A 115,343-nucleotide genomic window follows, 5' to 3' on the forward strand; every position below is an offset into this window, starting at 1 on the left:
GCTCGTGCCTCGCGAGATTCGTTACCACGCGCTACGGGTTCAAGCCTCATTAGAACATGTGCCTTGCACGTGTTTTGCGTAATGCGATGACCCGTAGCGCGATGTTATTCCCAATCCATCTGGGCAATGTCTGGCGCGTCCTGCTTACCCCACTCCTTGTCGTACCATCCTTTCTCTACGCACTGATGAAAGCTTGACCACTTCCATTCGCCTGGCGCTTTGGCCCAGCCATGTTTTACCGGGTTGTAATGGATGTAATCAACATGCTGTCGCCAGTCGTTTTCGTCGCGAATGACATGTTCCCAGAATCCTCGCTGCCAGGTGCTTGAGCCCCCCGCGGGAAGAAGAAACTCTTTCGATGCGTATTTTTTGATATCTCTCCAGCGCGATGAATAATCCGTATCACCCTCTGGCAGTGTCCAAATGCAATGAAGGTGATCGGGGAGCAGCACAAAGGCTTCCATAGTGAAGGGCTGCTCGTCGCGTACTCGGCGAAAGGCACGGCCAAGAGCGTTAACATTTAAGGAATCAGCAAGCAGCGATTGGCGGGCATAGGTAACAACGGTAAAGAAGTAGGTGCCTCCGGGAACATGTGCTCTTCGATATGTTGCCATTGCTGCCTCGTTTCATAAATATTAAGTGTGTTGAGGCATCAGGATAAGGAGCTGCGAAGAATACTTCATCTTAACAGGCATGTGCAGTGGACTGGGTGGGGTGGTCTGGGCGGCTTAACGCCGCCATCCGCGGGTGCCTTATTTGCTCATGCCTCGCAAAACGTTACCACGCGCTTCCTTGGCGGCTTCCATGTAGCGCGTGGTCAGCACCAGCGCACCCGCAGCGGCGGCCAGGCGCGCGAGCAGCGCGCATAGTGCAGCTGGGGCAGGACGGTTAACGATGAAACTGTTTTTCGCGCTCGGGCTGCCAGAGAATGGCATCTACGCGCAGCTGCACGGTTGCATTGTTGGGGATAGGCCAGTGAATGACATCGCCGACCTTGAGACCAATCAGGCCTGCGCCAATTGGGGCCATGACGGAGATGGCATCTTCGACTGAGTCCATCGCATGGGGGTACACCAGCGTACGGATCATCTGGCGCCCGCGCGTCAGGTCGGTAAAGCGAATCTGACTGTTCATGCTCACGACGTTATCCGGAATCAGCTCCGGGTCAATCACCTCGCCGCGCATTAACTCTTCTTCGAGCAGTTCAGCTACCGCCTGCTCTTTGTCTGTCGCGTTATCGATTAAGCGCTGCAGGCGTTCGGCATCGAGACGGTTAATAATGATCGGAGGGCGCTGCTCCATGTTACTCTCCTTAGAAAGCAATAAAATCAAACATATACTTTGATTAAATGGTAAATAAACGATTTTTGTACCTACCAATAAAAACAGCCCTCCCCAGAAGGGAGGACTGTTCACCAATGCCAGTGTAAGCGATCTAGCAGTGGAAGGCGATTACATTACGCCTTGCTCGATCATGGCATCCGCCACTTTTCGGAAACCGGCAATATTAGCGCCCAGCACCAGGTTGGTAGGGGCGCCAAACTCTTCAGCCGTGCTGGCGCACTGTTGGTAAATGTTGGCCATGATTTGCTTGAGCTTGTCATCCACCTTTTCAAGTGGCCATTGTTCCATGCTGCTGTTCTGGGCCATTTCCAACTGGCTGGTCGCGACGCCGCCTGCGTTGGCGGCCTTGCCCGGGCCATAGGCAATCTGCGCTTCCAAGAAGAGATCAACCGCTTCTGTGGTGGAGGGCATGTTGGCGCCTTCGCTTACACAGTACACACCGTTAGCCAGTAATATTTCAGCGTCAGATTTTGTCAGCTCATTTTGCGTGGCACACGGGAAAGCCGCATCGCCTTTGATGCGCCAAACCGCATGGCCGTTTTCGGGGTAATCCTGGGTAGGGATATATTGTGCGTCAGGGCGCTCGCCTACATACTCTTCAAGCGAGGCACGCTTCACTTCTTTGAGCTGTTTGAGAAGCTCAAGATCGATGCCGCTTGGGTCATGGATCGTGCCACGCGAGTCGCTACAGGTAACGGGGGTAGCGCCCAGCTCATAGAGTTTTTCAATGGTGTAAATGGCTACATTGCCCGCCCCGGATACCAGGCACGTCTTGCCTTCAAGACCTTCATTACGAGCAGCCAGCATGTTTTGAGCGAAGTAAACGGCGCCGTAGCCAGTGGCTTCTTTACGGCCGAGTGAGCCACCCCAGTTTAAACCTTTGCCGGTCAGCACGCCTTCATAGCGGCCGGTGAGGCGCTTGTATTGGCCGAACAGGTAACCGATTTCACGGCCGCCAACGCCAATATCACCTGCTGGCACATCGCAGGTAGGGCCAATATGGCGATGCAGTTCGGTCATGAATGCCTGGCAAAAGCGCATTATCTCGTTATCGGATTTGCCTTTGGGGTCGAAATCGGCACCGCCTTTGCCGCCGCCGATGGACAGGCCGGTAAGCGCGTTCTTGAAGATCTGCTCGAAGCCCAGAAATTTGATCGTGCCCGCCGTAACGCTGGGGTGAAAGCGCAGCCCGCCTTTGTAAGGACCAAGCGCGGAGTTAAATTGGATACGATAGCCCTTATTGACGTGTACACGCCCAGCATCATCTATCCAGCTAACGCGAAAGAAAATTTGGCGTTCGGGCTCAACGATGCGTTCGATGATGCTGTGGTCATGATAATGCGGATAGCGCTCGAAGAGCGGGCGCAGGCATTCGAGCACTTCTTCAGCAGCTTGATAAAACTCGGCTTGCGCAGGGCTGCTGCGCTGTAAGCGGGTCAGGGTATCGTGAACGTAGGGCATTGGAGTAATTACCGTTAAATGACAGATTAAGTTCTTGGCTGGCCAGCCCTTGGCATTATTTAACTGCCGAAGCGTTTTCTTGCATACCCTATGCCGGTTTGTAATAGCGTAAAAAAACAACCCTATTAGACGAAAGTGGTAGGTGTTTTTATAAAAGCGGGGAAAATGCAAAAAAACGTTTAACGATATTTAAACGGAGTCGCGGTGGGTAAGTCACCACACCATTCACACATAGGTCGAATATAGCGTGGTACTACGTAGCGCGTGGTAAGCGACAGCGCACCCGAGGGAGCAGCGCGGTTAGCGCTACCGGGGTTGGGTGGCCGGGCGCAAGAGCAAGGTTTCGGTAACACAGCCGGAGCGGCTTAGTAGTCGCCTCCCGCGGGTGCCTCATGCGCTCGTACCTCGCGATTCGTTACCACGCGCTACAGGTTTGGATCAGGTGCTATACCCGTAGCGTGTGGCGAGTAAATCAAACAGGGAGGACGGCACCGTCAGCTCGGGGTTCGGTGCCTCCTTGGAGTACGCCGTTTTCGGGGTTGCGTACAATGATCTGCCCGCGGCCAAAGGTGAGCGAGTCGGTGGGCCGAACAATGCGGTGACCACGCCGCTCAAGCGCTTGAGCAAGATGGTCGGGGAAGGCTGGTTCCACTTCAACCGTTCGACCTTCCACCCATTTCCAGCGGGGTAGGTCCAGCGCGGCCTGAGGGTTGAGCTTGTCTTCCAGCATGCTGGTAACCACCTGAACGTGGCCCTGGGGCTGCATGTAGCCACCCATAACACCGAAAGGGCCGATCGCCTGGCCATCTTTGGTGATAAAGCCAGGGATAATCGTGTGGTAGGTGCGTTTGCCGGGGCGTAATACGTTGGCATGCTCTTCATCCAGCGAGAACGACCAGCCCCGGTTTTGCAGGCTGATGCCAGTGCCTGGCACGACGATGCCAGAACCGAAGCCTTCAAAGTTACTCTGGATGAACGACACCATATTGCCTTCATCGTCAGCGGTCGAAAGATACACCGTGCCGCCCATCAGAGGATTGCCATGAGTCGGGTCGATGGCTTTAAAGCCAATAAGCTCGCTGCGTTGCTTGAGGTAAGCGGGCGAGAGCATCTGCTTGACGCTGGGTGTCATGTGTTCCTGTTCGGTGATATAGCGCAGTCCATCCACATAGCCCAGCTTGGTGGCTTCGATGCGCCGATGCAGTGATTCAACAGCGTCGCGAGGCTCGTCGCCCATCGCTTCCAGAATGCCTAGCGCCTGAAGGGCAATCAAACCGCTGCCGTTGGGCGGGATTTCCCAGATATCGTGGCCACGATAACGAACGTTAATAGGGTCAACCCATTCTGGAGTGAACGCTTCCAGGTCTTCCTTGCGCAGGAAGCCGCCGTGCTTGCGTGAGAAGGTGTCCATGGCATCGGCAAGCTCGCCTTGGTAGAAGGCTTTTGCGCGGGTTTCGCCAATCGCACGCAGGGTTTTGGCCATCTCAGGTGAGCGCCATACATCGCCCGCTTTGGGGGCATGGCCCTCTGGCGCGAAATGCTCGAACCAGGGCGCGAACTCGGGACGATCGTATTGACTGTAACGAGCGTGGGCTTTCTCCCAAAGCTGGCTCACCACAGGGGAAACTGCAAAGCCTTCTTCGGCAAGTTGGATGGCGGGTGCCATCAGCGTCTCAAAAGGCAGCTTGCCAAAGCGCTCGGAGAGGGTGGCCCAGGCGCCGGGCGCGCCAGGAACGGTGACCGGCACTAAGCCGTGGGCGGGCATGGCTTCATGGCCTTTTTCACGCACGCCCGCGCAGGAGATACCTATGGGCGCTCGCCCGCTGGCATTCAAACCGTGCAATTCATCTTTCACCCAGACCAGCGCGAAGGCGTCGCTGCCGATGCCGTTCGAGGTGGGTTCAACAACGGTGAGCGCAGCGGCGGTGGCGATGGCTGCATCAATGGCGTTGCCGCCATCGCGTAGGATATTAGCACCTACCTGAGCGGCCAGTGATTGGGAAGTGGCTACCATGCCGCGCTTACCAAACGTGACGGTACGGCGCGAGGCGGCAGGGTAGTAATGAGGGTCAAGATTCATTCGAGAGCTTCCTTATGCCTGGGGCGCCAGGCAGGCCAATGTATGGCTCAACATTAGCAGGATAAGCTTACGAACGTCTTTTGATACTTAGGCTAAGCGTCACGTAACTGAGACCTGTTTACTGCTTGCGCAACTGCTCTAGAGGCAAGTTCAAGTGCTGTGGGCGCTGCAGTACGTTCAGTAGCACAATGGCACGCTCTTCGCCCTTGGTGCGCTCGAATATAGCTTCGAGGTCTTTAAAAGGCCCTTCGGTAATCATGACCTTTTCGCCCGTACAGAAATAGGTATGACTCCCTTCCTGACGATGGGGCTGGGCGCGAAGCGTCTCTATTAATGCATCAGGTACGCTCACGGGGGTATTGCCAAAGATGAGGAGGCGCAGAACACCTCGAGTTGAGCGAATGGGGCGCCAATCGCTTACTACTTGGTCCAAACGGATAAACAGGTAGTAGGGAAACAGCGGTTCGGTCACTGTCGCAGGTTTGCCTTGGCGCCTGCGTTTTACATTCAGCACAGGGTGAAACACCTCATAACCTTGATTTGTGAGATGTTCGGCGGCACGAAATGATTCGTTGCCTTTACACTGAATAACGTACCAACTAGGTAGGGCGCCTTCTTCGATGTGATCTGGTTCTGCATTACTTGGTTTTGCGTTACGTGGTTCCATACCGTTAGCTCCGGGCTTGGGCAAGCAGAGTAGCAAGGGCATCTAGCGTTTGGTCGATATGGGCCTGGGTATGATCATAGGCGAGGAAAAAGCGCAGGCGGGCGCTTTTTTCAGGTACCGCTGGATGAAGAATAGGCTGAACATTGATGTGGTATTGCTCAAGCAGCGTATGGGAAAGGTGAGCCGCCAAGGGCGAGCTGCCCACAATAATCGGCACGACGGCCGCGCCGATGCTGTGACCGGTATCCATGCCGTGCTTTTTGGCCTGCTGCAGGAAGTAGCGCGAAATGGCATGGAGTTTCTCTACCCGCTCGGGCTCTTGCTGCATAAGTTCAAGCACTTTAATGGATGGTGCGGCCACCTGTGCGGGCATGCCCACGCTATACAAAAAGCCTGGCGCAAAGTAGCGCAGCGTTTCTACCAGAGCGCTGCTACCGGCGATATACCCGCCGCAGCCCGAGAGCGTTTTACTCATGGTACCCATCCAGATATCCACATCACGAGGATCAATGGAAAAGTACTCATGAAGGCCAAGACCATTATTGCCCATCACTCCAAAAGAGTGTGCCTCGTCCACCATCAACCAGACCTGATGGCGTTTTTTAAGCTCGATGAATCGCGGCAGGTCGGGGACGTCGCCATCCATGCTGTAAAGCCCTTCGATCACCACGATCACGCGCTCAAACTGGTGGCGATGACGGCTAAGCAGCGCGTCCAGGGCATCCGGGTCGTTATGGGCGAACGACATGCGCTTGGCGCCGGAAAGCTGAGCACCGACAAGCGAGCTGTTGTGGATATACTCGTCGTGGAGCACAAGATCCTTGGCGCCAAGCAGGTAGCCAAGTGTCGAGACATTGGTTGCATGACCGCTGACAAATGCCACGGCGTCGTCTACCTGATACGCCTTGGCAATTGCCTGTTCCAGCTCATGATGAATCGGGCGCTCGCCGGAAACCACGCGGCTTGCAGAAACTGATGTGCCGTAACGGGCTACCGCTTCGCAAGCGGCTTGGGTAACCCGGGGATCGCCCGAGTAGCCCAGGTAGTTATAGCTTGCAAAGTTGATACAGGGTCGCCCCTGAACCACGCTGGTAGCGCCAGCAATGCCTTCATGGACTTTGAAAAAAGGGTCTTTCAAGCCCAGCTGTTCAGCGCCCTGGCGTAGCATGGTTAACTGCTGATAGCCCGGGTGGGCATCAAATCGCGTAAAACGCTCAGCCACCGGGCCGGGTTTGCCATTACCCGTTGGGGGTGAGCCCGTTGGGGTAGAGATAGTGCTGTCATTCGTGCGAGCAGTGGCACGTGGCGCGGTACGCTTACGTGCCTGCTCCAACAGCTGACGTTTTAGATCAGAGCGATTGGCGGTCATGGTGTCTCAGTCGTTGATGCGGAGGGTGCTGACTCGGTAAACCCTTCAGCCCCGTGGCGAGCGGCCAGAGAGGCTAACGCATCCTGTGGGGCCTCTTCAACATCATCGTCATGCTGGTGGAGCTTCTGGATCAGCACACCCGCGAGCTTATCAAGCGTTGAGGCCTCGCTCAGCACCATGACCGGTACCTGAACACCCAAGCGATTTTCAATCGCCGTCATCAGCTCGACACCCATCAGGGAGTCAAAGCCCATGTCGTAGACCGAGCGATTAACGTCAATCTTCTCCTCTTCAATCAGCAGGATGCTGGCAAGCTCCGCCCGAAGAAGATCAGTCACCGTGCTATGCAGTTCTTCCGGTGACAGATCGGCCAGCAGGGCGCTAATATCATCATCGCTCTCATGGCTGCTATCGTCATCGCTGGCGCGGGCTATCTCATCAAAGCGTGGGGCATTGGCGGTGGGCAAAAAGCGCGCCAGCGCCCCCCACTCAAGTTCCAGAACGCCAAGGCTCGGGCCTGGTGTTACCAGCATCTGTTCCAGCACCTTGAGCGCATCATCCGAGCGCAGGGCCGAACCACCCAAACGCTCTTGCAGCGCATCACGCGTACGGGTGTTGCGGGCAAGGAAGCCGACGTCTTCAATCGCGCCCCAGCGTACACAGGTAGCAGGTAGCCCCGCCGATCGACGGCTTGCCGCAAAGGCTTCCAGCCAGTGATTGGCGGCTACGTAGTTGGCCTGACCAGGGTTGCCGAATAGCGTAGTGGCGGAGGAGTAGAGAACAAAGAAGTCTAACTGCTCGTTACGCGTTAGCGCATCCAGATGACGAGCGCCTTCAATCTTGGGCGCCAGCACCTTTTGAATGCGCTCGACGTCTAGGTTACGAATCAACCCGTCATCAATCACTGTGGCGGCATGCACGATACCGCGCAGCGGGCCAAGCTCATCCCTGGTGCGCGCCAGCACGTTAGCCAGCGCATCACGGTCGGTAATATCGCAGGCAACCGCCATCACCTTGACGCCTTGGGCGTTAAATTCGGCAATAGCTGCCTGAGCCTCCTCACTAGACGGACCGCTGCGGCTAAGCAGAATCAGCTGACGGGCGCCTTTGCTCGTAAGCCACTGGGCCGTTTTAAGGCCGAACCCGCCCAGCCCGCCAGTGACCAAATAGCTGCCATCGCTTGAGAGATTTAGCGTTTCGTGGCCAAGCGCCTCATCTTTAGGTGGCGCGATGGGCTGCTCATAGGTGACGACGACTTTACCGATCTGGCGCGCCTGCTGCATATAGCGGAACGCATCAATCACCTGGCTATGACTGAACGCAGTAAACGGTAGCGGGCTGAGTGTGCCGTCATTGAACAGCGCCATCATCTCGCCGAATAGGCGTTGAGTCAGGGCAGGCTGTACCTTCATCAGCTGGTCGGAGTCGATACCGAAGTAGCTCAGGTTGTTACGGAACGGACGTAAGCCGATATGCGTATTTTCATAGAAATCACGCTTGCCCAGCTCCAGGAAACGCCCGAAGGGCCTCAAGGCGCGAAGGTTCTGGTTGATGGCTTCCCCGGCAAGGGAGTTCAGCACGATGTCGACGCCTTCCCCTTGAGTATCTTCAAGAATTTCTTCAGCAAACGTGAGCGAGCGGGAGTCGTAAAGATGCTCTATGCCCATCAGACGCAGGAAGTCACGCTTCTCTTCAGAGCCCACCGTGGCGTAAATTTCAGCGCCCAACCATTGGGCAATTTGCAGAGCGGCAATACCCACGCCGCCTGCCGCGCCATGAATCAACACTTTCTCGCCCGGCTCCAAACGTGCCAGGTGTTTCAGCGCGTAGTACACCGTAAAGAAGGTCGTCGGAATGGTCGCGGCAGCGGCAAAACTTACGCCTTCCGGTAGCGGCGCCACCGCATGTTGGCTGGCAATCAGCCGGTCACTGAAGCTTGCCGGGCCAAAGCCAACGACGGCTTGTCCTGGGGCCACGTGAGTGACGTTGTCACCTACGGCAACGACTTCACCGGAGAACTCAAGACCCAGCGTTGGCCCGGCAAAGCCGTTCTCAATCGCTTCATCAGAGAGCAGGCCAAGGGTATACATCACGTCACGGAAGTTAAGCCCCGTGGCCTTGACCTTGATTTCAACCTCATCGGCCTTGAGCGCAGGCAGTTCACGCGGGCGCCACTGTAGCTGGCGTAATTGGCCGGGAAGTGCAAAGCCTAGCGTCATTGCTTGCCGTGCAGGCGTGTCGGCATCAACTACCTGCTGAGGCGCTGGGGCCGACAGTGTGCGTAGACGCGTAGCAAAGCGTTCGCCCTTGGCATTGATCACCACTTCGTTTTCACGATCCGGTGCTATCAGCGATGCAGCCCATGCACTTAATGCAGCATCGCTAACGTCGTAAGGGATATCCAGCAGGCTGGCTGTATGACCAACGGCTTCATTGGCAAGCGAGCGGCCAAAGCCCCAGAACGCGGCATCATCAAACACGCAGGCAAGCGCTTGTGGCGATTGCCAAAGCAGGCTGACCCCTTGGGTCGTGAGCCATAGCGTTGCAGCCTCAAGCCCTTTTGCTTCAAGTGCAAGGCTCCACTGCTGGGCACGGTGGCAGCGCAGCGTTTGTACCTCAATACCGCTACCTTTCAGGCCGCGCAGATCAATCACGTTAAGTGCTTGGGCGGTATCACCAAACTCGGCTAGCGTCTCATCTAAAAGAGCTTCAGGCAGGCTTTCGCTCTGCTTAACCATGACCTTGGCCTGGCGCGCGGTAAGCGCTTCAGACAGGCGCGCAGCCAGTACCTCATTGGTCTGGTCGGTCACGATGAGCTGACAAGGCATCGCCTGTGAATGCTCTGTTTTTTCAGCGGTCGAAGAAACCGGCACTTGAGCGTGCAACAGGTAAGCGCCGTTCAACCCTTCTTCGAGCTCTATGGGCGCTGAAACGTTAAAGCCCTGAGCATTTAGCCACCCACTAAGCGTTTCCTGCTCCAGTGCCGTTTGATCAATACCGGGCGTGGCTAGCACATCGTCCAGCCAGCGGCTGGGGGCGATGGCGACCACCATGATATGCGCGCCGGGGGCGAGCTGAGCGGGTAGGGTTTCAACCAACTGATGCGTACGGGCAGGCTGAGTGACATCCGCGCTGATAAATGCCAGCTGGGCTTTTTCAGCATTGGTCAGTGCTTGGGGAGCATCATCCAGCGGCTGCACGTCGATAAGCGGGAAACGTTCCTGTAGCTGCTCGGCCTGATGGCGGGCGCTATCATGGGTTGTTATCGCCCGGTAGCGATAGTTAGTGGCCTGACGTGCGTTGGTTAGCTGCTCTAGCAGGCGCTGGCCCAGCGCAGGCGCACAGGGCCCTGCTTCAAGCAGAGACAAACGTTCACCCGTGCCGAGTGAACCAAGCGAGGTCTCCACCAGGCTGCCAAGCTCGCTGGAAAGAAGCTGCCAGCCGCTTTCGCCCACTAACACGCGGTTAAGCCTTGCCAGATGCTCGGCAGAAATATCCAGCGTTTCAAGCTGGGTAGCACCGCTTTGTAACGCTTGGCGGTGCAGGCCAAGTCGGCCTACCAGATGAATAGGGGCAAAGTAGTCGGGGTAATCCTGTACCAGCAGTTGCCAGATGGTTTCCGGCGGCAGCTGCTCGTCGTTACCTTCTACTTCCAAGCCTTGCTGGGCAAACGCTTCGCTCAGACTATCCAGCAGCGGAGCAACTTCCTGGGCATAGCGTTGACCGGTATGTTCAGCATAGCTTTCGCTTAATCCGGCCAGACGGGCCAGGGCTTCCGCTGGCAGCGGCAGAGTGTTGGCCTCAAGCGGGGCAGGGGTAAGCTCGATATCCAGATAGCTAAACTGCTGATGATGAGCACGGTTCAGGCGAATCGCCTTGAAACGCGTTTGGCTAAGCACGGCCACGGCACGGCCTGCGGCATCAAAAAGCTCAAAATCGGCGGTAAACGAGTGGGGCGCGCGCTTGCCCATGACCGCACGGGCAATAACCGGCGCACCTGCTTCGGTATTGACCTGAATGCGGCCAACACGCACAGGCACAAACGCAAGCTGGGCGGCAAACTCACTATGCTGAGCCAGCAGCGGAATAAACAGCTGGAAGGCGCTGTCCAGAATGCCGGGGTGCACGTGAAGCGTAGAAAGCTGCGCCTGAACATCGCTGGAAAGTTCAATCGCGCCGATCACAGCATCTTCTTCAATCCAGCCGTGGCTGATCGCCTGGAAGGCGGGGCCGTAGTGCAGGCCGATTCGCTCAGCCATCTGCAGGTGATTCTCAAGCGTATAGTCTGGCGCTCGCTCAGGCAGTACAGGCGCCTGGCGGTTGAGCAGAAAGCCGCGGCTTTCGCGCATGTTGCGGGCGACCGCGTTCAGCTGCCATTCGTGGCCGTTGGCCGGCTCCCGGGAGTGGATGGTAATGCGCCCATCGTCGGGGCCAAGCGTCAGGCGCATGGTGCGACCATTGGGGCCGTCCAGCAGCAGCGGCGCGCGGATCTCCAGCTCTTCGATATCCAGAAGTGGGTTGTCGTGTTGTTGAAGCGCTGCGGCCAGAGTCAGCTCTACAAAACCCGCGCCGGGGAATACGGCACCTTCGCCAACCACGTGATCGGCAAGCCAGGGCTGGCGCTTGGTATCCAGTTGGCTTTCCCAGGTGTGGTCCTGTTGGGCAAGCGGGTAGCCCAGCAGAGGATGCTGGTAGTAGCGTGAAAGCAATCCCTGGCTATCCTGCGTACTACTTACCCAGTGGCGAGTGTGCTGCCATGAGTAGCGCGGTAGCAGGACATGCTGGCCTTCCACTGGGAATAAATGGCGAACATCAAGCCCTAGCCCGCTTAACAGCAGCTGGCTCACGCTTTGCTGTAACATTTCAGGGCCGGGCTTATGGCGCTCAAGCGTACCGATCACAAGCCCCGTACGCTCTTGCTGGCGCAGTGACTCGTTCAAGTAACGGCGCAGAATGGGGTGGGCGCCAATCTCTACAAATACGTTGTAGCCCTGTTCGATCAACGCTGTAGCGGCATGGTCAAACAGTACCGGCTCGCGGATATTTTTCCACCAGTAGGTGGCGCCAAGCTCCGTGCCCTGGCTGATTTTTCCGGTTACCGTTGAATAGTAAGGAAGCTCTGTCTGGCGGGGCGTGATGCCTGCCAGCGCTTCAATCACACCGGCCTGGATGGTGTCCATAGCCGGGCTGTGGAAGGCGTAGTCCAGCGGCAGGCGCTTGGCAAAAACGCCCTGATCGCTCAATTCTGCTTCAAGTATTACCAGCTGCTCGCGCTCACCAGCCAATGTAATGCCTTTGGGGCTGTTAACGCCTGCCAGGAAAACCTGGTCAAATTCAGGGCGGGCAAGCCAGGGCGCGATATCCTCGGCGCTCATGGCCACGGCCGTCATTTCACCCAGACCGCGGGTTTTACCCTGATAAAAGCTGCGGTAGTAAATCACCTTTACCGCATCTTCAAGGCTCAAACTGCCCGCCGCCCAGGCGGCAGCCACTTCACCCACGCTATGTCCAAATACTGCAGAGGGAACAATCCCTTGGTCTTTCAACCATTCGGTCAATGCGACTTGCAGGGCAAACAGGGCAGGCTGAGCGATTTCGGTAAGCTCAAAGCGGTTCTCACCATTTTGACCGGTCAGCTCATCACGCAGCGAAAAATTCCCATACTGCTGGAACAGGCTATCCACGCGGTCAATGGCATCAGAAAATACTGGCGCTGTGTCCAGAAGATCGCGGCCCATGGTTTCCCATTGGCAGCCATTACCGTCATACACGAACACTGGACCACGCGCGTTGGTTAACCGTTCAAGCGTAGTGACGGTAGTGACGCTGGGGGTGTTTTCACCCTCGGCGAACTGACCAAGCGCTGAGGCGGCTTCTTCCGGCGTTTGGGCAAAGCAGAGCGCACCAAAAGCATGCGGCTCGCGGCGGTTGTAAAGCGTATGGGCGATATCGTAAAACGCGCTGTCGGCATTTTTCAGATAAGCCGCCAAGCTGCGGGCGCTATCAGTCAGGGCATCCTGGCTTTTTGCACTAAGCCGGATAGGCAGTGCATGTGCAGGCGCCACGGTAGGTGTTGAGGTTTTTTCAGGCGCACTTTCCAGTATGACGTGGGCGTTGGCGCCGCCAAAACCAAAGGAGTTGATGCCGATCACCAAACGGCCCTGTTTTTTCAGGGGCTGCGCCTTGGTGACCACATGCAGGTTCCACTCATCAAACTTGATGCGCGGATTCAATTTGCGAATCCCGATGGTAGCGGGCACTTCACGGTGCTGCAGGCTATACAATGCCTTGGCAAGCCCGGCCACGCCCGAGGCGGTTTCCAGATGGCCAACGTTACTTTTGACCGAGCCAATAAGCAGCGGCGACTGGCGGTGTTTACCCAACGCTTCGCCAATCGCACGGGTTTCGATCGGATCGCCCACGGCGGTACCCGTACCATGAGCCTCAAGGTAGTCGATCTCATCGGGCGTAATGCCAGCCTGCTCGTAGGCGCGGCACATCAGGTCGATCTGGGCGCTGGGGTTGGGCACCGTAAGGCCCGATTTATGGCCATCGGTATTCACGGCAGAACCGGCAACCACGGCCAGAATATTGTCGCCATCAGCGATAGCCTGATCATAGTCCTTCAGCAAAAACAGCCCGGCACCTTCTGAGCGTACGTAGCCATTGCCCGCTTCATCGAACACCTGGCAGCGGCCTGTCGGCGAGAGCATGCTGGCCTTCGAGAAAATGATGAAGCCGTAAGGGTGCAGATGCAGGCTGATACCGCCCGCCAGCGCCATGCTGGTTTCGCCGCTGCGAATGGATTGGCAGGCCTGATGAAACGCCACCATGGCCGACGAGCAGGCGGTGTCCAGCGACATGCTGGGGCCGCGCAGGTCAAACACGTAGGAAAGGCGGTTTGAAGCAATGCTTGAGGTGTTACCCGTGGCGGTGGAGGCATCAATGGCCGCCATGTCATCCGCCATGCGGTATGAGTAATCAAGGCTGGCAACGCCCAGGAACACGCCACAATGGCTACCACGCAGGCTGCTGGGCACGATGCCCGCGCTCTCGATGGTTTCCCAGGCGAGTTCCAGCAGCATGCGCTGCTGGGGGTCCATATTGGCCGCTTCACGCGGGGAGATGCCAAAGAACTCGGCATCAAAGCCGCTGATATCGCCAAGGCTGCCCGCGGCAAAGGTGACGCTGGTGCCTGGGTGACGTTTATCTGGATGCCAGAAGGCATCATGGCTCCAACGGTCGGGGGCTACTTGGGTGACTAAATCTTTTTCGGCTTGCAGGTCCTGCCAGAACGTTTCAGGGGTTGTGCCTGGGAAACGATGGGCGGCGCCGATAATGGCAACGCGTTTAGTCATTCTTGCTCCTGAGGTTCTGGTTCTGCCTTGATCACATTGCTACTTATATCGTGTCCAAACGCTTGTTTAAATAGCTGGACGCCAAGTTCATTGGCTGCCAACGCACGCTGGTTTGGCGATACGTCGTCTGGGGGCATGTGCGCCTGTATCTGGCGCCGCGCTTGAGATGGCCCCTGAAAATCAGTTGACCATATCATGTACGGTGTAGTGCCAGTCGGGGGCGAAAAATACCGATATGCTGCGGGTAAAATGGGGACGTGATCGCCGTACCAGCCCAGCAGCCCCGGCCGTTTCGCCTCGCTTAATGCATTTTTGACACTTGCCAGCATTTTGTCGGCCTCACCCAGATGACGCAAATACACCGCTAAATCGCGTAAATGCGTGGGTAGTGGCCAGGGGGCCGTTGGCAGCGCCGCTGCCAAGCTTTCCTGAAGCGGCGCTTCCAGATGCAGTGGGCCATGGTTTTCCATGGTAATCACGAACACAAAGACTGGCCTATTATCGCTATCTTCAAGCAGTCGTCCAACCTTTCGTGCAACAGCAAGGTCGCCAATGTACTGCCCATGTTTATCGCTGCTTTCAAAACTGCTGATATCGATAAATTGATCAAACCCCAGTTGGGGGATCACTTTATGGCGCATATAGAAGCTGGCAGGGTAGGGGTGAATACATACCGTGCGATAGCCAGCCGCCTTGAACGTGCCGGCCAAGCTTGGCAGCGGGTGACGCGACAGCGTGCGGTAGGGGTTGAACTGGCGCGGCCCCCAAACGCTTGGCGTAAGCCCGGTAAGTACAGCGCATTCTGTGCGAACGGTGTTGGCGCCCCAGGCGGGTACGGTTAGCTCGCCGTGTTGCAGGGCTTCTGCGCGTGTGGCGTCAAAATGCGCAAGTAGGCTGTCGGCAATATCGGGATACCAAGGGCGGGGGTCAAAAAAAGACTCGCTCTGAATCAATACCACATTCTTCACAAGCGTGCTGGAAGTGCCGGGCGCGGAGCTTGCGGTATTTAGCGAGTTGGATAATTGATAAAACGGTGACTGCTCAGGTGTTGGGGGCGAGGAGCGCATAAGCGCTATGCCGTAAGCCCATAGGCTGGCAAATGGCCCTAGCTGGTCCATATCTTCAACCGGGTTCAGCGTGATAGGGGCAAGCGCCCGAAAGCCCAGCACTACTAAGGCCGCGCCTGACAAAATAAGCAGGCCCGCATGGGTAATAAAAGGGAGCCCGCCCCACTGGGTAATAAGCGATGGCTCCCAGTAAAGAAATCCACCGATAGCGGCCGCCCCAGCGCTGCTGGCAGCAATGGCCAGGCCGGTACCGAAAAAGGGGACATAGAGACGCGGGTGGAGAAGCGCATCCCAGAAGTATTCGAAATCGTGGCAGATAAACGGCTCACACAGGGTGCTTGATTTGGTGTTGCTGGATTGAACCACTACCAGTTGCAGCGCCAAAATAAAAATTACTGCAAACCAGGGGCGCTGGAGCACCAGAACAAAGATCCCGAACAGCAGCAGCCAACTGCCCAGATGAACACTGTTGGCCGCCATGCCGCGCCGCCAGAACGGTTGTGGGCGTGGGTTAAGCAGTGCTTCAAACACTACCGTTCCCAAGAGCCCTATCAGTAGCGGCCATAAAAGCGGCAAAGCCAAGGAGGTGGTCATTTCAAGCGCCTTCCTGATGGTCGGTATGGTCAAAGCCCAGGCGTTTGATGAACCATTGGGAAACAGCAGCGGGGAGTACTGCCAGCCACCAGGTGCCAAAGTTAAGCGGGAAAGGAAAGCTGATGCGCGCTCGATTTGTATCAATGCCTTGCTTGATTACCTTGGCGGCTCTTTCCGGCGGCCATTCGAAAGGCTTGGGCCCAGGCATGGCATTGCACATGGGCGACGTTACATAGCCGGGCATTACCACGGTCACCCCAATGCCGTGAGGCGCCAACAAACCACGCAGCCCTTCGCCGTAGGCTTTGATACCTGCTTTGCTGGCGCTGTACGTGGGCGTGGTGGGCAGACCATGCCACCCGGCCAGCGAGCTGATGAAGACCAGTTGGCCGTGGCCGCGGGCCTTCATGGCAGGCACCAGGAGCTGGGCCATGGCGATAGGGGTTTTCAGGTTGATATCGATAAGTGCCTGAACGTCGTCCCACGGCTCTAACTGTCCTGGCGCCTGGGGGTGTGTGTTTTTACCGGCATTGGCAATCACGATATCGGGCGTGTGCTCGGCACACAACGTTTGAAGCCACTGCGAGAGCGCTGTCTCATCGGTTAGGTTAACAGAGGACGTGGTTACCTCAGCGCCCAGTTCGCGACAAGCTTCCGCCAGAGTCGCTAATGCCGCTTGCTGTCTGCCGTGTACTATTAGATGGGTATTCTGATTTGCGTAGGCGCGGGCAAGTGCGCCGCCAATCGCGCCGGTTGCGCCGGTAATCAGTACGCAGCGTTTGGGTAAAGCGTTAACAGAAGCGCTCAAAGCAGTTTCTCCAGCGGCGATGGGCAGGCTTCCAGTATGTGGGCAGCATTATTTACCGCGAGATCAATACTGGGCTGGCAGTAAAAGCCGCCGTTGACCTGCACGGTATGCATCACCGTGTTACGAAAATAGTTAAACAGCTGTTGACTTGGCGGTGGCGGCTGGTTCCAGAATTCATCCAGGCTCTCCGGATAGGTGAGACCGGCAAGGTTATAGATCGGGTCGCTAAGTGCAAAGGTGGGGCACTGTTTTTCAAGCGACACAAACCCGACAGTGCTATTCACCGTGACAACACCCACGGCGTGCTTGATCAGGGCGTCCAGATTGCCGGATTCCAGATAGACAATGCGCCCTTCCAAGCCGTAAAACCGGGATAACTGCTCGATGATACTAGGATAGTTGACCAGCCCCATGTCCAGCGGATGATTTTTAATGCACAGCAATGCATCACTTGGTGCATGCTCTGCAAAAGAGCCCATGACATGATCCATCACTTCCTGCATGTTGGCATAGGGCGAGTGATCGCGGATCTGGGCGTCGGTATTCAGCTGTAGTGGCAGTATGAAGTAAGGCCTGGCGCTTTCGATAAGCGTCTTGATGCGCTGGGCGTCTCTGGGCTTCCATTTTTTTAGCAGTGTGAAGCGTTTGATATAGCCCATGTATTCGACCGGGGCGGTGATCGGTGCATGATTACGATAGCGCGGCACCACCACCGGGTTGGCAAGCCCCGCCAAGTGATAGCCAATGTCATGCAGCGCGCGAATTTTAAACGATGATCGAAAACGTACCGGTGGCGGTAGTTCGGGCAGTGCCTTGCCCGTTTCATAAAACCAGTTGGGGTCGCGGGGCAGAAGCGAGTGACCGTTCACGCCATCGCGTTCCAGTGTGATCCAGAAGGGACGAAAGTAACCTTCTTCAAACACGTGGGTGCGTACGCCTGCTTTGGGCGCATTTTCAACGGCCGGCCTATGAATGGGTCGACGGTCACCAAACATTACCTGATCGGTAATTCCATAGCGTTGCCATAGCGCTTCAATATAGGCAGGCAGCTCGCTTAGCGGCTCACGGAACAGGTGGCTCTCGCTGTGGGTGCGCTGCCAGTAGGCCATGTCGCCAGCGTTGAAGTTGACCTTTACCACGCGGTGCCCATCGTCGGTAAGCCGACGCGCCAAACGTTGGTAGAAGGGCGAGCAGACCCCCTGTAAAAATAAGAATGCGCGCTTTTGCTTCAACTCAATGTCTTCCAATCAATAAATTGCGGTATAGCCGATAAAGACGCTGCTTCCATGTCAGCGCCGGTTGCTGTGTTCTTGCCTGTTCCAACAGACTAACGACGGTTTCCGCGTTGCAGAGCTGGCGGCTCAACGGATCGACATAGCTTGGGTAGAGAATTAGCGTACCTGCTACCAATGCATCAAGCGTAAGGAGGCGAGATCGGCGCTGGCAGTGCATGGCGTCCTGCGTTAATCCCCAACCAGCATAAAACGGCATGCCATAGGTAACTACTTGGCGGTGGCGTAAAAGCGCCTCAAACCCCGTCAGCGAACTCATGGTGTGAACCGCATCGACTCGCTCTAATAAGGAGGCGATATCCACGTGGCTGGCATCCAGATCATACAGACGTTTGGCACCAGGTTCGAGTGCACCTATGCGAGCGCCGGTGATAACATCCGGGTGAGCCTTATAGATGATGAACGCCTCTGGGTTAGCCTTACGCACTGCACGCAGCAGAGCGCTATTGGTGCGTATCTCGGGCGAACCGGTAGCAATGGAGGCGTCGCTTTCCACCTGGCCAGGTACCAAAATGGTTAACCTGTTTGCTGGCAGCTCAATAGTGCCTTGCCCGCGCACGTTATACTTGGAAAGCTTGAGTGCTACCAGTCGCTCACGCAAGTGAGCGGCGCGCTCGAGCAGGTCATCGCTGAATATCGTGTGCTGAAGCAGCGTTTCCAGGTCACTTGGCCGGCTTGGATCGTAATAAATGCCTTGAGCATCAATCACCAGCGACAGCGGCTGGGTAAGATCAACACCCAGCCCGACCGAGCGGATAAAGCCATCCTCTATGCGCCACAGATGTGGCATAAGAGCAGCGTGCTGCTGTTCGAATGCCTGATCAATACGGCTTGACCATACTAAAAGTTTTTGTTCGGGCAGCGTGGCCGGCAGCGCTTCCTGATAAGTTACACGGGCAGCGCTGCCGGTGAAGTGATGAATAAAGCGCCGTTTCCAGGATGAAAAGCCGCAGGCCAGCCATTCGCCTCGTAGCCGTTCCTGCTGGCGTTTCTGATCGGCAATCAATGCAATGGTGTCTTCAAGGGTAGTTGGCGTGAGCGTGTAGGGATTAACGTAGCGCGTATAACGTAAATAAGCCGCAGCAAATACTTCATTAAGCATACGTTGGGCACGGCGGCGCGTGCAGGGCAGGCGGTCCTGAGTGAGCCCCCAGCCGGCATAAAAGGGCAGACCAAAGCAGTGTACGCGCTTGCCAGCCAGCAGAGCTTCAAACCCCAATTGGCTGGTGACCACATAAACCGTATCCACCTGATCAAACAGTGCCCAGGGATTGATGTCTTCACTCACCACTTGGCAGCGCGGGTGTGTTTGTGCATTAAGGAGATGGCCCTGTTTTTTACCGGCAATAACGTCAGGGTGAATCTTGATCAGGATCTCCGCTTCGGGATGATTTTCAAGCGCGGTGTTGAGCATTTCATCAAAGCTGTCTGCCCTTGCTCCGCCATACTCAATAGACGCATCGCCTGCGGTTTGATCCACTACCAGTACACTTGCCTTGGGGGGGAGGTTGGTAGTGCGGTCCGGGGCGTGGTTATATTTTGAAAGTCGGTAACGGACGATTTGCTGGATGCACCGCTCGGCTTGATTGAGCTCGTCTTCTGTAAACGTGGCAGTATTAAGCCAGTTCTCCAGATCCGAGGGCCGCGAGGCATCGTAGTAGATGCCGGTGTAGTCGACTACCAAGCTGTGCGCTTGATAACCCATAACGCCTAGACCCAGCGAACGCAAAAAACCGTCCTCCAGGGCGATATAAGGTATCTTGTGGCGCTTGGCGTAGTGCCTTGCATAAATACTGGTAGACTTTACCCCCCAGCCGAGTACGGCATCGGGCTTTTTTTGTAATGGCCGCAGCCGGGAGAAGCGGCTAAATTCAGACAGCAGGACGGGAAGGGTATCGATTCTGCCAATACCAGCGGAAGTGTAGCCTGCCGTGTATTTCGCCATGGGGTATACTTCGTTAGTCTAGGAACTGAGATCAGCGAGCGAACATACGTGAAATACACCCGCTTATCAATTCAGCGCAGTAAGTGCTCACTTATCTAAACCGGTTTGAATAAGTACTCGAATACATTAAAAAAATTGCTTTAAATTATTTTTAATTAAAGCGCAAAATAACCATTCTTTTAGAAATTATATTTAACAAATACAATTGTTGTAGATCAAGTAATTGATTGTATTAAAAAGGATATTGGGTTTTGCTGTCTTGCCTGCTGAAAAAAATGTGCTCTTTTAGTACGCTGAGGGGCCGGCTTCTGCTGGGGCTTTTAGCGACTTTGTTGATACTGATATCGGTGTTGCTGGGGTTGGCATGGCAGGTGGGCAAGGCCATGGTGTTTGAAGCCAATATCACGCACCTGCGTTATGAAGCGCGCCTGCTGGCGGATGAAGTCACTCAGCAGGTTGACCTGCGTTTTCAATCGCTTCAACGGCTGAGTGACATTCTTGGCTATAGCGATGACCCGGAGTGGTTGAGCTATGAATTGGGCCATAACGATACACTCATGGCCTGGTTTGACGGCATCGTTGTGATTGACCGCTATGGTCACGTGGTTGCCGATTGGCCAAATGTAGTGGGACGCGTAGGGCTCGATGTCTCCGATACCGAATTTTTCAAGATGGTGCGCGGCACCCGGCAGCCGCATATGAGCGAGCCGTTTATAGGTCGGGCCAGTAAGGCGCCCATGGTATTGGTTAGCGTACCCCGTATTAATGAAAGCGGGGAGTTTGTCGGCATGATTGGCGGCAAACTCAGCCTGGATGCTGGGGGGCTGTTTAACCGTTTGGCAAAAGTGCGCTTGGGTGAGCAGGGCTATGCGGGGGTAGTCGCCGCCTCGGGCACTGTCTTGTATCACCCCGACTCTTCGCTTATTAATACTGATGTGGTTGATGTCATCGTTAATCCTCTACTGGATCTAGCACTTGATGGCTGGGAGGGGGGCGGAGTTGGCACGCTGCTCAGCGGGCAGTTGGGCCTGCAATCCTATACCCAGATCTGGCCGGCCAACTGGATTATCGGGCTTTATTTGCCCGCTGAGCAGGCGCAGCTGCCGTTGTCGGGCTTTATTCGTAGGCTTGCGTGGATATGGCTATTTCTTGCCATACTTGTCATGCCGCTTTTATGGTGGGTTTTGGCGCGCATTCTAGTACCGCTCAATCATTTGGAGACCCAGATAGGCGAAGTGGGCCTGGGACAGCGCCAGCACATTAGCCTGGCCACCAGCATGCATGAATTACAGCAAGTGGCTTCTACTTTTAACCGCGTGGAAAGCGAGCGTCAAACGCTTGTTGAGCATCTTCACGAGCGGCAGGCTTTCCTGGACACGGTATTAAGTGCCGCTCCACAGGGCATGTTTGTTGCCAACTTTGATGGCGCGATTACCTATATGAATCCGGCGCTGCTTGACATACTGGGCATCTCGTCTGATTGGAGCATGAGGGCATTGCTCGCGCGTATTCATGCCGATGACCGTAACGGCGCTCGCGACATGTGGCAGTACAGTCTTGGCAACGGCAGCGATTTTGTGCGTCAGCTGAGATTTACGCGCTTGGATGAGGAAGTGCTGTGGCTGGACGTCCATGCGCGAGTGGTTTTACTCACTCAGGGCGGTCATTCGCTTGGGTTGGTGGGTGTGGTGAAAGATATTACCGAGCGCCGCGAGCAGGAGGCGCTGCAACGTTGGGAGGCCGAACACGACCCGCTGACCGGACTGTTAAACCGACGAGGGTTTGAACGCCGCTTGGAAGAGGCCTTTGCCGATTTCAAGAAAACCAGTACGCCTTCTGCACTGTTAATGTTTGATTTGGACCATTTCAAACCGATTAATGATGAAGGCGGCCACTCCTTGGGTGATGAAATGCTGCGCCGCATTGCCCAGATAGTGGCTTGGAAAGTGCGCCGAAGTGACCATGTGGCACGCCAGGGAGGGGATGAGTTTGGCGTGTTGCTGCCCAGTTGCACTTTGCCACAGGCACAGCTAATTGCAGAATCATTACGCCAGGCTGGCAGTGAAGTTTCTGTGAGCCATTTAAATAAAGAGTACCGCGTAACGTTAAGTATTGGTGTTACCAGCTTTAATGATAGTGACACCCGTATCGAAGAAATACTTTCTCGGGCGGATGCGGCCAGCTATGAGGCTAAGGGAAAAGGCCGCAACAGCGTAGTGATTAAACCAACATCCGAGAAGAATGCTCCTACGCTGTTCAAGTAATATTGGATAGAAGTCTGGGTTTACGATTTGGTCTTCCCTCATTTCAATTCAAAAAATTATAGATAACCCCGAATACAAGAGCTTGCTGAATTGGTTGAGACAACTCTGTGAACCTACTTGAACTGTTTACTCAAACGCTGGATATCACCTTACCTGTGTTTGCTATGGTTTTTCTAGGTATTGGCCTAAAGCGCCTTGGCTGGATTGATCGAGCATTTGTGTCTACGGCCTCAGCGCTGGTCTTTAAGGCCACGCTACCTACGCTGATTTTTCTTAGCTTGATAAAAGCGGATATTAGCGTGGCATTGGATATCTCGCTGATGCTGTTTTTCGCCGCCGCGACACTTGGTCAATTTCTGTTGAGCTGGTTATGGGCGCGTTACCGCATTCCCTATGCCGAGCGGGGTATCTATGTTCAGGGAGCCTTTCGTGGTAACTGTGGGGTGGTGGGGCTGGCCTTGGCAGCCGGAATGTACGGCAACTATGGGCTTTCGGCAGGTAGTTTGCTGGTGGGCGTAGTCATTGTGATGTACAACGCATTATCAGTTGTAGTATTGGCGACATATCAGCCGGGGCAGGCGACCGATTGGCGAAGCATCCTCAAGCATATTGCCACCAATCCGTTAATTATCTCGGTAGTGGTAGCCTTACCGTTTACAGCGCTTTCCATTTCACTACCCAGTTGGTTGATGACCTCGGGGGAATACTTTGCCTCGCTTACACTGCCACTGGCGCTGATTTGTATTGGTGCCACGCTTTCGGTTTCAAGTATTCGAGACAAAAGCGAAGTGGCTTTCAGCTCCAGCATTATGAAAATGGCGGTTCTTCCCGTACTTTCGACCGTTGCCGCCTGGCTGATGGGCTTTAAAGACGAGCAACTCGGCTTGCTGTTTCTCTTCTTCGCCAGCCCCACCGCCGCGGCCAGTTTTGTAATGGTGAAAGCCATGGGCGGCAACGCGGCCCTGGCCGCCAACATCATCGCCATCACCACTCTGATGGCGAGTATTAGTATTACCCTGGGAATTTTTGCCCTACGGATGCTCGGCTGGATATAAGAAGCAGCTTAAGCGGGTTGGAGTGTTATCTGGAACACGCTATACTATGTGCCCCTTCTGTAAGCAAAGTCCCTGTAGCTCAGTAGGATAGAGCAGCCGCCTCCTAAGCGGCAGGTCGCAGGTTCGACTCCTGCCAGGGACGCCAACGGGCATTCTTCACAAGTCCTGAGAAAGCCAAAAATAGAGTGTAATACTCTGAAATACTAAGATTTTTAGCCCTCCTTGTTCCTCAGCGTTCCTTTCAAATCCAGCTTCCAAGTGGTATACAGAATGGTATATACCTCCATTCGGAAATACTCGATATACCATCATGGCGCTAACCGTTCGACAAATAAACGCAACCAAGCCCGGCACGAAAATTGTCACCCTTTCAGATGGCCTGGGATTAGAACTTAGGATCTGGCCCGATGGCCGCCGTGGCTGGCGTCTGCGCTACACACGCCCCAACGGCAAACGCAACATGACCAGCCTTGGTAAGTACCCTGATATAAGCCTTGCTGAAGCCCGAGAGAAGCGCACCGATATAAAGCGCTTGCTTGCTCAGGGAATCGACCCAGTAGAGCAGAAGCAGGACGATAAACGTAAGCAGCAATACGCCTCACAGAATACGTTCAAGGTGTTGGCCATGGAGTGGCACGCTTCCATGGTGCCGCGTTGGAAAGAAACGTCTAAGCGGGCTAACGACAGTAAGCGCGTGCTTGAGATGTATGTCTTTCCTAAGGTGGGAGAGCGCGCCATTGAAACCATCGTGCCGCTTGAATGGCTCGAAATCCTGCGCAGCCTGGAAGACGCTGGCAAATTCGAGCAGAGACGCCGCCTTCATGCTTTTTGCCGCGACATTTACCGCTTTGCCATCATAACGGGCCGCGCTCGTTACAACCCCCTTACCGACCTGAATACGGCGCTCAAGCCCTACAAGCGGGGAAGCTTTCACCATATCCCCCAAGACGAGCTACCCGAGCTTGTACGCGATATTGAGGCATACGATAAAAGCCCCATTGTGCGCATTGGCCTCAAGCTTCTACTGCTAACCGCAGTGCGCCCCGGTGAACTGCGTATGGCCGAGTGGAAAGAGTTCGACCTACAAGCCGCCGTTTGGAAGATCCCCGCCGAGCGCATGAAGATGGGCAGGGCGCACCAAGTGCCACTGCCTACCCAGGCCGTTGACGAGCTGCGCTACCTGCACAAGCTGACAGGTACGTTCAAATTGCTTTTCCCAGGCCGGAACAACCCACGTAAGCCGCTATCTGATGCGGCGTTTGGCATGGCACTCAAGCGCATAGGATACGAAGGGCGACACGTGCCCCACGGTACTCGCCATGTAGTGGCCACCGGGCTAAAAGAGCTTGGCTACCCAAGGGAATGGATTGAGCTACAGCTATCGCACAAGCTGCCAGGCATTGAAGGTGTTTACACCCATGCCCAGCACATGGCCCCGGATCAGCGCCCTGCGATGATGCAGTTTTGGGCGAACTACCTAGATAACATTAGCGCTGAGGTTTAAATGCGACTCAAGCTACCTATTAATTGCCCTAATTGCGGATCGAAAACCCGTACTAGATCGAGCCGGAAAATGGCAGAGGGGTATCATGTTTTATATCAAGAATGCACTAACGAGAAGTGTGGCAATAAGTTTAAAGCTGACGAGGTATTCAGTGACACGACAATCGATGCGGTGGCGGAAAATTTCGGTTTAATGGGCTTAAACCCTGATGCATGTGCGTTGATGATCATCGATCAGCAGCAAGCGGATATGTACTATCCCGTTTTTAGAAAGCGCAATAACGAGCGCGCAGAGTACAACATGTTTCGGCTGTTGAGTGCATGGCGTGAGAACTCGCTGCCCATCATCCATGTTCGTCATCTCTCAGGTGATCCAGACTCTCCCTATTCCCCCGGCCATCCTGGTGTGCGTTTTAAACTTGGTTTAGAACCTCTCGCTAACGAGAAGATTTTCGATAAAAGCATCACGGATGCCTTTTTACGCTCCAACATCGAGGATTGGCTGCTTAAGCGATCCATTCGCCAACTCGTGGTGGTGGGATCGAGCAGTGAAGGTGCAGTAGAGGCGACGGTAAGAAGCGCCTCTAACTTAGGGTTCACCGTATGGGTTCCTGATGACGCTTGCTACACCTTCGAGAAATTCAGTTACGACGCCGTGGATATTCTTCCCGAAACTGTCCATACCCTTGCCATGACGAACTTGCACCAAGGTAACTCCACGGTAGTGGATACTACGTTGGTGCTTCACGCGATCGAGCACGCCACGTCTGCCAAAAGTGGTAAAGGGAAAGGCCAGCGCCACCACTGAGAGATGGTCAGAACGGCTGCGTGTTGTAAGATTCGCCATTTCTACAACAGAGAAAAATCGAGTCATTTTATTTCATAAGCTATTGAATTTTAGTAATTAAAAGTATTTAACCATGGGTTTTTTATTTGGGCGCTTCACTACACATGGGTGGTGAAGCGCCTTTTTGTTGTATGTCCATACAGTGTTTACAGCAGGTGTTTCTGGCCGTCCTGCCTGTTCCTCGTCAAGCTGTTGGTGTCTTGAACGCAACGCTTGTCACGCCATCTATCAACGCGAGGAACTCACCACATGACACACCTTAGAACCTCCTTTCGACTCTCAGGGCTCCCCTTGTGATGACAATCGAAGCACACGCAGCGGATAGGGCGTTGTGCGGGAAGATTGGCACAACGGCCACCGATGGCGTGCCCCACTGACAACCGTCAAGCTTCATAGGGCCAGTAGGGTACATACCCGGAAGACACCGCGAGGACACGAAATAATGCCTGAACTCACCACCCACACACCGCCTTTCAAAACGGTGAACAAGATCCAGCTCGGCAACCGACTGTTACGCCGTAAAGAGGTGGAGCAGAAAACCGGCAAAAGCCGCTCGGCCATTTATGACGGCATCCGCCAGGGCACCTTCCCGGCCCCGGTACCGATTGGCGGCAAAAGCGTTGCTTGGCTTGAGGAGGAGGTGGATAGCTGGATCGCCCACTGCCTCGAGGAGCGCAAACGCCAGACCCTGGAAAATCGCCCCGCACCGCTACGCATGACCGCCCAACCGCAGGAGCAACGCGCATGAGCCAATTTGAGATCACTATCAACGGCACCACGCTAAACCTAACCACTGAGGATATGGCCGCGATTGAAACTGCCATGGCGGACGCAATGCGCACCCCGCATCAAAAAACGTTCCGTAAGGGCACTACGGGTAACGTCTACGCCAAGCTATTGAACGGCCCAGGTAGTAACGGCCAGCACTTCAGTCATGGCTTGCCTGCCGGTTACATCGAAACCGACTGCTAGACCCCTAAACCCCACCAAACAGCTTTAACGCTGCTGGGCCAACGCTCAGCGGGTATGGGGAAGCTTTGTCTGTAAATCGCAAAAAGGCCCCAGCGCGGGGAGCACTGAAGCCTAAGCGAAGAAACATCAAAGGGAAGACATGAAGCATATCAAATTAAGCGTAATTTGCTGCCTCGAAGGCTTGCGAGGAACACTGAGGAATGATTATCATGGCTGTGCTGTAGCAAAATCTACAGCCGGGCGTGAGAACCCGAGTTCACAAAGGCGCTACAGCGCCCCTACCATTGCAGGCGCTTTTTTTGTACCTGTAATGCGTCCTTATGGTGGCTGTGCGTGGGCACGCTTCGGCGTGGCCGGTTTCCTTTGTGGCCGGTTTCTCACCCCGCGTACAGTCGCCTCCAATCGCGTGAGAACGGTTGTTGGTGACTCCATACACGAAGGAGTCTTACCCATGGCCAATCAAAGCCAAGGTGCGTATACGCACACCCAAATTTCCCCCTCGCAAATTGCCACTGCCTTAATCGGCACCAAACTTATTGCCTATCGCGTAAACCGTCGCCCCGAACAGCTTTCTTACCTGCTGGGACTGGTGCGCATGGCTACCGCACTTGGCCACATTTCTTCCGAAGACCATTCCCAATTAATGATCGACCTGGAACGCCTTGTTGTTGAGGAGGTGCCCCATGTCTAATCCAACGCCACGCCTTGAAGATGCGCTTTGCCTTACCGAGGCCGAGTGCCTTTTGATCGACCCCCGCGCCAGAGCAGAGGATCTATTCGACCAGTGCGAAACTCGCCTGGAAGCGGCAAGCAATCTGATGATGACGCTAAGCACACTAGATGCCCCTGGGGCCTGCGCTGATGCGCGTGACCTAGCTAATGTGGCGTTACCTGGTCGACTATTGCTTGCTGATTCACTCGATTTGCTCATGGCTGCCCGGCGAGTCGCTAAAGGCCAAGCAGCGCCTGCCAGGAAGGGGGGCGAGCATGGCTAAATCGACCGTTCAAAAGATCCAACAAGTAGCCATAGCCGCATTAAACGACGTTGAGACGTTACTAGCCGAATGGCTGCCTGATGGCATCCGCCAGGGTAGCGAGTGGGTAGCGCGCAACACGGCCCGAGACGACCAGGGTAAAGGCTCGTTTGGCGTATCACTGGCCAGCGGCAAGTGGAACGACTTTGCTGACTCAGATGCCCATGGTGGCGACTTAGTATCGCTGCTTAGCTACTTACAGGGCTGCCGACAGGTCGAGGCGGCCATGCAAATTGACCAGCGCTTAGGGCTGGGTATTTTTCAACGCAACGGTGAGGCGCAAGCCTCACCCCCCATTACCTCTACGTCTACCAAAAGCCAGCTACGCCAACAGGCAGAAGCCGAGCGCATAGCCTCCTTGCAGAAAGCGGCCCAACTCGCCAAACGGCTTTGGCAAAGCGCGCAACCGGCATGCCCTGGCCACGCCTACTTAGTGGACAAAGGCATAAGCCCTTACCGACTTCGGCAAACGCCGCAAGGCCAGTTAATGGTGCCGCTTTATGCACATGGGGAGCTGGTCAACGTTCAGTTGATCGACGCCCAAGGCAATAAGCGCTTTTTGAAAGGTGGGCAAGTGCAGGGCGCCTATGCGCCGCTTGGCCGGGTAATGCCCGGAAAGACGCTTTATGTGTGTGAGGGCTGGGCTACCGGGGCGACTATTTACGCCCATACCCGCGAGCCGGTGGCGTGTGCCATGCATGCTGGCAATCTGGAGCCAGTGGCCCGTGCCTTGTGCGAGCGGTATGGCCACCTTGAAATGGTAATAGCCGGTGATGATGACCGCGCTACCCCTGGCAACCCTGGGCGCACAGCCGCGAACGCTGCTGCATTAGCGGTGGGCGCGTTAGTGCTTTTCCCCGCTTGGCCAAAGGAAGCCCCCCATAGATTGACCGATTTTAACGATCTGGCGCGCTGGTATCGCCAGCAAGGGGGCCATGATGAGTGATAAGAAACGTGAGCAGCAAAGCCATCTTGCGTTAGTTGGCCAACCGACTGCGCCGGAGATCGACACCTTGGAGCGGCCAAGCTATGCCGTGTACGAAGGCCAGACCCTGGTAGATGGAAAGCTATTCAAAGCAGGCACATGGTTTCACGGCATCAAGCAAGGGCAGGGCGATGATATCGGCCAGCCGTTTGATTTATGGGTATGTGCGCCGCTGCATGTGGACGCTGAGACGGTTAATAGCGATGACGGTAGCGTAGGCCGCCTACTTCACTTCAAGCACCGGGGCCGCGTGGTCGAGTACGTCATGCCCATGGAAGCGCTGGCCGGTAAAGGTGAGGAGGTATTGAAAGCCCTTTTCCGGCAGGGCTTAAAGGTGGAGTACCACCAGCGCCGTTATGTGCCTGCGTATATCGCCAGCCACCACGATCTAAAGCGCGTGCTGGCCACCACCACCAAACCCGGCTGGCACGACGCCAGCGGCGCGTTTGTACTGCCTAGCAAGATCCTGGGCGGCCAGGATGTGCGCTTTCAGGATAGCGGCAAGGGGGCGCACCTGTTTTCCGAACGCGGCACGTTGGAAAGCTGGCAAAGCGAGCTGGCGTATTACTGCCAGGGGAACCCGGTACTGATTCTATCCGTGTGCTGCGCACTGGCCGGGCCGCTGCTTTCAAAAGTAGGGGTAAACGGTGGCGGCGTGCATTTGGTAGGCGATTCCTCAAGTGGTAAGTCACTGGCTCAGGCTATCGCTGCCTCAGTGTGGGGCGACCCCAGCCGTTTCGCCGCCTCGTGGGATATGTCGCGGGGCGGTATCGAGATCGAGGCATCGTCACGTAATGACACGGTGCTGATTCTGGACGAGATCAAGCGCGCCGACCCCAAACGGGTACAAGAAATGGCCTACGCCATCGCTAACGGCACCGGCAAAGGCACGATGACCCGCGAGCGGGAAGGGCGGCCCAAGCTCTACTGGCGCGTATTGGCGCTATCCAGCGGCGAGCGCTCGCTTTCTGAACATGCGGCCATATCCGGTAACGCCGCCCACGCCGGGGCAGAGCTGCGCATGGTGGACGTGAACGCGGGAACCCGCACTTATCGCGCCTTCGATGACGTACACGGCATGGACGGGGCCACCTTTCACCGGAAGCTGACCACAGCTACCGCGCACCACTTCGGTGTGGTGGGGCCTGCGTTTGTCGAACGGTTGATTAAGGAGACTGACCCCGACGTTTTCTATCAGCGCTTTGCTGAAGTGCGGGCAGGGTTCAACTCCGATGGCCCCCAGGCGGGCAGGGTGGCGGATCGCTTCGCCATCATTGGCCTAGCGGGCGAACTGGCGACCACCTACGGCATTTTGCCGTGGGAAGAAGGTACCGCAGCTAACGCCAGTCGTCAGCTATTCCGCGAGTGGGTCGCCAGCGTAGGCGATGGAAACGCAGAAGATCGTCAAATACTTAGCGCGCTATCAGACTTTATCGCTATGCACGGTGATAGCCGCTTTTCTAATATCGCTGCTGAGCTGCCCAATGCTGGTATCAAGCACCGCGCCGGTTACTACGAGATCGAGGACAGAAAGCGCTTGTATCTGTTCAACCGTGCCTCACTAACGGAAGCGGCAGCGGGCTATGGCAGAGACCGCGTGATTCGTACCCTGGAAACCTACAACGTGTTGGCCAAAACCGACAGTGGCCGCCGCCAGAAAAACTACCGCCTGCCAGGAGGAGGGAGCACGCGCTTCTTCGTCATTGATCCCGACAAGCTTGACGGCGAGCGAGGAGGCGAATGATGAAGAAGCAATTTACACGTGAACCTAGTTTTTATGGCAACACTGGCTACAACGGCAACGCCCAGCAATCACGGGGGGTTGAGGTGTTGCCTATTAATAAGAGAGGTGGCAACAAAGGCAACACATATCTTTATACCTATATATCCCCTGTGCCTACCTGTTGCCGTTTTCAAAAAGCGGCTACAGGTTGCCAAAAAAAATACCAATTAAATCAATGGTGTTGCCGGTGTTGCCACGTTGCCCGCATTTTTGAAAACAGTCAGGGGAATATTAGGGGTAGGAAGCTTGTTGATGGGCGAACTTTTTCCCATCACTTGAGACCGATGCCCCTTCCTGGCAGGCGGATTTACACCTTACTGACCACTTCCCGTTGGTGGGGCGCTGGCTCCACCGTTCCACCCGCGCACACAAGCCCAACGTGAGGCCCACATGACCGACCAGACACCGGCCACCCCTAAAGCCACTGAGCAGGAGCGACACACCATGCAGATAGACAATATGCGTTACTTCAAAGCCCCCGAGGTTGTCGATTTGGGAGTATCAGAAGCGAAGCTGGAGGCACAGATCGAGCGGGAGCGTGCCGCCTACATGGTTCGGCGCTCGAAGCTCGAGAGTGCTTCAAGCAGACTGAACAAGTTGAGGAAGACCCTAACTGCATTGAACGAGCAATCCGAGGCGTCGGATAAAGCATGGCGGCTAGATTTCGTGAAGGGATTTGGAGAGCAGAGTAAGTCGGTACGGGAGCAGCTCAAGCAGAAAGGCAAATGGTCGGTCGAAGCCGAGCAGACTCAGGAAATGATTGCGATGCTCGAGCCGCAACTGGAATGGCTCCAGATGCATACCCACGCGGCAAGAAAAGTCTTACAGAAGACGGTGACGCTGTGGTGTGAGCTGTCATCACACAATGCGCTGATAAACAGCTTAAAAGAGCTGTCTACCACCGACGGAATTGCGGCACTGAGTGCCGAGGTGCCCACACTGTTCAAGCGTATCAAAGAGGATACCTACAACGATGACCTTTTCATGGTTGGCCTGGGTTTCGATGTATCGTTTAAACGAGGAAGTGCTATCGCTTCCCAGCTCAGTCGAGAAGATACGATCCAGGTAAACCACGAGATCCGTGATCGCCAATATTCAGCGCTAGGTGAACTCGTGGCGAGTATTTTGCCAAAGGTTAGAAAGGTGGTAACACCGACTGCGCAGCTACCCGAGCGTCTAAGCTGTGAGGCCGATGCCAACGAATACCCGTCCACTTTCGGCTTCTCTCGTCGTTTGAAGGAGCTTGAAGCGCTAATGGAGTACGTGCCCAACCTGGAAGATCTCGACGCCGCATAGGCAAAAGATGCTGGTATGTGATCTACGCCCCGCCCTTGTGCGGGGCGTTCGTATGTTAGGGCTTAGCGAGAAAAGGGCAGCCACTGAACGCGTCCACAGGCCGTTTAGATAGGATGTTGCCAACCTCATACCCGCGTACCGGCCGCGCCCCACGGCGCGCTATCGACACCCCGCCCCGCCCGCGCGCTAAATGTAGTAGTTTTTATGCACCCCTGAAAACGCCGCCAAACCGCGCTACTGCTGGGCTGGCTGGTGGAAAATGGGTGCATGAAAATTATGCGAATTCATGCGGGGTTATGCAGTTTTAACGAATAGAGCAGGTAGCAACAAACTAAAGCTGTGATATCGGCTGGCCGAAAGCTAAAAAGGACATTCCTGACAAGACCCTGTGGAGCTCAAGCCTTCCGGCGTAGGATGGTCTAAAGTCGCAGCTAAACGGGTTGCATAGACGGAAAGGAATGGGCAATACTGCTAAAAATAATTAATTAGTGGAGGCATGGGCTCATGAGGATTAATTTTATTGCGACCATAATTTGTAAATTATCAGCAACCACTAATGGTGCCGTTGAGCGAGCTCATTGTTTGATTTCAGAAGCCTGTATTTCTTACGTATCAGGAACCTCTATACCCGTACTTTACGGCAGCCATCGACCCAAGGTGGCCCTTCCGGCGAAAGCAGCATGCTAATTCAGCCATGTTATGCAGCGGGCACGATAATCTATGTTAAGTTGCCATGATAGATCGAGCATGAAGTTAAAGAAATTGATATTAATTCCGGAGGTGGCCCAGCTCTACTCTCACTTAGAAAGTGACTTTGAGAAGGAGATATATACTGCTGCACTCAGAAATTATTGCAGCATGGGAAACCCGATCAGATTCAATAATTTTGCCTTCGTGATTCGAGAGCTTCTAACTAAAGTGGTCGATAGGCTGGCTACAACGGAAGATGTCAAAAAAGCCAAGTGGTACTCAAAAGAAAGTGAGGATTATGAAGTTACGCGAAAGCAACAATTGAAATTCTGTGCTCAAGGCTATTTTGTCGATTCGGTTCTTCCTGACTGGATCGAAGAGGAAGTCGATGAGTTTATAAAAGAATATGTAAAGCTTTACAGAAAGCTCAATCAATATACCCATATAAGCGAGAAATATAAAGGGTTGTCACCACAAAAAGCTTTTTCATTTTTAAAAGATCTTGTAGTTACTTTTTCGGCAATACTATCCACTCTCTCCGATATAAAGGGCCATATTACAGAAGAAATAGAGAGTGAAGTTCATGATGTTGTTTTCGATAAGCTCATGTTTGAATCGCATGAGGCCCTTATTGAATTATCTGGTCAGACAATCGTGGAAGGTATAAATATAGAAGGGTATTGGCTTTCAAGGGTAGAGCCAGATTCCATCATGTTTGAAGGCGAAGGCTTCGTAGAGTGTGAATTAAATTACGGGTCTAAACATGACGGTATGTCAATGAGTCATGATGTGCCTTTTTCGTTTTGCCTGGTTGCTAGTATAGAAAAACCAACTGAGCTAGATTTTTACGAGCAGGGTATGTATTTAGATAACAGTAGTTTCTATGAGTAGCAACTTAACAAGCGCGTCAATTAGGACGCTCGCAAGCTTGCGCCTATTACACGAGCGTTAAGTCATAAACCAAGGAAATCAGAGTGAACCAGAAAATCTCCGAGCGATTCACAAACTTGATTGGCGAGATCGATGCTATAGACTCCTCCAAAACTAGGTCCTCTGGAGATTTTGGTGACGGCTGGAAAATTGATAGTGATGCTTTTCTTGCTTGGCGGGTGAAGGCTAAAAATATAATCCTCCAAGTATGCGGTGAAAAGTCCCAGCATTTTATTGAATTCACTCAATCTGAGAAGGTTGCTGGCTTAGGGGACGGCTATCATAGTGCCCTAAAACGAACGCGAGCCGTTTTCAGTGCAGCGAAAGATGATTTTGAAGGAGGGTATTTAACTTCTATAAAATCTTTAGTTCAAGCAGAAGTCTTCGATAGCGAGCTAGAACAAGCAGAAGAGCTTCTTGCGAGTGGATATCACATAGCAGCTGCGGTTATCGCTGGCGTTGTACTCGAGACCGGCCTAAGAGAGCTGTGCGACAGAAATACTATTCCACACTCAAAGCTAGATAAAATGAATGCTGACCTTGCAAAAAAAGGTGCATACAACAAGCTTCAGCAAAAAAGAGTTACAGCGCTTGCTGATATTAGAAACAGTGCCGCTCATGGAAAGCCTGATGAATTCACCGTTGAAGATGTACGGGCAATGATAAAAGAAGTGGGACAATTTTTAGCCGTAAATTTGAGCGCTGAGTAGCAACTTAACAATCGCAGCCACTGGGACAAAATTTCCGCTGCGCTGCAATTTTCCCCGTGCTGCGGGCGTTATGTGTAGGGGATAGAGAGTCGAATCCATGAAGGAATATGTACCAATTATTGTTTCCGTAATTGCAGGAATGTTTGCTCTATGGTCTGCGGTATTCACATGGAGACTAAAGCAAGCCTCTGATAAGCGAATGCGCGAGCTAAGTAAAGAAGAGGCTGCTCACAACGAATTGAAGGCCCTTTACGTAAAAATTCACGAGACATTCGAAGATCTTATAAAAGAATCACGAAACTACAAAAAGAGCGATTTGAATTCACGGTTTAGCACACTGACGGCTGAAGTAGGATTGTTAGCTTCAACAGAGGTAGTCGGTAGATATCATCGGGTGGCTGATTTATACCAAGAATGGGCTCCGTTGTATTTAAAAGCGTATCCAGCACCAAAGAATGGTGTCTTGCTAATTCAATCACCTGATCCAACTCTAAAATACAAAGAGCCAGAAAAAGAAGCTTATGACCGTTTCTATGAAGAATACAGCAACTTGATCAAGAGTTTACGTGGTGAAATCGGAGTCAACACATAACAAGTTGTTGTAGTTCGTTCCGGCCTGCGGCCTCCACCGGGCGCCCCTGTCGGGACTTCGCTAAACAAAAGCGTTATATCAGAGACGACTAAAAGGCAGCTTCTGGAAGAAACAGGAATGCCCTTGTTTAGGCTCCTATCTACCTTAGCGGCCATTCAGGGAAATGCAACAGACACACGTATCTTGTATGTGCAGATCAGTTTAACCTAATTATAAATAATTCTTAATTAGAACATAGGATTTAGTATTTGTCAGGCTGTATGTTTCTGTACAAATGTACCTGCACGTTCATCCAGTCATAAGTTAAGAAGTCTAATTCCTGCTATATGTCACAAGGTAAATTATGAGCAGTATTAAAGAATATTACCTAGAAAATGAAGAAAGCCGCTATATTCAATTGGCGGATATCCTGGGTGTTTCGTGGCGAGAATTACAAGATTTGGAGTATGAAATTACCGCGAGAGTATCCACGGATGGTAATGTATATAGTTACATTATTGAATTTTCTAAAGACAATGATCCGTCTGTTTTGAGAAATGTAGAAGGCTTAAGCGAAAATTGGACTGTTGAAATAGCGCCTTGGGTACTTGAGAGAAGCGAAGAAGATGAGTACGAACTCGGTGCAATCGCGAGGAACGAAAACTATAGGTTAAGCTTTATAAGTGAATTGCAGGATCTCGATGGGTTATTGGAATTAGAAATAGCAGATCAAAACTTGCATAGAGTTCTTCTTCGTCAGGTTTTTATAAGTATTATTGGTGCTGTTGAGACCTATTTGTCAGATGCATTCATTAATGAAGTGATTTCAAATCCACTATATCTAGAACGTTTTGTACAGTCACACCCAGAATTTAAGAAACAAAAAATAAGCCTTAGTGAGATTTTTTACGAATCATTAAAAATTAAAGAAAAAGCAAAAAATATCATGCTAGGTACGATTTACCACAAGTTGCCAGTGGTAAAGCAGATGTATCAAGATACATTTGGAATAAAATTTCCTCATATAGGTGATATGCAAAAATATATTATACAGCGTCATGACCTTGTTCATAGAAACGGGAAAACAGCGGATGGCGATCAAGTTATTATCGATAGAAAAACCATAGATAATTTGAAGAGTTCAGCGTTTGAAATGATAGATAAAATTGATATAGAGATAAAAGAACTAAGCGATTATGGCTTGCCATTCTAGTAGCTCTTCGTGCCTTGGAAATAATAAGCTAATGCATATTCATCTAGCTAGTTTGCTTATTTTGTCGTGGTGTCGCTTTGCTTTCTCTACCATAAAAAGCACTCTAAACTGCAGACCCGGCGATTAGGCCGTTGTGGATAAATAAATATGGATTGGAAAACATTTTTCTCACAGATAATTGACTCACTTGCGTGGCCAGCGGTAACAGTTTTCGTGGTTGTTCTATTACGAGACAAAGTCACCGATCTGCTTCTGAGACTGAAAAAGTTGAAGCATAAAGAAACAGAGATTGAGTTTGCTGAAGGCATTTCTGAACTCATACAAGAGCGTGAAGCACAAGGCATTGAAGGTGAGGAGCTGGCACGAAATAATGAGTATCAAAACCAATTTGATTTTTTGTCTCGACTGGCTGATATTTCACCAAGGTCAGCCGTCCTCGAATCTTTTCGTATCGTTGAATCGGCTGCAGCTAAAAAGGCTGCGAAGTTATACCCTGATCTAGAAAACCGGTATGCGAGAAGCCCCCCTCATCTTCAAAAAATGCTCAAAGGAGAGGTTTTGAGCAAGAACGAGTTCCGTCAGTTCGACCAGCTCCGCAAGCTGCGGAATGAAGCTGCACACGATGAGGAGTTTGATGTTAGAGGTATGCCAATAGAAGCGTATATTGATATCGCACTATCTATGGCCTCTAGGTTAGAGTCTGAATAGCCACAAAAGGGTGGTCAATAAGACGCCAACAGCGTAGAGATACATGGCGGGGGGGCAGATATAATGTCAGAGATGCCTAAAATATAGCTCCTAACCCTAACAGATCACACGTGCCTCATACGAAATTACAATTGATTGATGTTATCTACGCTATACGGGGGGCAGGTGGGGTACTGGTATACGTAGTGGTATATTGTATTTTTTGTCTTTATATTTAGTTATTTAAAATCATGCTATTACATGGTTTTATAGACTCCTGCCAGGGACGCCATACCACTTTTTAAAGTCCCCCACGTTATACCAAAAACCAGACAACCACGCGGGTTTTACCCTGTCGGCCTACCTATAATCACCCCACGTGAATCCCTCTCAAACCATGCTTTTATGTATACGAGAGTGTATGCCGACAGATAATAACTTCCTTAGCATACATAGAGGCGGGTATGAAGCGTTCTGAGGTGCGTAGTAAGCCGCTAGCCGCCGAGGCGTTTGATATGGCGGCTTTTGCCGGACGTGTTTCTTCTGACCCTATACGAGGCGTGGAGAGTTCATCGAATCAGGGAAGGGGAATAATTACGCTCACGTATCCCAGCCAGAAGTGCCGGCCCTTATGCGTGCCATTGACCAGTACGCGCGCGTGAAAAACCAAGCCGCCTAAGGGCTGCCGTGAGAATTAGGCAAGGTCAAGATCCACTGTCAGATCACAACAACCTTCGAGTAAAAAATTGAAGCGACGCTGGGTGCACTCGAATTCTAACGGTAGATTTTTTGGAAACACTCTTAGCATCACCGTGTCACTTGGGACAGGTAGGTATCCAGGTGGGTCTACCCAACTGCGGCCTAACCACCAAGCCCCGCTTAATCCCCTCTACTCCTTAACCTCTCCCTGCGTTACCCTACCGAAATATAATCCAACACTGGGGAGCGGGATAATGAAGAAAGAGTTAATAATGGGTTTGTATCTCGTTTTATTACCCTCTATAGCTTTCGGCCAGACAAATAGCGAATGCAGCGATCGTCAGAAGCTCACAGAAATAGCAACTGAGGCAAGAGATAGGGTTAGCCAAGGCGAATCAGAGGACAGTCTAGCAATGTGGGCTGGCGATATTGCAGAGCCTGGATTACAGGCAGCTGCGTATAAAGCCATTGAAGCCTTTATCTTTAGGCCTCCCGCTAAAAGCGTTCCCCAGCTCGTAACGGTTATGGGGTTTCTGTGCAATAAAGCGTACAACCCATGAGACGGTAAAGAAAACCCCGCCGAAGCGGGGCTAATGCTAAGCTTGAACTCGTGTTCGATGGCGGTTGCCACAAACTGGTTTAGGCTTTGGCCGCTGGCGGTAGCAGCATCAACTGCATGCTCATGAATCTCGGCAGGCAGGCGAACCTGGAACTTGCCCAAATAGGACTTGGTTGGCTGGATGCCGCGACGCTCGTACTCCTCTAGAAAAATGCGAAGCGATACCCGGCCCCCTCTTTGCGAAGATCTGAGACACTATCGGCGTAAAAGTCAGCGCCACCGTTAAGCCCGACGAACTCGACACGAAGCATCTCAATCTCTGGATCGTACTGAATCACGGCACGATAGCCGTCGATAACCATGAGGTTGTTCATGGTGCTTCATTCTCTTCTAGCCACTTACGGACACTGGCAACGGCGCCCTTGTCTATGTCGGGCGATGGGGGTGGACGATGAAATACGCGCACCTCGCCAAACAACACAACCGCGTCAAGTTCTATGCACTATGTTGAGCTGCAAATAGGGTGTAGAACTTGCTGTCACCTGGATTTCTAAAGAAGTGTGGCAAGCTGAATCGTCTGAAAAAAACATTTAGTGCTTTAGAGCAGCAAGAGAAAACCGCTGATATTGCATGGCGACAGGCCTTTGTTAAAGGCTTTGGAAAACAAAGCAAGCTCATGCGGGACCAGCTCAAACAGAATACTTAGTGGAAACTGGAGGCTGAACAGACGAGGGAAACGGTCATGCTATTAGGACCGCAAGTAGAATGGCTAAAAATGCATACCTACGTAGCTCGTAGAACCTTTATGACTAGCTTGCGCTCCATGAACGACTTGCCGTTATCGGTCAGCGCTGACTGACTCTCGGCACGGACTTTTAGCGTAGTGGTAGCCTGTTAAGCAGGTTGATGCCATGAACCTGTACCTGTACCGGGATGAATGGCTGTAGGAAGCTCTCTTGCTGACAGCAAAAGAACTCTCACAGCTCATTTGGTCATCCGAACTCTACAGTCACATAGCATGGTCGAAAAATTGAGATTGCAGCGGGAAATTAAAGGAAAAAAGATATCTGCCGATCTAGTACAGATAGATCAGCTTTCAGCCCATCACTGCCATTGATGATCGGTATAAACCTCCGCCACATGCGGACCCCGAAGTGGCCTCTCGTTGGAAGCCGCTGGTCAGACCTGTGCTGTATTTGAATCTTGCCGATGCAAGCGCTTCAAGCTGCAACCTAGCCCACTCTTCCCAGCCTGGCGAGTCAACAATGACACACAATTCTGACCCGATCCTCCCTAATGACGCGGCGTCATATACTGCCATGGCACTCATGGCATCACGCAGTTTCATCTATGTTATCTGCGGCCTGTTTCTTACTGTGGGCCTGATGTTGATCTATCTAAGCCTTTCGTTGGATGAGCGTCAGGTTCTGCATAGTGAAACCGACGCAGCCAGGATGTTGGAGGGTCGGCAAGACAAGATCGGTACGGTGCTGGCTGACGACGCGTTCTGGATCGATGCCTTTAGCTATACATACGGCTCCATCAATACGGCGTGGGCCTTCGAGCGTGACAACATCGGTCCATCTCTCTTTTCAACCTATGATCTGGACGGCGTATTTATCATCGGCCCGAATGCGGAGACTCGCTACGGCATCATCGACGGCGAGCTTAGTGACATTGACGCAAGTGAATGGATAACCGGTGACTTGCCCGCCCTGCTTGCCAAAGCACGCAGAGAATCTGTTGAAGATGAAATCGCGTATGCGTATTTTTCCGTAAGAGGCACACCCGCCGTCGTGTTCGCCGCGGTAATACGACCAGACAATTCCTATGATCAATTCGATCAACTTTCGTATCTGGTTTACGCCGATGTGCTTACCGATTCCAAGCTTATGGTGATTCAGGAAGCCTTTAATCTGCGCGGCCTTAAAGCGAACCTCGGAGCCGCACCCGATGCTCGAAGACCTCAGCTTACGTTGCAAGAGGATGTCGGCGACATGGTGACCTTGCAGTGGGAAAGCGAGGCGTTGGGTCGGTCGGTTCTGAGCAAGTTTCTACCGATGCTGTTCTTGCTCGGCGTGGTGGTTGCCATGTTGGTAAAGAATCTTCGCAGGCGCATCATCCATGCGAGCGAGATGATCGAAGCGGCCCAGCGTGCCTTACAGGTTAGCGAGCAGCGTTTTAAAAATATATCGGAAGCATCATCTGACTGGATCTGGGAGACAGATCGGGATCAAATCCTGATCTACCTGTCCGAGCGCTTTACTCAACTAACGGGTTTACCCTGCCACGACTGGATTGGACGGCCATTGTCGGAGCTCTTAACCTATGACACAACAGTGCTGGCGTCCGCGGCCGAGCACTGCAATGCGGCCGGACGCAAGCCAATACTTTGTGAAATGCGCGACAGCAATGATAGCCTTCACTATTGCCAGCTGTTTGTCCGTGAAGTGAGGGTAGGTGATCAACTGCAGGGTTATCAGGGAACGGTCTGTGATATTACCCAGGAAACTGAAGCCAAGGCGCGCATCGAGCACATCAGCCATCATGATTCGCTGACCGGGCTGGCGAACCGTCACCGCCTCAACCAGTACCTTAATGATCGCCTGAACCAAGGGCTGAGCGGCGACCGCCCGCTGTTCCTCCTGGCGCTAGACCTCGACCGCTTTAAACCTATCAACGACACCTTCGGCCATGCCACTGGTGATCTGGTGCTTCAAAAGGTTGCCGATGCCATCAGCCGCTGCATCCGTGAGACGGATCTGGTTGCAAGGCTGGGCGGGGACGAATTTATTGTGGTTGCTACCGATTGCCGTACCTATGAGCATGCAGAACGCCTGTGCCAACGGCTGATTGAGGAAATCAACCAACCGATTCGGATTTACGGGAATGAAGTTAGCGTCGGTACGAGCATCGGCATCGCCGCTGCGCCCTATCACGGATTGACTGCTGAGGACCTGTTGCGCTACGGGGACATAGCGCTTTACGAAGCCAAGTCCAAGGGGCGCAACCTGTTCCAATTCTACGAGCCGGCAATGAATGAGCGAATTATGGAGCGCCGTCAGCTGGAGATGGATATGCGCCAAGCCCTGCACCGGCGAGAATTCCGGCTCGTTTTTCAGCCACGCTACAATGCAACGACTCAAAAAATTGTAGGGGCTGAGGCGCTGGTGCGTTGGCTACATCCGACCCGGGATCTACTCAGTCCAGCTTGTTTCATCCCGCTGGCCGAAGAGACAGGCCTGATCTTTGAGCTTAGCGACTGGGTGCTGCATGAGGCCTGCCTCAACGCTCTAAGCTGGCATGACAATGTGCTGGTATCGGTAAATCTGTCACCCATGGAGTTTCAGCGCAACGATGTGGCGGATCGCATTGCGGCCGTAATTGAACGTACCGGCATCGCCCCTCAGCGCCTGGAACTAGAAATCACCGAAAGCGTTATGCTTGAAGACGCTACCTCTGCGCTGACTATGATGAAAAAGCTCAAAGCGCTAGGGGTGCGCTTATCGATGGATGATTTTGGCACCGGCTATTCGTCGCTCGGCTATTTGCGTAGCTATCCGTTCGATGGAATCAAGATTGACCGCAGTTTCATCATGGATCTAGATCAGACACAGAGTAGCGAGGCACTAGTGAACGCTATCATCAGCATGGGCCACGCGCTCGCCTTGACCGTTACTGCCGAGGGAATTGAGACCGCAGAGCAACTTGGCAAAGTGGTCGAGCTCGCTTGCGATCAAGCGCAAGGATTTTACCTGGGCCGTCCTGTGTCGCCCATGCAGTTTAGACAAGTTGTTGAGGAAATGGAGTTAAGCTGATTATGCCCGACAATGCTGCTCCAAAGATGCATAGGGGTTTATGCACGCTTATACTTGTTAAATATTTGATATATAAAAATTAAATAAAGAATGCTTCGTGTTCATTAAGTAACGTATATTTCTGCCGCTAATTCTCGTCTCCAAAGCAACCCTGCTAAGTAATAATAAACTAGCCCATAAAAATCATTACCGTGGAGGGGAGCTATACGTCTGTCTTACTGCCTATGCCGTTTGATGCGGTTTCAATAGGTTCGGGTAGAACCCTCTGCTTACCATTATTTTATGGTCTTTTTCGCTGAGGCATTTAGTGGTTAGCTTGGCAACTTTGGCGTCTTCGATTACTAATTGCCCCGGGCAGAGTACCTTCAACACTCATACGTATTCGTGCCCTGGAACTCGACACTAGCTACATGTTGAAGCTGATTAAACGGTTACCCATTTTTTTTCAACGTAGGTAACTAGCATGGACAGCGGTAATGGCCTTGCAATGAAGTAACCTTGTGCCTCGTCGCATTGGGTTTGGCAGAGCAGATCAAGAGTAGCCTTGTCTTCGACTCCTTCGGCAACGACATGCAATCCTAGCGCATGAGTCATGTCCGATAACGCTTTCATGAAACCGCGCCCGTGCGGTTCTGAGGTGTTGGGGGTAATGAATGTACGGTCCAGCTTCACAACGTCGATTGGAAATCGCTGTAGATAAGAAATTCCGGCGTGACCAGTTCCGAAGTCGTCAACCGCCAAGCGCACGCCAAGCGTCTTCAACTGCTGCATCGCCAGGGTCGAGGCTTGCATATCATGGATGAAAGCGCCCTCGGTCAGTTCAAGCTCCAGATATTTTGACTGCATGCCCGCCTGGTCAAGGGCATGCTGGACCTGCGCGACCAAATTGGGTGAGAGCAACTGTTTGGGGGATAGGTTCACAGATACGCTCAGTTGATAGCCGAGGCGATTACTCAATCCTTGTATATCTAAACAAGCCTGTCGTAGCACCCAGATGCCTAATTCGTCGATCAATCCAGTTTCTTCAGCGATCGAGATGAAATCAGACGGTGGAACCAGGCCGCGCTCTGGGTTGTTCCATCGTACTAATGCCTCAACGCCCATCAGCTTTTCAGAAGGCAGCCCTATCCTCGGTTGGTAATGAAGCACGAACTCACCTCGGTCAAGCGCGCCGCGCAGAGCTATTTCGAGCGCCATGCGCTTTTTCATTGCAATGCTCATTTCTTCCGAGAAAAAGCCGTAGCGGTTCCCCCCATCGCCCTTGGCCTTGTACATGGCGATGTCTGCATTCTGGATGAGAACATCTTTACTTTGACCATCCTCTGGATACATGCAAATCCCGATTGAGGCACTGGGAAACAACTGATAATCGCTTACATCTACCGGCAGGGTTAACGTCTCTACCAGCTTCTTTGCCATTGACTCTACAGAAATTTTTCCTCGTTGGGCGTGAGCAATGACTACAAACTCATCCCCTCCAAGACGAGCAACGAGGTCGCCAGTAGGCAACGCGGCTTGCAGGCGCTTGGCAATTTGGCAAAGCATTTCATCGCCTGAACCGTGTCCCAGTGAGTCGTTGACATGTTTAAATCGATCAAGGTCAATTAACATCACAGCAATCGAGGTATCCGACGGTGTGAAGCTTAAAAGGGCCTCCAGATGTTCGTTCAAATATGCCCGGTTGGGAAGTCCCGTTAGCCCATCATGAGTCGCCATATGATGCAGGCGCTGTTCGGACTCTATACGTTCTGTGATATCCGTGTAGCTGCCTGCCCACTCCTTCACAGCGCCTGATGCATCTAATATAGGGACGGCGTGAAACATCATGTGACGAAACTCTCCGTCTGCGCGCCTCAAACGCACCTCATTTTGCAGAGGAACGGCTTCTTGGCGCATGCGAGCAATCAGAGTCAACATGGAGGCACGATCATCTGGGTGAATGGCATCGAGCCACCCCATGCCTTCGACCTGTTCACGGGAGAAACCCGTGAAGTTCGTCCATTCGGGGACGGGATTGAATATCTCGGCTTCGCTTGAGGTTGTCCAGATGAGCGCATTCGTCGCGTTCACGAGCGATCGGAAACGCAACTCGGCTCTGCTTCTCTCCTCAGTTTCCCGATAGCGTTCGATGATCAATGAAGCTGTATTGGCTACCAGCTCGATAGACTCACATTCTTGTTCGGTTGGCCCTCGCTTTTCTCGACAATAAAGCGGCATGACGCCTTGGATGCAGCCTTTGGTTGAAAGCAAAAGCACTAGCCAGCAAGCCTGCATCCCAAGGGGCATCATGAAACGAGTGAGTTGTTTGCCTAGCTCATCCTGGGTGGTATCGGTGATAATGGACGAAGCAAGCAACGTTAAGTTGTCGCAGAGGGTGGTGCAGGCTCCGGCGGCCAAGCCATCAATTGATTGGCTGTACTCAGACGGTATTGACGGGGCTGCGCACATCTTTAAGTGAGCCTGATCAGCATCGAGCAGCATCACGGAAGCCATCAGGCCGCCTCCGGACTGTTCTTCGACAAGATGACAGAGAAGATTTAATACTTCTTTGAGGGGGGCGCCACTCATGGCCAGTTCAAGAGCGCGTCGTTGCCCATGTGCAACAACCTCAGCGTGCTTTCTTGCCGTGGCGTCCTGGGTAAAGCCGTACACGTGCTCGATTTGACCATCTTCGCCTTGTGAGAAAGCATTTACGGAAATCCAACGCACATCGCTGGGACTTATCACCAGCCGGCACTCGTAGCGGTAGCAATCTGCCTTCAACAGCATGCTTTCGGTTATACGCTCAGCTGCTGGCCTGTCGTCAGGATGAAGCGCCTCAAAAAATTCTTGTATGCTACGAATGCCTTCGAAAATCTCAGAATCTGATGCAAAGGTTAAAGCGCCTGTATCAGTGTCTAGTTCCCACTCATAGACGTCGGATTTTCCTAAGGTAAAACGGAAGCGCTCCGGCAGGTCGGCAAGTAAGCGGGTACGAGCTGCAGAAAAGGGCATGACTCAACTCCATCTGCAGACGCATCGAGATAAGAACAAGCGAATGTTCAGAATAGCATCGTAAGATGTCATTATGACGGCGCCGCAGTATTGACGAAAAAAGTTGGGAGAAATTTGTTGCAGTGTACCTTCACTGCTCTTAGGTATTACCGTCGTCCTCTCCTCAGGGTGTCGGACCTTAACAATCTTTTATGGCAAACGCTATAGGCGTGGTTCCTGGGATGGCAGTTGTACGTTGAAACAGTATTGAATCTTCGTGAGATAATTTTGGTTTACCATATGGCATGGCGCTTAGCCTGGCTGTCGGCTTCTACTAAATTTGCTTTGCAATCAGGTATTAAGTTTCGCTGCTGCGTGTTACACCTGTTTGACGCCTCGATTGCCGCTCGGCTGTGATCGTGGGGCGGGTCTTGACGTGCCGATACTTGAAAATCATTCAGACAATCAGGGTTAGGCGCGCGTCCACAGTTCCAATAATACCTGTATAAAAGGAAGTCATTAGGTATGCGCTTAGTGAACGTAAACTGCTATTACCGAGGACGCTAACCATGTTTTTTACTAAACGTGCGGTCATCAATTTGCTCGTTGGCGTATTAGCACTACTGCCAATCACGCTATTGGCTCAGGATGCCCATATTGGCAGTGTACGTACCGAGTTCAGAATGCTCGGGCCGAACAATACCATTGAAGTAGAGCGCTTCGATGACCCGAAGGTGCAGGGCATTTCCTGCTATATTTCTTATTCTCAGATTGGCGGGATCTCTGGCGCGGTGGGGCTTGCCGAGGAAGCCAGTGAGGCAAGCGTTGCCTGTCGGCAAACAGGGGAGATTATCTTTAACCCAGCTGAGGTAGAAGGGCAGGAGGTGGTGTTTACCCAGCGTCGTTCGGCACTTTTCAAGAATATGCGCGTGGTACGCATGCACGATGCTGAAACCGAGACCTTTGTGTATTTGACCTATAGCACTAGGCTGGTGGATGGGTCGCCCAAGAATGCGGTAACGGCTGTTCACTACGGTGACCTGACGCCAGCTCAATAGCCCGGTGCGAGCGCTTGAACCCGCGTGTGCAGATCGGGTTAGCGGGGGCGGCCCAGCGCCTGGGTCCAGTAAGTGGTATAGCGGGATTCCGGGTTATCAGCTTTGGCCATGCCCATCTGGGTGAAGGCACCGTTCATGATGTTGCTGCAGTGGCCGGGGCTTTCCAGCCAGCCTTCGACCACTGCGGATGCTGACATGTGGCCAGCGGCGATGTTTTCCCCCACGGCGCGCCATACATAGTCTTGCTCTTCCACGCGTTGCTCAATACCAACGCCTTCAGGGCTGGTATGGCTGAAGTACTGGTTTTCGGCCATATCTTTAGAGTGCGCTTTGGCCGCATCGTGAAGCTTGCAGCTCCAGGTTAGCGGCTTTACCGAATCGAAGGACTGTTCGCCACACTGGCGGGCCTGGCTGCGAGCTTCGTTAACCAGATTAAGCATCTCCTGCTGCTGTTCGGTGGGCTCGCACTCGCCGGATGAGGCGCTTTGCCGTGAATCATCAGACGCCCACGCCGTGCCTGTACCGATCAATATTAGGGCCATGAAACGAAAAAGCGCCCCGTTAATAGGGCGCTTTGCGAATGAATTAACCGCCGAATTTTTCATTTTCACCAAGATCCGGTGTGGCATCTTTTTTCAAGTTCGCCTTAGCAATCTCGTAGAGCTGGTAGGTTTTGCTCTCTTTGGATTTCCAGTGCTCGCCCATCGCTACCTTGATTTCCAGAAGCGTGACGTCAGGATCATCCTTGCCTTCCGGGAACCAGGCTGCCACGAAGGGGTTCCAGTACTTGTGGATCAGCTCGCGGTTATCATTCAGGTTGGCCTTGCCGGAAAGCGAGACGTACACGCCGTCTTCCTGGTCGGAGAAGCTCAGGCAAACATCATGATCACTTTCGGTTTCAAAGACCTTTTCGGCGCTGCGGCGGGTGTAGAACCACAGCGTGCCGTCATACTCTTCCTGCACCAAGTGCATGGGACGCGCACGGGGCGTATCGTGGTCCATGGTCACCAACATGCCAACTTTAATATCCTTGATCATCTTCCAGATCTTCTGCTTATGTTCCGGGCTGGACATAGCGTCACTCTCCTTATGAATAAGTATGTTGATTAGCCAATCCTTCAGCATGACTAACAACAGCCTAGCCAGCATTGGTGATATCGGCAAACGCTCGCGGTAATAAGCCGGCAGGGCTAAAGTGAAAGTGCACAAATGGCTACCGAAGGAGAGTGTCATGTTCGTAAAAGTGAGATCGCAAGGGTCAAGATTAAAAGCCCTTAGCGTGAAAGGATCCGGTTATACCGTTACTCTGGTTGCCATATTACTGCTTGCCGGTTGTGCAACAGGGGAGCGCGTCGATTCGCAAACCAGTATGCGGGGCGCGGCCGCTGAGTATTGTAAAAGTATCGCAGGACAAACCGAGGTGCAAGAAACACGTTTGGGTAGCGGCCGCTATTGCCGTTTACCGGGTGGCCAGCTTGAAAATGAGTGGATGCTTTATCGCTCCGAGCGGCTTGATAACGATTAGAAATGCATCAACCACTACGCTTCGCGTTTATAAGGAGCGTTTTATTGACGCAGCTCATGCATTGGCCTGAAAGAATCTGATATTTTAAAGATGTATTTTAGATGAATCTTTAAAACTACTGGAAAGAGGCCACTATGCTCACATCGGCACAAGAACAGGTTATTGCTGCGACAGCTCCCGTTGTGGCTGAGCATCTCGACGCTATTACCCAGCGCTTTTATCCGCTAATGTTTGATCGCTACCCTGAGGTCAAGTCGCTTTTCAACCAGACCCACCAGCAAAACGGGGGGCAGCCGAGAGCGCTGGCAGGTGCCATTCTTGCTTATGTTCAGGTGCGCCAAAACCAGGAAGCGGCGCGCCAAATCATGGAAACCGTGGTTAATAAGCACATCTCGCTGGATATTCAGCCGCATCAGTACCCGATTGTGGGTGAGTGCCTCATGGAAGCCATTGGGGAAGTGCTGGGTGAAGCGGTTACGGCTGAGGTTGCCGATGCCTGGGGGGCGCTGTATCAAGAGCTTGCCGGGTTATTGATTGAGCTTGAAGAGCAGCGTTATCAGGAGTTTGAACAGCGCCCCGGTGGCTGGCGCAGTGCACGACGTTTTCATATTGAGACAACCCACCAGGAAAGCAGCGTGATTCGTTCGTTCATCCTGGTGCCGGAAGATGGTGGCCCGGTGGCGAACTATACACCCGGTCAGTATATAGGCGTAAAGCTCATGATTGATGGTGAGCCGGTACATCGGCATTACAGCCTATCGGGTATGCCGAATGGGCGTTCCTACCGTCTATCTATCAAGCGTGAGTCTCATGGTTTAGCCAGCCGCTATTTTCACGACCATTTAAACGTGGGAGATACTATCGAGCTGCTTCCGCCGGCCGGTGAGCTAACGTTGGTGACGGGCGATGAGCCCTTGTTGCTGGTCAGTGGGGGGATTGGTCAGACGCCGTTACTGCCTATTGCTCAAGAGGCGTTGCAACAAGGCCGGAAAGTTATCTACCTGCATGCTGCCATCGATGCTGAGCACCGTGCCTTTGCTCAAACGCTGCAGGAATTGGCGCAGGCCTATCCTCAGCAATTAAGCGTGGTAACCGTGCTTGAGCAAGACGATAGTGGCGACTACCAAGGGCGTATCAACGATGAACTATTGGCCAAGCATATCGTACCCGGTGTGCGCTGCTACTTTGTGGGTCCTCATGGCTTTATGAAAGCCGTGGATGAAAGTCTGGCCCGCCTGGGAGTACCCGAATCGCATCGCCATTTCGAGCATTTTGGCCCCGCGAAAGCGCTAAACGCTGCATAGCCGAAACGCCCCCTTCGCATGTGAATTAGTGCAGAGGGGGATGGCCTCGGATTTATGGCGCGCTTTTCTCTTCTACTGCTTGCCAGATATCTTCCCACTCCCAGCCATCCTTTTGGATATAGGCGAGCAGCACTTTCTGGGATTGCTCGCTTAACCCCTCCTGCATCTGTTTTTGTGATGCGTCGAATCCAGGTAAGGCCTTGTAAGCTTCAAGGGCCGGAAAAGGAGGCAAATGTGTTTCTGCGCGGATAAAAGCGCTATTCAACGTATCAAGAAATTGATCGATGACTCGCAACGTTATAGTGAACTGAGTGCGAGTTGAGACGCTAAGATCAGGATTGGCAATGGTCGCCAGTATGAGCGCCTGATAAAGCCGCGCTAACGCCAAAGGGAGTGATTTCTGGCGACTGCCTGCGTGGTAATAGTGAAGGATCGGGTAGGCAAGGTGCTGTTGGCCAAGTGTGCTGATGGTTTGCTGAATAGGCGATAGTTGCTGGCTTAAGCTGGCAAATTTACCGTTATCATGAGTGGTGTTAAGAATCTCTAACGGACTTTCTCCTAACGCACTGATAGACAGCGCCAAGTGGCGCTTTTGGGTAACGTTAGAAACAATATTAAGCATGTAGGTAATCGACAGCGTAAACAGGAAAAAGCCGTTAGCCGCTGCCAATGTGGGAACCAGGCGCCAACGATCATTACCCGGTACGAAATCACCGTAGCCCAGTGTGGTAAGGGTGTAACCGGTGTAAGTAGATACGCTCGATTAATCCGGCCGACGCCTGGGTGTTGGCATTCACAACGGCGTCTGACCCACCGCAAAAAACCAATAGCCAGCCCAGCCATAGCATCACTACCCAGACTAAAATAAGCCCGACCGTTATCCAGGGACCCGTGGCAGTGAGCAGCCAGTGGCAGCGTCGGTATCGATGGATAAATAACAATATCGACCAAACACCACTAATCAAGCGATTGGTGACGGGGCCCGAGTGAGAAGCGGAAAGGGTAGTACGAATGGCATCGAAATTGGCCAGCGCAATAAGAAGAACCCCTATCACGCCAGCCAGTATGCTTCCTGTCATATAAAGCATCCTTCCTATCTGTTATGGCGGCGTTAGTCAGCCACACTTGTTGGTTTATGTCGGGTTGGCGTTGGCAGGAGAAAGGCTATGTTCTTCATTGGGCCATGCAGTAACAACTACCTCATAAATACGCCAGTCGTAATTATTAAGGTGCCGGGAGGCTTGTTTAAGATGACGCGCCAGATCATCATTGCTATGCGGTGTCACAAAGGCTTCACCGCTGAAGATGGGGCCTTCTTCACGTAAACGTACCGAGGCGGCGGCTACCCAGGGCATGGCACAAAGCTCGGCTTCAAGCGCTTCTTCCAGGTGTTCCGGTTTATCTTGAGAGGTAAAGTGAGGCCGACGGTCGAGCAAGTCTCCTATGGCTTCCTTTAAATTGGTAATCCCGTCTTTGGTAACATCAAGGGCAATAATAGCCGCAGCAACAGCATCAGCCCACCAAAAACCGGCTCCTACACCCAGTACGCCAACAATGGCAGCCAGCCCCGTCATCCAGTCGGCTTTGCTCCTCTTTCCATCAGCAAACACAGTCTTTTCATGCACTTTTGCTGCGGCTTTGGTCTGTAAGTGCCCGATAATGACAGGTGGGATGACGCTATAAATAAGCACGCCGACCATTAGCCACCCCATCCATATCGTTTCACCAAACAGGGTAATGGCGCCGATACTGGGGTGTTCCTGCTGGACAAGCTTGAGCAAGGAATCCCCAAGTAAAAAAAGGCCCATCGCGCTTAGTGCAGTCGCCGTGCATAAAAAGGCGATAATAGTGGCGCGCTGATACCCATAAGGGTATGTCTGATTAGGCGGACGTTTGCGGAACCTGACGGCCAACAAAAAGGCGATAGGCGGAATGAGCGAAAGCATGTCTTCCAACCACGCGACTTTCATTGCTTGGCTGTTACCCAATACCAGAGCGAGTATGGAAACAATAGAAATACGAAACGCTAAATTCCACCATTCAAGGCGAATCAGATAATTAAGATCCCGCTGTTTATCCGGTGGCAGGCGATAAAGTTCACGTATTTTCATCGGCCTGCCTCCAAGTGTTGCAGACGTTGTTCAATATCAGGGTAGCTATTCAAATGCCGTTGAACGGCAAGCATCCAGGCATTTTCCCCTTTGGGGAGCGCCATGACATGATGATCGGTCGCGATTTCCCAGTCGCCTATTTGATAGTTATGCGCATGAAGCCACCAGGATGGATTGGTGACCGCTTCATTGTGTGTGCCAAGGTCAGGGGTAGGGCGGGGAATCGCACCCTCTTTTTTTAGTGCATGAGCGATATGGTTGATAACGGGAACGGCTACCTCCACACCTTCCAGGTTGCTGGGTAAAGAAATGCCCTCGGGCACACCGACTGAATAGTGGCTCTGATAATAAGCTTTTGTGGGCGCGGCGAGGGCGCTCACATTTGAATCCTGCGTAAGTCCACCGATAACCAAGTCAAGCTGATATTGGGATAGCGCTGCCAACAGATTGCCCTCGCTACCCCAATGCCAGTTAATAGTGGCATTCATCTTTTCTGCAAGCGCACGGACAATTTCGACTTCCAGTCCTGCCGGGCCCTGATCGGTATTAATGACCCAAGGTGGGTTTTCGGAAAGACCAATGTTCAGCTCACCGCCATGCATATCTGCTATGGGGCGTTCAATATTGACCGGGTACCGGCAGCCTGCCAGTACTAACACCGCGAAAACAATCAGTATGCTGGGCCGTTTATGAGAAAAAACGAATTGTATAAAGCTGTCCTTGCTTTGCATCGTATTGCCGCTTCCGTAACGGAGGAATCCATATAACAACTAAAAATAAGTCCTATAAAAAAAGTGAGCATAGGGCTGTTCAAACCCTGCTCACTTTATAAGTTAGACGTAATACACTGTTTTTCAAATTAATTGCTAAAGCACAACAGTGCGTTTGTTCTCGCTGAGGTGCCTTTTAGGCAACCATTGATGCACATAGGCTGGCGCAGCGATGACACGCTTGGGCGCACTCCTGGCAATGTTCGGCTTCGTGTTGGCCGCACTCATCACCGCATTTTTGACAGATATCGGCACATAGTTGGCAGATATCCTGGGCATATTCGCTGCCTTGGGCCATAAAGGCGACGGCCAGGCGACAGATTTGCGCGCACTGTATATCTAATCGAACACATTCAGCCATGTTTTCAAGATTAGGTTCCTGAAGACAAGAAGTAGCGCAATTATCACAGTAGACCGCACATATATTGCAAGCTTCGATGCACTCTTTATATTTCTGTATGCTCATGTCAAAACCTCCCTTATTAAATGTACGCCTTTAAGTTGAGAGCAACTTATAAAATAAGAAATGGGTAGTTTTCTATTTTATAAGCCAGTTAATAATAGAATCTAGATTGGTTTTTTGCATAAGATAAGAGAGGTTTTAACTTGTTTTAAAAATCAATAGATTAATGTGCTGTTGTAGTTTTAAAGGTTGCTTAATATGTTGGTAGCGAGAATGAATATATTACGTATGGCAATATTGTTATTTTTCCCTGAAAAAACAATTTTATTTTAATCGCAAGAGCGGTCGTCCTGTGACGCTCTTGCAATAGTGTCAATAGGTTAGACGGCTGTTTGATTAGGCACGCTGAGGTTAAATCTTGGATATTAGTGAACCCCAATAGACCTAGGGTTCTGTCTATCTCTCCTCGCAGTAAGCTCAGCGCATGCTCCGCACCCGCTGGACCACCAGCCGCTAACCCATATAGCGTCGCTCTTCCAAGCCATACGGCCTCTGCCCCTAGCGTCAGGGCTTTGATGATATCGGTGCCACGCCGAAAGCCGCTATCAAAAAATTCTGTGTGTCCACATTGGTCATTATTTTAGGTTCAAACAGATATTGAACAAACACAGCGCGATTACGGCGCAGCGTATGTTCATCATCGCTTCCACCATCAACATATTCAAATACAAAGTTCGGCAGTTTTTTCTTGGCGATACGTCCCAAGTTATGAATATTCAAAGCTTTTTTATAATTTTAGCCTGAGAGGAGCGGACTTTTTATCGTTACTCACCTGCAACCAAAGTATAGGGTGTAAGGGCTTTTGTTTGCTTTGCCATACTACCATACTAGTTATATCAGTTAAGGATGCCATGCCCCTCTACCCAGGCTGCTGCAGATGAGCAACATCAATACTACGTTACAAGCGCTATGGCAGGAGACTTCGGAGACCGAATCGGTTCGCCAGCGTCTTTACCATGTGTTGCGCCAGTCAATCATTCAGATGGTGCTGCCTCCAGGTCAGGCACTTTCTGAAAAAGAAGTAGCGGATACCTTTTCGGTCAGCCGCCAGCCGGTACGCGAAGCCTTTATTCGACTTTCTGAGACAGGGCTTGTCGAGGTCAAACCTCAGCGTGGCACCTATGTCGTCAAAATCTCCCAAGGCGCAGTGTTGGAGGCGCGCTTTGTACGTGAAGCGGTGGAAGTAGCCGTGGTGCGTCAGGCAACGGCCAAAGGGCTTGCGCCTGAGGTGCTGACAGAGCTGCACGATTTGCTTGAGCGCCAGCGTCGCTGTATCGAGCCTCACGACACCATTCGTTTCTATCGGCTGGACGAGCTCTTTCACAAGACACTGTCGCTGGGTGTTGGGCAACAGGCCGCCTGGAAGGTCATTGAAGAGGTGAGAGCACAGCTGGACCGCGTACGCTACCTGAGCGTTCCCGACACAACGCCGATTGCCCGCTTGATTGACCAGCACGCCGATATAGTGGCAGCCATTGAAGACCGCGATGTAGCGCTCGCCGAGCAGGCCATGCGGCGCCATTTGCGTGAAATTTTTGTTTCTCTTCCCGACCTTGTTCAGCGTTTTCCCGAGATGTTCGATGCTCAGGAAACGGCATCTCTCATTGAGGAGGCAACCCCATGAAAATCGAACATGCCTATACCATTGTTACCTCGCCGGGGCGCAATTTCGTTACCTTGAAAATCGTCACTGACGAAGGTACTTACGGAATAGGGGATGCCACGCTAAACGGGCGGGAAATGGCTGTGGTGGCTTACCTGGATGAACACGTCATACCAGCGTTGATTGGCCGCGACCCGCAGCGCATTGAGGATATCTGGCACTATTTATACCGCGGCGCTTACTGGCGGCGCGGGCCGGTCACCATGAGCGCGATTGCCGCGGTGGACATGGCACTTTGGGATATCAAGTCAAAGCTTGCGGGCATGCCGCTTTACCAGTTGCTGGGTGGTAAGAGCCGCGAGCGCGTGATGGTATATGGCCATGCCACGGGGCGAGATATCGATTCGTGCCTTGAAGAGGTCGCCCGCCATGTGGATGAGGGCTACAAAGCCGTGCGTGTGCAGGCAGGCGTGCCAGGAATCGCCAGTATTTATGGCGTGGCCAAGAAAGATGGCGAGCCCTATGAGCCTGCGGATGCTGATTTGCCCGCCGAGCACGTGTGGAGCACCAGCAAATACTTGAACCATGTACCCAAACTGTTTGCCGCCGTCCGCGAGCGCTTTGGTGACGACCTACATATTTTGCACGATGTACACCACCGCTTGACGCCCATTGAAGCCGCCCGCTTAGGCAAAGAAGTTGAGCCTTATCATCTTTTCTGGCTTGAAGACTGCGTACCGGCTGAAAACCAGGAAGCGTTTGGGCTTATACGCCAACATACCACCACACCGTTAGCGGTGGGCGAAGTGTTTAATAGCCTGTATGACGCCAAGGCACTGATTGAGAACCAATGGATTGACTATATTCGCGCTACGCTCACCCACGCAGGCGGCATCACTCACGTACGCCGAATCGCTGATTTAGCCGGCCTTTATCATGTGCGGACCGGTTTCCACGGGCCGACCGATCTTTCTCCGGTCTGCCTGGGATCGGCTATCCATTTTGATACCTGGGTGCCCAACTTTGGTATTCAAGAGTATATGCCCCATACCAGCGCGACTGACGAGGTGTTCCCTCACGATTACCGGTTTGAGGATGGCCACTTCATCGTCGGCGAAACGCCGGGGCACGGCGTCGATATCGACGAAGAGCTTGCCAAACAGTATCCCTACAAGCGCGCCAGCCTGCCGGTCAACCGGTTGGAAGATGGCACCCTCTGGCATTGGTGATCTAAAGAACGGGTAAGGAGTTTTGCATCCATGAAAGCATTTCAGGTCAATGCACCCCACGACTACCGGGTCGCCGAGGTTGAAGCACCCACGGCAGGCGCCGGCGAAGTGCTGGTACGCGTGGCGTTTGCCGGTATCTGTGGCTCCGATATGCATATTATTCACGGTGATAACGCTTTCGTGCGTTTTCCGCGCATCACCGGCCACGAATTTGCCGGTGTGGTGGACGCCGTGGGCGAGGGCGTAGCGGATGTAGCGGTTGGTGATCGTGTCTGCGTCGATCCGGTCACCAGCTGCGGTACCTGCTACCCCTGCCGGATCGGCCGACCTAACGTGTGCAGCGCCTTGGAAGTGATCGGTGTGCACCGTGACGGCGGCTTCGAGGAATTCGTTTCTGTGCCGGCGACGAACGTGCATAAGCTGCCCGAGTATATCGGCCTGGACGCGGCCGCGCTGGTGGAGCCTTACACCATCGCCGCCAACGTGCTGGATCGCATGCAGCCACACCCGGGCGATCGCCTGCTGATTTTAGGTGCGGGCGTGATCGGCATGACGATTCTGCAGATGGCGCGGGCCTTGGGCATTGAAGAGATCATTGTCACCGATGTCATCAACGAGCGCCTGACTGCCGCCAAAGAGCTGGGGGCTACCCATGTTCTCAACAGCCGCGAGCAGGATGTCGAAAAAGAAGTGCTGGCGCTGACCGAGGGCGAAGGCGTGCCGCTGATTGCCGATGCGGCCTGCGTGCCGGCGCTCTTGCCCCAGATGCTGCGCCTGGCGTCGCCCGCTGGGCGAATCGGCCTGCTCGGCTTCAGCGTGCAGCCAAGCGATCTGATACAGCTTGAAGTGATCAAGAAAGAGCTGACCCTGGTCGGCTCGCGGCTCAATAATCGAAAGTTTCCGGAGGTGCTTGCGCTCATGGCAAGTGGCAAGCTGGACCCGCTGGCGCTGGTTAGCCATCGGTTACCGTTAAGCGATATGCCCGGCGCCATCGATATGCTTGATCACCGTCCTGAAGAAGCCCGCAAGGTATTGATTCAGATCAGCGCCTGAAGGCACGCCAACTCACCACGCTATCTCACTAATAACCAAGCGCGACTAACAACCTATAACGCGAAAGTGCAGGAGTGATAAAAATGATCAAGAAACTGTTAACCGGTGCGGTACTGACAACGATGGTATTCAGCGCGCAATCGGCGCTGGCCGCCGACTACACGCTACGCTTTGGTCATCTGGCCAACGAGCAGAACATATGGCACCAGGCGGCCGAGAAGTTCAAGGAGGAGGTGGAAGCCAATTCCGACGGTCGCATTGAAGTTCGCCTCTATCCCAGCGAACAGTTGGGTAGCGAGATGGATGTAATCAACAGTATTCAGCTGGGCACGGCGGATATGACCATCACTGGCGAGAGCCTGCAGAACTGGGCGCCCAAGGCCGCCATGATGGCCGTACCTTACGCCTTCCGTGACTCCGACCACCTGCACGCAGCGGTTAGCGGTGAGATTGGCGCAGAGATCGAAGAGCAGATCATCGAGCGTACCAACTTGGTGCCGCTGGCCTGGTTTGAACGGGGTCCTCGTGAGTTGACGTCCAATCGTCCTATCCGTACACCGGATGACCTGGACGGCTTGCGCTTGCGTGTACCAAACGTACCGTTATTCGTGGATACCTGGCAGGCGATGGGGGCACGTCCTACGCCGATGGCGTTCAGCGAAGTGTTTACTGCGCTTCAGCAAAATACTCTGGAAGGGCAGGAAAACCCGCTTAGCCTGATTGAAAGTGCCAGTTTCAACGAGGTGCAGGACTACGTCAACATGACCGGTCACGTGCGCAGCTGGATCTATGTTGTGATTGGCCGTAACCAGCTGGAAAACATGCCTGACGATCTGCAGCAGGTCGTGCGCGATGCAGCCGAAACCATGCAGGCCTATGAGTCCGAGCTGTTTGTCGAGGATCAGGAACGTCTGGAGCAGGCACTTCAGGAACGCGGCATGGAGTTCATCGAGGTGGATGTGGACGCCTTCGCTGAAGCGGCCCGTCCGGCGGTACTGGAAGCGCTGACGCCTGAACAGCGTGAGCTTTTCGACGCCATTCAAGACCTGTAAGTCGGTTGGTAACGAGGATGGGCTGGCCGCGTGCCAGCCCATCTTCTATCTGCAAGAGCAGTTTGTCCCACGAGGATACGTTTATGAGCTCGGATCAAAAAGCGCTTGAGCAAGAAGCGTTGGAGAGTCTGGATTCGATGTCGGCGGTGCCCAAGCTGCAAGGCCCCATCGGGCGATTGATCGGCTGGGTGGATACCTGTTTTCTGACGCTTGCCGTGCTGGCGCTGATCGCCATTGCGGCCACCGTGCTGCTGCAGGTGAGTTCTCGGCTATTTTTGCCGTTTTCCATTGCCTGGACCGAAGAGCTCTCGCGCTATCTGTTCATCTACATGGTGGCGCTGTCGGTCGGGGTCGTCATGCGCCAGCATCGCAATATCAGCGTCGAGCTTTTTCATCATATGCTCGGTCCGCGCATGAAGGCGGCGTTTCAGGCGCTGATCTGTCTGCTGATTGGCGTATTTGCTTTTTTGGTGCTGCCCTACGCCTGGCAGTACGCCCAGAACGGCACCTGGCAGACGTCCCCCACGCTGCGCATACCCATGCTGTATATCTTTTTTTCAACGGTAGTCACTTTTGCGCTACTCCTGGTTTACAGCGTGCTGGGATGTCTTGAGGGAATCCTTGCAATGTGTCGCCCCTCTGCCTCCCGCGAACAGGAGTCGTAAGTATGGAAGTCATCATTTTATTCAGCGTTTTTCTGATACTGCTGGTGGTGGGCATGCCCATCGCCTTTGCTCTCGGCATTGCCTCGATGTCCTATCTGCTGATGGAAGGCATTTCGCTGACTATCGTGCCCCAGCGCATGTACGCGGGCATCGACACCTTCGTTCTGCTGTGTATCCCGGGCTTCGTGCTGGCCGGTAACTTGATGAACGTGGGCAATATTACCGAGCACATCGTGCGCTTTTCCAATGCGCTGCTGGGCCATATTCGCGGCGGGCTGGGCCTTGCCAACGTGGGCGGCTCGATGATCTTTGGCGGCATTTCTGGCACCGCCGTGGCGGACTCGGCGAGTATTGGCTCGGTAATGATTCCCGGCATGGCGCGCTCGGGCTACGACAAGCCGTTTGCCGCCGCGGTCACCGCCGCTTCATCCACCGTTGGGCCGATCATTCCGCCCAGCGTGCCGATGATCATCGCGGGCTCCTTGAGCGGTATCTCTGTTGGCCGAATGTTTCTGGCCGGCGCCGTGCCTGGGCTTCTGATGGGCCTTGCCATGATGGTGACGGTTTACATTCTGGCCGTTCGCCGGGGGTATCCCAAGGAGAAGCGTGTGCCGGTCCTGCAGCTTCTGCGCGAAGCCAAGACGGCGTTCTGGGCGCTGCTGATGACCGTCATCATTCTCTACGGCATCATCGGCGGCTTTTTTACGCCGACAGAGGCCTCGATTGTGGCCTGTGTCTACGCGCTGGTAGTCGGCATGTATGTCTACAAGGGGCTTACTTGGCGCAAACTGCCGTCCATTCTGGTGGATACCGTTCTGACCTCCTCGGCGCTGCTGCTGATGGTGGGCCTTGCCAACCTGTTCGGCTGGATCCTGACCAGTGAGCAGATCCCGCAGATGATCGCCACGTTGATTCTCTCCATCAGCGAAAACCCGCTGATCGTACTGCTGATTTTGAACCTGATTCTGCTGTTTGTCGGCGCCTTCATGGAAACCATCGCTGCGCTGATTATCTTGTTCCCCGCGTTGGTGGGTGTAGCCACTGGTGTTGGCGTGGACCCGGTGCACTTTGCAGTGATTGCCGTACTTAACCTGATGATTGGTCTGACCACACCGCCTGTTGGCGTGTGTCTGTTCGTGGTGGCCGGTATCGGCAAGTTGCCCATGCTGTCGGTCGCCCGCGCGATTGTGCCTTTCCTGCTATGCAACCTGACGGTGTTGATGCTTGTGACCTACGTGCCAGCCATCTCACTCTGGCTACCCAATCTGCTGATGGGGAGTAACTAGGCATGCCCATAGAACGTATTAATGCAACGCCGCAAACCGGCCAAGTCGGTATCGTTCATCTTGGTCTGGGGGCGTTTCATCGCGCCCATCAGGCGGTTTATCTTGAGCGCTACCGGCAGCGCAGTGGTGATGGTGAGTGGGGCGTGTGCAGCGCGAATCTCCGCTCAAGCGTTGGTCTGGTGGATAGCCTGCAAAAGGCTGGCTACCGCTATCAGGTAGCGGAATATGCCGACAGCCAGACGCTTACGCTACGTGAAATCGGCGTGATCGAGGAGACGCTCTTTTCAGGCCGTGATGCCTCGGGCAATTGGGGGCGCGATAGAGAAGCGCTACTTGCCCGAATGGCAGCCCCAAGTACTCGTATTGTCACGTTGACCGTGACCGAAAAGGGCTACTTTCTTAATCCGGCTACCGGCGAATTGAGGGTTGATGACCCTATGGTGGCGGGCGATATTGCCTCACCTCAGCAGCCGCGTACGGCGCCTGGCTTGTTGGTAGAAGCGTTGGCAAGACGTCATAAGGCGGGTATTGAGCCGTTTGTCGTGCTTTCTTGTGACAACATGCCCCATAACGGACAGCGCACCCGAATGGCGGTTGTGCGCCTTGCCGAACAGCGTAGTGCAGAGCTGGCTCAATGGATAGCAGAGCAGGTAGCGTTTCCAAGCTCAATGGTTGACCGTATTGTACCCGCGATGACCGACGCTGACTTCGAGCGCCTTGCCGAGCTGGGCGTCGACGACCCCAATGCCGTGGTATGTGAAGCTTTTTCACAATGGGTGGTTGAAGATCACTTCCCGCTGGGAAGGCCAGGCTGGGAAACCGAAGGCGTCGAGATGGTAAGCGATGTAGCGCCGTTTGAAACCATGAAGCTGCGTATGCTGAACGGCAGCCATTCACTGCTCGCCTATCTTGGCGCGTTAGAAGGTATTGAAACGGTTTTTGACGGTGTCAGCCACGCGCCGCTGCGTGCGCTATTACGCCGCTATATGCTTGAAGAAGCTGCTCCCACGCTTGAAATGCCCGCAGGCACAGACTTGATTACCTACGCGGATTCACTGCTGGCGCGATTTGCAAATGACAGTTTGCGCCACCGGCTTCAGCAAATTGCCATGGACGGTAGCCAGAAATTACCCCAGCGCTGGTTAAGTGGAGCGCTTGAGCGGGCCAGTGCCGGGCAGCCATCCCCATGTGTGGCGCTGGGGATGGCTGCGTGGATTCGTTACACCGATGGGCAAGAGCTAAATGGCAAGCCTTATGCTGTCGATGATCCCATGGCAAAACAGTTTGCTGAGCTGCACCAGACTCACGGTGGCCACCCGGTCGAGCTGGTAAACGCATTTTTAGCCATTGATGAGGTCGTACCGCCGGCGTTGGCGGCGAACCAGCCATTTGTTGACGATGTGCTAGTAGCTTATCGCGCCTTGACTCAAGACGGGTTAAACGCTGCGCTCGCAACGCTAGGCATCGAAGAATAGGGAGTGATTTATGGAGCATACCTGGCGCTGGTTCGGCCCTAACGATGCGATACACCTTGAAGAAATCCGGCAGGCTGGCGCAACCGGTATTGTGACGGCACTGCATGAAATACCCAACGATCAGGTATGGCCGGTCGAGGCGATTCAAGCGCGTAAAGCCATGATTGAGGCCGTTGGGCTAAGCTGGTCGGTGGTTGAAAGCGTGCCGGTTCATGAAGCGATAAAGCAGGGCCTTGCGACGCGTGACGCGTTGATTGAAACGTACTGCCAAACGCTGCGTAATTTGGCGGCCTGTGGCATCGACACGGTGTGCTACAACTTTATGCCGGTGCTCGACTGGACGCGCACGGATCTCGTCCATGTACTGCCGGATGGTGCGCTGGCGCTGCGCTTTGATCACACCGCGTTTGCTGCTTTTGATCTCTATATTCTTAAGCGGCCAGGGGCCGAGGCTGAGTATAGCGAAGCAGATAAGCATATGGCGCAACGCTACCTGGAGACGCTTGATCAGTCCGCCCGTGACAAGCTGGTGACCACACTGATCGCTGGACTGCCTGGGGCTGAAGAGCACTATACGCTGGAGCAGTTTCGGGATGTGCTGGCGGAGTATGCCGAGATTAATGCTGAAAAGCTGCACGAAAATCTTGGCTACTTTTTACAGGCAATTATTCCAGTGGCTGAAGAAGTCGGCATTCGTATGGCGATCCATCCGGATGACCCGCCCCGGCCGCTTCTGGGCTTGCCGCGTGTGGTGTCAACTCATGAGGATGCTCAGTGGGTGGTGGATCACGTGCCCAGTCCGGCCAATGGTCTAACGTTCTGCACCGGTTCTTATGGTGTTCGTAAAGATAACGACCTGGTTGCCATGGCGCGCCATTTTGCTCCGCATATTCACTTTATCCACCTGCGTGCTACAAAGCGCGAGGCGGATCCACGTTCGTTCCACGAAGCACCGCACCTTGCCGGTGATGTAGATATGGTCGGCGTGATAAAAGCGCTGGTGGAAGAAGAGCGTCGCCGTGAAAAAGAGGGTGGGGCACGTTTGCCGTTACGCCCTGATCATGGCCATCATATTCTTGACGATCAACAGCGTAAAACCGCGCCTGGCTACCCGCTTTATGGCCGCATGCGCGGGCTTGCCGAGCTGCGTGGCGTGGAGCTCGCTGTGCGCCAGCTAACTGCAGAGTAAGCCATTGTTATAAGAACAAAAAGCCCCGCTGATTTAATGGGTCAGCGGGGCTTTTTATGAGGCGTCAGTACTGTTAGTCGATAATGGCTTAAACGTTAAAGAGCACTTGGCTACCTGCTTTTAGCGTGCAAGCCAACCGCCATCCACCGCTAGCGTGTGGCCATGAACATAACGAGCTGCATCGGAGCATAGAAAGATGACCGCGCCCGCCAAGTCGTCAGGCGTTCCCCAGCGGCCAGCCGGTATACGGCCCAGTATTTCGTCATGGCGCTCTGGGTCGTCGCGAAGCGCTTGGGTGTTATCCGTTGCCATATATCCAGGGGCGATCGCATTCACGTTAATATCGTGGGCAGCCCACTCATTGGCCAGCAGGCGAGTAAGGCCTAGAAGCCCACTCTTACTGGCGGTGTAAGAGGGAACGCGAATGCCGCCTTGGAAAGAGAGCAATGAGGCGATATTGACAATCTTGCCGGGTGCCTGGCGCTCAATAAGATGCTTGGCGACGTGTTGAGCCAGGAAGAACGCGGCCTTTAAGTTAACGTCTAGCACGGCGTCCCAGTCTTCTTCGGAAAACTCAATGGCCGGTGCCCGTCGGATAATTCCAGCATTGTTGACCAGGATATCCAGCTTGCCCGCTTGTACGATGGCCTGGCTCACGATCTCGCTTGGCGCATGCTGGCCAAGCTCCGCCTCAACCGTGTAAAAGCGCTGTCCCAAGGCTTCGACTTGGTGCTTAGTATCATCGGCAGGGCGGCGGCTAACGCCGACAATATCAGCGCCTGCTTGGGCTAGGGCCAGGGCAATACCTTGGCCCAGTCCTTTATTGCAGCCGGTCACCATGGCGATCTGGCCGTGCAGCGAAAATAGCTTCATCGTGTCACTCCCTTCAACTGCCGTGCATATCAACAGGGTTGCTGTATCAAAACCTCGGTTGTTTCATCGGTAACCTTCACTTTTCAGCGTTGATACAGCTCTCAGTGCTAAACAGTAACTTTTGTATCAAGGCGGGCAATCGCGCCAGGTAGTTCATGGGCATGCTGTATACCAATCGCGCCTTTGGGCGTGGTTTCCTCTTCGGGGAAGTGGTTGATATGGATAACGTGCATACCCGCGGCCAAGCCTGCTTCTACACCCACGGCTGCATCGTCGATCACGATACATTGCTCGGGGGCGTAGCCCATTGCTGAGGCTGCCTGAAGATAGAGCGCGGGGTCGGGTTTCCACACGTTCAGCGTATAAGCGCTAAAGATTTGCTCCCCGAAGTGCTGTGTTAGGCGCGTGCTTTCCAGCGCGCAGCGAATCTTGCGCTCTGGTCCGTTGGACACCACCGCCTTGGGGTAGGCGTTTAAGGCTGCCAGTGCTTCAGGAATGCCCGCTATCGGCTCAAGTTGAGCGCGCATACGCGCTTCCATACGGGCGCGCATTTGTGCTTCCAGTGCCGGAAATTTATCTTCTACCCATACGCCAAAACGCTCTTCAAGCATTTGGACAATGGTGTAAAAGCGAATGCCGCGAAACTCTTCCATATATTGCCGAGCTGAAAACGGCAAGCCGAACTCAGGCAAGACTTCTCCAAGCACCTCAGCGAGTAAAATTTCGCTATCGACGAGTGTGCCATCGCAGTCAAACAGCAGACAAAGTGGTGTAGGCGAAGAGAGGAAATTATTCATTAAGCACCGTTTCGTTAACGACATTGATAGGACGTTCACCCTGGAGCGCTAAACGGATATTATCCACGGCGCGTTGGGCCATTGCCTGGCGGGTTTCATGTGTGGCTGAGGCAATATGCGGTAACGCGACCACGTTATGCATATGGGGAAGCGGTGATGAGGCGGGAAGGGGTTCCTGCTCGAATACGTCAAGGCCGGCTGCTCGAATCGTGTTGTTTTTCAAGGCGTCTATCAGGGCTGCCTCATCAACTACTTTACCGCGCGCGATATTGACGAATACAGCTGAGGGCTTCATCAAGGAGAACTCACGCTTGCCAATCAGTTTTTCCGTCTCTTGGGTGAGGGGCACGGTAATGCATACATAATCGGATTCTGCCAAAAGCGTCTCTAGTTCGCAGCGCTTTGCGCTCAGCTCTTTTTCAAGCTCCGGCTTCGGTGAAGCGTTGGAGTAAAGAATGGGCATACCAAAGCCCAGCGCGCCGCGTCGGGCAATTGCCGCACCAATACGGCCAAATCCGACCATGCCAAGCGTTTTGCCATGTACATCGTTGGCGTATAAATCAGGGCCAATACCGGACTGCCATTTGCCTTGTTTGACTACTTCCGCAAGCTCGATCATGCGTCGGCCAGCCGCCATGATAAGTGCAAAGCCAATATCAGCCGTTGTTTCGGTGAGTACATCGGGGGTGTTGCAAAGCATGATGCCGCGCTTGGTCAGCTCATCCACGGGAATGCTGTCGTAACCTACAGAGACCGTAGAGATAACTTCAAGTTCAGGTGCCGCATCCAGCAGCTCGGGCGTTACGGGTAGACTAGAGCCGATAATGCCGTGCGCTTTGGAGAGAACCTCAGGCACACCCGGTTGGGCCAGATCCAGTGAGCCTGAATGCTCAAGTAACGTAAAATGCTGTGCTAACTCTGCTTCTTGAGAGGCACTGAGCCGACCCATTACCATGATATTCTTTTTCATATTGTCTCCTGTTGTGTTGATATTTTTATTAAATGAGGCGTTAACGGGTTCTACTGCTCAAGCTCACGAAGCTTATCCCGGGTTGGCAAACCTTCCATATCGCCAATGACCTGAATGGCCTGAGCGCCTACCAGATTACCGCGATTTAGAGCCTGTTGCGGTGTAAGGCCATCCAGTAAAGCGCTAATCACGCCCACGGCAAAACCATCCCCCGCGCCGACCGTATCGACTACTTCCGCGACCGGCTGGCCGGGAGCCAGAAAGCTTTCTAGCGTGCCGCCAAGGGTGCCGCGGTAATAGCTGCCCTCTGGCCCCAGCTTGATGATAACGGCCTTGGCACCCCGGGCGAGGTAAAAGTCGGCAATCGCTTCGGGCGATTCACAGCCGGTCAAAAGCCGCCCTTCGGAAAGTCCCGGTAGTACCCAGTCAGCGAGGCTCGCCAGCTCATTTAAGGTATCACGCATGACAGCTTCGCTGGGCCACAGAGAAGGGCGCAAGTTGGGATCAAAAGAAATGCTGGCGCCGCTTTCGCGTGCCTGTTGCATCAAGTGGCGGGTTAAGTCCAGGGCGCTTTCGGAGAGCGCTGGCGTAATGCCGGTAGCATGCAGGTGAGTGAGGGACTGGAAGTCGATGGAAGCGGCATCTTCAACGCTTAAGTGGCTGGCGGCACTGCCGCGCCTGAAATACTCAACCCGTGGATCGGCGCCGCCCTCGGCGCGCTCCTTGAACATCAGCCCGGTGGGGTGGTGCTCATCAAGATGAATATACCGATCATCGATACCTTCGCCTTTTAAGGCCTGCTGAATAAATCGACCCTGGCTATCGGTGCCTACTCGGCTCAACCAGCCAACGTGAAAACCCAGGCGCGAAAGGCCAATGGCGACGTTATTGTCGGCGCCTGCCAAGCGGCGATGAAAGTGGTCTATGTCAGCCAGGTCGCCCGGTAAATCGGCCACCAACATGGCCATGGCTTCGCCAAAGGTGAGTATCTGGGGAGAGGCGGTTGGTATATGTGGCATCGAGTTATTCTCTTATTTAAACGTGTTTTGGGTCGTGCTTAAAAGTTGTGCTGCCGCGGACCTGTAAGCGCGGGGCGTGGCGGTAGCTCAAAGGTGATGCCTGCGCTGAGCCGTTAAGCTGGTTAAGCAAATAGCTGACCGCAGCGTGGCTGATATCATCGGTAGGCTGAGCCAGGGTGGTAATGCCGGGGGTTATCAGCTCGCACCACTCCAGTTCGTCAATTCCCATTAAACCGGTTGGGCCTATGGCGATACCCAGCTTTTGAAAGCGGCGCGTCATGGCGAGCGTAACGTTGCCGTTAGCGCACAGCACGGCGCCAGGGCCTGAAACAGAGTGCTTGGCAAATGCTTTTAACGTTGGCGCGTGAGCCGCTAAATTACTCAGTATTAGTGTCTGGCCCTTTACCCCTAAGGTGGCTGCCTGTTGAGTAAAGCGCTGCAGCCGCTCTTGGCGGGCGCTGGCATAAGCGGGAGACTCACTAACATACAGAATCGAGCGATACCCTTGCTGCACCAAATGCTCCAGTGCCATATCAATTGCCAACGCGTTATCGAGCCCAATTACATTGGCATCGAGTTGGCGAATGTCGCGGTCAAGCAGTACCAATGGAACGCCACTGCGCATTATTGCCTGCAACTGTGCTTCAGGCTGCCCGGCGGCATTGATAATCAAGCCCTCTACCTGATAGGCCGTCAGCAGGCGTAAATGCTGCTGCTCCTGCTCCGGGTCGTTATCGGTATTGCAGACGATCAACGAATAACCGTGCGCGCGAGCCGCTTGCTCTACGCCGTGAACAACGGCCACTGAAAAAGGATTGCGGATATCAGCTACTAACATCCCCAGCAGACGTGAACCACCGCCTTTGAGACCCCGTGCCATTAAGTTGGGCTGGTAGCCCAAGGTGTCAGCGGCTTCTGCGATGCGTGTTTGAAGCTTGGGCGTGAGCCGCTCACGCTCTGGGCCAAAAAAACGCGATACGCTGGTTTTGGAGGTGCCCGCCAGTTTGGCGACTTCAATAAGCGTGGCGCGGGATAAGGTGACGGGCATAGAAAATCCGTTTAACAATCCGTTTAACAACAACAATGGGAACGTTCCCAATCTTTTTCTCAACATAGTGAGTTTTAAATTTAAAGGCAATACGTCTTAAGGCTCGGTGAGAAAGCGCAGCGAAAATGAGAGCGTTAAGAAAAATTAATCACAGCCCTCTGCTAGGCTAGGAAAAAAGCATAATGGGCGAACGCAATGCAGCTACATGAGTACCAGCAGTACGATGCCACCGGCTTGGCCGCACTGATGCGCCGCCGTGAAGTAAGTCGTGAAGATGTATTGGAGGCCGCCTTTAACGCTATTGAAACGCTGAACCCTATCCTGCATGCGGTCGTCAGAACGCGTTTTGAGAAAGCCCGGAAAGAGAGCCAACGTGTTGCCGATGACGCGCTCTTTGGCGGGGTGCCCACCTTGAGTAAAGACCTGCTGATGGGGCTAGCCGGTGAGCCATTGGCTTTTGGGAGTGCCGCGTTATTGCAATGGTGCCCAAAAGAGGATGCTTTGCTCGTCCAGCGCGCAAGAGCCGCTGGCCTGGTCGTGGTTGGGCAGACAGCGACGCCGGAGCTTGGGTTAATGGGAATAACCGAACCCAAAGCCTTTTCCCATCCTATGAATCCCTGGCGGGCAGGATATTCGCCCGGTGGTTCTAGTGGTGGCGCTGCCGTAGCCGTGGCCAGCGGGATCGTTCCTTTAGCGTTAGCGGGGGATGGCGGTGGCTCGATTCGTATCCCTGCCAGCTATTGTGGGCTATTTGGGTTTAAGCCCACTCGTGGCAGGGTGCCGCTTGCTCCTGGTCATGGCGAAGTATGGCAAGGCGCGGTCATTGAGCATGCAGTGACCCGCAGCGTGCGGGATAGCGCGGCGCTATTGGAGCAGGTGAACGGTATGGCGCCGTCTGGCCCTTATCCGGTGTCCCGGGAGACTGGCTACATGGCAGCAATAGCGTTACCGCCCAAGCGGTTACGTATTGCCGTATCGCTGGGCGAGCCCTTAAGCCATAGCCTGGGCACGCGATTAAACCCGGAGGTCAAAGCAGCGGTTGATAAAGCGGCCGTCGCGCTAATGGAAATGGGCCATGAGGTGGAGTGGTGCGATCCGCCGGTAGATGGTGAAGCCCTGGCGAATAGCTACCTTACGCTTTACCTTGGCCATTCGGCGGCGGATCTTCGCTGGATTAGCCAACAAACCGGCGTGCCGGTTCGACGCTTGGCTGTCGAGCCCTCCACACGTGCTATCGGACGGTTGGGAGACAAGCTTTTGGCGCAGGATTACGAGTTAGCCAAACGCTATTGGCACATGGCGGCTGAACAGATGAGCCGTTTTCATCAGCGTTTTGATGCGCTGGTGATGCCGGTAACGGCGGATACCGCCCCCAAAATTGGTGAACTCTATCCGTCAGCGACACGCGAACGCTTAATGTCTGTTCTGGCAATTCCGGGGGTATCGGCGCTTGCGCTAAAGGCAGGCTTATTAAAGCGCCTGGCGGTAGATGCGCTTAGCCGCACGCCGTTCACTCAATTGGCCAACCTGACGGGCCAGCCCGCCATGTCAGTGCCTTTGCATGTTGCCGCCAACGGTTTGCCAGTGGGTGTGCAAATAGTGGGGCGGTTTGGTGAAGATAAGCAACTCTTACAGCTGGCTGCTGCACTGGAGCAGCAAGATGTCTGGCAGCATCAATTACCGCTGCAAGCGTTCCGCCCTCAGGCAGGGTAAACTACGCGGCTTTAAGACGCCGCCTGGCCTTATACATGCATCCAACCTATGAATTAACCGACGCCGGAGACCGCTACTTCGACGGTCTGGTCGACAAGTTTTCGCGTTCGCTCTACCAAGCGCCCCGCGGCGAGCTGCGTCTTGCAATGCTGGATTATCTGCTGCCGCAAATGCTGCATTTAGCCCATCAGCCCGTGCTTGATGTTGGCGGTGGGTTAGGCCAGCAGGCTGCCTGGTTTGCTGAACGGCAGCATCCGGTCACTATGGCGGAGCCCTCCCTGGATATGCTCACATATGCCAGGCACTGGCACCGTGAAGCTAAGCGGCTGCCTTGCGAGACGATGTCCTACGTGCACGCTCCGCTACAGGATTTAAGCGTGAGAGTGCCTGGCCCTTGGCCGCTGATTACCTGCCATGCGGTGCTTGAGTGGTTGGGCGATCCGCGCTCAGCGATTGCCCATCTGGCCAGCCTGCTTGCGTCCGGCGGCCAGTTAAGCCTGATGGTGTTTAACCGCGATGCGCTGCGCTTTTCCAACGCGGTGAAAGGCAATTTGGAAAAAGCGTTAAGTGATCGCCTGGAAGGGAAGGGCAAGCGGCAGCGCTTAACGCCTATTTCGCCAGTAACCCATGCTGAGATTGTGGAGTGGGGGGCGGAAAATAATCTTGAGGTGGCAAGTGTTGCAGGTATTCGCGTGTTTCAGGATTACCTACGCCAGCCACCCTCCAGCGATAAAGAGCGTGAAACGCTGCTGGCGCTTGAAAAAAAGTATTGCCAACAAGACCCGCACTGGCGGCTGGGTCGTTATTTACTTTACACGTTGATCAAACCGGAGGCTTCCCAATGAGTGCCCAAACGCCTGCCTGCCAATTGCTGGAACGCCAACAGGATGACTACACGGCACTTATGGTTGTGGCACCACCGGTTGACGCTTGGTTAATCGCACAATCCACGGGCGTTATCAGCAGTGATCTGAGCGTACTAAGCGAGTGGCAAGCCGCAGGTAAGATAGCTTATAGCCCCTTCGCGCTGCCTGAAAACGCCGTTACCCACGGTGAGGTAGTGCTGTTCTGGCCCAAAGCGCATCAGCTAGGTATTTGGTGGCTTGAGGGGTTATGCAACGTTCTACCGGCGGGTACGGCCATTGAGATTGTCGGTGAGCACAGTGGCGGCGTGAAACGCGTGCCTAAAGTACTCGCAGAGCGGGGGATGATTTGTGACAAGCGCGATAACGCGCGGCGCTGTTCACTATTTGCCACGCGCACCATCGCACTTGAGAACACCCTGCAAGCCGCTTGGCAGCGCTTTGAGGCATTGGGCTTAACGCTTGTCAGCCACCCCGGTGTCTTTGGTCATGGCAAGGTGGATGAAGGTACATTGCTGCTATTGGAAAGCCTGGAAAAAGAACTGCCCAAAACGCCTCAGCGTATTCTCGATATGGGCTGTGGCGATGGCATTATCAGTGCCTGGCTTGCCAAGCGGGGCCACACGGTAACCGCCGTGGATGTCAGCGCTTTTGCCGTTGAGGCGACGCGCCGCACGTTGGAGGCCAATAAAGTCGATGGGCAGGTTTTGCAAAGCGATGTGTATAGCGCGTTGGAAAGCGAAACCTATGATTTCATTATCAGCAACCCGCCGTTTCACCAGGAGCGAGACGTTAGCTACGGGCCCAGTCAACGCTTGATTCGCCAAGCACCGGAGCGTCTTGCCAACCGTGGGCGGTTGATCATTGTGGCGAATGCGTTCTTGCCCTACCCAGACCTTCTGACCGACGCTTTTGGAAGCTTTGAAGCCCTTGCGGATAACCGGCGTTTCCGGGTTTATGGGGCAGGTAAATCAGGCCGTTAATGCCTAGGTTGGAAGCGATGTTTACTCGGCAAAGAAAACATTTAGAACATGGCCTAAATGGACTTCTATCGCGTGGCGAGCAGCAGTCGGATCACGATTTTCAATCGCCTTAACGATTCGTTCATGATTGCCTTGAGAGCATTGGCCCTTTTGAGGATTGCCAGGATCAAAGTTTCGCGCCCATACTCGGCTCGTTGGTCAGGCCAGTGTATATATGGATGACTGCACCTCAAGTATGTTCCCACTATTTCTAGGGGCGTGACATCGCATGAGACTTAAAAATAAAACTGCATTAATCACCGCCGCAGCGAACGGTATTGGGCGCGCAAGCGTCGAGCGATTTGTTGCCGAAGGTGCACGCGTATTCGCCACCGATATTGATATTGCCAGCTTGGAGGATATGCCCGGCGTTGAAGCATATCGCTTAGACGTAACGGATAGCCAAGCGACCAATGATCTGGCCGCATCCCTGCCAGCCTTGGACATACTGTTTAATTGTGCAGGTATGGTGCCGGGCGGCACGGTACTTGAATGTGACGAGGCGACATGGCAGCGGTCGATGGATCTGAACGTTACCTCAATGTTTTATACCCTTCAGGCTTTTTTACCCGGTATGTTGTTAAAAGGCGGGGGCAGCATTATCAATATGGCGTCTTTGGCATCAAGCGTTAAAGGTGTTGCTAACCGCTGTGCTTACGGTGCTTCCAAAGCAGCGGTCATCGGCCTGACCAAGTCGGTAGCCGCCGACTTTATGACACAAGGTGTTCGCTGCAATGCAATTTGTCCTGGTACCGTTGAGTCTCCTTCATTGAAACAGCGTATTGCTGAACAAGCCTATAAAGAAGGACGCAGCGAGGCTGAAGTGTTAGCGTCTTTTATTGCGCGCCAACCGATGGGCAGGTTAGGGCGAGTAGAGGAAGTGGCTGCATTGGCAGCTTTCCTGGCCAGCGATGAATCGCAGTTCATTACGGGTACCGCGCAATTAATTGATGGCGGCTGGGCTAACTGATTTTTTAGGAGGTATAACAATATGAAATTATTACGCTTTGGACAGCCGGGTCAGGAAAAGCCAGGTATTCTGGATAGCGAGGGAAAAGTACGCGATCTTTCCTCCATCGTGGATGATATTGCAGGCGACGTATTGAGCGACGGTGGGTTGCAGCAGCTGCGCGATACCGATTTAACGACATTGCCAGAAGTCGCTGACAATATCCGCTTGGGCCCCTGTGTAGCTCGGGTAGGTAAGTTTATCTGCATTGGCCTCAACTATTCAGACCATGCTGCAGAAACCGGTGCTGAAGTACCGCCCGAGCCGGTCATTTTCAACAAATGGACCAGTGCTATCTGCGGGCCTAATGATGATGTGGAAATTCCCCGCGGCTCGGAAAAGACCGACTGGGAAGTAGAGCTTGGCGTCATCATTGGCAAGGGCGGTCGTTACATCGACGAGGCCGACGCCATGTCTCATGTGGCGGGATACTGTGTCGTGAATGATGTCTCTGAGCGCGCGTTCCAGCTTGAGCGCAGTGGTACCTGGGATAAAGGAAAAGGCTGCGATACGTTTGGCCCGTTAGGCCCTTGGCTGGTAACCCGTGATGAAGTGGCTGACCCGCATCAATTGGGCATGTGGCTTGAAGTGGATGGCAAGCGTTATCAGGATGGCAGTACCCAGACCATGGTGTATCAAGTGCCTTTCCTGATCAGTTATCTAAGCCGTTTTATGAGTCTGCAGCCGGGCGACGTTATTTCAACCGGTACGCCTCCCGGTGTAGGTATGGGCCAACAGCCCCAAGTGTATCTGCGGGAGGGCCAGCGCATGCGTTTAGGCATTGATGGCTTGGGCGAGCAGAGTCAGCGCGTAGTACAGGCATAGAAAACATACGTGCTAGAAAACATACGTGCTAGAAAACACAGGTGTTAGAAAAAGCAGTTGTCAGAAAAAAGCAGGTATTGGCGGCTTCGTTAGTCGCTGATACCCAGCTTGCTAATTTCTCACACTTGCCATATTCGGTTACCGACGAACTGGCATTTTACCGCTATGATGCTGTATAGCTACACGCCACAAGCCACAAGCCAAGCGCGTGCGAGTAGTAACCACTATTGACTATGCCTTAAAGGACTAGTCGCTATAGCGGTGCATAACGTATGTCGACCACGGTGTAGAACGCTTCCCCATTGGGAGTCATAACCTCTACATCGTCATCGACCTGTTTACCTAACAGGGCCTTGGCCATGGGGGAATCGATACTGATCCAGCGCTTTTGGGTATCAATCTCATCGTGACCCACAATGCGTAGTTCAAGCGCCTCTCCCTCTTCATTTTCCAGGCTCACAAACGCGCCAAAGAATATCTTGCCGGTATCGACAGGTAGGCGGTCAACTACCTGCAACTCGTCAAGCCGCTTGGTCAGGTAGCGAATACGGGCAATGACGCGGTTCAGCTCTTTCTTGTTATAGGTGTAATCCGCGTTCTCGGAGCGATCGCCAAGGGCGGCAGCTTCACCTACTTTGGTGGAAAGCGCAGGGCGCTTCACGCGTGAGAGGTGATCAAGAATGCCGCGTAGACGAGCGACGCCTTCAGCGGTAATCAGGTTGCTTTTGGGTGCCTGGCGCGGGTCTTTGGCGGGGTCGCGCCAGCGGGTCATGTTGCGGCCTTTCATGGCGTTATGGCTCCTTTTTTCTTTAAGCGCCAAGCGTCGGTGATGAAAAGCAAAGTATGCCAAATACAGCGTCTACTAGCGAATCATTCAAACGTTCGTTACATTGTCGAGGTGGGCTTTATAAATACATAAACACTATGTCTATAAAGTATGTTGATAAAAATAATCCTGGAGATTGTTATGCGCGTATACCCCCTTCCTCGGTTACTAGTGGCTGCTGCACTTGGCAGCGCGCTGGCGCTGCTACCTTTAACGGCTATCGCTTATGAGAGCGAGCTTTTCTCGCTGAAAAATCGCTGGGAGCATACGGTAAGCGATCTGCCAGCTAATCAGCGGGAAAGCACTTTGAAAACGTTGGCGGGTGAGGCTACCGCTTTGGCACAAGAGAACGCAGACCAAGCCGAAGTGCTGGTCTGGCAGGGAATCATCCTGGCCTCTTATGCACGTGAGCGCGGCGGGTTGGGGGCGTTGGGTGTGGCTGGCGATGCGCGTGATGCTCTGGAGCTTGCCATTGCGTTAGACCCTCAAGGTGCAAACGGCTCAGCCTATGTCACCTTGGGCGCACTATACGACAACGTACCGGGTCGGCCGATCAGTTTTGGAAATAGTGAAAAAGCCGGCCAGATGTTTCAGCGCGCCGTTGAGGTTCGTCCTGATGGTATCGACGTCAACTACTACTACGCAGCATTCTTGCTTGATGAAGGTAATACCGAGGCGGCCCGAGAATACGCAGAGCGTGCCGTGAACGGCACCCCTCGCCAGCAGCGCGAGCTTTCCGATGAGGCTCTACGCCGTGAAGCCCAGGCCATGCTGAACCGTCTATAACTCCATTCTTGGCCAGATTGGCATTCCCAGTGGCAAGCATTGATAATAGAGGATTGTGACTACTGGGAGTGCCGCATGGCATTCAATGCTGAAACTTCATCGTTAAGCGCGCCGCCATTTGATCGTGATGATATTGAACTGACAGCACGCGAGACGCTTCATCAGGGATTTTTTCGTTTAGAGGCCATGGAGCTCCGTCATCGGCTTTTTGAAGGCGGATGGAGCAAGCCCATGCGTCGCGAAGTGCATCATCGCTTTGATGCCGTTGGTGTCTTACTGTATGACCCGGCAAGAGATGCACTGGTACTGGTCGAGCAGTTTCGGGCAGGCGCGATTGATGATCCTGTATCACCTTGGAAACTTGAACTGGTGGCGGGTCTTGTCGATAAAGATGAATCGCTCGAAGACGTTGCCCGGCGTGAATCCTTGGAAGAAGCGGGCTGTGAAGTAGGCTCCCTGACGCTGATACATACGTATTATCCTAGCCCCGGCGCCTGCAATGAGCGTGTGACGCTTTTTTGCGGGCTGGTGAATACCCAGGGGCTGGGCGGTATTCATGGCCTGGATGAAGAGCATGAAGATATTCGCGTACACGTTGTGGCTTTTCCTGCCGTTTGGGAACTCCTGGGCCAGGGAAGACTCGACAACGCCATGTGTTTAATTGGGTTGCACTGGCTGGCGGGGCAGCGCGCCTCACTGCGTGCGGCCTCCCAGCGAGCGCTCATGCATAGCGAAACCGACGAGGAGTGAGCATGGCGAGAACAGCCTACGTCACCGATTTAAAATCGCTTCAGGGAGAGTGTAGCGCCAACTACCTGCGCTTGTTGCGCCTGGTAGGCGATATGGAAAGCGGTCAGCGCCGTGAGATTGCGTTAAGCAGTGAAGAACGCCATTTTGGCGATCTGCAGCTGACCATCATAGAGCAGGCGCCTTATACCACCATGGTGGATGTTACTCAAAGTGGCCCTCTGGATGCGATCATGGATGGCCCGCGTATGCGTGTGCATCTTTATCACGATGTGCGCATGGCAGAAGTGACTGACTTTCAGCGCGAGCGTCACTTTAGCGGACGCTACCGCTATCCGAATGCACGGATGTACCAGCCTGATGAAAAGCTCCAGCTAAACCGCTTTCTGGGCGAGTGGCTGGCGCATGGCTTGGCCCATGGGCATACCTATGATCTGCCGGAGATGCGTTAATGCGCCTAGTGCAGATTACCGATTCTCACCTGCATGCAGATATCAGCGCACGCTCCCGGGCGGGCGTACCTTGGCAACATTTTCAGCGTGTACTGGCTGCTGCTGCCGCCAAGCGCCCCGATATCATCGTATTTACCGGAGATGTCAGCCAGGATGAAACGCCAGCTTCCTACGCGCTTGTCAAAGAGGCGATGGCCTCGCTGCCATGCCCCTGGTTCTGGCTGCCGGGTAATCACGATCAAATAGAGCTGATGCGTGCCGAGCATCCGCTGCTGAAAGAAGTCGATATGCAGCAGTGGCGCATGTTGTTACTGAATACCCAGGTGGCTGGCCAGCCTTATGGTGAGCTGGGTTGCGAGCAGCTTCTGAGATTAACTGCGCAGCTGGAAGAGGATGACCGACCAACGCTTATTGCCATGCATCATCCGCCGGTCGACGTGGGGGCTGAATGGATGGACGCCATTGGTCTAAAGGACCGTGAAGCCTTCTGGCAGGTGCTGAGCGCATACCCTCACGTTAAAGCCGTGCTTTTTGGCCATGCTCATCAGGCTCATGCCCAACACTTTGCGTTCGCGGAAAACCGTATTGGGGTATACGGCTGCCCGGCAATGTCAGATCAGTTTATGCCTGGCGCTGCATCCTTTGCCATTGATGAAGCCTCGCGGCCCGGCTATCGGGTAGTGGATTTGCAGGGTGAACAATGGGAAACCTGGATTGAGCGTGTTGATGTATAGCGTTATCGCCCTTTCTATGGCTGTTAGTTTATAAAAGAATAAAAAGATAGTTATTAATTCTTTTGGGTTATTATCGACTCGGCGTTACTCTATCCACAATCGAACGTATAACGTTTTAATTCAGCGTGTACTGCAAGCTTATAAAAATCAGCTTGTTTTGTGAGGTAGCAGACCATGACTCAGTTCTCCACACTCTCTTCGACGCCGCGGCGTGAGGCGCCTGACGCGCTCAGCGCCGCGCGTCAAACCCATTTAAAACAGCTTGAAGCCGAGTCCATTCACATCATTCGTGAAGTGGCGGCTGAATTCAGTAACCCGGTCATGATGTATTCGATCGGCAAAGACTCCTCGGTCATGCTGCATCTGGCGCGCAAGGCATTTTACCCCGGTACGCCGCCGTTCCCCCTGATGCATGTGGATACCACTTGGAAGTTTCGCGAGATGATCGAGTTTCGTAACCGCATGGCATCTGAGGCGGGCATGAAGCTGATCGTGCACACCAACGAAGAGGGGCGGGCGGCCAATATCAACCCGTTCGACCATGGCAGCGCGAAATATACCGATATCATGAAGACTCAGGCGCTCAAGCAGGCGCTGGACAAGTACGGTTTTGACGCCGCCTTTGGCGGTGCCCGGCGCGATGAAGAAGCGTCGCGTGCCAAGGAGCGCGTCTACTCCTTCCGTGATAAATACCATCGCTGGGACCCCAAGAATCAGCGCCCCGAGCTATGGAATGTATACAACGCCAAGGTCAACAAGGGCGAGTCGATTCGCGTATTCCCGCTCTCCAACTGGACGGAGCTTGATATCTGGCAGTACATCTATCTGGAGTCGATCCCGATTGTACCGCTGTATTACTCCGCCAAACGTCCGGTTGTTGAGCGTGACGGCATGCAGATCATGGTGGATGACGACCGCTTACCGCTGGCGCCTGGTGAAGTGCCCCAAGAGAAGTCGGTACGTTTTAGAACGCTAGGCTGCTACCCGCTGACCGGCGCGGTCGAGTCTGAAGCCGCGACGCTTCCGGAGATTATTCAGGAAATGCTGCTGACCCGTACCAGTGAGCGTAGTGGCCGCGCCATTGATCGCGATCAGGTGGGCTCGATGGAGAAGAAAAAGCGCGAGGGGTACTTCTAATGTCTCATCAATCTAACTTAATCGCTGACAACATCGAGCAGTACCTGCACGAGCATGAGAACAAGGATCTGCTGCGTTTTATTACCTGCGGCAGCGTGGATGACGGTAAGTCGACCCTGATAGGCCGCCTACTCCACGACTCCAAAATGATATTTGAAGACCAACTGGCAGCAATCACGCAAGCGTCTAAAACCAGTGGTACGACGGGTGACACGGTTGACTTGGCGCTGTTGGTTGATGGTCTGCAGTCCGAGCGCGAGCAGGGCATTACCATTGATGTGGCGTACCGGTTCTTCTCGACCGACAAGCGTAAGTTCATTATTGCGGATACGCCAGGGCATGAGCAGTACACGCGTAATATGGCGACCGGCGCCTCAACCGCGAGCCTGGCGATTATCCTGATTGATGCGCGTTACGGCGTGCAGACCCAAACGCGTCGCCACAGCTTTATTGCCGATCTGCTGGGGATTGAGCACCTAGTCATCGCCATCAATAAGATGGATCTGGTGGACTTTTCCGAGCAGCGCTTCAATGAGATTGTGGAAGAGTACCGCGCCTTTGCCACCAACCTTCAGGCAAGCGATATCCGGTTTGTACCGATGTCGGCGCTCAACGGCGACAATGTCGTCAACCGCAGCGAGCAGACCCCATGGTATAGCGGCGAGACGCTGATTGAGCTTCTGGAAAACACCGAGATCAGCCGGGATCAGAACCTGACGGATCTGCGTTTGCCTGTGCAATATGTGAACCGGCCGAACCTGGATTTTCGTGGCTATTGCGGCACGCTGGCCGCTGGTGTACTGCGCCCAGGCCAGGCGGTTAAGGCACTGCCTTCAGGCAAAACCTCCAAAGTGGCGCGTGTGGTCACTTTCGATGGTGATCTGTCTGAGGCCTACCCGGGTCAGGCGATCACCGTCACGCTTGAAGATGAAATTGATATTTCCCGCGGCGACTGGCTGGTAAGCGCCGAGGCGGACGTGCCGCTCTCCAACGCCTTCACCGCCGATATCGTGTGGATGCATGAAACACCGCTGACGCCGGGCAAGCTTTACGATTTCAAGCTTGCCACGCGCGATCTTTCCGGTCAGGTACGCGGCATTGAGTATCAGGTCGACGTCAACACGTTGGAAAAACACACAACAGACGCGTTGGAGCTGAACGCCATTGCCCGTTGCGAAGTGGAGCTTACGGCAGCTATTCCGGTGGATGATTATCGCACCAGCCCAGGCACCGGCAGCTTTATCATTATTGATCGGCTGACCAACGTGACAGTCGGGGCGGGGATGATTCGCGCGGTTGCCGAGCGAGAGGGAGACGATACGCCCACCACTGATTGGGCGGCCTTTGAGCGTGATCTCAATACTTTGGTAAGAAAGCATTTCCCACATTGGGAAGCGAAGGACATCCGCGAACTGTTTAACGCTAAATAATATTTTATGAGTAGGCTGGCCCGCTTTTATTAAAGCGGGCTTTTTTGTTCTTTTTTAAATCAACTTTAGCTAATGTAGCGTCCCATTCGCTTGACGCTTACTCAAGATGCGCCACACTGTTATGGCGTTATTAACGCAAACTCATCACGAAATGGAGAGCATGATGAATCAAGCACTGAATGGCAAACGAGTAGCAATTGTTGCGGCCGATGGCTTTGAAGAGTCTGAATTAAGCGCGCCGCGCGATGCACTGAAAAAAGCGGGTGTTGAAGTTGATATTGTGACACCCGATGGCAAGGGCATCCGAGCTTGGGCTGAAACCGACTGGGGCGATACTTACGAGGCTGATAAAGCGCTGACAGACGCTAAGGAGGCTGATTACCACGCGCTGGTATTGCCCGGCGGCTTGTTTAATCCCGATGAACTGCGGGTAAATGAAGACGCTCTAAGCTTTGTAAAAGCATTTTTCCAGGCAGGTAAGCCTGTCGCTGCCATCTGCCATGCGCCATGGATTTTAATTAATGCGGGCGTAGTGGAAGGCCGTCGTATGACTTCAGTACCTACCGTGGCACAGGATTTACGCAATGCTGGTGCTGAGTGGGTCGATGAAGCGGTCGTGGTGGATAATGGTTTGGTCACCAGCCGTACTCCGAAAGACCTGGACGCATTCAATGCCAAGCTTCTAGAAGAGCTGCAGGAAGGGCGTCATTCAGGCCAGCACGCCTAATGTCATGGTTGAGTCCGTGGGCAAGCTTTGTTAAAAGGCTTGTCCATGTTATCGCAAGACCCATGAAGCGTGACCGTGGCCACGGGGGGATGATGGTTCATCCTTACCGCGGCTACGGTTCGTCAAAAGAAGTATTTGTCATGGGGCGGGTGTTTCGTCAGGCCGCTCTTGGCCGTGCCATCCCAAGGCGCGGCATACTGCGTGACACTGCCGATGTAACCCGACGCATTTTTCGCCGGGGCTTGGCCGATGCCCAAGTGAATATTCGTATTGGCGAGAACGATTTAACCCTTAAAACCGATCGTGACGGTTATTTCGATGCTCACCTGCCTATTACGCAATCGCTACCCATCGATGTTTCCTGGCACCGGGCCGATATACACGTACATGCCGAGGGCCAGTCGCCCGTACGCACCAGCGTTGAAGTCTATATACCTCCACCTGAAACAGACCTTCTAGTCATCAGTGATATTGATGACACCGTCATGTTCACCGGCGTGGCAGAAAAACTGAAAATGCTGTATCGACTGTTCGTGCGCAAACCGCATCGACGTACAGCATTTCCTGGCGTGGCCTCGCTTTATCAAGCCTTGCATCGCGGAGAAACCGGAAAGGCCGAGCGGCCTATTCTGTACGTATCACGTGGGCCGTGGGCCATATATGAAATGCTGGAGACGTTTTTCCAGCTAAACCGTATACCTGTAGGGCCGATTCTATTTCTGCGCGAGTGGGGTATTTCGCTTCGCCACCCCTGGCCGCGTCGGGCTGAGGCGCACAAACGCATGCTGATTGACCGGATGCTCACTCTGTTTGACGAACTACCATGCATCTTGATTGGTGATAGCGGCCAGCATGACCCTGAAGTATATGCCGAAATCGTCAAGGCCTATCCGGGCCGCATCAAGGCGATTTATATCCGCCGCGTGGACAAGGATCCCAAGCGCGAAAAGGCTATTGAGTTATTGCGCGACGAGCTTGTCGATACGCAATGTGAGTTGGTGCTCGCACCTGATAGCGTCCTCATTGCCGAGCATGCCCATGCCAATGGAGATATTTCGGCATGGGGGCTTCAAGCGGTTATTCGGGATGTTAAAGAACACCGCGAAGAAGAGCGTCAGGAAGCCCAATCATAAGGTATCGTTAATGATCTACCCATGGTAAAACGGAGCCTTAAAACATTGGGTAGCCAATCGCCATGGTCGTTCTGCTTATCTTCGTTGCGCTGGCAATCTTCGTATTGCCTAACCTATGGGCCAAGTGGGTACTTAAGCGCCATAGGCGAGGCCGTGATGACTACCCTGGCAGTGGCGCGGAACTGGCCGAACACCTGTTGCGCCGCCTGGGCTTGGAAGGCGTCAAGGTTGAACGTACCGAGTCTGGTGATCATTACGATCCTGAAGCACGCTGCGTTCGTCTTTCAGCCGAGCACTATGATGGACGCTCGCTTACGGCTGTCACGGTAGCTGCTCACGAAGTAGGCCATGCCATTCAGCATCATCAAGGCTATGCACCGCTACTGGCGCGTAGCCGTATGATAGGGGTGGCGCAAAAAGCTGAAAAACTGGGGGCGATCCTTATGATGGCCGCGCCTTTTCTGTTTCTTTTGACGCGTTTGCCGGGCGGGCTGGCTATGGTAATCGCGATAGCGGTGATCAGCTTTGGTACGGCGACGTTGGTGCACTTGATAACCTTGCCCGTCGAATTCGATGCCAGCTTCAACCGTGCGCTACCGCTTTTGAAAGAGTACGTACCACCCTATGATATGCCGGGTGCCCGGCACGTACTCACCGCCTGCGCCTTTACCTATGTAGCCGCCTCTCTTGCCAGTGTCCTGAACCTCGGCCGCTGGCTGGTGATTTTGCGAAGGTAAGCGCTAGCCTGGCCTGTTGGCAATAATCACCGCCCGCCGTGGCGCTGGATAGCCTTCAATAGTACGCGTGCGGTCATCGGGGTTTAGAAAATCGGCCAGTGACTGATAGGTCATCCACTCGGTCGAGCGCTGCTCGTCAAGTGTCGTCACCGCCTCATCCACTACTCGGATATTGGTGAAGCCGCAGCGGCTAAGCCAGTGGCAGAGCGCTTTTGAGGAAGGAAGGAAGTAAACGTTAGGCATCGCGGCATAACGCTCGCCCGGTACAAACACCGTTTGCTCATCACCCTCTACCACTAGCGTTTCCAACACCAGTTCGCCGCCCGGTGAAAGGGCGGCTTTCAACTGCTGCAGATGCTCAAGGGGCGAGGGGCGGTGATAAAGTACGCCCATGGAGAACACCGTATCGAAAAAGCCAAGGTTCTCCGGTACATCCTCGATCCCGACCGGCAGAAATTGCGTGCGCCCCCCGTCGGCGTCGCCCACAAAGTGGCGTACCGCCTGAAACTGCCAGTAGAAGCGGGGGGATGGGTCAATCACCAGCACGAAAGCAGCTCCAGCGCCGGTCATACGCCAGGCGTGATAGCCGCTGCCTCCGCCCACATCCAGCACCTTGCGGTATTTGAGAGGCGAAAGGTGAGGCGCTACGCGCTGCCATTTCCAGTCTGAGCGCCACTCGGTGTCAATATGAATGCCGCCCAGCGAGTAGGGGCCCTTGCGCCATGGGGCAAGCTTTTTAAGCAGGTTGAAACACTGGCGTTGCTGGCTATCGTTCAGAGCAAGCTCCACCGTCAGCGTATCGCTTTCAAGCTTAACGTGGCGCTGAGTGGGAAGGGTGGGCAGTTTGGCTACTGCCTTTTCCCAAGCAGGCAGGTCGCCGTGGCGCTGGCGGTCCAACCCCTTGGCAAGCTGTTCGGGCAGCCGGGCAAGCCAGGTGGTCAGGCCCTGGTCTAGAAACGCCTGGTATAAAGCGCGGTGGTCGTCAGGAATCTCCACTCATGCCTCCTTGAACGCGATAACCGAGGCAAAATTCAGGTACTGGAACCAAGTCACCGAGCGTGGGAAACCGGCCTGCTGAAGGCGTTCGTGCAGCGCGTCCAGCGTATCGGGTACCAGCACATTCTCAAGCGCGGTACGCTTTTGGCTGATTTCCAGGTCACTGTAACCGTTGGCGCGCTTGAAATCGTGATAGCGCTCTACCCGCCAGGCATTATCCCGCTCATCTGCATCAACCGTTTTTTCAGATAGTACTAGCACGCCACCGGGTTCAAGGGCGTCAAAAAGCCGCTTTAACAGCGCGTCCCGATCGGCGGGGGGCAAAAACTGCAGGGTAAAATTAAGAATGACCATGCCAGACGGCGCATATTCAAGCGTCCGGATATCGGCTTCTTCCACGCTCATGGCATGGTCGGGGCACTCTTGTGCAAAGGTCTGTCGCGCTCGCGAAACCATCGCAGGCGATAAATCAACGCCGGTATAGTGGAACGCGTCAGGCGCAAGTGCGCCCGCCAGGGCCAAGCCAGAGGCACCGAGTGAGCAGCCCAAGTCATAGACATGGCCCCCATGGCGAAGATGGCGCTGGGCAATCAGGCTCAGCATACCCAGGATTTGGCCGTAACCCGGTATGGAGCGGCGGACCATATCGGGAAAACAAGCGACTACCTGTTCATCAAAGGAGAAGCGCGCCACTCGATCAAGGGGTGTCGAAAAGATAGCGTCACGGTAAGATGCATTACTCATTGGCAAGCCGGGGGTCATCAAAAAGGGTAGATAGTTTACGCGCCCTGATTTGACCAGAACAGACCCGAGCTGCATGGTTCAACGCCACAGGAGACGGCAAATGGCCTCAGCATCACGCGCTACCCCCGATAAACTGCCCGCTTGGCAGACACTAAAACAGCATGCCGAGGAACTAAAAAGCGTTCATTTGAAAACGTTGTTTGGTTCAGATCGAAGCCGCTGGTCAAATTTCACCCGTCAGGTGGCAGGCTTGACGTTGGACCTTTCCAAGCAGCGCTGGGATGACGATACTCTGGAGCATCTGTTGGCATTGGCTCATGATGCTGGCGTGCCGGGGGCCATTGACGCCTTGCTCAGCGGCAAGCGGGTCAATACCAGCGAGAACCGCCCAGCGCTGCATACGGCGCTGCGCTTGCCTGCTGACGCGATTCTTAATGTGGAAGGTGAAGATGTCGTTGCTGGTGTACATGAAAGCCTTGCCCAGATGGAGCGTCTGGTGTGCCGCCTGCACGCAGGGCAGTGGCGTGGAGCTACCGGCAAGCCTATTCGTCACGTAGTGAATCTGGGGGTAGGCGGTTCGGATCTGGGGCCGCTCATGGTGACTCATGCGCTTGCCGACTGCCGGCCTCGCGATATCCACCCGATTGAGGTGCACTTCGCTTCAACCATGGATGGCTCGCAGCTGGCCGACTATCTAAGCCGTTTCAACCCTGAAACCACTATTTTCGTGCTGTCTTCCAAATCGTTTACCACCATCGATACGCTTTCAAACGCCAATACGGCGCGCGACTGGCTGCTGGGGCGTTTAACCCACCATGGTGACTTTGCAAGCACATCAGACGTAAGTGCTGAGCTGATTGTGCGACAGCACTTTATCGGCGTGTCGGCCAGCCCTGAAAAAATGAGCGAGTGGGGAATCGCAGCTGATCATCAGCTTAAATTCTGGGAGTGGGTGGGCGGGCGCTACTCGCTGTGGGGCACGATCGGTCTGCCTATCGCGCTGGTGATTGGCATGGCGAACTTCCGCGAGCTGTTGGCCGGTGCGCACGCCATGGACAGCCACTTTCGTGAAGCGCCCTTGGAGGATAACCTGCCCGTACTGCTGGCGCTTGCCGGTATCTGGAACGTGAACTTTCTGGATATCCGTGCCCATTCAATCCTGCCGTATGATGGCCGCCTGGAATATTTTGCAGCCTATCTTGAGCAGCTTGAAATGGAATCCAACGGCAAGTCGGTCACCCGCCAGGGTCAGGCCGTCAGCTATTCCACCTGCCCGGTACTGTGGGGGCAGCTAGGTCCCAACGCTCAGCATGCGTTCTACCAGCTCTTGCATCAGGGAACCCAGCCGGTGGTCTGCGACTTTATCGCGCCGTTAAAGCGCTACGACGAAGTTGCCGACCCCGACACCCGCCGACATCTCAAGGCCCAGCATAGGCTGGCGCTGGCTAACTGTTTTGCACAGTCGCGCGTGTTGATGCTGGGCGATGATGCGCTTGACGATGACGGGCCACGCCCGGAGCACAAGCGCTATCGCGGTAACCAGCCCTCCACCACGGTACTGCTCGATAAGCTGACTCCCCACAGCCTGGGTGCTCTGATCGCGCTTTACGAACACAAAGTGTTTGTTCAGGCTGTTATCTGGGATATCAATCCGTTTGACCAGTGGGGTGTGGAGCTTGGCAAGCAGATTGCGACCGATACTCAGGCGATTATCGAAGGCGAGGGCGATATTGCCAGGATGGATGCCTCCAGCCGTGGGTTGATCGAGGCATTCTGGGCCGCCGAACAGGATGAGTAATCACTACTGGCGGCAATAGGTGATAGGGTGAAAAGAGTGCGCCATGATGCAAGCCTTAGTAGGGCGGCTCTTCTCTCCTGCCAGTAATAGATATGGCTGGATATACAGCTTTTTGCTTTTCCGCTATCCTAGTTCTCTTTTTCGGCCGCCGGTACGCGTCTTTGGTGGCCGCACGCTTTATCCTTCAGGAACCGACGTTACATGACCCAGTTTGATGCCTCTCAGTACGGCGCGAGTTCTATCGAGGTCCTGTCCGGGCTCGAGCCGGTACGTAAGCGTCCCGGTATGTACACCGACACCTCACGGCCTAATCACCTTGCCCAAGAGGTAATTGATAACAGCGTTGATGAAGCGCTGGCCGGCCATGCCTCCGCCATTCGTGTCATGCTGCACAGCGATGGAGCCATCGAGGTGCAGGATAACGGCCGAGGCATGCCGATTGACCTTCATCCCGAGCATGGTGTCTCCGGGGTGGAGCTGATTCTGACCAAGCTGCACGCAGGCGGCAAGTTCTCCTCGTCAAGCTATCGGTTCTCCGGCGGCCTCCATGGCGTTGGTGTCTCGGTGGTTAATGCGCTTTCACGGCGCCTGGAAGTAGAAGTTACCCGTGATGGCGCGCGTCATGCCATTGCGTTTGAGCACGGCGACAAAGTCGAAGAGCTGCATGAAATAGGCAAGGCCGCTAAACGCGCCACCGGAACCTTGGTACGGTTCTGGCCCGATGAAAGCTACTTCGACAGCCCCAAGCTTGCGCTTTCAAAACTTAAACACCTGCTGCGCGCCAAGGCAGTACTCTGTCCAGGGCTTGCCGTTACCCTGATTGAGCCCGATGGCACCACGACCGAATGGGCCTATGCCGACGGTTTGCGCGATTATCTGGCAGAAGCCACCGACGGCTATGACGTGCTGCCCAGCGAGCCGTTTGTAGGCCACTTCAACGATGATGAACATGGCGTTGACTGGGCCATTCAATGGTTGCCGGAAGGCGGTGAGTCGCTGCTTGAGAGCTATGTCAACCTGATCCCCACGCCGCAAGGGGGAACTCACGTTAACGGTTTCCGCTCTGGGCTGCTGGATGCGCTGCGCGAGTTCTGCGAATACCGAAACCTGCTGCCGCGAGGCATCAAGCTCACCGCTGATGATCTTTGGGAGCGCGCATCTTTCGTGCTCTCTGTGAAGATGCTCGACCCTCAGTTTGCAGGACAGACCAAGGAGCGCCTCTCCTCGCGTACGATTGCAGGATTTGTCTCGGGTGTGGTGAAGGACGCGTTCTCGCTCTGGCTCAATCACCATATCGACCAAGCCGAACAGCTGGCTGAACTGGTTATCAGTGCCGCCCAGCATCGTCAGAAAAAGGCCAAGAAGGTAGCTCGTAAAAAGGTTACGTCAGGCCCGGCGCTTCCGGGCAAACTGGCAGACTGCTCGGGCCAGGACCCTGCACTCAGCGAGCTGTTTCTGGTGGAAGGGGACTCGGCCGGAGGCAGTGCCAAGCAGGCGCGTAACCGTGAAACCCAGGCAATCTTGCCCCTGCGCGGCAAGATTCTGAACACCTGGGAGGTCGAAACCCACGATATTTATGGCTCTCAGGAAGTTCATGATATTGCGGTCGCGATTGGCGCTGATCCGGGTAACGCCGATCTTGAAAAGCTGCGCTACCACAAGATCTGTATTCTTGCCGATGCCGACTCGGACGGCCTGCACATTGCCACGCTGCTGTGTGCCCTTTTTGTACGCCACTTCCCAGCGCTGGTGGATGCTGGCCACGTATTTGTTGCTATGCCACCCCTTTACCGTATCGATCTGGGCAAAGAGGTGCATTACGCCCTGGATGAAAGCGAAAAGGCCGCTGTTCTCAAACAGCTTGCTAAAAAGCGCGGCACCCCGAACGTACAGCGCTTTAAAGGTCTGGGTGAAATGAGTCCGCTGCAACTGCGCGAAACCACCATGGCCGTAGAAACGCGACGCCTGGTGCAACTGACTCTGGAAGTGGGCGACGGCACCATGGAAATGATGGACATGCTGCTTGCCAAAAAACGCGCCAGTGACCGCAAGAAATGGCTGGAAGATTACGGCAACCTCGCAGACATTGAGGTATAACCCCCGATGACCATGGATATTCAGGTAGCAGAGGGCGACGTCGAACGCCTGTCTCTGCGCGACTATACCGAAAAAGCGTACCTTGATTACTCGATGTACGTCATTCTAGACCGTGCCCTGCCCAATATCGGCGACGGCATGAAACCCGTGCAGCGGCGGATTATCTACGCCATGCGCGAGCTGGCCCTCCACGCCAATGCCAAGTACAAGAAGTCCGCGCGTACCGTGGGCGACGTGCTGGGTAAGTTTCACCCACATGGCGATAGCGCCTGCTACGAAGCCATGGTGCTTATGGCCCAGCCGTTCAGCTATCGCTATCCGCTGGTGGATGGTCAGGGCAACTGGGGTAGCCCAGATGATCCCAAATCGTTTGCGGCCATGCGCTACACCGAAGCCAAACTTTCCAAATTTGCCGAGGTGCTGCTGGGCGAGCTGGGTCAGGGGACGGTCGATTGGGCGCCAAACTTTGATGGCACCATGCAGGAACCGCTGGTACTGCCTGCCAAGCTACCCCATGTATTACTCAATGGCGGCACGGGTATTGCCGTGGGCATGGCGACCGATATTCCACCGCATAACGTTTCGGAAGTCGTTGAGGCCACGTGCCACCTGTTACGTAATCCGAAGGCCACCACCGTTGACCTGATGGCCTTCATGCCCGCACCGGATTTTCCGACCGATGCGGAAATCATTACGCCGCCTGCAGATCTACGCAAGCTCTATGAATCCGGGCGGGGCTCGGTAAAGCTGCGTGCCCGCTATACCCGTGAAGAAGCCAATATCGTCATCACCGCCGTCCCTTACCAGGTCAGCGGTGCCAAGGTGCTTGAGCAGATCGCTGCGCAAATGCAGGCAAAGAAACTGCCCATGGTGGCGGACCTTCGCGACGAGTCGACGCATGAGGAGCCCACGCGCCTGGTGATTGAGCCACGCTCCAGCCGCGTGGACGTTGAATCCCTCATGGCCCATCTGTTTGCCACCACGGATCTGGAAAAGAACGTGCGGGTCAACATGAACGTGATCGGCCTGGACGGTCGTCCACGGGTGATGCCGCTGCCCGAGTTGCTTGGTGAATGGTTGCAGTTCAGACGGGGCACCGTGCGCCGACGCTTGGAGCACCGTTTAGGCAAGGTAGAGGACCGCCTGCACATCCTGGAAGGTTTGCTGACGGCCTATCTCGATCTTGACGAAGTCATCCGGATCATTCGCGAAGAAGACGATCCCAAAGCCTCGTTGATTGCCACCTTCAGTCTCTCAGAGCGCCAGGCGGAAGCCATTCTGGAGCTGCGTCTGCGTCATCTGGCCAAGCTCGAAGAGATGAAGATTCGTGGTGAGCAAAATGAGCTTGAGAAAGAGCGTAAGCGTCTTAACGACCTGTTGGGCAGTGATGCCAAACTGACCACGCTGATCGAAAAAGAGATTCGTGCCGCTGGTAAGGAACACGGCGACGAGCGTCGTTCGCCGCTGGTTGAGCGCACTGAGTCCAAGGCGCTTTCTGAAGTGGAGCTGCTGGGCGCTGACCCGATTACCGTCGTGCTTTCCGAGAAAGGCTGGGTGCGTGCTGCCAAGGGCCATGATATTGACCCTGAAGGGCTCTCCTATAAAGCCGGGGACAGCTTTCATCTGGCGGCGCGAGGTAAAACCAACCAGCCGCTCGTGCTACTCGACGATACGGGGCGGGCCTATACGCTAGCCGCCCATAACCTGCCCAGCGCGCGTGGCCAGGGTGAGCCCGTCACCGGGCGGGTGAATGTCTCCGCAGGGGCCCAGATGGCGGGGCTCATGCTGGCTCCGCCTGACCGGCGCTTTATATTGGCAAGCGACGGCGGCTACGGATTCATGGCTCGACTTGATGCGCTGATCGGCAAGAACAAGGCGGGCAAGGCAGTGCTGAGTATACCCAAAGGGTGTAGCGTGATGGCTCCCATCGAAGTGCCGGACGGTGAAGAGCTGTGGGTGGCCTCGGTTTCCAACGAGGGGCGCTTGCTGGTGTTCCCGCTGGATCAATTGCCTGAAATGACCAAGGGTAAAGGCAATAAGATGCTGGATATTCCCGGGGCCCGGGCTGCCCGACGGGAGGAGTTCGTGCGAGATATCGCCGTACTCACTTCAACCGATGTGCTGGTCATTCATGCAGGTAAACGCAAACTCACGCTAAAAGCCGATGATGTAGCGTATTATCGCGGCGAAAGAGGCCGGCGGGGCAGTAAACTGCCGCGTGGTTTCCAAAAAGTTGACCGGTTAGAGGCAGGGGAGTAACACAATGGCGAAGCGTTGTTTGATTCGAGCGACGGGCGTGGCCCGCCCTGGCCAGCTAGAAGAGCTGGGCAAGGCACTTGCCAGCACGGGCGCCCAGCTTTTGGATATCAACCAAAGCGTCACGTTTGGGATGCTTTCCCTGGAAGCCCTGGTAGGGCTTGATCATGATAACGCCCTAGAGGCAACGCTGAGTGAAGCAGGCGATGCGCTGGGGCTTGATGTACAGGCAATTACCGTTAATGCCGAAGATTATCAGCGCTGGAGTAGTGCTGATGCCCAACCCCGGCTGATCTTGACGCTGTTGGCGCCTCGCCTTCCAGCAGGGATTCTGGCCGAGGTGGGCAGTTTAACGTCAGAGTTCGGCCTGAACATTGAATTGATTCACCGGCTCTCGGGGCGTGAATCCCTAGATGGCCAAGCCCCACGGGGCGGTGCTTGCGTTGAATGCTGGCTGCGCGGTGACGAAGCGGACATTGAAGCCCTGCGTGAAAAGGCGCTGGCACTAGGCGCTGAGCAGGGTGTGGATATTGCCATTCAGGAAGATTCGATCTGGCGGCGCCATCGCCGTTTGGTGTGCTTCGATATGGATTCCACGTTGATCAAAACCGAAGTGATTGATGAGCTGGCCCGGCGCCACGGTGTTGGTGATGAAGTGGCTGAGGTGACCGAGCGTGCCATGCGCGGCGAGCTGGATTTCCAGGAGAGCTTTCGCGAGCGCATGAGCAAGCTCAAAGGCCTGGATGAATCAGTGTTGATCAAGATTGCCGAAGAGCTTCCTTTGATGGACGGCGTTGAACGCTTAATGATTAATTTAAAGCGTTTTGGTTACCGCACCGTGATTCTGTCCGGCGGCTTTACCTACTTTGCCCGCCATTTACAGGAGAAGCTTGGCTTTGATGAAATTCATGCCAACGAGCTGGTGATTGAAAATGGCAAAGTGACCGGTGAAGTGCGCGAGCCCATTGTGGATGCAGAGCGCAAAGCCGAGCTCTTAGAGCAGATTGCCCGGCGTGAAGGCTTTACCCTTGAGCAAACCATTGCGGTAGGTGATGGTGCCAATGATCTCAAAATGCTGGCCAAGGCAGGGTTGGGTATTGCCTTTCGTGCCAAGCCGCTGGTTCGCGCTCAGGCGCGTCAGGCCATTTCCACGTTGGGCATTGATGCCGTGCTTTATTTGATCGGCTATCGGCAAACCGACTTGGTCGAATAAGCCATTCGCTAGCGCTTCAGGCGGTACCTGTGTACCGCCTGGTATTTATTGTTCGTTCAGGGCAATGCCTTGATACGCCTGATGAAGGTGCTCAAGCTTTGCGATTTCGCTCTCGGTCAGGGCTGGTGAATCCCAGAGCGGATTTCCTTCGGCATCCTTGAGGCCTTCAAGGGTCACTGTAAGCGTAGCATCGCTGGGTATCTGGGTATTTCCCCACGGGCCAAAACGATTGGGCGCAAGGCTCCATACTGCCGTTTCACCGGGCTCCAACCCACCCGAGACAACGTAGTAGAACGTATCATTTACCCAGGGAGTGGAGCGACCTTCGCTGGTGACAATTCCCTTTAGCAGTACCTGTGAGACTGCTTCATCCGTACCGTTGGTAACTTCAAGGTCAATGACCGGTTCAGGCGAGCCGTAGGGACTTTGGCTCATGTAGTAGCGGGCGCTATCAACGCTAAAGCGTGCCAGATGCGCTTTATCTTCATCGGCCCGAGCCTGTTTTTCAGTCAGGCGGGTCAACGTACGCAAGGCTTGTTCTCGTTCGCGGGCGCGCCTTTGTCGTAGAAGCTCATCGGCACGATGGATAACCTGGTCACCGGTCAGTCCATGCATGAGGATATTGGCCGCCTCGGCAATTTCGGCGCCATTCATGCGTTGGGGGCTTAATAACGCCATGCTGCTCAATGAGGGCATCGCCAGAATGGCGAGCGCCTTGTCAAACTCGTCGCGCTTGTAAACCGGTAGGGCCTCGCGCACATTCTCGATAGAGACAACCGCTGCTGGCATTGAGCTGGTATCTATTTTGGGATCTGAGCAACCGGCTACTACCAATAGCGACAGTGTAAGAGCCGATAGCCTTAGGAGGCTCCACATACATTCACCTCAGGACATTAAAAACGCAGGGGAGCTTACCCGAAAGCGATAGCAACCACTACCGTCTCTGCGAATTGTTAAAACAGTTACCTGCTGGTTGAAATAAGCGCTGGCGATAAAACCAGCGCTTTTTTCACTTCATGGGGCTAACTTTACTGGGCTATGGTATTGCTATCAGCTAGCCGTGCCCTCGATCAGGGTGCGGCACCGGTTTATCGCCTACCTCTTCATCGCGAAGTTCAACAGGTTTGCCCTCAGTGGTATCAATGTGGGGCAGTTGCAAGTGCAAGCCGGTCTTGGCCAGCAGGTGAGCACTAACGGGCGCGGTGATAAACAGAAATAGCGTAATCAGCATTTCTTGAATATCTGGCTTACCCTCCACACTCCAGAAATACACCATGGAGGCGATCAGCATGCAGCCAATACCTAGCGTTGTCGCCTTGGTTGGCCCATGTAAACGCATGTAGAAATCACGTAAATGGGCCATGCCCAGCGAACCGATGAATACAAATACGCCACCTGCAATCAGCAGTAGCGAGATAATGGCTTCTATCACTAGCTGCATCTTCATGCCTCCTCGTGGTGGGCAGTCATCATGGATGGGCTCATTCGATAATATCCCCACGCAGAACGTATTTGCACACGGCCACGGTGCTGATAAAACCAAGCATCGCAATCAGCAGTGCTGATTCAAAGTAGGTTTTACTGTTAAGCCAAAGCCCCAAGAGCACAATAAGCGCAATGGAATTGACATACATGGTATCCATGGCAAGCACCCGGTCAGGCATGGAGGGGCCAATGACCAGGCGGTAAAGGTTCATCAATAACGCCATCACCACCAGCGCCAGGGTGATATACAAAGCAAAGGCTAACATTCGTAAATCTCCTTGAGCGGGCGCTCGTAACGCTCCCGGATCTGTTCTATCAGTGCTTCTTCATCATCCACATTCAGTGCGTGAATCAGTAACGATTTTCCATCCATGCGCAGGTTGGCCGATACCGTGCCGGGGGTCAGGCTGATAGTGCTTGCCAGCAAGGTAATGGTGAACCGCTCTTCCAGTATCAAAGGATACTCAATGAAATGCGGTTTAAGCGTACGCCAGGGGTTGGATATCAGGTAAGCCACTTCAAAATTGGCAGTCACGATATCGCCCAGTACACGCAGCCCGTAACGAAGAAGTTTGAAGGGCTTTTTGATACGCGGACGAGCATCCCAGAAACGGTAGGTTAGCAGGGGAATGACAATGGCCAGCGTACCACCAAGTACAAACTGGCCGAAGGCATAGCTACGCACGAGTAACAGCCACACGATAAGCAGCAATATCGATAAAACCGGTGTGGGTAGCCAAGAACGCGGCGTAATCATAAAGCCTCCTCAGCATCAGGCAGTAGCGTATCAATCAAACGTTGCGGGTTGGTCAACTGCTCAGCAGTCGCCTGGGTGTAAGCGCTTATAGGGCCAGCCAGGGCGACCAGAAGTGGGGCGGCACTCAGTAGCCAGATAACCCCTAACCACTGACGCCTCGGTAGCACGCTACCGCTCAAGCTGCCACGCTGGCTTCTCCAGAACATGGTCGAGCCTGCCCGAGAAAGGGCTATCAGCGAAGCCAGGCTTGCCAACAGCAGAAGCGGCCATAGCCACAACCGTTGAGTGCCTTCAGCAGCATTGAGTACTAGCGCTTTGCCTATTGCCCCTGAAAGTGGTGGCATGCCAATTACGGCGATGGAGCCAATGAAAAACAGCAGGGCCAGCCCGCCACCCTGTACCATGGGACGTCCTTTTACAATTCGGGTACCTGCTTTACCCCGCTGTTGGCCGATCATATCGGCCAACAGGAAAAGTCCGCCGGTAACCAGCGTGGTATGCACTAGATAATAAAGCAGCGCCGATATTGCCTCGGGCGAGCGGATGCCTACACCTGCCAGCAGCGTGCCCACCGAAATAAGCACTAGATAGGCCACCAGCAGGCGTAAGTCACGCGCCGCGATAACACCTACACCAGCGACTGCCAGTGTCGCCAGGGCAAGCCACCAGATCCAGGACTGTTCAAGCGCTGCAAGCGTGCCTGCACTGTCGCTGAACATGAGCGTATAAACCCGCAGGATGGCGTAAATGCCTACCTTGGTCATGATTGCAAACAGCGCTGCCACCGGCGCAGGGGCAGCGGCATAAGCGCGAGGTAGCCAGAAATACAATGGCACGACGGCAGCCTTCAGGCCAAAGACAACCAGCAGCATCAGCGCGCCTGCGGTAACCAGCCCTTCACGTTCGGCAGGCAGGTTGGCCAACCGCTGCGCCATATCGGCCATGTTAAGCGTGCCGGTAGCCCCGTAGAGAATGCCCACAGCAATCAGGAACAGCGAGGAACCTGCAAGGTTAAGTACCACATAATGGACACTTGCCTGAATGCGGGCCTTACCGCCTCCATGCAGCAGCAGCGCGTAAGACGCCAGCAGCAGCACTTCGAAAAACACGAACAGGTTAAACAGGTCGCCCGTTAAAAAGGCGCCGTTGATACCCAGGAGCTGCCATTGAAACAGACCATGAAAGTTGCTGCCTTTTTCATCGTCACCTGCACAGGCATATATCACCGCGCCGATGGCCAGCAGAGCTGTCAGTAACAACATCAGCGCCGATAGCCGGTCGAGGACTAAAACAATGCCAAAAGGTGGCTGCCAGTCGCCGAGTGCGTAGTAAACAATCTCGCCCTGAATGGCCATATTGACCAACCCAATGGCGACGAGCAACATCAATATGGTGGCAATAACGCTGACAGTGCGCTTGTAACGTATCAACCCTTGGCGCTGATACAGCAGTAGGATGCCGGCCACCAGCGGCACGATCACGGGTAGAACAATAAGATGTTGAATCATTCACGGTCTTCCTTTTTGCCGTCTACGTGATCGTTACCCGCTTCACTGCGGGCACGCATGGCAAGAATTACGACGAATGCGGTCATGGCGAAGCCAATGACGATAGCCGTGAGAACAAGCGCCTGGGGTAGCGGGTCTGCGTAGCGGCCATCACCATGAACAATGGCTGCACCATCAGTAGTGAGGCCTCCCATGGAAAATAGGAACAGGTTCACCGCGTAAGAGGTCAGCGTTAAACCCACCACCACGGGGAATGTGCGCCCCCGCAGCGTTAGATACAGGCCGCACGCGGTAAGTACGCCGGTGGTAATCGCGTAAAGGGTTTCCATCAGCGAGACTCCTTGGCAGGTGGTTGAGCGGGCGTATCAGACTCTTTTGGGTCAATGACCGGGCGGTGCGCGGTCGTCACCTTGCCCAAATTGGCCAGAATCATAAGCGTGGCGCCCACCACGGCCAGATAAACGCCAAGATCAAACAGCAGGGCGGTTGCCAGTTCAAACTTGCCAACCAGCGGCAGGCTGAAATAGCCAAATGCCGAGGTAAGGAAAGGATGACCAAACAGCCAGCTGCCAAGCCCTGTCAACGTGGCAATGGCAACGCCCACCACGGCCACCGGCTGGAAGGGGAAGTCCAGACGAGCCTGGGCCCACTCCACGCCGCGCGCCATGTACAGAAGAATCAGCGCCACCGCGGTAATCAGGCCGGCAATAAAGCCACCGCCTGGCTGGTTGTGCCCGCGCAGGAAGATAAAGACGGAGACGAGAAGCGCCAGTGGCAATAGTGTCATCGAAATGGAGGTAAGGATGGCCGGGTAGCGGTCGGGGGACCATACACGGCCTTCACCGTCGCTATGAGGCATAAATAGGCGCAGGCGATTCAAAAGCTTGAAGATCGCCAGGCCTGCAAGTGCCAGTACGGTAATTTCTCCTAAAGTATCGAAGCCCCGGAAATCGACCAGGATAACGTTCACCACGTTATGCCCACCGCCGCCGGGTACGCTGTTGGCCATGAAAAAGCTGGAAATCGACAGCGTTTCGCGGGTCATGACCGCATAGTTGAGGCTTGCTACTACCAGCCCCAGCGCACCTGCCAGCAGCATGTCGCGCACGTTGCGTAGCGGGCTGGACTCACGCGGCGTTCTCTGAGGCAGAAAAAACAGCGCCAGCATCAGCAGAATCATGGTGACCACCTCAACGGAAAGTTGGGTGAGGGCTAGATCCGGTGCTGAGAAGCGCGCAAAGGTAAGCGCGACAAAAAGGCCGACAATCGACAGCATTAAAAGCGAGATCAGTCGGTAGCGGTGGGTGGCCGCCGTGGCGATACCGCCAAAAATCAGCATGCCAGCGCCAAATACCAAAATGCCGTCCGTTGGCTGGTTGCCTTTGCTGCCTGAGAGAATATCCATCTGAACAAGGCCTAGTACACCCATGCACAGCGCAGCCAGCAGCAGCCAGCCCATGAAGCGCTGTAGCGAATTGCCATCCAGTGCCGCTATGGCCTGCTCGGCGCGATAGCTCAGCGTTATCATGAATCGCTCGAAGACTCGGCGCGCATCCACGCTTGCAAAGGGTTGCAGATAGCGGCGCAAATCCGCATGCCGCCAATACATGGCGATGCCTACCGCGAAAGCAATAATACTCATCACCAGCGGTAAGTTAACGCCATGCCAAATGGCCAGATGAAAATCCAGCGGTTCGCCAAGTACTGCCTGGGTGGCGAGATCCAGCAGATTGGTGGCAAAAAACGCTGGGAAGAGGCCGACTACCACGCAGAGCACGACCAGTATTTCAACGGGCAGACGCATCAGGTGCGGCGGCTCATGGGGCTTTTTAGGTGATGCTTCCTTGGCCGGTTTATAGAAAACCGCATGTACTAAGCGAACGGAGTAAGCTACCGATAGAATACCGCCGACGGCGGCTAGCGCTGGAATAAGCCAGCTAAGCCCACCAAGAACCGGGGTGGCCAGCGTTTCGGTAAAGAACATCTCTTTTGAGAGAAAGCCATTAAACAGCGGAACGCCCGCCATGGCCGCTGCCGCTAGGGTAGATAGCAGCGCGGTGACCGGCATGGTCTTGCGTAGACCACCCAGTAGTTTCAGTTCCCGCGTGCCGGTTTCATGATCGATGATGCCCGCGCTCATAAACAGCGCCGCCTTGAAGGTGGCATGGTTAACGATATGAAATAGCGCGGCGAGTACGGCCATTGGGCTGCCAATGCCCAGCAAGACGGTGATTAGGCCCAAGTGGCTGATAGTGGAAAACGCCAGGATGGCCTTAAGGTCAGTCTTGAACAGCGCAAACCAAGCGCCGTAAAGCAGCGTAATGGAACCCACCAGGGGCACTACAACGCTCCACAGCTCGCTATCCGCAATGGCCGGGTGCAGGCGCGCCATCAGGAAGATACCCGCTTTCACCATGGTGGCCGAGTGCAGGTAGGCTGAAACCGGGGTCGGCGCTGCCATGGCATGGGGAAGCCAGAAGTGGAAGGGGAACTGGGCGGATTTGGTAAAAGCACCCAGCAGCACCAGCGCCAACATGATGGGGTAACGGCCATCAGCGACAATGCGCTCGCCGCTTGCCAGCACATCATCCATCCGATAACTACCGGCCATATCGCCTAACAGTAACAGGCCTGCTAGCAAGGCAAGCCCGCCGGCTCCAGTAATAGTCAGCGCCATACGGGCGCCTTTGCGCGCGTCACCGCGATACGACCAAAAGCCAATCAACAAAAATGATGAAAGGCTGGTAAGTTCCCAAAATAGCCAAAGTAGTATCAGGTTGTCGGACATCGAAATGCCGACCATCGACGCCATGAAGAGAATCAGAAAGGCATAAAAGCGTCCGTAGGGCTCATCCTTGGCAAGGTAAAAATGGGCATACAGCAGAATCAGCAGCCCGATTCCCAGAATTAACAGATTGAACAGTAACGAGAGCCCATCCAGGCGAAAAGCCAGCTCAAGCCCCAGTTCAGGCAGCCACGTAACGCTTACACGTAACGCTTCACCGGCCAGTAGAGCAGGCAGTTGCATCAACGTAAGCAATAGGGCAATCGCCGGCACTATGCCTGTTGCGAGTGAGCACAGTGTGCGACCGCGTTGGGCAGTGAGTGCCGGCACCAGTACACCCAACAAGGGCAGTAAGGCTATCCACAGCAGTGTCATGGGATCCATCCAGCGCAATTAAAATCTAAAAAATGCCACCAAGCCGCTCGAGGGCGTACCGGTGGCGCAGGATACGTTAAGTGAAACAAGAGGATATCACTTGTATGGTGGTGATGTGATTTTAGTATAAAGTGGCTGTGTAAACCGTTTAGAGACTCCTTGTTCCATGAGTGAACCCTTCAATACCTGGCAAAACCGCTTCGAGAATCTGCGCAGTAACAAGATCTTCGAAGGCATTGTCATCTCCATTATCGTGCTCTCCGCCTTGGTGATTGGTGCGAAAACTTATGAAGAAACAACGCGAATAGAGCAGTGGTTGCTCTACCTGGATATTGCGGTAACCATCTTCTTTCTGATTGAGATTTTGATCAGAATGGCCGCCGAACGCAACTTGATCAGCTTTTTCAAGAAAGGCTGGAACGTCTTCGATTTCCTGATCGTCACCGCCAGTCTGATCCCCATGGATGATTCAGAGATGGTGCTGCTGGCACGGCTATTAAGGATTTTCCGGGTGCTACGCCTGGTATCCATGATTCCTGAACTACAAATGTTGCTGGTTGCGTTGGTGAAATCCATTCCCAGAATGGGTTATGTCGTCCTGCTGATGTTTATCATCTTTTATATCTATGCCGCGATTGGCAGCTTCCTTTTTAACAATGTAGACGAAGGGCTGTGGGGTAATATTGCCCTGGCCATGCTGACGCTCTTCCAGGTAGCCACCTTTGAAAGCTGGGCAACCGCCGTGCTGTATCCCACCATGGAGGTTTATCCCTACGCCTGGATCTATTTTCTTACCTTCATCTTTTTAAACGCCTTCATCTTTTTGAACATGATGATTGGCATCGTGCTGGACGTCATGCAAAAAGAGAGCGCTCAAATGGCGCTGGATAACGGCGAAGGCGAAGAGGCCGAACTACAGGCGTTGCGCAGCGATATTCGTGGGCTTAAAGCCCAACTTGACCGCATGGAGTCCGCAATAGCCCAGCGTCATTCGTCTCCGGCTGAGCAGGGTTCGAACTCACCAGATGCTCAGCACACCGCACGTTAAAGCTGCGATGTTGTAGCGTGCCTAGAATACCTGTAATACCAATACCGGCACCCCGTTAGAAAAAAGGGTAGCCGGTTGAGGTTACTACTGGTTGAGGGTACTACTTCTCGACTGAAAAAGCGTAGGTCAATTTGCCGCGCTCTGAGAGCAGCTTTTCAAGTTCCTGATCATTAAAGGTCGGCAGCTGGCCCATTTCCTGGGCGGTCAGGGGGCCCGTTGCCGTATCCGCAATCACGGTGTCGGCGGGTACTTCGACCATCAGCGTCGCGGCTTGAGTAACGGCCTCGGTGTAACCCTCTAAAGTGGTCAGATCCAACGCTTCAAGAGGCAGTTGGCCCGCAAGCCACTGGCCCCAGTAAAACTCCAGAAACGGCGGTGGGGTATCAGGTTTTTTGTACCCGACTCCACGGGTAAAGTAGACCAGCGAGCGATAGGCATCATCAGCCTGGGCATCTCGCCCCAGCTGCTCAGGCAAGTCTTCTGGTGTTATCGGGCCGCTCGGTGCATCAAGCCAAACCAGGCGCTCATCCTGCATGGCCGCCCAGAAGCTTTCCATGTCCGGCAGGTCGCTGAAGTCGTGGGTAATCAGCACCGGTACGCTCAGCTCAGGGCCCTCAAGCGCCAGGTAGTTGCTGAACGTATGATGGCCGTCGGTGATATATACCTCGCCATTGGGGGCAATCACCGCGGTTTTCATATCTTCAAGGTGCGTGCCGACGGTATCGGTGCACGCAAAGCTTTCGGTATCCTGAAGAGAAGAGGTGTTATCAAATTGGTCGATGCCACCCTGACCGCCCGTTTCGCAAAATTCGTCAAAAAACTTCTTGTGATCCACCGCAAAGCGGCCCTGCTTATAGTCCATCTGCCGGTAACCCAGTGCTGGCTGCGTAGGGTGCAGCTCGCCTATGGCAACGTGGCGAATGTCTAACGTGGCATTGTCAGCTGAAGCGGCCAGTACAGGCGTAAGTGGCAGAAGTGCCAGAAGCGTTAAAGCCCTTTTCATCATCTCTCCAAGGAGTTGTCGTTACTATGTAAGCAGACAACGATACGGATTAATGATGACATTCCCTTGACGTCTGGCAGGTTGGGGAGGGTAATAAAGAGCATTAAGCGTAAGAGTAAGAGTTGGGATTTCAAATTTGATTAAGTTGTTTAGCATTGAGGGGTAGGTGAAACAAAACATGCGCAGTAGATTAATCGTGTTGGTAATTGCCCTTGTCTTAGCCGGTGGACTATCGGCGCTTGCCTCTAGTGAAGCGTTTGAGACACGCTTGGTGCGTATGGAAACACAGCAAGCGCTGCCTTCAATTAAGGCTACGCTTGCGCAAGAGTCAGCTGATCTCAATGCGGTTTTTCTTCACTATGCCAGCGATCAGGCACTCTGGATGAATGCCCATTTGGCCATCCTGCGTTACGGCGATATCGCCCGTGTTGCGTTACTTGAGTATGCCGCACTGCCTGAGTTTCAGCAGATGCTGGTGCGTTTTGGCCCCGATGCCGTTCTTCCGATTATCTACTATCGAGATCACGATATCGCCACGCTGCGTGCTCAGCATTGGGTGGGTGAGCACTACCAGCAGCTGAGCCGCTGGTGGAAGGAGAAAACGGAAGAAGTACAGCGCCAGGGCGGGCCAACAGAAGTGGCCGCGTGGAGCCCTTACCGGCGCGGACAAATGGGAATCGCCTTATTAAACGCTGAAGGCCATGGCTTGCTCAACCAGTTTGTTGTCGATAGCGAGGGCGATGTGCATTGGCTGCAAAGTGAGCGGGTCGTGGCAGCCCTTAGCGATTTCTTTACCAGCGGTATACGTAACCTGGAAAACCAGTGGCGCCGCGATGAGGCGATTGACACTGCGGACGTGGGCTGGGCTGGCGTAGACCTATTGTTGATGGCAAGCACCATCAAGGTGCTACGGGCAGGCCGTGTTGCGCGGGGCGCACGTGTCGGCAGTATTGAGGTCCAAAGTGCACGGGCCGGATTACGCCAAGGAATAGTGGCTAGCGGCGGGCGTTTTGCCAGCCTGCCGCGTATTGCCAAGGTGGTGGCAGTTGCCACTACTGCCTATGTGGTCGTGCGTCACCCGTCGCTGGTAAGCGCACTGGGAGCCAATGTCGCAAAGTGGCTTGGTCTTCCGGTATGGCTTGGGCAATTTGCGGTCTGGTTTCTGGTATTGCTGCCAGTTCTATTGGTTGTGCGAGTCGTCTGGCGCTTTATTGTGGCTCCCGCTTTATGGCTGCTGGTACCTCTTCTGCGGTTTTGTATTGCAAAGCTACCAAATAGATCAGAGCCTGCAGGCGAAAGCAGGCTTTAACTCAGAGCTGCCATTAATTCAGAGCTACCGCTAACCGAGTCAGGTAGGTAGTTGGCTTACCTGACTTGGCTTGGATAACCTCTTATCAAAATTTCAGTTTTTATCTAAAGTGGCGTCTTGCTCGCCTCGCCCGGGACTTCCCGCACCAGGCGAGGCTTTTAGAGCTGTTGCATATGAGGCCGTTTATTTACTAACCCACGCCTCGCTCACGCGAATGTACTTGATACGCTGACGGAAATAGGTGAAGGCAATATGCAGATCGCCCTCCTGCCCCTGGATGATCGTGGGGTAGGAGTATTCGCGGTTTCTTTTTTCGACGGAGTTGTTGGTCATGCAGTAGCCATCGCCAATTTCAAGATCTCGGCGAATAGGCCAAGTGCGACCGCCGTCGGTTGAAATTGCCAGCGTCATTGGCGCGCGCGGCGCGCCCCAGAAGGCTGACTTATCGCCTTTGCCTGCCTGATCTACCAGTTCACCGTGATCTTCGGAATCTTCTATATCGTCGTAGAGCGACGTGCGCCGCTCGGCGTTTGGATCAGCCTGGCGGTGATTATAGACCAGCGCTAAATGGCCGTTCTTAAGGCAGGTAAACTGAATGGAGGAGTTGTTGTTGGGGAGTTCAGTTACCTCCGGTGCACTCCAGCTCACCGCATCTTGCGAACGGCTTACGTAGATCGCATCCGCCCAGCGGCTGCGATAAAGCGCGATGAACGAGCCATCCTTAAGTGGCTGAATATTCATGTGTACGCAGCCAACGCTTTCGGGAACATCGTGCTGATGCCAGGTTTGGCCCATGTCCTTGGAAACCATCACGGCACTGATGTCGTCGTTACCTGTCCAGCGTTCGCCCTCGGCCACACGGCATAGAAACACCGGTAGTACCCAACTGCCATCCTGGGTAAACACTGGCGGCTGACGAATGAATATCCCCGGTGTTTCAAACAGCGCTTCGGTATCGCTCCATTCTCTTCCGCCGTCGTAGGAGACGCGGCGGCGCACGACGGCGGTGTTTTGATGCCCGGAGAATTGGGCGGTGTAAATCAGCCAGAGAGCGCCGTCGGGCGCGGTGAAGAGCACCGGATTCTGTTCGGAGCGGGTAGCGTCATCAGAGAGCTTGACGGGTTCGGACCACTGCGTCTCGCCCTTGACTAGCCTCGCCACGTAGATGGAGATATCCGGGACGCCCTCCTGGGTGCCGCCAAACCAGGCGCACAGCAGATCGCCATTATCGAGCTCATGTAGGAACGAGGCGTGATTCTGTAGGCAGGGAGTGGGTAAGTAAGCTTCCAGCCGACCGCTGTCAATCGCAGCGGTGTGCAGTTGACCGGCCGGGGACTGAGAAGTGAGTTCGCTCATGGGGCGTCCTTAAAATCGTTATTTAGGAGGGCTGGTTGCGGTAGTGCGGGCGACGTCTGATACGACGGAACACGTAGCGCAGTAGCGGTAAATAAAGGGGCAATAATGCAATGGCCCAGATAACGGCGCTGATCGGCGTGATGAAGTCGATGTAATTGCCGCGAGTGATTAAAAGCCCGCGGGCAATTTCGCTTTCGATGATCGGGCCAAGCGTCATGCCGATGACGATGGGCGCACGGGGAATGCCAGCCTTTGCCATGTAGTAGCCAAAAACACCGACGCCAAGCATGACCAGGATATCCCAGGGGTTATTGCGCAGTGCGTAAGCGCCGATGATGCATATCAATAAAATGATCGGAAGGAGAATGCTCTCTTTCACTTGAAGCGCGCGCGCGAACAATTTGGCGCCAGGCAGGCCGATCAGTAACACGATGAAATTGACGATCACGGTGGTCGCGAAGAACTGATACACCAGCGGCGCGTGGTCACGCATCAATAGGGGGCCCGGCTGCAGGCCGTGAATCATGAAGCTGCCAATAATCACCGCCGTAACTGCCCCGCCTGGCAAGCCAAGAGTCAAAAGAGGAATCAGCGCACCTACGCCCGAGGCGCTGTTGGCCGCCTCGGAGCAGGCAATACCTTCCGGTTCGCCCGAGCCAAAGCGCTCGCGGCGTTTAGAAAGGTTGCGCCCCTGGCTGTAGGAGATAAGTGAGGCCACATCGGCGCCAGCGCCCGGCACCGCTCCCACGATGGTGCCTATGCCAGTAGAGCGTAGTTGTGCGGGGAGCAGTCGTCTCAGCAACGACCAGGAAGGCACGACCTTGGATACTTGAACGATAGGCTGGCTGCGATGGGAAATGCGCTCGAATCGCTGCATGATTTCCGGAATTGCGAATAAACCGATAATGACCGCAATGAACGGAATGCCGCCCATCAGATAGGGAATATCCAGCGTAAAGCGGGGCTGACCGTTGATTTCATCAAGCCCGACGGTGGCTAAGAAAAGCCCGAGGAGGCAGGCGATAGCCCCCTTTAAGAACGACCCGCCGGAGAGGGAGGCAACGGCCATCAGTGCCAGTACCGCAATGGCGCAGTACTCGCGGGGACCCAATGAGAGCGCGAACTGTGAAATCGGGTAGGCGAGCACGATCAGGATCAGTGAGGCGAGCACGCCGCCGATGAACGACGAAATCGTGCTGATACCAAGCGCGAGCCCCGCCTTGCCTTTGCGCCCCATCGGATAGCCGTCGAACACCGTGGTGACCGCCATCGCCGAGCCAGGAATGCCGATCACCGTGGCGGGAATCGAACCACCGAAGACAGCGCCGATATAGATGCCCAGCAGACAGCTGATGCCGGTAAAAGGGTCAAACACAAACGTCAGCGGGCTGGCAATCGCCACTCCAAGCGATGGAGAGATACCTGGCATTGCGCCCACCACGATACCAATGGCGACCGCGCCTACCAGTAGCAGTAGAAGGAGTGGATCCAGAAGGGATGCAAACCCTTGTATCAACAGCTCAAACATACCGGGCTCCTTACCAGATCGATCCTAAGGGGAGGGGGATACTGAACACGTGATAAAAAACCATATAGGTGCTCACGGCGATCACGACGTTGATCATGCCAATCTTGATAAGCCCCATAAGGCTTAGTTCGGCGCGCAGCAGTGCCATGATCAGGGATGTGACCAGAATAGAAGTGGCAATAAAGCCCACAATATTCATAAGAAGCGGGAAGAGCGCAATCGCCAGTAAAGTGATGGGAATGGCATATGCGCGTCCGCGGGCAGGCTGGGCCTTCACTGCGGTGCCTTGAGTACCCTGTGTGGCCAGTGCGCTTAGAAGCGTCTGCGCTTGGTCTGCACTGGTGGAGTGCCAGGGCACCTGCACATGTTGAAGCTGCGCGGTAAAGACCGGCGTGTTAACGGCATCCTTCAGACGCTTGGCGTTTTGCTGACGAATGTCGCTTGCTTGATGACCGGATACGAAGAGGGCAGCCCAGTCGCCGTAGATTAGCCCACTTTTTTCAGGCGCCTTGCCATCGAAAGTTTCCAGGATCGTGAGTTCATTCGCCTGTAAGGACTCTTCAAACTCGGAGCGGGCAGCTAGAACAGCGTCTATCTTGCCTTCAGCCAGCGCGCTGCGTAACGCCTTGATATCCATTGGCCACCACTGCCCATTCGAGCGTTGACGCAGCTTTTCCAAGAATACAGTGTCTTCAAGTAGACTATCGTAGCCAATCTTGAGTTGGCTAAGCGTATCGACTGAAATATTCGTGCCGACGCGCGCGGCCAAAACAAAGGCATCAAAGTAGAGCAGGCTTAGCGGTATAAAGCCTTTCAGGTGCTCTTGCGCAGCCAGTTCCGCATTGACCTGGGTCGCCCGGGAGGAGGAGGCGAGAAGCGAGGTGTCGGGATGGCTTCGCTTGATAACACTCAAAGCAGAAAAGCTGCCAAGCCCCGTGTGGCTCGAGAGGGCAAGCCGTGTGCCAGTCTGGGTGTTGAGTGCCTCTGTGAGAGCCTTGAAGGTAGTATCGTCTTCAGAACCCTCTGGAAAATTAGTAAAAATCTTATGGTTCTGGTTGATCAAGAATCGGATAAGTGCAACGAGCGTGCAGCCGATCAGGCCAAGCAGCACGATGGTGGGAATAAACCCAGGGCCGATCGTGCGACGCATCTCGAATGGCATGCCCAGGGCCTGGGTAAGAAAATAGCTCCCCGCTAACAGCAGCAGGAGTAGCGTCCAAAACTCTATGGTTTTCAGCCGGTATTTAAGGGTCTGATACGTCATCAAAGCGCTATCCCTACAAAGCGCTGGAGCATTCAGGTCGCTCCTGAATGCTCCAGCTCATATAAAGTGGTTTACTGCTCCAGAAGATTGGCAGCGGTGGCGAACGCTTCGTTTTGGCGCGTTAGCCACTCTTTGAAATCGTCGCCAGTGCGCAATTGAACGTTAAAGCCAATACGGTTCATGCGCTCGATAAACTCGTCTTCCTGGGCGATTTCAGTGCACGCATTGATTAGGTAATCCTCTACATCCTCTGGGATATCGGCGGGTGCGCCAATAGCACGGAATAAGCCAATATCTAGTGGGTAGCCTGCTTCAGCTGAAGTAGGCACGTCTGGCAGACTTTTAGAGCGTTCTTCACTAAAGAAGGCAAGCATCCGTAGCTGGTCGGCTTGCACTTGAGAGTAGGCTTCGGCATCTGAAACAACGGCGCCATCCACATGCCCGCCAATAACAGCGGTAATGGAATCACCTGAACCGGAGTAGGGAATGAGTGTTGGGTCAGTATCAGTGACGTTACCGGCCGAAAGTGCAATCAGCTCACCAATGGAGGTATAGCCTAGCGCAAGACGGTCAGGATCTTCTTGGGCAATGGAAACCCAGTCCCCGAGGGTTTCAATGTCGCTGCTGGCATTGACGGCGATACCGACTGGTTCTGCCGAGAGCAGACAAATTGGCGTAAAGTCCTCCACGCTAGCCGGAAAACCGTTGATTATATGAGGGTTGCCGACAAGTGAGCTGTTGATCATGGCAATGGTGTAGCCATCGGGCCGTGCCGATGAAGCCGCGTGGAACCCTACTGCACCACTACCGCCTGTACGGTTGACCGGCAGGACATCCACGCCTGAGTATTCGGCCAGCGATTGAGAGAATGCGCGACCAACTAGATCATTACCACCTCCTTGCCCAAAAGGAATGATTAGTTCGATCGACCGTTCGGGATAATCGGCTAGAGCCGCTAGAGGGAAAAGAAAGGAAGAGGCGAGAAGTGCTCCAAGTGATTTACGTACCGTCATATCGATCTCCGTTTTTATTGTGCCGCGCATGGTGTGTAAGGGGGAGAACATAAGGAGCTGCTGCGAATCTGGACTTCCTTCTGCCCTAACCCTCTTCAACGCTATAAAATGATCGCAACGATCAATTTATGCATTTAAACTTTTGGTGTATATACCAAAGTTAAATCTATAATTTATATAATAATATCAATTATTTGTTTTAATTTTTATTATTTCTATCAATTATATTGGCTTGGTTTGCTTGCGATAATTTTTTGAATCAATCATTTTTATGATCGATTTGATCGCAACCGTGCTAAGGAAATTGAGTCCATGACGATATTTAAAGGCATTATCCCCGCCTTGATTACTCCAATGAACGACCGGCAGGCAGTAGACGAGGCCGCGCTGCGTACGTTGGTAGATACCTTGATCGAGAAGGGCGTTCATGGGCTTTTTGCGCTGGGCACCAACGGCGAATTCTTTGCGTTAAGCGATGATGAAAAATTAAAGGTCGCGCAAATTGTCGTTGATCAGGCCCAGGGTAGAGTGCCGGTCATCGCAGGTACCGGTGCATTTACCACCCAGGGCGTGCTCGACATGAACGCCAAGATGGAGCAGGTTGGCGTGGATGCCTGTTCGATCATCACCCCTTACTTCAACGCGGTCTCCCAGCGCGAACTCGTGGTTCACTACACGGCGATTGCCGAGCAGGCGCCGCTGCCCTTCATGCTCTACAACATTCCAGCCAAAACCGGCGGCACGATCACCGTGGATACTGTCGCTGAGCTCTCGCATCTACCTATGGTGCAAGGCATCAAAGACAGTGGCGGCGATTTTGATCGGTTAACACATTTAATTGGCTTGAAGCGTGACGACTTTGCCGTCTTCACCGGTACCGATTCACTCATTCTCTGGGGGCTTTTGGCCGGTGCTGATGGCGCAGTGGCAGCTACTACTAACGCAGTACCCGATGTGGTGATGACCATTTATAACGCCTTTCAAGCAGGTGATATGGAAACGGCTCGTGAAGCCCAAGAAAAACTTCGCATACTACGCACCGCCTTTGGTATGGCCACCATGCCGGTAGTATTGAAAGCGGCAACTGAGTTGATGGGCATGCACGCCGGCCCCGCCCGTGCTCCTGCGCTACCGCTAAATGAACAGCAGCGCCAGCAGCTAGATGAATTGATGCAGGTTTATCGCTAATGGCTGGGGGGACGTCAAAGTCTTCAGTCGGTATGGCGCAACTTATCATCTTGGCCGATGACCTATCGGGGGCTGCTGACTGCGCAGTGAGCTACGCCAAGAGCGGTTTAACCACTGCTATTGAGCTCACCCTGCAAAGCAACACAGATGCGCAGGTGGTGGTTTTCGATACTGATTCTCGGCATTTGGTTGCTGCCGAGGCCGCAGCCTTGAATGTGGCTGCATGGCGCGCGGTACATAGTTCTCATCTTCGCCTTTATAAAAAGATCGACTCGACACTTCGCGGCAATTGGGCGCAGGAAGTCGCTGCGCTGATATGTGACGCGGGAATGGCGGTGATAGCGCCGGCTATGCCCGAGATGAAGCGCTTTACCCGAGACGCTCGACAATACATCGACCAAACCCCCGTCGAACAGACGCCTGTGTGGAGCAATGAGGGTCGCCGCGGCAAGGCTTCACTGAACGATATGCTAGTTGAGGCAGGTGTTGAGGTGGCCCACGTGCCCTTGGCAACACTTCGTCAGTCATCACCGGAAGTGCTTGGCTGTTTGCTTTTGGAGCACAGGCAAAATCAAGTGGGGGCGGTGGTATGCGACGCCGAAAGTGATGCGGATCTTGAACGCCTCGCCCAGGCAACATACCACCTCGACGCCGTCTTCTGGGTAGGCTCTGCAGGGTTTGCTAAGGCGCTTTGCCCCTATCTTCGCCGTGGGGCGAGTACGGCTTCGCTGCCGCCCATCACGGTAGAAGGGCCGGTATTGATGGTGGTGGGTAGCATGTCGCCTATTTCACACCGCCAGATCGATCACCTGCTAACGCAGTGCGATGAAGAACTTGCACATTTCCAAGTGGATATTGCCGAGCTCTTGGCTGCCCATGAAGCGCCTTCTTCGCTGAAAAGGGCGCAGCACGCGCTTGAGGAAGGCCATGACGTACTCGTCACTCTGGCTCAGCAAACCCCGGACCCTTCCATTAATGGCTATGCGCTATCGCAGTGTCTGGCAAGCCACTTGGGGGGGCATCTGGGCCTGCTTGGTGCGTTGGTGGCGACGGGAGGCGAGACGGCCAAGGCGCTACTCAGTGCGGCCGGTATAGATTATTTGCGTCTTATGGACGAGCTTGAACCGGGGGTGGCGCTCTCGGTTAACGACCAAGGTATGCCGGTAGTGACCAAGGCCGGGGCCTTTGGTAACGAGAGTACGCTTTATCAGACTTGGCGCACGCTGGCCGGTATGCGCACATCCCGTTCATGTCGTTGTTGAGCCTTGCCTGGCTCTTCAGCCTACTTACTTCGGAGTAACAACACCAATGAGCTATCTTCCAGTTGTAGGTATCACCATGGGGGATGCCGCCGGCATCGGCCCTGAAGTCATCATGAAGGCGCTTGCTCACCAAAGTGTATACAGCACCTGTCGACCGCTGGTCATCGGCGATGCGAACCGGTTGAAGAAGGCGGGTCAAATCGTCGATAGCCAATTAACGCTGAACGTAATCGAGAAGGTCAGCGCGGCGAAATTCACGCCGGGTACACTGGACTGCATCGACCTTGGGCTGATTCCAGATGACTTGCCGTATGGCCAGGTCTCGCCGGTTGCCGGTGACGCGGCCTACCAATTCATCGCGCGCACCGTCGAACTGACCCATAAGGGCGAGCTTGATGCCATCTGCACGGCGCCGCTGAACAAAGAGGCACTACACGCCGGGGGGCATATTTTTCCGGGGCACACAGAAATGCTGGCGCACCTGACCGGTATCGATGAGGTTTCGATGATGCTGGTGGCGCCAAATCTTCGTGTTATTCATGTCACCACCCATATCGGGATTCTGGACGCCATCCACCGTATCGAGCCGGGACTGGTCAAGCGCACCATCGAGCGTGCCCACGAAACGCTTATACGCGCAGGTATCGACAACCCGCGCATCGGTGTCTGCGGCATCAACCCTCACGCTGGCGAGAACGGGCTGTTCGGCTACGGTGAAGAAGAAGAAAAGATCGTTCCCGCCATCAATGAGCTCACCTCGCGGGGCTGGGACGTTCAAGGCCCGCTTCCTGCCGATACGCTCTTCTTCCGCGCTGGCCGGGGCGATTTTGACGTGGTGGTGGCGATGTACCACGACCAGGGACACGGCCCAGTCAAGGTGATGGGACTTGAGGAGGGGGTGAACGTGACCGTGGGGCTGCCGGTTATTCGTACCTCGGTGGACCATGGCACGGCATTCGATATCGCTGGCACGGGGGTGGCCGACGAGCGCAGCCTGCTTGAAGCGCTCAAGCAGGCCGTTGACCTCGCCAACCGTCGTGAAATGCCCGCTACATCAAGCACAATCAAGGAGAACATATAATGAAGCGTATTGGTTTTATCGGCTTGGGATTGATGGGTGCCAACATCGCCCGCAATATCATGCAGGGGGGCTACCCGATGTCGGTGTTTGACCCGCGCCAAGAAAGCCTCGCGCCGCTTCTGGAGCAGGGCGCTCAGGCGGTGGACTCGCCCAAGGCGCTGGCAGAATGCTCCGATATCGTGTTTATCTGCGTACCCGGCGCCCCGCAGGTCGAGGCAATCGTAGAAGGTGAGAAAGGACTGGCACTGGGCGCTCACGAAGGGCTCGTCATTGTCGACTGCTCGACGTCCGACCCAACCTTGACTCGGCGTTTGAATGAAGCGCTCGCTACCAAAGGGGTGACCTTTATGGACGCCGCTCTTGGAGGCACGCCCACCCAGGCGGAGTCCGGCCAGCTTCAGGCAATTGTCGGTGCCGATGAAGCCACGCTTGAAGCCGTGCGTCCGGTGTTAGAATGCTGGGCGGGCAAAATTTTGCATGTCGGTCCGGCAGGCGCTGGACATACCATGAAACTACTTAACCAGTTTTTGGCCATGGGCTACGGCGCGATTTATTCTGAAGCGTTGACCATCGGAGCCAAGGCGGGCGTAACTCCTACGGTGTTTGACAGCGTCATTCGCGGCAGCCGGATGGATAGCGGTTTCTACCAAACGTTTTTCCAGTACGTACTGGAACGCGATCGTAATGCACACCGTTTTTCGCTGGCCAATGCCGGTAAAGACATTCGCTATGTCGCCAACCTCGCCGATGACTTGGAGGTGCAGGCGGGGGTAGCCCACGCCATTAAAGACTTGTACGCAAGTGCCTTGGATGAAGGTGCCGGCGAAAGCTTTGTGCCCGAACTTTCCGATATTGTCGCCAAGCGTCACGGCGTCTCCTTCTCATCCTGATAAGGGAACTTTGATACCGCCTTAAGGAGCAACAATGAAAGTCGCCAAGCGTCGCAGTGCCATGTTAGAGGCGGTCCACAGCGGGATTACCGATGTGGAGACGCTTTGCGAGCGTTTTAATATCTCTGAGGCGACCGTTCGGCGAGACTTAGCATCGTTGGCCGACGAGGGATACATCGTGCGCACCTACGGCGGTGCCGCGGCGGTGGTAGGCAAGCGCGAGCCCGAACTTTCTCTTGTCCAGCGCCAGCACGAGCGTGGCGACATCAAAGCGCATCTGGCGCTTGCTGCGCTTGGCCATATTGAGGATGGCGATACGTTGCTGCTCGACGGTGGATCCACCACCACGGCTCTAGCCAAGCTCTTGGGGCAGCGTCGCGGGCTTCATGTGTTTACCAATAATCTAGCTGCACTGCCCGTCCTGGCCGCAATCCAGGACTGCAAGGTGACATTTCTGGGTGGAGATCTGCGCGCAGCCAGTATGACGACCTACGGGGTGACGGCTCAGGCGGCGCTTGAGCGTTTGTCGGTGAACAAGCTATTCATGAGCGCCGACGGCGTGGTGGCGGATTTGGGGCTCTGCGAGGCGAGTGCCGAGCAGGCCTATCTGAAAGAGATGATGATTCGGCGCGCGCTTCACGTAGTCGTGTTGGCCGACTCCAGTAAGCTTGGCAACGCTCGTCAGCAGCATTGGACTCCCATACTGAGCCAATGGACGCTGATCACCGATGATCAGGCCGGCGACGACAGGCTCGAAGCGTTCAAGCGCCGCCGCGCGGTCACCCTTGAAGTGGTCAAGATCTAGTTTATGGACTAACTTGGGAAGTCGATTCATGCATGTATTAGTGACAGGGTGCAGCTCGGGTATTGGTTTGGCGATATGCCGGTACCTGCTTGAGCAGGGCCTGACGGTGACCGGTCTTTCAAGACGCTTGCCGCCCATTGATAACAAGCGTTTTCACTGGGTAGGCACCGACCTGAGCGCGCTTGCCTTTACTCCGCTCGAGCTTGAAGCAAGCAGTTTTGACGCCCTCGTTCATGCCGCCGGTGTCATGCATACGGGCGATATCCAGGCGTATGAACATGAACTTGCCCAGCAAATGTGGCGGCTGCACGTCGATGCGCCAGCACTACTGGTTAAAAAGCTTCTTGCTGAGCAGGCTCCCTTAAAGCGGATTATCCTGATTGGTAGTCGAACCCAGCAAGGGGCATTGGGCAAAAGTGCTTACGCTGCCTCTAAAGCGGCCCAGCAGGGGCTGGTACGCTCTTGGGCCCTGGAGCTTATGGCCGGACAGACCACGGTCAACCTGATTGCCCCCGGCGCTACTCGTACTCCTATGCTTGAAGACCCCAATCGCCAAGGTGTTGCACCCAAGCTGCCTCCTATGGGGCGTTTTATTGAACCTGATGAAATTGCCGCCAGTGTCTCATTTCTACTTAGTGAACAGGCGCGCTCCATTACCGGGCAGACGCTGACAGTTTGTGCAGGTGGCTCGCTCTGAGGAGCCCCTCATAGCGGCGTCTTGCTCGCCTCGCCCGGGACTTCCCGCACCAGGCGAGGCATCAAAAAGCCTGGCAGGTGGTCGCGTAGCCTGGTAACCAGTGTACGCGCTTCATCATCCGGCACATCAAAGTGCACTGCGCCCTTTACCGGATCGAGCACGTGTAGGTAGTAGGGCAGCACGCCCGCCTCAAACAGCCGCTCGGAAAGTGTCGCCAACGTTTCGACACAGTCGTTGACGCCACGCAACAGCACGCTTTGATTAAGCAGCGTCACACCTGCTGCTTTTAGCTGGGTGCAGGCATCAATAACCGCTTGATCGATCTCATTGGCGTGGTTGATATGCAACACCATGACTTTTTGCAGGCGCGTGCCGCCCAGCCAGTCAAGCAGTGCGCTATCCACCCGGTCAGGTATCACCACCGGCAATCGCGTATGAATACGCAAGCGCTTAAGGTGGGGTATTTTTTCCAGCTCACCCACCAGCCAGGCGAGCTGGCGGTCGTTAGCTGCCAGCGGGTCGCCGCCGGAGAGAATCGCCTCATGGATAGAGGGATCGTCACGCAGGTATTGCAGCGCGTCCTGCCACTGTGCGCGCGAAGGCGAGTTTTCGTTATAGGGGAAGTGACGGCGAAAGCAGTAGCGGCAGTTAACGGCGCAGGTAGGGCTTGCGATCAGCAGCACTCGTCCTGCGTATTTATGAATTAGCCCTTTGGCTGGCTGGTGGCTCGCTTCTTCTAACGGGTCGGTCACGTAGCCGGCGGGCGACAGGGTTTCATCGCCTAACGGCAATACTTGGCGCAGCAGCGGGTCGGCTGGATCGTTATAGGCGATTCTAGACAGGTATGCCTCGGGCACGCGCACCTCGAATAGCCCGTGGCCTGTATGCGCGCCGGTTAACCACTGCGCATCAAGCCCCAGGCGCTTGCAGAGTATGCTTGGGTCACGAATGGCATGGGAAAGCTGTTGCTGCCACGAGCGGCGCTGCGCTGCGCTTACGCGCTCGTGATTATCCGAGGCAACGATCATAATGTTCTCCTGCAAAAAAGCCCTCCTTCGGGTTATCATGCGCGCACTTATTGAACGATGCGATGTGGACAATGCTATGTACATCACGGCGAAGCATACCCTCGCGCATCGGCTACAGTAATCAATAACTGAAATAGATCACTGAGAGGCAACATGGCTAACTATTCTACCAATGAATTCAAAGGCGGTTTAAAAGTAATGCTCGACGGCGATCCTTGCTCGATCGTCGAGAACGAATTGGTCAAGCCGGGCAAGGGCCAAGCGTTCAATCGCGTTAAGCTGCGTAATCTCATGACCGGTCGCGTGGGCGAGCGTACTTTCAAGTCCGGCGATTCGCTGGAAGGCGCTGATGTCATGGATCTGGAGATGGAATATCTCTATACCGACGGTGACATGTGGCACTTCATGAAGACCGATGGCTCCTTCGAGCAGTACGCGGTAGAAAAGAAAGCCTTGGGCGATACTGAAAAATGGCTCAAGGAGCAGGTGCCTTATACCATTACCCTGTGGAACGACAAGGCAATCTCCGTTACGCCGCCGAACTTCATTGAGCTGGAAGTTGTGGAAACGGATCCGGGCCTTAAAGGTGACACTGCCCAGGGCGGCTCCAAGCCGGCAACGCTTTCGTCTGGTGCCGTGGTGCGTGTACCGTTGTTCATCAACCAAGGTGAAGTACTGAAAATCGATACCCGTTCAGGCGAGTACGTTTCCCGCGCCTAATACGCACCGAAACAAGTGCGTAGCCTTGCTGTATTAACTATGCGCTCAATGGCACGTGTACTACCTTATTGCCACGCATTTGCGTGGCTTTTATTTTATCTAAGGAGCGGTGATGGCCACTGACTGGCGACCCAGTGCGGAAATCGCAACACTACGTGAGCGTGCTCGTTTGCTTGCCAGCGTGAGGGCTTTTTTTGCCAGGCGCGATGTCCTTGAGGTGGAAACGCCAGTGCTGGGGCAGGGAGGCAGCACCGATGTGCATCTGGTGTCGCTTTCCACCCAGGCCCGCACCGACAAGGGGCAGCGGCGGCTATGGCTGCAAACCTCGCCTGAATTTCATATGAAGCGCCTGTTGGCGGCCGGCAGCGGACCCATCTTTCAACTCGCGAGAAGCTTTCGTGATGGCGAGATAGGCGCGCGGCACAACATTGAATTCACCATGCTCGAGTGGTATCGGCCAGGGTTTTCACTGGATGAGCTGATTAATGAGACGACCGCGTTGGTGGCAGCTCTCGTACCTTCCTTTACTGGGCCAGTCGTGCACTACCGCTATCGTGAGCTGTTTCACACCTATCTGGCGGTTGACCCCTTTACCACATCGCTTGAAAAGCTACGCACTCTGGCGGCTGAACAAGGTCAGATGCCTGCAGGCACGCTTGCCAAGGAGCGCCGAGAAACCTGTCTGGATTTGCTGATGAGCATGGTGATTGAGCCGCAGTTGGGTCGGGATGAGTTAAGTGTCGTGATGGATTACCCGGCAAGCCAGGCGGCATTGGCGCGTCGGCATCAGGATGCCGATGGCGAATGGGTGGCGTCACGCTTCGAGCTTTATCTGGAAGGAATTGAGCTGGCCAACGGCTATCATGAACTGACCGACGCTGACGAACAGCGTGCCCGGTTTAGCGAGGATAATGCCGAGCGTCGTCGCCTGGGATTACCTGAAGTCGATATAGATGAGCGCCTACTGGCGGCCCTTGAGCACGGCATGCCGGAAGGCGCGGGTGTAGCGCTGGGCGTGGATCGCCTGATTCAACTGGCGTTAGGCAAGGCACGCCTTGAAGACGTGCTCGCCTTTGCCACGCCTAATTGCTAGGGCTGAACGACGTCAAGATTGCGTGAAAAGTCGCCTAGGGTTTGACCCATACTGACCATGGTTTCCGGCGGGTAGTCTTCAAACGTGACCGGGTTGGCGAAGCACATCACCACGGTAGAGCCGAGCTTGAACAGGCCCATTTCCTCACCACGCTCAAGGGTGATGGGCTGATCAAAGCGCGTGCGCTGGGGCACGCCTGCAAGTGGTGTGACCTGGCCAGACCAGACCGTTTCGATAGCGGCGACTACCATGGCGCCTACCAGCACCATAGCAAACGATCCATGGGGGCTATCGAAAATGCACACCAGGCGCTCGTTGCGGGCGAACAGATTAGGAACGTAGCTGGCCGTGGCCTTGTTCACCGAAAAGATTCGTCCGGGTACATAGATCATTTCGCGTAGCGTGCCGGTCATGGGCATATGCACGCGGTGGTAGTCTCGCGGCGAAAGGTAGACAGTCGCGAAGCTGCCGTTCATGAATTCGTGCGCCAGGGCAGCATCCCCACCCAGCAGTGACTGCGCCGAATAAAGATGTCCCTTAGCCTGTACCAGCTGGCCTTTTTCCAGGCGGCCATGGCGTGACAGCGAACCGTCTGTCGGGCTGAGGATGCCTTCGCCTAAAGGGCGCGCATCGGCTTTTAATACGCGGGTGAAAAACGCATTGAAATTGGCGTAGGCCGTTGGGTCGGGCTCCAGCGCCTGGCTCATGTCAACGTTGAAGCGCTTGATGAACATCTTGATAAGCGCATTTTTCAGCCACGGCACTTCGCTACGCGCAAAATAGCCGGTCAGGCGTGAGATCGCATGATGGGGAAGCGGATACTGAATTAATGAAAAAACTTTTTGAGGTAGTGTCACGTTAATTACTTTTCACAGTAGTAAACCCTGGAAAGGGAAGGTTACTTTTCAATCGGCGTATCGTCGCGGTTGCCCCACTCGCCCCACGAGCCCGCATAACCGCGGATATTGAACCCGAGCGCCTTACCCACAAGCCAGGTAAAGCTGCTGCGGTGGTGGCTCTGGCAGTGGGTAGCGATCTCCATATCTGGCGTCAGGCCTATGGCCTCAAGCTCGGTGATCAGTTCGGCATAGTCGCGAATACGCAGCGCACGATTTCGGTCCATGGCGTTCAGCCAATCCATGTTCACCGCACCGGGAATGTGGCCAAGGTGTTTGTTGTTGCCTTTCTCGCCATTGTACTCACCCGGCGAGCGCGCGTCCCAAACCGCAAACTGCCTGTCGTCCAGCTTCTGCTTGATTTCGTCACAGGTAATCAGCGTATTGGGGTTGAGTATTTCGGCGTGGTACTCGCTTGGCGTGGGCAGGGTCTGCTCGGTGCTCTCTTCAAGACCTTCGTCGCGCCAGGCGTGAATCCCGCCGTTCAGGTAGGAATAGCGGGTATGGCCAATCAAGTCCAGGGTCCAGAGAAGCCGTGCCGCCCAGCCGCCGCCTTCATCATCATAGGCCACCACATGGGTGTTGCGGGTAAGCCCCAGCGCACTGAAAAGCTTGGTTAAAAACGCGACGTCGGGAACGTCGTTGGGCACCGGACCTTCGCCGCGCATCAGGTAGCGGAAATCCAGAAACACCGCGCCTGGCACATGACCCTGGCGGTAGCTATCTGGATTCACAGGTATGTCAATGATCAGCAGCTCTGGATTGTTCAGATGGCTTTGCAGCTGCGCTGGCTCAACAATCAGCGGTAGAAGATTTGATTCAGACGATGGGTGCTGGGTACTCATGGACAGCTCCTTTAACAATCAAGCATCTAGGCTATCGAGAATCCGTCGATAGCTGGCAAAGCGTTCTGGGTGAATCTTGCCTGTCTCAACCGCTTCAA

At 54.3% G+C, this 115,343-nt stretch carries 104 protein-coding genes, 1 tRNA gene and 2 pseudogenes (1 of these 107 cut by a window edge); 59 read left to right on the forward strand and 48 right to left on the reverse strand.

Features of this window, described 5'->3' with window-relative positions:
- Window positions 1-104 precede the first annotated feature (104 nt).
- The 11 genes from ELY38_RS16880 to ELY38_RS16935 form a co-directional block, all read right to left on the reverse strand.
- Complete coding sequence (locus ELY38_RS16880; RefSeq protein WP_127063337.1) at window positions 105-614, reverse strand: REP-associated tyrosine transposase; 510 nt, start codon at window positions 612-614, stop codon at window positions 105-107.
- 274 nt (window positions 615-888) lie between these two features.
- Complete coding sequence (gene rnk, locus ELY38_RS16890; RefSeq protein WP_127063339.1) at window positions 889-1,302, reverse strand: nucleoside diphosphate kinase regulator; 414 nt, start codon at window positions 1,300-1,302, stop codon at window positions 889-891.
- A 150-nt stretch (window positions 1,303-1,452) separates the two neighbouring features.
- Window positions 1,453-2,805 carry an NADP-specific glutamate dehydrogenase gene (gdhA, locus tag ELY38_RS16895; RefSeq protein ID WP_127063340.1) on the reverse strand — a complete coding sequence of 451 codons (1,353 nt, stop codon included), beginning with the start codon at window positions 2,803-2,805 and terminating at the stop codon, window positions 1,453-1,455.
- A 472-nt stretch (window positions 2,806-3,277) separates the two neighbouring features.
- Window positions 3,278-4,885 carry a gamma-glutamyltransferase family protein gene (locus ELY38_RS16900; RefSeq protein WP_127063341.1) on the reverse strand — a complete coding sequence of 536 codons (1,608 nt, stop codon included), beginning with the start codon at window positions 4,883-4,885 and terminating at the stop codon, window positions 3,278-3,280.
- 118 nt (window positions 4,886-5,003) lie between these two features.
- The gene (rfaH, locus tag ELY38_RS16905) at window positions 5,004-5,552 is read right to left on the reverse strand and encodes a transcription/translation regulatory transformer protein RfaH (protein ID WP_246009177.1); all 549 of its coding nucleotides are present in this window, start codon (window positions 5,550-5,552) and stop codon (window positions 5,004-5,006) included.
- Between the two features lie 4 nt (window positions 5,553-5,556).
- Entirely contained in the window at window positions 5,557-6,921 is a 1,365-nt protein-coding gene (locus ELY38_RS16910; RefSeq protein ID WP_127063342.1) for an aminotransferase class I/II-fold pyridoxal phosphate-dependent enzyme, read from the reverse strand.
- Window positions 6,918-14,279 (reverse strand): type I polyketide synthase, encoded by a 7,362-nt coding sequence (locus ELY38_RS16915; protein ID WP_127063343.1) that lies wholly within the window; start codon window positions 14,277-14,279, stop codon window positions 6,918-6,920. The genes ELY38_RS16910 and ELY38_RS16915 overlap by 4 nt, the downstream gene beginning before the upstream one ends.
- Window positions 14,276-15,940 carry an LTA synthase family protein gene (locus tag ELY38_RS16920; protein WP_127063344.1) on the reverse strand — a complete coding sequence of 555 codons (1,665 nt, stop codon included), beginning with the start codon at window positions 15,938-15,940 and terminating at the stop codon, window positions 14,276-14,278. Before ELY38_RS16920 ends, ELY38_RS16915 begins: the two co-directional genes overlap by 4 nt.
- 1 nt (window position 15,941) lies before the next feature.
- Window positions 15,942-16,748, reverse strand: a complete 807-nt coding sequence (locus tag ELY38_RS16925) for an SDR family NAD(P)-dependent oxidoreductase (RefSeq protein ID WP_127063345.1) — start codon at window positions 16,746-16,748, stop codon at window positions 15,942-15,944.
- Complete coding sequence (locus tag ELY38_RS16930; protein WP_127063346.1) at window positions 16,745-17,980, reverse strand: capsule biosynthesis protein; 1,236 nt, start codon at window positions 17,978-17,980, stop codon at window positions 16,745-16,747. Before ELY38_RS16930 ends, ELY38_RS16925 begins: the two co-directional genes overlap by 4 nt.
- A gap of 1 nt (window position 17,981) precedes the next feature.
- Window positions 17,982-19,985, reverse strand: coding sequence for a capsular polysaccharide biosynthesis protein (locus ELY38_RS16935; RefSeq protein WP_127063347.1), 2,004 nt, complete (start codon window positions 19,983-19,985; stop codon window positions 17,982-17,984).
- Between the two features lie 275 nt (window positions 19,986-20,260).
- On the opposite strand from ELY38_RS16935, the gene ELY38_RS16940 reads away from it, so the two are divergent.
- The 18 genes from ELY38_RS16940 (at window position 20,261) to ELY38_RS19465 (ending at window position 37,784) form a co-directional block, all read left to right on the forward strand.
- Window positions 20,261-22,249 carry a sensor domain-containing diguanylate cyclase gene (locus tag ELY38_RS16940; RefSeq protein WP_127063348.1) on the forward strand — a complete coding sequence of 663 codons (1,989 nt, stop codon included), beginning with the start codon at window positions 20,261-20,263 and terminating at the stop codon, window positions 22,247-22,249.
- A 107-nt stretch (window positions 22,250-22,356) separates the two neighbouring features.
- On the forward strand, window positions 22,357-23,304 hold the full coding sequence (locus ELY38_RS16945) for an AEC family transporter (protein WP_127063349.1): 948 nt from the start codon (window positions 22,357-22,359) through the stop codon (window positions 23,302-23,304).
- Window positions 23,305-23,372: 68 nt separating this feature from the next.
- Window positions 23,373-23,449 (forward strand) — tRNA-Arg (locus ELY38_RS16950).
- A gap of 165 nt (window positions 23,450-23,614) precedes the next feature.
- Window positions 23,615-24,808 (forward strand): tyrosine-type recombinase/integrase, encoded by a 1,194-nt coding sequence (locus ELY38_RS16955; protein WP_127063350.1) that lies wholly within the window; start codon window positions 23,615-23,617, stop codon window positions 24,806-24,808.
- Window positions 24,809-25,615 carry an isochorismatase family protein gene (locus ELY38_RS16960; RefSeq protein ID WP_127063351.1) on the forward strand — a complete coding sequence of 269 codons (807 nt, stop codon included), beginning with the start codon at window positions 24,809-24,811 and terminating at the stop codon, window positions 25,613-25,615. It begins immediately after the preceding gene.
- 481 nt (window positions 25,616-26,096) lie between these two features.
- Window positions 26,097-26,402: a helix-turn-helix transcriptional regulator gene (locus tag ELY38_RS16965; RefSeq protein ID WP_127063352.1), complete on the forward strand. Its 306-nt coding sequence runs from the start codon at window positions 26,097-26,099 to the stop codon at window positions 26,400-26,402.
- Window positions 26,399-26,626, forward strand: coding sequence for a hypothetical protein (locus ELY38_RS16970; protein WP_127063353.1), 228 nt, complete (start codon window positions 26,399-26,401; stop codon window positions 26,624-26,626). Before ELY38_RS16965 ends, ELY38_RS16970 begins: the two co-directional genes overlap by 4 nt.
- A 451-nt stretch (window positions 26,627-27,077) precedes the next feature.
- A complete protein-coding gene (locus ELY38_RS16975; protein WP_127063354.1) occupies window positions 27,078-27,317 on the forward strand; it encodes a hypothetical protein in 240 nt (79 codons plus the stop codon).
- Window positions 27,310-27,621, forward strand: coding sequence for a hypothetical protein (locus ELY38_RS16980; protein WP_127063355.1), 312 nt, complete (start codon window positions 27,310-27,312; stop codon window positions 27,619-27,621). The genes ELY38_RS16975 and ELY38_RS16980 overlap by 8 nt, the downstream gene beginning before the upstream one ends.
- The gene (locus ELY38_RS16985; protein WP_127063356.1) at window positions 27,614-28,606 is read left to right on the forward strand and encodes a toprim domain-containing protein; all 993 of its coding nucleotides are present in this window, start codon (window positions 27,614-27,616) and stop codon (window positions 28,604-28,606) included. The genes ELY38_RS16980 and ELY38_RS16985 overlap by 8 nt, the downstream gene beginning before the upstream one ends.
- On the forward strand, window positions 28,599-30,389 hold the full coding sequence (locus ELY38_RS16990; RefSeq protein ID WP_127063357.1) for a DUF927 domain-containing protein: 1,791 nt from the start codon (window positions 28,599-28,601) through the stop codon (window positions 30,387-30,389). The genes ELY38_RS16985 and ELY38_RS16990 overlap by 8 nt, the downstream gene beginning before the upstream one ends.
- A 429-nt stretch (window positions 30,390-30,818) precedes the next feature.
- Complete coding sequence (locus ELY38_RS16995) at window positions 30,819-31,724, forward strand: hypothetical protein (RefSeq protein WP_127063358.1); 906 nt, start codon at window positions 30,819-30,821, stop codon at window positions 31,722-31,724.
- 747 nt (window positions 31,725-32,471) lie between these two features.
- Window positions 32,472-33,305: a pPIWI-associating nuclease domain-containing protein gene (locus ELY38_RS17000; protein ID WP_127063359.1), complete on the forward strand. Its 834-nt coding sequence runs from the start codon at window positions 32,472-32,474 to the stop codon at window positions 33,303-33,305.
- An 83-nt stretch (window positions 33,306-33,388) separates the two neighbouring features.
- Window positions 33,389-34,054: a DUF4145 domain-containing protein gene (locus ELY38_RS17005; protein ID WP_127063360.1), complete on the forward strand. Its 666-nt coding sequence runs from the start codon at window positions 33,389-33,391 to the stop codon at window positions 34,052-34,054.
- 97 nt (window positions 34,055-34,151) lie between these two features.
- Entirely contained in the window at window positions 34,152-34,646 is a 495-nt protein-coding gene (locus ELY38_RS17010) for a hypothetical protein (RefSeq protein WP_127063361.1), read from the forward strand.
- Window positions 34,647-34,989: 343 nt separating this feature from the next.
- A complete protein-coding gene (locus ELY38_RS17015) occupies window positions 34,990-35,838 on the forward strand; it encodes a hypothetical protein (protein ID WP_127063362.1) in 849 nt (282 codons plus the stop codon).
- Window positions 35,839-35,985: 147 nt separating this feature from the next.
- Window positions 35,986-36,546 (forward strand): hypothetical protein, encoded by a 561-nt coding sequence (locus tag ELY38_RS17020; RefSeq protein ID WP_127063363.1) that lies wholly within the window; start codon window positions 35,986-35,988, stop codon window positions 36,544-36,546.
- Window positions 36,547-37,478: 932 nt separating this feature from the next.
- Window positions 37,479-37,784 carry a hypothetical protein gene (locus ELY38_RS19465; RefSeq protein ID WP_246009188.1) on the forward strand — a complete coding sequence of 102 codons (306 nt, stop codon included), beginning with the start codon at window positions 37,479-37,481 and terminating at the stop codon, window positions 37,782-37,784.
- Window positions 37,785-37,900: 116 nt separating this feature from the next.
- Here ELY38_RS19465 and ELY38_RS19730 read toward each other — a convergent pair.
- Together ELY38_RS19730 and ELY38_RS19475 are read right to left on the reverse strand one after the other, a co-directional pair.
- Window positions 37,901-37,945, reverse strand: a pseudogene (locus tag ELY38_RS19730) (hypothetical protein); the annotation flags it as partial.
- 41 nt (window positions 37,946-37,986) lie between these two features.
- Window positions 37,987-38,157 carry a hypothetical protein gene (locus ELY38_RS19475; RefSeq protein WP_246009179.1) on the reverse strand — a complete coding sequence of 57 codons (171 nt, stop codon included), beginning with the start codon at window positions 38,155-38,157 and terminating at the stop codon, window positions 37,987-37,989.
- A 158-nt stretch (window positions 38,158-38,315) separates the two neighbouring features.
- Between ELY38_RS19475 and ELY38_RS19150 the strand changes: the two genes are divergently transcribed.
- Together ELY38_RS19150 and ELY38_RS17035 are read left to right on the forward strand one after the other, a co-directional pair.
- A complete protein-coding gene (locus ELY38_RS19150) occupies window positions 38,316-38,489 on the forward strand; it encodes a hypothetical protein (protein WP_185859008.1) in 174 nt (57 codons plus the stop codon).
- Window positions 38,490-39,048: 559 nt separating this feature from the next.
- Window positions 39,049-41,601, forward strand: a complete 2,553-nt coding sequence (locus tag ELY38_RS17035) for a bifunctional diguanylate cyclase/phosphodiesterase (protein ID WP_127063364.1) — start codon at window positions 39,049-39,051, stop codon at window positions 41,599-41,601.
- Window positions 41,602-42,024: 423 nt separating this feature from the next.
- On the opposite strand, the gene ELY38_RS17040 is transcribed toward ELY38_RS17035, so the two are convergent.
- Entirely contained in the window at window positions 42,025-44,595 is a 2,571-nt protein-coding gene (locus ELY38_RS17040) for a sensor domain-containing phosphodiesterase (protein WP_127063365.1), read from the reverse strand.
- Between the two features lie 548 nt (window positions 44,596-45,143).
- Between ELY38_RS17040 and ELY38_RS17045 the strand changes: the two genes are divergently transcribed.
- Window positions 45,144-45,632 carry a CreA family protein gene (locus tag ELY38_RS17045; protein WP_127063366.1) on the forward strand — a complete coding sequence of 163 codons (489 nt, stop codon included), beginning with the start codon at window positions 45,144-45,146 and terminating at the stop codon, window positions 45,630-45,632.
- Between the two features lie 38 nt (window positions 45,633-45,670).
- On the opposite strand, the gene ELY38_RS17050 is transcribed toward ELY38_RS17045, so the two are convergent.
- Window positions 45,671-46,174 (reverse strand): CAP domain-containing protein, encoded by a 504-nt coding sequence (locus tag ELY38_RS17050; RefSeq protein WP_246009180.1) that lies wholly within the window; start codon window positions 46,172-46,174, stop codon window positions 45,671-45,673.
- 43 nt (window positions 46,175-46,217) lie between these two features.
- Window positions 46,218-46,706, reverse strand: a complete 489-nt coding sequence (locus tag ELY38_RS17055; protein WP_127063368.1) for a pyridoxamine 5'-phosphate oxidase family protein — start codon at window positions 46,704-46,706, stop codon at window positions 46,218-46,220.
- A 157-nt stretch (window positions 46,707-46,863) separates the two neighbouring features.
- Between ELY38_RS17055 and ELY38_RS17060 the strand changes: the two genes are divergently transcribed.
- On the forward strand, window positions 46,864-47,157 hold the full coding sequence (locus tag ELY38_RS17060) for a DUF333 domain-containing protein (protein ID WP_127063369.1): 294 nt from the start codon (window positions 46,864-46,866) through the stop codon (window positions 47,155-47,157).
- Between the two features lie 134 nt (window positions 47,158-47,291).
- Window positions 47,292-48,461 (forward strand): NO-inducible flavohemoprotein, encoded by a 1,170-nt coding sequence (gene hmpA / locus ELY38_RS17065; RefSeq protein ID WP_127063370.1) that lies wholly within the window; start codon window positions 47,292-47,294, stop codon window positions 48,459-48,461.
- Between the two features lie 52 nt (window positions 48,462-48,513).
- Here hmpA and ELY38_RS17070 read toward each other — a convergent pair whose 3' ends face one another.
- The 7 genes from ELY38_RS17070 to ELY38_RS17095 all read right to left on the reverse strand — a co-directional run bounded on the left by ELY38_RS17070 (window position 48,514) and on the right by ELY38_RS17095 (window position 52,510).
- Window positions 48,514-49,185 (reverse strand): hypothetical protein, encoded by a 672-nt coding sequence (locus ELY38_RS17070; protein WP_246009185.1) that lies wholly within the window; start codon window positions 49,183-49,185, stop codon window positions 48,514-48,516.
- Window positions 49,172-49,540, reverse strand: a complete 369-nt coding sequence (locus tag ELY38_RS19480) for a hypothetical protein (RefSeq protein WP_246009181.1) — start codon at window positions 49,538-49,540, stop codon at window positions 49,172-49,174. Before ELY38_RS19480 ends, ELY38_RS17070 begins: the two co-directional genes overlap by 14 nt.
- Before the next feature lie 54 nt (window positions 49,541-49,594).
- Window positions 49,595-50,572, reverse strand: coding sequence for a cation diffusion facilitator family transporter (locus tag ELY38_RS17075; RefSeq protein WP_127063371.1), 978 nt, complete (start codon window positions 50,570-50,572; stop codon window positions 49,595-49,597).
- Window positions 50,569-51,303, reverse strand: a complete 735-nt coding sequence (locus ELY38_RS17080) for a transporter substrate-binding domain-containing protein (RefSeq protein WP_127063372.1) — start codon at window positions 51,301-51,303, stop codon at window positions 50,569-50,571. Before ELY38_RS17080 ends, ELY38_RS17075 begins: the two co-directional genes overlap by 4 nt.
- 175 nt (window positions 51,304-51,478) lie before the next feature.
- Entirely contained in the window at window positions 51,479-51,808 is a 330-nt protein-coding gene (locus ELY38_RS17085) for a four-helix bundle copper-binding protein (protein WP_127063373.1), read from the reverse strand.
- Between the two features lie 190 nt (window positions 51,809-51,998).
- The gene (locus tag ELY38_RS17090) at window positions 51,999-52,325 is read right to left on the reverse strand and encodes an alpha-hydroxy-acid oxidizing protein (protein WP_127063539.1); all 327 of its coding nucleotides are present in this window, start codon (window positions 52,323-52,325) and stop codon (window positions 51,999-52,001) included.
- Window positions 52,310-52,510 (reverse strand): alpha-hydroxy-acid oxidizing protein, encoded by a 201-nt coding sequence (locus ELY38_RS17095; RefSeq protein ID WP_185859009.1) that lies wholly within the window; start codon window positions 52,508-52,510, stop codon window positions 52,310-52,312. The genes ELY38_RS17090 and ELY38_RS17095 overlap by 16 nt, the downstream gene beginning before the upstream one ends.
- Before the next feature lie 172 nt (window positions 52,511-52,682).
- On the opposite strand from ELY38_RS17095, the gene ELY38_RS17100 reads away from it, so the two are divergent.
- The 8 genes from ELY38_RS17100 (at window position 52,683) to uxuA (ending at window position 61,357) form a co-directional block, all read left to right on the forward strand.
- Window positions 52,683-53,429 carry a GntR family transcriptional regulator gene (locus ELY38_RS17100; protein WP_127063375.1) on the forward strand — a complete coding sequence of 249 codons (747 nt, stop codon included), beginning with the start codon at window positions 52,683-52,685 and terminating at the stop codon, window positions 53,427-53,429.
- Entirely contained in the window at window positions 53,426-54,637 is a 1,212-nt protein-coding gene (gene manD / locus ELY38_RS17105) for a D-mannonate dehydratase ManD (RefSeq protein ID WP_127063376.1), read from the forward strand. Before ELY38_RS17100 ends, manD begins: the two co-directional genes overlap by 4 nt.
- 30 nt (window positions 54,638-54,667) lie before the next feature.
- Entirely contained in the window at window positions 54,668-55,690 is a 1,023-nt protein-coding gene (locus ELY38_RS17110; protein WP_127063377.1) for a Zn-dependent oxidoreductase, read from the forward strand.
- An 83-nt stretch (window positions 55,691-55,773) separates the two neighbouring features.
- Window positions 55,774-56,742 carry a TRAP transporter substrate-binding protein gene (locus ELY38_RS17115; RefSeq protein ID WP_127063378.1) on the forward strand — a complete coding sequence of 323 codons (969 nt, stop codon included), beginning with the start codon at window positions 55,774-55,776 and terminating at the stop codon, window positions 56,740-56,742.
- Between the two features lie 83 nt (window positions 56,743-56,825).
- Window positions 56,826-57,407, forward strand: a complete 582-nt coding sequence (locus tag ELY38_RS17120) for a TRAP transporter small permease (RefSeq protein ID WP_127063379.1) — start codon at window positions 56,826-56,828, stop codon at window positions 57,405-57,407.
- Between the two features lie 2 nt (window positions 57,408-57,409).
- Window positions 57,410-58,693: a TRAP transporter large permease gene (locus ELY38_RS17125; protein WP_127063380.1), complete on the forward strand. Its 1,284-nt coding sequence runs from the start codon at window positions 57,410-57,412 to the stop codon at window positions 58,691-58,693.
- A gap of 2 nt (window positions 58,694-58,695) precedes the next feature.
- On the forward strand, window positions 58,696-60,168 hold the full coding sequence (locus ELY38_RS17130; protein WP_127063381.1) for a mannitol dehydrogenase family protein: 1,473 nt from the start codon (window positions 58,696-58,698) through the stop codon (window positions 60,166-60,168).
- Between the two features lie 10 nt (window positions 60,169-60,178).
- Entirely contained in the window at window positions 60,179-61,357 is a 1,179-nt protein-coding gene (gene uxuA, locus ELY38_RS17135) for a mannonate dehydratase (protein ID WP_127063382.1), read from the forward strand.
- A 120-nt stretch (window positions 61,358-61,477) separates the two neighbouring features.
- Here the strand turns inward: uxuA and kduD are convergent, their stop codons facing one another.
- From kduD to ELY38_RS17160, 5 genes are all read right to left on the reverse strand, one after another.
- Window positions 61,478-62,230: a 2-dehydro-3-deoxy-D-gluconate 5-dehydrogenase KduD gene (kduD, locus tag ELY38_RS17140; RefSeq protein ID WP_127063383.1), complete on the reverse strand. Its 753-nt coding sequence runs from the start codon at window positions 62,228-62,230 to the stop codon at window positions 61,478-61,480.
- Between the two features lie 107 nt (window positions 62,231-62,337).
- Window positions 62,338-63,027, reverse strand: a complete 690-nt coding sequence (locus ELY38_RS17145) for an HAD family hydrolase (protein WP_127063384.1) — start codon at window positions 63,025-63,027, stop codon at window positions 62,338-62,340.
- Window positions 63,020-63,997, reverse strand: coding sequence for a 2-hydroxyacid dehydrogenase (locus ELY38_RS17150; protein WP_127063385.1), 978 nt, complete (start codon window positions 63,995-63,997; stop codon window positions 63,020-63,022). Before ELY38_RS17150 ends, ELY38_RS17145 begins: the two co-directional genes overlap by 8 nt.
- Before the next feature lie 50 nt (window positions 63,998-64,047).
- Window positions 64,048-65,016 carry a sugar kinase gene (locus tag ELY38_RS17155; protein WP_127063386.1) on the reverse strand — a complete coding sequence of 323 codons (969 nt, stop codon included), beginning with the start codon at window positions 65,014-65,016 and terminating at the stop codon, window positions 64,048-64,050.
- Window positions 65,017-65,032: 16 nt separating this feature from the next.
- Complete coding sequence (locus tag ELY38_RS17160; RefSeq protein WP_127063387.1) at window positions 65,033-66,064, reverse strand: LacI family DNA-binding transcriptional regulator; 1,032 nt, start codon at window positions 66,062-66,064, stop codon at window positions 65,033-65,035.
- 195 nt (window positions 66,065-66,259) lie between these two features.
- Here ELY38_RS17160 and ELY38_RS17165 point away from each other — a divergent pair, with 195 nt between their 5' ends.
- Genes ELY38_RS17165 through ELY38_RS17175 form a run of 3 tightly spaced genes read left to right on the forward strand, consistent with a single transcriptional unit; the run spans window position 66,260 to window position 69,623 of the window.
- On the forward strand, window positions 66,260-67,777 hold the full coding sequence (locus ELY38_RS17165) for an amidase (RefSeq protein WP_127063388.1): 1,518 nt from the start codon (window positions 66,260-66,262) through the stop codon (window positions 67,775-67,777).
- Window positions 67,778-67,812: 35 nt separating this feature from the next.
- On the forward strand, window positions 67,813-68,622 hold the full coding sequence (locus tag ELY38_RS17170) for a methyltransferase domain-containing protein (RefSeq protein ID WP_127063389.1): 810 nt from the start codon (window positions 67,813-67,815) through the stop codon (window positions 68,620-68,622).
- Window positions 68,619-69,623 carry a methyltransferase gene (locus ELY38_RS17175; RefSeq protein ID WP_127063390.1) on the forward strand — a complete coding sequence of 335 codons (1,005 nt, stop codon included), beginning with the start codon at window positions 68,619-68,621 and terminating at the stop codon, window positions 69,621-69,623. The genes ELY38_RS17170 and ELY38_RS17175 overlap by 4 nt, the downstream gene beginning before the upstream one ends.
- A 21-nt stretch (window positions 69,624-69,644) precedes the next feature.
- On the opposite strand, the pseudogene ELY38_RS17180 reads toward ELY38_RS17175, so the two are convergent.
- Window positions 69,645-69,797: pseudogene (locus ELY38_RS17180) on the reverse strand (FCD domain-containing protein); the annotation flags it as partial.
- 94 nt (window positions 69,798-69,891) lie between these two features.
- On the opposite strand from ELY38_RS17180, the gene ELY38_RS17185 reads away from it, so the two are divergent.
- Window positions 69,892-70,632: an SDR family oxidoreductase gene (locus ELY38_RS17185; RefSeq protein ID WP_127063391.1), complete on the forward strand. Its 741-nt coding sequence runs from the start codon at window positions 69,892-69,894 to the stop codon at window positions 70,630-70,632.
- A 21-nt stretch (window positions 70,633-70,653) separates the two neighbouring features.
- Window positions 70,654-71,496 carry a fumarylacetoacetate hydrolase family protein gene (locus tag ELY38_RS17190; protein ID WP_127063392.1) on the forward strand — a complete coding sequence of 281 codons (843 nt, stop codon included), beginning with the start codon at window positions 70,654-70,656 and terminating at the stop codon, window positions 71,494-71,496.
- A 253-nt stretch (window positions 71,497-71,749) separates the two neighbouring features.
- On the opposite strand, the gene greB is transcribed toward ELY38_RS17190, so the two are convergent.
- A complete protein-coding gene (gene greB / locus ELY38_RS17195) occupies window positions 71,750-72,283 on the reverse strand; it encodes a transcription elongation factor GreB (RefSeq protein ID WP_127063393.1) in 534 nt (177 codons plus the stop codon).
- A 180-nt stretch (window positions 72,284-72,463) separates the two neighbouring features.
- On the opposite strand from greB, the gene ELY38_RS17200 reads away from it, so the two are divergent.
- From ELY38_RS17200 to ELY38_RS17240, 9 genes are all read left to right on the forward strand, one after another.
- Window positions 72,464-73,108, forward strand: a complete 645-nt coding sequence (locus ELY38_RS17200) for a hypothetical protein (RefSeq protein ID WP_127063394.1) — start codon at window positions 72,464-72,466, stop codon at window positions 73,106-73,108.
- Between the two features lie 75 nt (window positions 73,109-73,183).
- Window positions 73,184-73,858 (forward strand): NUDIX domain-containing protein, encoded by a 675-nt coding sequence (locus ELY38_RS17205; RefSeq protein ID WP_127063395.1) that lies wholly within the window; start codon window positions 73,184-73,186, stop codon window positions 73,856-73,858.
- Between the two features lie 2 nt (window positions 73,859-73,860).
- Window positions 73,861-74,307 carry a DUF1249 domain-containing protein gene (locus tag ELY38_RS17210; protein ID WP_127063396.1) on the forward strand — a complete coding sequence of 149 codons (447 nt, stop codon included), beginning with the start codon at window positions 73,861-73,863 and terminating at the stop codon, window positions 74,305-74,307.
- Window positions 74,307-75,041 (forward strand): metallophosphoesterase, encoded by a 735-nt coding sequence (locus ELY38_RS17215; RefSeq protein ID WP_127063397.1) that lies wholly within the window; start codon window positions 74,307-74,309, stop codon window positions 75,039-75,041. Before ELY38_RS17210 ends, ELY38_RS17215 begins: the two co-directional genes overlap by 1 nt.
- A gap of 174 nt (window positions 75,042-75,215) precedes the next feature.
- Window positions 75,216-76,178, forward strand: a complete 963-nt coding sequence (cysD, locus tag ELY38_RS17220) for a sulfate adenylyltransferase subunit CysD (RefSeq protein WP_127063398.1) — start codon at window positions 75,216-75,218, stop codon at window positions 76,176-76,178.
- Window positions 76,178-77,608, forward strand: a complete 1,431-nt coding sequence (gene cysN, locus ELY38_RS17225) for a sulfate adenylyltransferase subunit CysN (protein ID WP_127063399.1) — start codon at window positions 76,178-76,180, stop codon at window positions 77,606-77,608. The genes cysD and cysN overlap by 1 nt, the downstream gene beginning before the upstream one ends.
- Before the next feature lie 163 nt (window positions 77,609-77,771).
- The gene (locus ELY38_RS17230) at window positions 77,772-78,335 is read left to right on the forward strand and encodes a type 1 glutamine amidotransferase domain-containing protein (RefSeq protein WP_127063400.1); all 564 of its coding nucleotides are present in this window, start codon (window positions 77,772-77,774) and stop codon (window positions 78,333-78,335) included.
- Window positions 78,335-79,468: an App1 family protein gene (locus ELY38_RS17235; RefSeq protein ID WP_127063401.1), complete on the forward strand. Its 1,134-nt coding sequence runs from the start codon at window positions 78,335-78,337 to the stop codon at window positions 79,466-79,468. Before ELY38_RS17230 ends, ELY38_RS17235 begins: the two co-directional genes overlap by 1 nt.
- Window positions 79,469-79,530: 62 nt before the next feature.
- Window positions 79,531-80,205 (forward strand): zinc metallopeptidase, encoded by a 675-nt coding sequence (locus tag ELY38_RS17240; RefSeq protein ID WP_127063402.1) that lies wholly within the window; start codon window positions 79,531-79,533, stop codon window positions 80,203-80,205.
- Window positions 80,206-80,208: 3 nt separating this feature from the next.
- On the opposite strand, the gene cmoB is transcribed toward ELY38_RS17240, so the two are convergent.
- Together cmoB and cmoA are read right to left on the reverse strand one after the other, a co-directional pair.
- The gene (cmoB, locus tag ELY38_RS17245) at window positions 80,209-81,201 is read right to left on the reverse strand and encodes a tRNA 5-methoxyuridine(34)/uridine 5-oxyacetic acid(34) synthase CmoB (protein ID WP_127063403.1); all 993 of its coding nucleotides are present in this window, start codon (window positions 81,199-81,201) and stop codon (window positions 80,209-80,211) included.
- The gene (gene cmoA, locus ELY38_RS17250) at window positions 81,202-81,945 is read right to left on the reverse strand and encodes a carboxy-S-adenosyl-L-methionine synthase CmoA (protein ID WP_127063404.1); all 744 of its coding nucleotides are present in this window, start codon (window positions 81,943-81,945) and stop codon (window positions 81,202-81,204) included.
- 100 nt (window positions 81,946-82,045) lie between these two features.
- Between cmoA and pgi the strand changes: the two genes are divergently transcribed.
- From pgi to serB, 4 genes are all read left to right on the forward strand, one after another.
- Complete coding sequence (pgi, locus tag ELY38_RS17255; RefSeq protein WP_127063405.1) at window positions 82,046-83,743, forward strand: glucose-6-phosphate isomerase; 1,698 nt, start codon at window positions 82,046-82,048, stop codon at window positions 83,741-83,743.
- A 201-nt stretch (window positions 83,744-83,944) separates the two neighbouring features.
- On the forward strand, window positions 83,945-85,840 hold the full coding sequence (gene parE / locus ELY38_RS17260) for a DNA topoisomerase IV subunit B (protein ID WP_127063406.1): 1,896 nt from the start codon (window positions 83,945-83,947) through the stop codon (window positions 85,838-85,840).
- 6 nt (window positions 85,841-85,846) lie between these two features.
- A complete protein-coding gene (gene parC / locus ELY38_RS17265; protein ID WP_127063407.1) occupies window positions 85,847-88,099 on the forward strand; it encodes a DNA topoisomerase IV subunit A in 2,253 nt (750 codons plus the stop codon).
- A 4-nt stretch (window positions 88,100-88,103) separates the two neighbouring features.
- Window positions 88,104-89,309 carry a phosphoserine phosphatase SerB gene (serB, locus tag ELY38_RS17270; RefSeq protein ID WP_127063408.1) on the forward strand — a complete coding sequence of 402 codons (1,206 nt, stop codon included), beginning with the start codon at window positions 88,104-88,106 and terminating at the stop codon, window positions 89,307-89,309.
- Between the two features lie 45 nt (window positions 89,310-89,354).
- Here serB and ELY38_RS17275 read toward each other — a convergent pair whose 3' ends face one another.
- From ELY38_RS17275 to ELY38_RS17305, 7 genes are all read right to left on the reverse strand, one after another.
- Entirely contained in the window at window positions 89,355-90,185 is an 831-nt protein-coding gene (locus ELY38_RS17275) for a DUF6694 family lipoprotein (protein ID WP_340148042.1), read from the reverse strand.
- 178 nt (window positions 90,186-90,363) lie between these two features.
- Window positions 90,364-90,750 carry a Na+/H+ antiporter subunit G gene (locus ELY38_RS17280; protein ID WP_127063540.1) on the reverse strand — a complete coding sequence of 129 codons (387 nt, stop codon included), beginning with the start codon at window positions 90,748-90,750 and terminating at the stop codon, window positions 90,364-90,366.
- Window positions 90,751-90,790: 40 nt separating this feature from the next.
- The gene (locus ELY38_RS17285; RefSeq protein WP_127063410.1) at window positions 90,791-91,060 is read right to left on the reverse strand and encodes a K+/H+ antiporter subunit F; all 270 of its coding nucleotides are present in this window, start codon (window positions 91,058-91,060) and stop codon (window positions 90,791-90,793) included.
- A complete protein-coding gene (locus ELY38_RS17290; RefSeq protein ID WP_127063411.1) occupies window positions 91,054-91,551 on the reverse strand; it encodes a Na+/H+ antiporter subunit E in 498 nt (165 codons plus the stop codon). Before ELY38_RS17290 ends, ELY38_RS17285 begins: the two co-directional genes overlap by 7 nt.
- The gene (locus ELY38_RS17295; protein WP_127063412.1) at window positions 91,548-93,059 is read right to left on the reverse strand and encodes a monovalent cation/H+ antiporter subunit D; all 1,512 of its coding nucleotides are present in this window, start codon (window positions 93,057-93,059) and stop codon (window positions 91,548-91,550) included. Before ELY38_RS17295 ends, ELY38_RS17290 begins: the two co-directional genes overlap by 4 nt.
- Window positions 93,056-93,388: a Na+/H+ antiporter subunit C gene (locus tag ELY38_RS17300; protein ID WP_127063413.1), complete on the reverse strand. Its 333-nt coding sequence runs from the start codon at window positions 93,386-93,388 to the stop codon at window positions 93,056-93,058. Before ELY38_RS17300 ends, ELY38_RS17295 begins: the two co-directional genes overlap by 4 nt.
- Window positions 93,388-96,219 carry a monovalent cation/H+ antiporter subunit A gene (locus tag ELY38_RS17305; protein WP_127063414.1) on the reverse strand — a complete coding sequence of 944 codons (2,832 nt, stop codon included), beginning with the start codon at window positions 96,217-96,219 and terminating at the stop codon, window positions 93,388-93,390. The genes ELY38_RS17300 and ELY38_RS17305 overlap by 1 nt, the downstream gene beginning before the upstream one ends.
- 166 nt (window positions 96,220-96,385) lie before the next feature.
- Here ELY38_RS17305 and ELY38_RS17310 point away from each other — a divergent pair, with 166 nt between their 5' ends.
- A complete protein-coding gene (locus ELY38_RS17310; protein ID WP_127063415.1) occupies window positions 96,386-97,267 on the forward strand; it encodes an ion transporter in 882 nt (293 codons plus the stop codon).
- Window positions 97,268-97,367: 100 nt separating this feature from the next.
- Here the strand turns inward: ELY38_RS17310 and ELY38_RS17315 are convergent, their stop codons facing one another.
- Window positions 97,368-98,270: a ParB/Srx family N-terminal domain-containing protein gene (locus ELY38_RS17315; RefSeq protein WP_185859010.1), complete on the reverse strand. Its 903-nt coding sequence runs from the start codon at window positions 98,268-98,270 to the stop codon at window positions 97,368-97,370.
- Window positions 98,271-98,448: 178 nt separating this feature from the next.
- On the opposite strand from ELY38_RS17315, the gene ELY38_RS17320 reads away from it, so the two are divergent.
- The gene (locus ELY38_RS17320; RefSeq protein WP_127063417.1) at window positions 98,449-99,579 is read left to right on the forward strand and encodes a hypothetical protein; all 1,131 of its coding nucleotides are present in this window, start codon (window positions 98,449-98,451) and stop codon (window positions 99,577-99,579) included.
- Window positions 99,580-99,762: 183 nt separating this feature from the next.
- Here the strand turns inward: ELY38_RS17320 and ELY38_RS17325 are convergent, their stop codons facing one another.
- The 4 genes from ELY38_RS17325 to ELY38_RS17340 all read right to left on the reverse strand — a co-directional run bounded on the left by ELY38_RS17325 (window position 99,763) and on the right by ELY38_RS17340 (window position 104,740).
- Window positions 99,763-100,935, reverse strand: coding sequence for a sialidase family protein (locus tag ELY38_RS17325; RefSeq protein WP_127063418.1), 1,173 nt, complete (start codon window positions 100,933-100,935; stop codon window positions 99,763-99,765).
- 22 nt (window positions 100,936-100,957) lie between these two features.
- Window positions 100,958-102,463, reverse strand: a complete 1,506-nt coding sequence (locus ELY38_RS17330; RefSeq protein WP_127063419.1) for a tripartite tricarboxylate transporter permease — start codon at window positions 102,461-102,463, stop codon at window positions 100,958-100,960.
- Between the two features lie 10 nt (window positions 102,464-102,473).
- Entirely contained in the window at window positions 102,474-103,727 is a 1,254-nt protein-coding gene (locus ELY38_RS17335; RefSeq protein ID WP_127063420.1) for a tripartite tricarboxylate transporter TctB family protein, read from the reverse strand.
- Window positions 103,728-103,798: 71 nt separating this feature from the next.
- Window positions 103,799-104,740, reverse strand: coding sequence for a Bug family tripartite tricarboxylate transporter substrate binding protein (locus tag ELY38_RS17340; protein WP_185859011.1), 942 nt, complete (start codon window positions 104,738-104,740; stop codon window positions 103,799-103,801).
- 312 nt (window positions 104,741-105,052) lie between these two features.
- Here ELY38_RS17340 and dapA point away from each other — a divergent pair, with 312 nt between their 5' ends.
- Genes dapA through ELY38_RS17370 form a run of 6 tightly spaced genes read left to right on the forward strand, consistent with a single transcriptional unit; the run spans window position 105,053 to window position 110,663 of the window.
- On the forward strand, window positions 105,053-105,928 hold the full coding sequence (gene dapA / locus ELY38_RS17345) for a 4-hydroxy-tetrahydrodipicolinate synthase (protein WP_127063422.1): 876 nt from the start codon (window positions 105,053-105,055) through the stop codon (window positions 105,926-105,928).
- Between the two features lie 32 nt (window positions 105,929-105,960).
- Complete coding sequence (locus ELY38_RS17350) at window positions 105,961-107,190, forward strand: four-carbon acid sugar kinase family protein (protein WP_185859012.1); 1,230 nt, start codon at window positions 105,961-105,963, stop codon at window positions 107,188-107,190.
- Window positions 107,191-107,236: 46 nt separating this feature from the next.
- Window positions 107,237-108,271 carry a 4-hydroxythreonine-4-phosphate dehydrogenase PdxA gene (gene pdxA, locus ELY38_RS17355; protein ID WP_127063424.1) on the forward strand — a complete coding sequence of 345 codons (1,035 nt, stop codon included), beginning with the start codon at window positions 107,237-107,239 and terminating at the stop codon, window positions 108,269-108,271.
- Complete coding sequence (locus ELY38_RS17360; RefSeq protein WP_127063425.1) at window positions 108,271-109,161, forward strand: NAD(P)-dependent oxidoreductase; 891 nt, start codon at window positions 108,271-108,273, stop codon at window positions 109,159-109,161. The genes pdxA and ELY38_RS17360 overlap by 1 nt, the downstream gene beginning before the upstream one ends.
- A gap of 34 nt (window positions 109,162-109,195) precedes the next feature.
- Window positions 109,196-109,966 (forward strand): DeoR/GlpR family DNA-binding transcription regulator, encoded by a 771-nt coding sequence (locus ELY38_RS17365; RefSeq protein ID WP_127063426.1) that lies wholly within the window; start codon window positions 109,196-109,198, stop codon window positions 109,964-109,966.
- Window positions 109,967-109,994: 28 nt separating this feature from the next.
- Complete coding sequence (locus tag ELY38_RS17370) at window positions 109,995-110,663, forward strand: SDR family NAD(P)-dependent oxidoreductase (RefSeq protein WP_127063427.1); 669 nt, start codon at window positions 109,995-109,997, stop codon at window positions 110,661-110,663.
- An 8-nt stretch (window positions 110,664-110,671) separates the two neighbouring features.
- Here the strand turns inward: ELY38_RS17370 and epmB are convergent, their stop codons facing one another.
- The gene (gene epmB, locus ELY38_RS17375; RefSeq protein ID WP_127063428.1) at window positions 110,672-111,691 is read right to left on the reverse strand and encodes an EF-P beta-lysylation protein EpmB; all 1,020 of its coding nucleotides are present in this window, start codon (window positions 111,689-111,691) and stop codon (window positions 110,672-110,674) included.
- A gap of 153 nt (window positions 111,692-111,844) precedes the next feature.
- Between epmB and efp the strand changes: the two genes are divergently transcribed.
- Together efp and epmA are read left to right on the forward strand one after the other, a co-directional pair.
- Complete coding sequence (gene efp / locus ELY38_RS17380; RefSeq protein ID WP_106373189.1) at window positions 111,845-112,411, forward strand: elongation factor P; 567 nt, start codon at window positions 111,845-111,847, stop codon at window positions 112,409-112,411.
- A gap of 112 nt (window positions 112,412-112,523) precedes the next feature.
- Entirely contained in the window at window positions 112,524-113,504 is a 981-nt protein-coding gene (epmA, locus tag ELY38_RS17385; protein ID WP_127063429.1) for an EF-P lysine aminoacylase EpmA, read from the forward strand.
- Here epmA and asd read toward each other — a convergent pair.
- The 3 genes in view from asd to rsgA are tightly spaced (at most 41 nt apart) and all read right to left on the reverse strand, a layout consistent with a single transcriptional unit that may run on beyond the window.
- The gene (gene asd / locus ELY38_RS17390) at window positions 113,501-114,361 is read right to left on the reverse strand and encodes an archaetidylserine decarboxylase (protein WP_127063430.1); all 861 of its coding nucleotides are present in this window, start codon (window positions 114,359-114,361) and stop codon (window positions 113,501-113,503) included. The genes epmA and asd overlap by 4 nt on opposite strands.
- 41 nt (window positions 114,362-114,402) lie before the next feature.
- Window positions 114,403-115,245 (reverse strand): sulfurtransferase, encoded by an 843-nt coding sequence (locus tag ELY38_RS17395; RefSeq protein WP_127038920.1) that lies wholly within the window; start codon window positions 115,243-115,245, stop codon window positions 114,403-114,405.
- 18 nt (window positions 115,246-115,263) lie between these two features.
- Window positions 115,264-115,343, reverse strand: partial view of a small ribosomal subunit biogenesis GTPase RsgA gene (rsgA, locus tag ELY38_RS17400; RefSeq protein WP_127063431.1) — the 3' end only. 940 nt of this gene lie beyond the right edge of the window; 80 of the gene's 1,020 nt are visible here — the last part of the coding sequence; its start codon lies off the right edge, out of view; its stop codon occupies window positions 115,264-115,266.

This window comes from Vreelandella nanhaiensis, assembly GCF_003990185.1.
GTDB lineage: Bacteria > Pseudomonadota > Gammaproteobacteria > Pseudomonadales > Halomonadaceae > Vreelandella > Vreelandella nanhaiensis.

Coding starts and splice junctions, on each gene's coding strand:
- ELY38_RS16880 (WP_127063337.1), bottom strand. CDS start 614: ATGGCAACATATCGAAGAGCACATGTTCCCGGAGGCACCTACTTCTTT.
- rnk (WP_127063339.1), bottom strand. CDS start 1,302: ATGGAGCAGCGCCCTCCGATCATTATTAACCGTCTCGATGCCGAACGC.
- gdhA (WP_127063340.1), bottom strand. CDS start 2,805: ATGCCCTACGTTCACGATACCCTGACCCGCTTACAGCGCAGCAGCCCT.
- ELY38_RS16900 (WP_127063341.1), bottom strand. CDS start 4,885: ATGAATCTTGACCCTCATTACTACCCTGCCGCCTCGCGCCGTACCGTC.
- rfaH (WP_246009177.1), bottom strand. CDS start 5,552: ATGGAACCACGTAACGCAAAACCAAGTAATGCAGAACCAGATCACATC.
- ELY38_RS16910 (WP_127063342.1), bottom strand. CDS start 6,921: ATGACCGCCAATCGCTCTGATCTAAAACGTCAGCTGTTGGAGCAGGCA.
- ELY38_RS16915 (WP_127063343.1), bottom strand. CDS start 14,279: ATGACTAAACGCGTTGCCATTATCGGCGCCGCCCATCGTTTCCCAGGC.
- ELY38_RS16920 (WP_127063344.1), bottom strand. CDS start 15,940: ATGACCACCTCCTTGGCTTTGCCGCTTTTATGGCCGCTACTGATAGGG.
- ELY38_RS16935 (WP_127063347.1), bottom strand. CDS start 19,985: ATGGCGAAATACACGGCAGGCTACACTTCCGCTGGTATTGGCAGAATC.
- ELY38_RS16940 (WP_127063348.1), top strand. CDS start 20,261: ATGTGCTCTTTTAGTACGCTGAGGGGCCGGCTTCTGCTGGGGCTTTTA.
- ELY38_RS16955 (WP_127063350.1), top strand. CDS start 23,615: ATGGCGCTAACCGTTCGACAAATAAACGCAACCAAGCCCGGCACGAAA.
- ELY38_RS16960 (WP_127063351.1), top strand. CDS start 24,809: ATGCGACTCAAGCTACCTATTAATTGCCCTAATTGCGGATCGAAAACC.
- ELY38_RS16965 (WP_127063352.1), top strand. CDS start 26,097: ATGCCTGAACTCACCACCCACACACCGCCTTTCAAAACGGTGAACAAG.
- ELY38_RS16970 (WP_127063353.1), top strand. CDS start 26,399: ATGAGCCAATTTGAGATCACTATCAACGGCACCACGCTAAACCTAACC.
- ELY38_RS16975 (WP_127063354.1), top strand. CDS start 27,078: ATGGCCAATCAAAGCCAAGGTGCGTATACGCACACCCAAATTTCCCCC.
- ELY38_RS16980 (WP_127063355.1), top strand. CDS start 27,310: ATGTCTAATCCAACGCCACGCCTTGAAGATGCGCTTTGCCTTACCGAG.
- ELY38_RS16985 (WP_127063356.1), top strand. CDS start 27,614: ATGGCTAAATCGACCGTTCAAAAGATCCAACAAGTAGCCATAGCCGCA.
- ELY38_RS16990 (WP_127063357.1), top strand. CDS start 28,599: ATGAGTGATAAGAAACGTGAGCAGCAAAGCCATCTTGCGTTAGTTGGC.
- ELY38_RS16995 (WP_127063358.1), top strand. CDS start 30,819: ATGACCGACCAGACACCGGCCACCCCTAAAGCCACTGAGCAGGAGCGA.
- ELY38_RS17000 (WP_127063359.1), top strand. CDS start 32,472: ATGAAGTTAAAGAAATTGATATTAATTCCGGAGGTGGCCCAGCTCTAC.
- ELY38_RS17010 (WP_127063361.1), top strand. CDS start 34,152: ATGAAGGAATATGTACCAATTATTGTTTCCGTAATTGCAGGAATGTTT.
- ELY38_RS17015 (WP_127063362.1), top strand. CDS start 34,990: ATGAGCAGTATTAAAGAATATTACCTAGAAAATGAAGAAAGCCGCTAT.
- ELY38_RS17020 (WP_127063363.1), top strand. CDS start 35,986: ATGGATTGGAAAACATTTTTCTCACAGATAATTGACTCACTTGCGTGG.
- ELY38_RS19465 (WP_246009188.1), top strand. CDS start 37,479: ATGAAGAAAGAGTTAATAATGGGTTTGTATCTCGTTTTATTACCCTCT.
- ELY38_RS19475 (WP_246009179.1), bottom strand. CDS start 38,157: ATGAACAACCTCATGGTTATCGACGGCTATCGTGCCGTGATTCAGTAC.
- ELY38_RS17035 (WP_127063364.1), top strand. CDS start 39,049: ATGACACACAATTCTGACCCGATCCTCCCTAATGACGCGGCGTCATAT.
- ELY38_RS17040 (WP_127063365.1), bottom strand. CDS start 44,595: ATGCCCTTTTCTGCAGCTCGTACCCGCTTACTTGCCGACCTGCCGGAG.
- ELY38_RS17045 (WP_127063366.1), top strand. CDS start 45,144: ATGTTTTTTACTAAACGTGCGGTCATCAATTTGCTCGTTGGCGTATTA.
- ELY38_RS17050 (WP_246009180.1), bottom strand. CDS start 46,174: ATGGCCCTAATATTGATCGGTACAGGCACGGCGTGGGCGTCTGATGAT.
- ELY38_RS17055 (WP_127063368.1), bottom strand. CDS start 46,706: ATGTCCAGCCCGGAACATAAGCAGAAGATCTGGAAGATGATCAAGGAT.
- ELY38_RS17060 (WP_127063369.1), top strand. CDS start 46,864: ATGTTCGTAAAAGTGAGATCGCAAGGGTCAAGATTAAAAGCCCTTAGC.
- hmpA (WP_127063370.1), top strand. CDS start 47,292: ATGCTCACATCGGCACAAGAACAGGTTATTGCTGCGACAGCTCCCGTT.
- ELY38_RS19480 (WP_246009181.1), bottom strand. CDS start 49,540: ATGACAGGAAGCATACTGGCTGGCGTGATAGGGGTTCTTCTTATTGCG.
- ELY38_RS17075 (WP_127063371.1), bottom strand. CDS start 50,572: ATGAAAATACGTGAACTTTATCGCCTGCCACCGGATAAACAGCGGGAT.
- ELY38_RS17080 (WP_127063372.1), bottom strand. CDS start 51,303: ATGCAAAGCAAGGACAGCTTTATACAATTCGTTTTTTCTCATAAACGG.
- ELY38_RS17085 (WP_127063373.1), bottom strand. CDS start 51,808: ATGAGCATACAGAAATATAAAGAGTGCATCGAAGCTTGCAATATATGT.
- ELY38_RS17100 (WP_127063375.1), top strand. CDS start 52,683: ATGAGCAACATCAATACTACGTTACAAGCGCTATGGCAGGAGACTTCG.
- manD (WP_127063376.1), top strand. CDS start 53,426: ATGAAAATCGAACATGCCTATACCATTGTTACCTCGCCGGGGCGCAAT.
- ELY38_RS17110 (WP_127063377.1), top strand. CDS start 54,668: ATGAAAGCATTTCAGGTCAATGCACCCCACGACTACCGGGTCGCCGAG.
- ELY38_RS17115 (WP_127063378.1), top strand. CDS start 55,774: ATGATCAAGAAACTGTTAACCGGTGCGGTACTGACAACGATGGTATTC.
- ELY38_RS17120 (WP_127063379.1), top strand. CDS start 56,826: ATGAGCTCGGATCAAAAAGCGCTTGAGCAAGAAGCGTTGGAGAGTCTG.
- ELY38_RS17125 (WP_127063380.1), top strand. CDS start 57,410: ATGGAAGTCATCATTTTATTCAGCGTTTTTCTGATACTGCTGGTGGTG.
- ELY38_RS17130 (WP_127063381.1), top strand. CDS start 58,696: ATGCCCATAGAACGTATTAATGCAACGCCGCAAACCGGCCAAGTCGGT.
- uxuA (WP_127063382.1), top strand. CDS start 60,179: ATGGAGCATACCTGGCGCTGGTTCGGCCCTAACGATGCGATACACCTT.
- kduD (WP_127063383.1), bottom strand. CDS start 62,230: ATGAAGCTATTTTCGCTGCACGGCCAGATCGCCATGGTGACCGGCTGC.
- ELY38_RS17145 (WP_127063384.1), bottom strand. CDS start 63,027: ATGAATAATTTCCTCTCTTCGCCTACACCACTTTGTCTGCTGTTTGAC.
- ELY38_RS17150 (WP_127063385.1), bottom strand. CDS start 63,997: ATGAAAAAGAATATCATGGTAATGGGTCGGCTCAGTGCCTCTCAAGAA.
- ELY38_RS17155 (WP_127063386.1), bottom strand. CDS start 65,016: ATGCCACATATACCAACCGCCTCTCCCCAGATACTCACCTTTGGCGAA.
- ELY38_RS17160 (WP_127063387.1), bottom strand. CDS start 66,064: ATGCCCGTCACCTTATCCCGCGCCACGCTTATTGAAGTCGCCAAACTG.
- ELY38_RS17165 (WP_127063388.1), top strand. CDS start 66,260: ATGCAGCTACATGAGTACCAGCAGTACGATGCCACCGGCTTGGCCGCA.
- ELY38_RS17170 (WP_127063389.1), top strand. CDS start 67,813: ATGCATCCAACCTATGAATTAACCGACGCCGGAGACCGCTACTTCGAC.
- ELY38_RS17175 (WP_127063390.1), top strand. CDS start 68,619: ATGAGTGCCCAAACGCCTGCCTGCCAATTGCTGGAACGCCAACAGGAT.
- ELY38_RS17185 (WP_127063391.1), top strand. CDS start 69,892: ATGAGACTTAAAAATAAAACTGCATTAATCACCGCCGCAGCGAACGGT.
- ELY38_RS17190 (WP_127063392.1), top strand. CDS start 70,654: ATGAAATTATTACGCTTTGGACAGCCGGGTCAGGAAAAGCCAGGTATT.
- greB (WP_127063393.1), bottom strand. CDS start 72,283: ATGAAAGGCCGCAACATGACCCGCTGGCGCGACCCCGCCAAAGACCCG.
- ELY38_RS17200 (WP_127063394.1), top strand. CDS start 72,464: ATGCGCGTATACCCCCTTCCTCGGTTACTAGTGGCTGCTGCACTTGGC.
- ELY38_RS17205 (WP_127063395.1), top strand. CDS start 73,184: ATGGCATTCAATGCTGAAACTTCATCGTTAAGCGCGCCGCCATTTGAT.
- ELY38_RS17210 (WP_127063396.1), top strand. CDS start 73,861: ATGGCGAGAACAGCCTACGTCACCGATTTAAAATCGCTTCAGGGAGAG.
- ELY38_RS17215 (WP_127063397.1), top strand. CDS start 74,307: ATGCGCCTAGTGCAGATTACCGATTCTCACCTGCATGCAGATATCAGC.
- cysD (WP_127063398.1), top strand. CDS start 75,216: ATGACTCAGTTCTCCACACTCTCTTCGACGCCGCGGCGTGAGGCGCCT.
- cysN (WP_127063399.1), top strand. CDS start 76,178: ATGTCTCATCAATCTAACTTAATCGCTGACAACATCGAGCAGTACCTG.
- ELY38_RS17230 (WP_127063400.1), top strand. CDS start 77,772: ATGAATCAAGCACTGAATGGCAAACGAGTAGCAATTGTTGCGGCCGAT.
- ELY38_RS17235 (WP_127063401.1), top strand. CDS start 78,335: ATGTCATGGTTGAGTCCGTGGGCAAGCTTTGTTAAAAGGCTTGTCCAT.
- ELY38_RS17240 (WP_127063402.1), top strand. CDS start 79,531: ATGGTCGTTCTGCTTATCTTCGTTGCGCTGGCAATCTTCGTATTGCCT.
- cmoA (WP_127063404.1), bottom strand. CDS start 81,945: ATGAGTAATGCATCTTACCGTGACGCTATCTTTTCGACACCCCTTGAT.
- pgi (WP_127063405.1), top strand. CDS start 82,046: ATGGCCTCAGCATCACGCGCTACCCCCGATAAACTGCCCGCTTGGCAG.
- parE (WP_127063406.1), top strand. CDS start 83,945: ATGACCCAGTTTGATGCCTCTCAGTACGGCGCGAGTTCTATCGAGGTC.
- parC (WP_127063407.1), top strand. CDS start 85,847: ATGACCATGGATATTCAGGTAGCAGAGGGCGACGTCGAACGCCTGTCT.
- serB (WP_127063408.1), top strand. CDS start 88,104: ATGGCGAAGCGTTGTTTGATTCGAGCGACGGGCGTGGCCCGCCCTGGC.
- ELY38_RS17275 (WP_340148042.1), bottom strand. CDS start 90,185: ATGTGGAGCCTCCTAAGGCTATCGGCTCTTACACTGTCGCTATTGGTA.
- ELY38_RS17280 (WP_127063540.1), bottom strand. CDS start 90,750: ATGCAGCTAGTGATAGAAGCCATTATCTCGCTACTGCTGATTGCAGGT.
- ELY38_RS17285 (WP_127063410.1), bottom strand. CDS start 91,060: ATGTTAGCCTTTGCTTTGTATATCACCCTGGCGCTGGTGGTGATGGCG.
- ELY38_RS17290 (WP_127063411.1), bottom strand. CDS start 91,551: ATGATTACGCCGCGTTCTTGGCTACCCACACCGGTTTTATCGATATTG.
- ELY38_RS17295 (WP_127063412.1), bottom strand. CDS start 93,059: ATGATTCAACATCTTATTGTTCTACCCGTGATCGTGCCGCTGGTGGCC.
- ELY38_RS17300 (WP_127063413.1), bottom strand. CDS start 93,388: ATGGAAACCCTTTACGCGATTACCACCGGCGTACTTACCGCGTGCGGC.
- ELY38_RS17305 (WP_127063414.1), bottom strand. CDS start 96,219: ATGACACTGCTGTGGATAGCCTTACTGCCCTTGTTGGGTGTACTGGTG.
- ELY38_RS17310 (WP_127063415.1), top strand. CDS start 96,386: ATGAGTGAACCCTTCAATACCTGGCAAAACCGCTTCGAGAATCTGCGC.
- ELY38_RS17315 (WP_185859010.1), bottom strand. CDS start 98,270: ATGAAAAGGGCTTTAACGCTTCTGGCACTTCTGCCACTTACGCCTGTA.
- ELY38_RS17320 (WP_127063417.1), top strand. CDS start 98,449: ATGCGCAGTAGATTAATCGTGTTGGTAATTGCCCTTGTCTTAGCCGGT.
- ELY38_RS17325 (WP_127063418.1), bottom strand. CDS start 100,935: ATGAGCGAACTCACTTCTCAGTCCCCGGCCGGTCAACTGCACACCGCT.
- ELY38_RS17330 (WP_127063419.1), bottom strand. CDS start 102,463: ATGTTTGAGCTGTTGATACAAGGGTTTGCATCCCTTCTGGATCCACTC.
- ELY38_RS17335 (WP_127063420.1), bottom strand. CDS start 103,727: ATGACGTATCAGACCCTTAAATACCGGCTGAAAACCATAGAGTTTTGG.
- ELY38_RS17340 (WP_185859011.1), bottom strand. CDS start 104,740: ATGACGGTACGTAAATCACTTGGAGCACTTCTCGCCTCTTCCTTTCTT.
- dapA (WP_127063422.1), top strand. CDS start 105,053: ATGACGATATTTAAAGGCATTATCCCCGCCTTGATTACTCCAATGAAC.
- ELY38_RS17350 (WP_185859012.1), top strand. CDS start 105,961: ATGGCGCAACTTATCATCTTGGCCGATGACCTATCGGGGGCTGCTGAC.
- pdxA (WP_127063424.1), top strand. CDS start 107,237: ATGAGCTATCTTCCAGTTGTAGGTATCACCATGGGGGATGCCGCCGGC.
- ELY38_RS17360 (WP_127063425.1), top strand. CDS start 108,271: ATGAAGCGTATTGGTTTTATCGGCTTGGGATTGATGGGTGCCAACATC.
- ELY38_RS17365 (WP_127063426.1), top strand. CDS start 109,196: ATGAAAGTCGCCAAGCGTCGCAGTGCCATGTTAGAGGCGGTCCACAGC.
- ELY38_RS17370 (WP_127063427.1), top strand. CDS start 109,995: ATGCATGTATTAGTGACAGGGTGCAGCTCGGGTATTGGTTTGGCGATA.
- epmB (WP_127063428.1), bottom strand. CDS start 111,691: ATGATCGTTGCCTCGGATAATCACGAGCGCGTAAGCGCAGCGCAGCGC.
- efp (WP_106373189.1), top strand. CDS start 111,845: ATGGCTAACTATTCTACCAATGAATTCAAAGGCGGTTTAAAAGTAATG.
- epmA (WP_127063429.1), top strand. CDS start 112,524: ATGGCCACTGACTGGCGACCCAGTGCGGAAATCGCAACACTACGTGAG.
- ELY38_RS17395 (WP_127038920.1), bottom strand. CDS start 115,245: ATGAGTACCCAGCACCCATCGTCTGAATCAAATCTTCTACCGCTGATT.